Source organism: Pseudodesulfovibrio tunisiensis (assembly GCF_022809775.1).
GTDB classification, from domain to species: Bacteria; Desulfobacterota; Desulfovibrionia; order Desulfovibrionales; family Desulfovibrionaceae; genus Pseudodesulfovibrio; species Pseudodesulfovibrio tunisiensis.
The window spans coordinates 1,278,142-1,392,081 of sequence record NZ_CP094380.1 but is presented as its reverse complement, the minus strand read 5'-3'; the positions used below and the strand labels follow the sequence as shown (position 1 = coordinate 1,392,081).

103 protein-coding genes, 4 tRNA genes and 1 other RNA gene (2 of these 108 cut by a window edge) are annotated in these 113,940 nt (G+C 59.2%); 53 read left to right on the top strand and 55 right to left on the bottom strand.

Annotation, left to right across the window (positions count from 1 at the left end):
- The 3 genes in view from MPN23_RS06950 to MPN23_RS06940 are tightly spaced (at most 11 nt apart) and all read left to right on the top strand, a layout consistent with a single transcriptional unit that may run on beyond the window.
- A protein-coding gene (locus tag MPN23_RS06950; protein WP_243546973.1) for an intermembrane phospholipid transport protein YdbH family protein crosses the window boundary here: on the top strand, positions 1-1,388 show its 3' portion. 271 nt of this gene lie to the left of the window's left edge; only the last 1,388 of its 1,659 coding nucleotides appear in the window; its start codon lies beyond the left edge, outside the window; the stop codon is at positions 1,386-1,388.
- An 11-nt stretch (positions 1,389-1,399) separates the two neighbouring features.
- Positions 1,400-1,615: a hypothetical protein gene (locus MPN23_RS06945; protein WP_243546972.1), complete on the top strand. Its 216-nt coding sequence runs from the start codon at positions 1,400-1,402 to the stop codon at positions 1,613-1,615.
- Positions 1,616-1,618: 3 nt separating this feature from the next.
- Complete coding sequence (locus MPN23_RS06940) at positions 1,619-1,978, top strand: YdbL family probable chaperone protein (protein WP_243546971.1); 360 nt, start codon at positions 1,619-1,621, stop codon at positions 1,976-1,978.
- Between the two features lie 46 nt (positions 1,979-2,024).
- Here MPN23_RS06940 and MPN23_RS06935 read toward each other — a convergent pair whose 3' ends face one another.
- The 4 genes from MPN23_RS06935 to MPN23_RS06920 form a co-directional block, all read right to left on the bottom strand.
- Positions 2,025-3,191 carry a hybrid sensor histidine kinase/response regulator gene (locus MPN23_RS06935; protein ID WP_243546970.1) on the bottom strand — a complete coding sequence of 389 codons (1,167 nt, stop codon included), beginning with the start codon at positions 3,189-3,191 and terminating at the stop codon, positions 2,025-2,027.
- Positions 3,163-6,489, bottom strand: coding sequence for a hybrid sensor histidine kinase/response regulator (locus MPN23_RS06930; protein WP_243546969.1), 3,327 nt, complete (start codon positions 6,487-6,489; stop codon positions 3,163-3,165). The genes MPN23_RS06935 and MPN23_RS06930 overlap by 29 nt, the downstream gene beginning before the upstream one ends.
- An 82-nt stretch (positions 6,490-6,571) precedes the next feature.
- On the bottom strand, positions 6,572-6,901 hold the full coding sequence (locus MPN23_RS06925; protein WP_243546968.1) for a hypothetical protein: 330 nt from the start codon (positions 6,899-6,901) through the stop codon (positions 6,572-6,574).
- Positions 6,870-10,385 (bottom strand): class I adenylate cyclase, encoded by a 3,516-nt coding sequence (locus tag MPN23_RS06920; protein WP_243546967.1) that lies wholly within the window; start codon positions 10,383-10,385, stop codon positions 6,870-6,872. Before MPN23_RS06920 ends, MPN23_RS06925 begins: the two co-directional genes overlap by 32 nt.
- A gap of 280 nt (positions 10,386-10,665) precedes the next feature.
- Here MPN23_RS06920 and MPN23_RS06915 point away from each other — a divergent pair, with 280 nt between their 5' ends.
- The 4 genes from MPN23_RS06915 (at position 10,666) to MPN23_RS06900 (ending at position 16,755) form a co-directional block, all read left to right on the top strand.
- A complete protein-coding gene (locus MPN23_RS06915; RefSeq protein ID WP_243546966.1) occupies positions 10,666-12,723 on the top strand; it encodes an acyl-CoA dehydrogenase family protein in 2,058 nt (685 codons plus the stop codon).
- 230 nt (positions 12,724-12,953) lie between these two features.
- Complete coding sequence (locus MPN23_RS06910) at positions 12,954-14,813, top strand: 4Fe-4S ferredoxin (protein ID WP_243546965.1); 1,860 nt, start codon at positions 12,954-12,956, stop codon at positions 14,811-14,813.
- A 97-nt stretch (positions 14,814-14,910) separates the two neighbouring features.
- On the top strand, positions 14,911-15,720 hold the full coding sequence (locus MPN23_RS06905) for an electron transfer flavoprotein subunit beta/FixA family protein (protein WP_243546964.1): 810 nt from the start codon (positions 14,911-14,913) through the stop codon (positions 15,718-15,720).
- An 18-nt stretch (positions 15,721-15,738) separates the two neighbouring features.
- A complete protein-coding gene (locus MPN23_RS06900) occupies positions 15,739-16,755 on the top strand; it encodes an electron transfer flavoprotein subunit alpha/FixB family protein (protein ID WP_243546963.1) in 1,017 nt (338 codons plus the stop codon).
- A gap of 102 nt (positions 16,756-16,857) precedes the next feature.
- On the opposite strand, the gene MPN23_RS06895 is transcribed toward MPN23_RS06900, so the two are convergent.
- Entirely contained in the window at positions 16,858-17,157 is a 300-nt protein-coding gene (locus MPN23_RS06895; protein WP_243546962.1) for a TIGR03905 family TSCPD domain-containing protein, read from the bottom strand.
- A 260-nt stretch (positions 17,158-17,417) separates the two neighbouring features.
- Between MPN23_RS06895 and MPN23_RS06890 the strand changes: the two genes are divergently transcribed.
- Together MPN23_RS06890 and MPN23_RS06885 are read left to right on the top strand one after the other, a co-directional pair.
- Positions 17,418-17,828 carry a hypothetical protein gene (locus MPN23_RS06890; RefSeq protein ID WP_243546961.1) on the top strand — a complete coding sequence of 137 codons (411 nt, stop codon included), beginning with the start codon at positions 17,418-17,420 and terminating at the stop codon, positions 17,826-17,828.
- Positions 17,829-18,169: 341 nt separating this feature from the next.
- A complete protein-coding gene (locus MPN23_RS06885) occupies positions 18,170-19,063 on the top strand; it encodes an AEC family transporter (protein WP_243546960.1) in 894 nt (297 codons plus the stop codon).
- 72 nt (positions 19,064-19,135) lie between these two features.
- Here MPN23_RS06885 and MPN23_RS06880 read toward each other — a convergent pair whose 3' ends face one another.
- Complete coding sequence (locus MPN23_RS06880) at positions 19,136-19,627, bottom strand: sugar phosphate isomerase/epimerase family protein (RefSeq protein ID WP_243546959.1); 492 nt, start codon at positions 19,625-19,627, stop codon at positions 19,136-19,138.
- Positions 19,624-20,031, bottom strand: a complete 408-nt coding sequence (locus tag MPN23_RS06875; RefSeq protein WP_243546958.1) for a hypothetical protein — start codon at positions 20,029-20,031, stop codon at positions 19,624-19,626. Before MPN23_RS06875 ends, MPN23_RS06880 begins: the two co-directional genes overlap by 4 nt.
- Positions 20,032-20,100: 69 nt before the next feature.
- Here MPN23_RS06875 and MPN23_RS06870 point away from each other — a divergent pair, with 69 nt between their 5' ends.
- Positions 20,101-20,532: a hypothetical protein gene (locus tag MPN23_RS06870; protein ID WP_243546957.1), complete on the top strand. Its 432-nt coding sequence runs from the start codon at positions 20,101-20,103 to the stop codon at positions 20,530-20,532.
- Here MPN23_RS06870 and MPN23_RS06865 read toward each other — a convergent pair.
- From MPN23_RS06865 to MPN23_RS06835, 7 genes are all read right to left on the bottom strand, one after another.
- Positions 20,480-22,033, bottom strand: coding sequence for a sigma-54 interaction domain-containing protein (locus MPN23_RS06865; RefSeq protein WP_243546956.1), 1,554 nt, complete (start codon positions 22,031-22,033; stop codon positions 20,480-20,482). The genes MPN23_RS06870 and MPN23_RS06865 overlap by 53 nt on opposite strands.
- A 167-nt stretch (positions 22,034-22,200) precedes the next feature.
- Entirely contained in the window at positions 22,201-23,325 is a 1,125-nt protein-coding gene (locus MPN23_RS06860; RefSeq protein WP_243546955.1) for an ABC transporter ATP-binding protein, read from the bottom strand.
- Between the two features lie 12 nt (positions 23,326-23,337).
- Positions 23,338-24,285 carry a carbohydrate kinase family protein gene (locus MPN23_RS06855; RefSeq protein ID WP_243546954.1) on the bottom strand — a complete coding sequence of 316 codons (948 nt, stop codon included), beginning with the start codon at positions 24,283-24,285 and terminating at the stop codon, positions 23,338-23,340.
- A 10-nt stretch (positions 24,286-24,295) separates the two neighbouring features.
- A complete protein-coding gene (locus MPN23_RS06850; RefSeq protein WP_243546953.1) occupies positions 24,296-25,315 on the bottom strand; it encodes an SIS domain-containing protein in 1,020 nt (339 codons plus the stop codon).
- An 8-nt stretch (positions 25,316-25,323) separates the two neighbouring features.
- On the bottom strand, positions 25,324-26,166 hold the full coding sequence (locus tag MPN23_RS06845) for a carbohydrate ABC transporter permease (RefSeq protein ID WP_243546952.1): 843 nt from the start codon (positions 26,164-26,166) through the stop codon (positions 25,324-25,326).
- Entirely contained in the window at positions 26,166-27,062 is an 897-nt protein-coding gene (locus MPN23_RS06840; protein WP_243546951.1) for a carbohydrate ABC transporter permease, read from the bottom strand. Before MPN23_RS06840 ends, MPN23_RS06845 begins: the two co-directional genes overlap by 1 nt.
- A gap of 29 nt (positions 27,063-27,091) precedes the next feature.
- Complete coding sequence (locus MPN23_RS06835) at positions 27,092-28,339, bottom strand: extracellular solute-binding protein (protein WP_243546950.1); 1,248 nt, start codon at positions 28,337-28,339, stop codon at positions 27,092-27,094.
- 107 nt (positions 28,340-28,446) lie between these two features.
- Here MPN23_RS06835 and MPN23_RS06830 point away from each other — a divergent pair, with 107 nt between their 5' ends.
- On the top strand, positions 28,447-29,670 hold the full coding sequence (locus MPN23_RS06830) for an ROK family transcriptional regulator (protein ID WP_243546949.1): 1,224 nt from the start codon (positions 28,447-28,449) through the stop codon (positions 29,668-29,670).
- A 249-nt stretch (positions 29,671-29,919) separates the two neighbouring features.
- Here MPN23_RS06830 and MPN23_RS06825 read toward each other — a convergent pair whose 3' ends face one another.
- The 5 genes from MPN23_RS06825 to MPN23_RS06810 form a co-directional block, all read right to left on the bottom strand.
- Positions 29,920-31,599, bottom strand: coding sequence for an L-lactate permease (locus MPN23_RS06825; RefSeq protein ID WP_243546948.1), 1,680 nt, complete (start codon positions 31,597-31,599; stop codon positions 29,920-29,922).
- Positions 31,600-32,335: 736 nt separating this feature from the next.
- Positions 32,336-33,745: a sigma-54-dependent transcriptional regulator gene (locus tag MPN23_RS06820; protein ID WP_243546947.1), complete on the bottom strand. Its 1,410-nt coding sequence runs from the start codon at positions 33,743-33,745 to the stop codon at positions 32,336-32,338.
- Positions 33,723-36,368 (bottom strand): hybrid sensor histidine kinase/response regulator, encoded by a 2,646-nt coding sequence (locus MPN23_RS06815; protein ID WP_243546946.1) that lies wholly within the window; start codon positions 36,366-36,368, stop codon positions 33,723-33,725. Before MPN23_RS06815 ends, MPN23_RS06820 begins: the two co-directional genes overlap by 23 nt.
- 66 nt (positions 36,369-36,434) lie before the next feature.
- Positions 36,435-36,506: a hypothetical protein gene (locus tag MPN23_RS17195; protein ID WP_424450071.1), complete on the bottom strand. Its 72-nt coding sequence runs from the start codon at positions 36,504-36,506 to the stop codon at positions 36,435-36,437.
- Positions 36,503-38,293: a potassium transporter Kup gene (locus tag MPN23_RS06810; RefSeq protein WP_243546945.1), complete on the bottom strand. Its 1,791-nt coding sequence runs from the start codon at positions 38,291-38,293 to the stop codon at positions 36,503-36,505. Before MPN23_RS06810 ends, MPN23_RS17195 begins: the two co-directional genes overlap by 4 nt.
- A 118-nt stretch (positions 38,294-38,411) precedes the next feature.
- Between MPN23_RS06810 and MPN23_RS06805 the strand changes: the two genes are divergently transcribed.
- Positions 38,412-38,762: a hypothetical protein gene (locus tag MPN23_RS06805; protein ID WP_243546944.1), complete on the top strand. Its 351-nt coding sequence runs from the start codon at positions 38,412-38,414 to the stop codon at positions 38,760-38,762.
- Positions 38,763-40,555: 1,793 nt separating this feature from the next.
- Here the strand turns inward: MPN23_RS06805 and MPN23_RS06800 are convergent.
- The 5 genes from MPN23_RS06800 to MPN23_RS06780 all read right to left on the bottom strand — a co-directional run bounded on the left by MPN23_RS06800 (position 40,556) and on the right by MPN23_RS06780 (position 46,111).
- Positions 40,556-41,557 carry an ABC transporter ATP-binding protein gene (locus tag MPN23_RS06800; protein ID WP_243546943.1) on the bottom strand — a complete coding sequence of 334 codons (1,002 nt, stop codon included), beginning with the start codon at positions 41,555-41,557 and terminating at the stop codon, positions 40,556-40,558.
- Positions 41,558-41,601: 44 nt separating this feature from the next.
- Entirely contained in the window at positions 41,602-42,567 is a 966-nt protein-coding gene (locus tag MPN23_RS06795; RefSeq protein WP_243546942.1) for an ABC transporter ATP-binding protein, read from the bottom strand.
- The gene (locus MPN23_RS06790; protein WP_243546941.1) at positions 42,564-43,487 is read right to left on the bottom strand and encodes an ABC transporter permease; all 924 of its coding nucleotides are present in this window, start codon (positions 43,485-43,487) and stop codon (positions 42,564-42,566) included. Before MPN23_RS06790 ends, MPN23_RS06795 begins: the two co-directional genes overlap by 4 nt.
- 8 nt (positions 43,488-43,495) lie before the next feature.
- Positions 43,496-44,470, bottom strand: coding sequence for an ABC transporter permease (locus MPN23_RS06785; RefSeq protein ID WP_243546940.1), 975 nt, complete (start codon positions 44,468-44,470; stop codon positions 43,496-43,498).
- Between the two features lie 69 nt (positions 44,471-44,539).
- Positions 44,540-46,111 carry an ABC transporter substrate-binding protein gene (locus tag MPN23_RS06780; RefSeq protein WP_243546939.1) on the bottom strand — a complete coding sequence of 524 codons (1,572 nt, stop codon included), beginning with the start codon at positions 46,109-46,111 and terminating at the stop codon, positions 44,540-44,542.
- A 195-nt stretch (positions 46,112-46,306) separates the two neighbouring features.
- Here MPN23_RS06780 and MPN23_RS06775 point away from each other — a divergent pair, with 195 nt between their 5' ends.
- Positions 46,307-47,461 (top strand): M20 family metallopeptidase, encoded by a 1,155-nt coding sequence (locus MPN23_RS06775; RefSeq protein WP_243546938.1) that lies wholly within the window; start codon positions 46,307-46,309, stop codon positions 47,459-47,461.
- Between the two features lie 59 nt (positions 47,462-47,520).
- Here the strand turns inward: MPN23_RS06775 and MPN23_RS06770 are convergent, their stop codons facing one another.
- The gene (locus MPN23_RS06770) at positions 47,521-48,900 is read right to left on the bottom strand and encodes a sensor histidine kinase (protein WP_243546937.1); all 1,380 of its coding nucleotides are present in this window, start codon (positions 48,898-48,900) and stop codon (positions 47,521-47,523) included.
- 6 nt (positions 48,901-48,906) lie between these two features.
- Entirely contained in the window at positions 48,907-49,815 is a 909-nt protein-coding gene (locus tag MPN23_RS06765; protein ID WP_279388699.1) for an ABC transporter substrate-binding protein, read from the bottom strand.
- Between the two features lie 360 nt (positions 49,816-50,175).
- Between MPN23_RS06765 and MPN23_RS06760 the strand changes: the two genes are divergently transcribed.
- Together MPN23_RS06760 and MPN23_RS06755 are read left to right on the top strand one after the other, a co-directional pair.
- The gene (locus MPN23_RS06760) at positions 50,176-50,403 is read left to right on the top strand and encodes a hypothetical protein (protein ID WP_243546935.1); all 228 of its coding nucleotides are present in this window, start codon (positions 50,176-50,178) and stop codon (positions 50,401-50,403) included.
- On the top strand, positions 50,378-51,022 hold the full coding sequence (locus tag MPN23_RS06755; RefSeq protein WP_243546934.1) for a response regulator: 645 nt from the start codon (positions 50,378-50,380) through the stop codon (positions 51,020-51,022). Before MPN23_RS06760 ends, MPN23_RS06755 begins: the two co-directional genes overlap by 26 nt.
- 175 nt (positions 51,023-51,197) lie before the next feature.
- Here the strand turns inward: MPN23_RS06755 and MPN23_RS06750 are convergent.
- A tRNA-Arg gene (locus MPN23_RS06750) sits at positions 51,198-51,274 on the bottom strand.
- Positions 51,275-51,396: 122 nt separating this feature from the next.
- On the opposite strand from MPN23_RS06750, the gene MPN23_RS06745 reads away from it, so the two are divergent.
- The 5 genes from MPN23_RS06745 to selB are packed head-to-tail and all read left to right on the top strand — an operon-like array spanning position 51,397 to position 57,851.
- Positions 51,397-52,620, top strand: a complete 1,224-nt coding sequence (locus MPN23_RS06745) for a bifunctional folylpolyglutamate synthase/dihydrofolate synthase (RefSeq protein ID WP_243546933.1) — start codon at positions 51,397-51,399, stop codon at positions 52,618-52,620.
- 11 nt (positions 52,621-52,631) lie between these two features.
- The gene (gene selA / locus MPN23_RS06740; RefSeq protein ID WP_243546932.1) at positions 52,632-54,032 is read left to right on the top strand and encodes an L-seryl-tRNA(Sec) selenium transferase; all 1,401 of its coding nucleotides are present in this window, start codon (positions 52,632-52,634) and stop codon (positions 54,030-54,032) included.
- Between the two features lie 10 nt (positions 54,033-54,042).
- On the top strand, positions 54,043-55,419 hold the full coding sequence (locus MPN23_RS06735; RefSeq protein ID WP_243546931.1) for an aminopeptidase: 1,377 nt from the start codon (positions 54,043-54,045) through the stop codon (positions 55,417-55,419).
- A 59-nt stretch (positions 55,420-55,478) separates the two neighbouring features.
- Complete coding sequence (locus MPN23_RS06730; RefSeq protein ID WP_243546930.1) at positions 55,479-55,904, top strand: VOC family protein; 426 nt, start codon at positions 55,479-55,481, stop codon at positions 55,902-55,904.
- Between the two features lie 39 nt (positions 55,905-55,943).
- Positions 55,944-57,851: a selenocysteine-specific translation elongation factor gene (gene selB, locus MPN23_RS06725; protein ID WP_243546929.1), complete on the top strand. Its 1,908-nt coding sequence runs from the start codon at positions 55,944-55,946 to the stop codon at positions 57,849-57,851.
- Positions 57,852-57,942: 91 nt separating this feature from the next.
- Here the strand turns inward: selB and MPN23_RS06720 are convergent, their stop codons facing one another.
- The gene (locus tag MPN23_RS06720; RefSeq protein WP_243546928.1) at positions 57,943-58,404 is read right to left on the bottom strand and encodes a cytochrome P460 family protein; all 462 of its coding nucleotides are present in this window, start codon (positions 58,402-58,404) and stop codon (positions 57,943-57,945) included.
- A 317-nt stretch (positions 58,405-58,721) separates the two neighbouring features.
- Here MPN23_RS06720 and MPN23_RS06715 point away from each other — a divergent pair, with 317 nt between their 5' ends.
- A complete protein-coding gene (locus MPN23_RS06715; RefSeq protein ID WP_243546927.1) occupies positions 58,722-59,411 on the top strand; it encodes a lipid-binding SYLF domain-containing protein in 690 nt (229 codons plus the stop codon).
- Here MPN23_RS06715 and MPN23_RS06710 read toward each other — a convergent pair.
- Positions 59,390-59,465 (bottom strand) — tRNA-His (locus MPN23_RS06710). The two genes, MPN23_RS06715 and MPN23_RS06710, sit on opposite strands and share 22 nt — an antisense overlap.
- Before the next feature lie 80 nt (positions 59,466-59,545).
- Between MPN23_RS06710 and murA the strand changes: the two genes are divergently transcribed.
- The 8 genes from murA (at position 59,546) to metG (ending at position 68,947) form a co-directional block, all read left to right on the top strand.
- Positions 59,546-60,802 carry a UDP-N-acetylglucosamine 1-carboxyvinyltransferase gene (gene murA / locus MPN23_RS06705; RefSeq protein ID WP_243546926.1) on the top strand — a complete coding sequence of 419 codons (1,257 nt, stop codon included), beginning with the start codon at positions 59,546-59,548 and terminating at the stop codon, positions 60,800-60,802.
- 98 nt (positions 60,803-60,900) lie between these two features.
- A complete protein-coding gene (locus tag MPN23_RS06700; protein ID WP_243546925.1) occupies positions 60,901-62,742 on the top strand; it encodes a ComEC/Rec2 family competence protein in 1,842 nt (613 codons plus the stop codon).
- Complete coding sequence (locus MPN23_RS06695) at positions 62,651-63,424, top strand: ComEC/Rec2 family competence protein (RefSeq protein ID WP_243546924.1); 774 nt, start codon at positions 62,651-62,653, stop codon at positions 63,422-63,424. The genes MPN23_RS06700 and MPN23_RS06695 overlap by 92 nt, the downstream gene beginning before the upstream one ends.
- A 9-nt stretch (positions 63,425-63,433) precedes the next feature.
- Positions 63,434-64,294, top strand: coding sequence for an HDOD domain-containing protein (locus MPN23_RS06690; RefSeq protein WP_243546923.1), 861 nt, complete (start codon positions 63,434-63,436; stop codon positions 64,292-64,294).
- Complete coding sequence (locus MPN23_RS06685) at positions 64,294-65,175, top strand: MBL fold metallo-hydrolase (RefSeq protein WP_243546922.1); 882 nt, start codon at positions 64,294-64,296, stop codon at positions 65,173-65,175. The genes MPN23_RS06690 and MPN23_RS06685 overlap by 1 nt, the downstream gene beginning before the upstream one ends.
- 104 nt (positions 65,176-65,279) lie before the next feature.
- Positions 65,280-65,675 carry a response regulator gene (locus tag MPN23_RS06680; RefSeq protein ID WP_243546921.1) on the top strand — a complete coding sequence of 132 codons (396 nt, stop codon included), beginning with the start codon at positions 65,280-65,282 and terminating at the stop codon, positions 65,673-65,675.
- Between the two features lie 179 nt (positions 65,676-65,854).
- Positions 65,855-66,958, top strand: coding sequence for a PSP1 domain-containing protein (locus MPN23_RS06675; RefSeq protein WP_243546920.1), 1,104 nt, complete (start codon positions 65,855-65,857; stop codon positions 66,956-66,958).
- Between the two features lie 42 nt (positions 66,959-67,000).
- A complete protein-coding gene (metG, locus tag MPN23_RS06670) occupies positions 67,001-68,947 on the top strand; it encodes a methionine--tRNA ligase (RefSeq protein ID WP_243546919.1) in 1,947 nt (648 codons plus the stop codon).
- A gap of 103 nt (positions 68,948-69,050) precedes the next feature.
- On the opposite strand, the gene MPN23_RS06665 is transcribed toward metG, so the two are convergent.
- Both MPN23_RS06665 and MPN23_RS06660 read right to left on the bottom strand, forming a co-directional pair.
- Positions 69,051-70,007: a YbgA family protein gene (locus MPN23_RS06665; protein ID WP_243546918.1), complete on the bottom strand. Its 957-nt coding sequence runs from the start codon at positions 70,005-70,007 to the stop codon at positions 69,051-69,053.
- A 73-nt stretch (positions 70,008-70,080) separates the two neighbouring features.
- The gene (locus tag MPN23_RS06660) at positions 70,081-70,359 is read right to left on the bottom strand and encodes a FeoA family protein (RefSeq protein WP_243546917.1); all 279 of its coding nucleotides are present in this window, start codon (positions 70,357-70,359) and stop codon (positions 70,081-70,083) included.
- Between the two features lie 159 nt (positions 70,360-70,518).
- Between MPN23_RS06660 and MPN23_RS06655 the strand changes: the two genes are divergently transcribed.
- The 8 genes from MPN23_RS06655 (at position 70,519) to MPN23_RS06620 (ending at position 81,336) form a co-directional block, all read left to right on the top strand.
- Positions 70,519-71,349 (top strand): substrate-binding periplasmic protein, encoded by an 831-nt coding sequence (locus MPN23_RS06655; protein ID WP_243546916.1) that lies wholly within the window; start codon positions 70,519-70,521, stop codon positions 71,347-71,349.
- A gap of 177 nt (positions 71,350-71,526) precedes the next feature.
- Positions 71,527-74,763, top strand: a complete 3,237-nt coding sequence (gene carB / locus MPN23_RS06650; protein ID WP_243546915.1) for a carbamoyl-phosphate synthase large subunit — start codon at positions 71,527-71,529, stop codon at positions 74,761-74,763.
- A 22-nt stretch (positions 74,764-74,785) separates the two neighbouring features.
- Entirely contained in the window at positions 74,786-76,207 is a 1,422-nt protein-coding gene (gene purF / locus MPN23_RS06645) for an amidophosphoribosyltransferase (protein WP_243546914.1), read from the top strand.
- A gap of 13 nt (positions 76,208-76,220) precedes the next feature.
- Positions 76,221-77,237, top strand: coding sequence for a KpsF/GutQ family sugar-phosphate isomerase (locus tag MPN23_RS06640; protein WP_243546913.1), 1,017 nt, complete (start codon positions 76,221-76,223; stop codon positions 77,235-77,237).
- A 17-nt stretch (positions 77,238-77,254) separates the two neighbouring features.
- Positions 77,255-77,818: a YkgJ family cysteine cluster protein gene (locus MPN23_RS06635; RefSeq protein WP_243546912.1), complete on the top strand. Its 564-nt coding sequence runs from the start codon at positions 77,255-77,257 to the stop codon at positions 77,816-77,818.
- Between the two features lie 11 nt (positions 77,819-77,829).
- On the top strand, positions 77,830-80,169 hold the full coding sequence (locus MPN23_RS06630) for a penicillin-binding protein 1A (protein WP_243546911.1): 2,340 nt from the start codon (positions 77,830-77,832) through the stop codon (positions 80,167-80,169).
- 8 nt (positions 80,170-80,177) lie between these two features.
- A complete protein-coding gene (locus MPN23_RS06625) occupies positions 80,178-80,960 on the top strand; it encodes a PhzF family phenazine biosynthesis protein (RefSeq protein WP_243546910.1) in 783 nt (260 codons plus the stop codon).
- Between the two features lie 31 nt (positions 80,961-80,991).
- Positions 80,992-81,336, top strand: coding sequence for a phenylpyruvate tautomerase MIF-related protein (locus MPN23_RS06620; RefSeq protein ID WP_243546909.1), 345 nt, complete (start codon positions 80,992-80,994; stop codon positions 81,334-81,336).
- A 359-nt stretch (positions 81,337-81,695) separates the two neighbouring features.
- Here MPN23_RS06620 and MPN23_RS06615 read toward each other — a convergent pair whose 3' ends face one another.
- Both MPN23_RS06615 and MPN23_RS17085 read right to left on the bottom strand, forming a co-directional pair.
- Positions 81,696-83,369 carry a peptidase U32 family protein gene (locus tag MPN23_RS06615; protein ID WP_341540103.1) on the bottom strand — a complete coding sequence of 558 codons (1,674 nt, stop codon included), beginning with the start codon at positions 83,367-83,369 and terminating at the stop codon, positions 81,696-81,698.
- Between the two features lie 32 nt (positions 83,370-83,401).
- On the bottom strand, positions 83,402-83,653 hold the full coding sequence (locus MPN23_RS17085; RefSeq protein ID WP_341540102.1) for a hypothetical protein: 252 nt from the start codon (positions 83,651-83,653) through the stop codon (positions 83,402-83,404).
- 39 nt (positions 83,654-83,692) lie between these two features.
- On the opposite strand from MPN23_RS17085, the gene MPN23_RS06610 reads away from it, so the two are divergent.
- From MPN23_RS06610 to MPN23_RS06580, 7 genes are all read left to right on the top strand, one after another.
- The gene (locus tag MPN23_RS06610) at positions 83,693-84,478 is read left to right on the top strand and encodes an iron-sulfur cluster-binding protein (protein WP_243546908.1); all 786 of its coding nucleotides are present in this window, start codon (positions 83,693-83,695) and stop codon (positions 84,476-84,478) included.
- A gap of 12 nt (positions 84,479-84,490) precedes the next feature.
- On the top strand, positions 84,491-85,408 hold the full coding sequence (locus MPN23_RS06605; RefSeq protein ID WP_243546907.1) for a dihydroorotate dehydrogenase: 918 nt from the start codon (positions 84,491-84,493) through the stop codon (positions 85,406-85,408).
- Positions 85,409-85,489: 81 nt separating this feature from the next.
- Positions 85,490-85,581 (top strand) — tRNA-Ser (locus MPN23_RS06600).
- Positions 85,582-85,631: 50 nt separating this feature from the next.
- Positions 85,632-85,727: signal recognition particle sRNA small type (gene ffs, locus MPN23_RS06595), an RNA gene on the top strand.
- A 124-nt stretch (positions 85,728-85,851) separates the two neighbouring features.
- Positions 85,852-86,775, top strand: coding sequence for a bile acid:sodium symporter family protein (locus tag MPN23_RS06590; RefSeq protein ID WP_243546906.1), 924 nt, complete (start codon positions 85,852-85,854; stop codon positions 86,773-86,775).
- 182 nt (positions 86,776-86,957) lie between these two features.
- A complete protein-coding gene (locus MPN23_RS06585; protein WP_243546905.1) occupies positions 86,958-87,704 on the top strand; it encodes a DUF4198 domain-containing protein in 747 nt (248 codons plus the stop codon).
- Between the two features lie 77 nt (positions 87,705-87,781).
- Positions 87,782-88,396, top strand: coding sequence for a methyltransferase family protein (locus MPN23_RS06580; protein ID WP_243546904.1), 615 nt, complete (start codon positions 87,782-87,784; stop codon positions 88,394-88,396).
- Here MPN23_RS06580 and MPN23_RS06575 read toward each other — a convergent pair.
- Positions 88,393-88,830, bottom strand: a complete 438-nt coding sequence (locus tag MPN23_RS06575) for a hypothetical protein (protein WP_243546903.1) — start codon at positions 88,828-88,830, stop codon at positions 88,393-88,395. The genes MPN23_RS06580 and MPN23_RS06575 overlap by 4 nt on opposite strands.
- Before the next feature lie 266 nt (positions 88,831-89,096).
- Here MPN23_RS06575 and MPN23_RS06570 point away from each other — a divergent pair, with 266 nt between their 5' ends.
- The 4 genes from MPN23_RS06570 (at position 89,097) to MPN23_RS06555 (ending at position 92,796) form a co-directional block, all read left to right on the top strand.
- Positions 89,097-90,302, top strand: a complete 1,206-nt coding sequence (locus tag MPN23_RS06570) for an OmpP1/FadL family transporter (RefSeq protein ID WP_243546902.1) — start codon at positions 89,097-89,099, stop codon at positions 90,300-90,302.
- Positions 90,303-90,407: 105 nt separating this feature from the next.
- A complete protein-coding gene (locus MPN23_RS06565; RefSeq protein ID WP_243546901.1) occupies positions 90,408-91,142 on the top strand; it encodes an energy-coupling factor ABC transporter ATP-binding protein in 735 nt (244 codons plus the stop codon).
- On the top strand, positions 91,139-91,846 hold the full coding sequence (locus MPN23_RS06560) for an energy-coupling factor transporter transmembrane component T family protein (RefSeq protein ID WP_243546900.1): 708 nt from the start codon (positions 91,139-91,141) through the stop codon (positions 91,844-91,846). Before MPN23_RS06565 ends, MPN23_RS06560 begins: the two co-directional genes overlap by 4 nt.
- A 119-nt stretch (positions 91,847-91,965) precedes the next feature.
- Positions 91,966-92,796 (top strand): rhodanese-like domain-containing protein, encoded by an 831-nt coding sequence (locus tag MPN23_RS06555; RefSeq protein ID WP_243546899.1) that lies wholly within the window; start codon positions 91,966-91,968, stop codon positions 92,794-92,796.
- 97 nt (positions 92,797-92,893) lie between these two features.
- Here MPN23_RS06555 and MPN23_RS06550 read toward each other — a convergent pair whose 3' ends face one another.
- From MPN23_RS06550 to hisD, 14 genes are all read right to left on the bottom strand, one after another.
- A complete protein-coding gene (locus tag MPN23_RS06550) occupies positions 92,894-93,655 on the bottom strand; it encodes a TlyA family RNA methyltransferase (RefSeq protein WP_243547359.1) in 762 nt (253 codons plus the stop codon).
- A gap of 49 nt (positions 93,656-93,704) precedes the next feature.
- The gene (gene thrC / locus MPN23_RS06545) at positions 93,705-95,153 is read right to left on the bottom strand and encodes a threonine synthase (RefSeq protein ID WP_243546898.1); all 1,449 of its coding nucleotides are present in this window, start codon (positions 95,151-95,153) and stop codon (positions 93,705-93,707) included.
- A 290-nt stretch (positions 95,154-95,443) separates the two neighbouring features.
- The gene (locus tag MPN23_RS06540) at positions 95,444-96,142 is read right to left on the bottom strand and encodes a class I SAM-dependent methyltransferase (RefSeq protein WP_243546897.1); all 699 of its coding nucleotides are present in this window, start codon (positions 96,140-96,142) and stop codon (positions 95,444-95,446) included.
- Positions 96,139-96,465, bottom strand: a complete 327-nt coding sequence (locus MPN23_RS06535; RefSeq protein WP_243546896.1) for an HAD family hydrolase — start codon at positions 96,463-96,465, stop codon at positions 96,139-96,141. The genes MPN23_RS06540 and MPN23_RS06535 overlap by 4 nt, the downstream gene beginning before the upstream one ends.
- Positions 96,446-96,784, bottom strand: a complete 339-nt coding sequence (locus tag MPN23_RS06530; protein WP_243546895.1) for a hypothetical protein — start codon at positions 96,782-96,784, stop codon at positions 96,446-96,448. Before MPN23_RS06530 ends, MPN23_RS06535 begins: the two co-directional genes overlap by 20 nt.
- A gap of 1 nt (position 96,785) precedes the next feature.
- The gene (locus MPN23_RS06525) at positions 96,786-97,739 is read right to left on the bottom strand and encodes an ATP-grasp domain-containing protein (protein WP_243546894.1); all 954 of its coding nucleotides are present in this window, start codon (positions 97,737-97,739) and stop codon (positions 96,786-96,788) included.
- A 111-nt stretch (positions 97,740-97,850) separates the two neighbouring features.
- Positions 97,851-98,348 carry a DUF456 domain-containing protein gene (locus tag MPN23_RS06520; protein WP_243546893.1) on the bottom strand — a complete coding sequence of 166 codons (498 nt, stop codon included), beginning with the start codon at positions 98,346-98,348 and terminating at the stop codon, positions 97,851-97,853.
- Positions 98,349-99,638: a phenylacetate--CoA ligase family protein gene (locus MPN23_RS06515; protein WP_243546892.1), complete on the bottom strand. Its 1,290-nt coding sequence runs from the start codon at positions 99,636-99,638 to the stop codon at positions 98,349-98,351.
- A gap of 24 nt (positions 99,639-99,662) precedes the next feature.
- Entirely contained in the window at positions 99,663-101,117 is a 1,455-nt protein-coding gene (gene dnaB, locus MPN23_RS06510) for a replicative DNA helicase (RefSeq protein WP_243546891.1), read from the bottom strand.
- Positions 101,086-101,622 (bottom strand): 50S ribosomal protein L9, encoded by a 537-nt coding sequence (gene rplI, locus MPN23_RS06505; protein WP_243546890.1) that lies wholly within the window; start codon positions 101,620-101,622, stop codon positions 101,086-101,088. Before rplI ends, dnaB begins: the two co-directional genes overlap by 32 nt.
- 12 nt (positions 101,623-101,634) lie before the next feature.
- Complete coding sequence (gene rpsR, locus MPN23_RS06500) at positions 101,635-101,898, bottom strand: 30S ribosomal protein S18 (RefSeq protein ID WP_243546889.1); 264 nt, start codon at positions 101,896-101,898, stop codon at positions 101,635-101,637.
- Positions 101,899-101,909: 11 nt separating this feature from the next.
- The gene (gene rpsF / locus MPN23_RS06495) at positions 101,910-102,200 is read right to left on the bottom strand and encodes a 30S ribosomal protein S6 (RefSeq protein WP_243546888.1); all 291 of its coding nucleotides are present in this window, start codon (positions 102,198-102,200) and stop codon (positions 101,910-101,912) included.
- A 266-nt stretch (positions 102,201-102,466) separates the two neighbouring features.
- Positions 102,467-103,363, bottom strand: a complete 897-nt coding sequence (locus MPN23_RS06490; RefSeq protein WP_243546887.1) for a phosphoribosylaminoimidazolesuccinocarboxamide synthase — start codon at positions 103,361-103,363, stop codon at positions 102,467-102,469.
- A 17-nt stretch (positions 103,364-103,380) separates the two neighbouring features.
- A complete protein-coding gene (gene hisD, locus MPN23_RS06485) occupies positions 103,381-104,685 on the bottom strand; it encodes a histidinol dehydrogenase (protein ID WP_243546886.1) in 1,305 nt (434 codons plus the stop codon).
- Between the two features lie 120 nt (positions 104,686-104,805).
- Here hisD and MPN23_RS06480 point away from each other — a divergent pair, with 120 nt between their 5' ends.
- Positions 104,806-105,096: a hypothetical protein gene (locus MPN23_RS06480; protein ID WP_243546885.1), complete on the top strand. Its 291-nt coding sequence runs from the start codon at positions 104,806-104,808 to the stop codon at positions 105,094-105,096.
- A gap of 22 nt (positions 105,097-105,118) precedes the next feature.
- Here the strand turns inward: MPN23_RS06480 and MPN23_RS06475 are convergent, their stop codons facing one another.
- Complete coding sequence (locus MPN23_RS06475; RefSeq protein ID WP_243546884.1) at positions 105,119-106,558, bottom strand: outer membrane homotrimeric porin; 1,440 nt, start codon at positions 106,556-106,558, stop codon at positions 105,119-105,121.
- Positions 106,559-106,782: 224 nt separating this feature from the next.
- Between MPN23_RS06475 and uvrC the strand changes: the two genes are divergently transcribed.
- Positions 106,783-108,612 carry an excinuclease ABC subunit UvrC gene (gene uvrC, locus MPN23_RS06470; protein ID WP_279388698.1) on the top strand — a complete coding sequence of 610 codons (1,830 nt, stop codon included), beginning with the start codon at positions 106,783-106,785 and terminating at the stop codon, positions 108,610-108,612.
- Positions 108,613-108,820: 208 nt separating this feature from the next.
- Here the strand turns inward: uvrC and MPN23_RS06465 are convergent, their stop codons facing one another.
- Together MPN23_RS06465 and MPN23_RS06460 are read right to left on the bottom strand one after the other, a co-directional pair.
- A complete protein-coding gene (locus MPN23_RS06465; RefSeq protein ID WP_243546882.1) occupies positions 108,821-109,498 on the bottom strand; it encodes a metal-dependent hydrolase in 678 nt (225 codons plus the stop codon).
- Between the two features lie 10 nt (positions 109,499-109,508).
- Positions 109,509-110,075: a UbiX family flavin prenyltransferase gene (locus MPN23_RS06460; protein ID WP_243546881.1), complete on the bottom strand. Its 567-nt coding sequence runs from the start codon at positions 110,073-110,075 to the stop codon at positions 109,509-109,511.
- A 197-nt stretch (positions 110,076-110,272) separates the two neighbouring features.
- Here MPN23_RS06460 and MPN23_RS06455 point away from each other — a divergent pair.
- Positions 110,273-110,349, top strand: a tRNA-Arg gene (locus MPN23_RS06455).
- Positions 110,350-110,525: 176 nt separating this feature from the next.
- On the opposite strand, the gene MPN23_RS06450 is transcribed toward MPN23_RS06455, so the two are convergent.
- The gene (locus tag MPN23_RS06450; RefSeq protein ID WP_243546880.1) at positions 110,526-110,885 is read right to left on the bottom strand and encodes a hypothetical protein; all 360 of its coding nucleotides are present in this window, start codon (positions 110,883-110,885) and stop codon (positions 110,526-110,528) included.
- Between the two features lie 191 nt (positions 110,886-111,076).
- Between MPN23_RS06450 and MPN23_RS06445 the strand changes: the two genes are divergently transcribed.
- Complete coding sequence (locus MPN23_RS06445; protein WP_243546879.1) at positions 111,077-111,592, top strand: hypothetical protein; 516 nt, start codon at positions 111,077-111,079, stop codon at positions 111,590-111,592.
- Positions 111,593-111,679: 87 nt separating this feature from the next.
- Complete coding sequence (locus tag MPN23_RS06440) at positions 111,680-112,171, top strand: hypothetical protein (protein ID WP_243546878.1); 492 nt, start codon at positions 111,680-111,682, stop codon at positions 112,169-112,171.
- Positions 112,172-112,255: 84 nt separating this feature from the next.
- Here MPN23_RS06440 and MPN23_RS06435 read toward each other — a convergent pair whose 3' ends face one another.
- The 3 genes from MPN23_RS06435 to MPN23_RS06425 form a co-directional block, all read right to left on the bottom strand.
- The gene (locus tag MPN23_RS06435) at positions 112,256-112,900 is read right to left on the bottom strand and encodes a hypothetical protein (RefSeq protein ID WP_243546877.1); all 645 of its coding nucleotides are present in this window, start codon (positions 112,898-112,900) and stop codon (positions 112,256-112,258) included.
- Positions 112,901-112,923: 23 nt separating this feature from the next.
- On the bottom strand, positions 112,924-113,466 hold the full coding sequence (locus tag MPN23_RS06430) for a hypothetical protein (RefSeq protein WP_243546876.1): 543 nt from the start codon (positions 113,464-113,466) through the stop codon (positions 112,924-112,926).
- A 104-nt stretch (positions 113,467-113,570) separates the two neighbouring features.
- Positions 113,571-113,940 carry the 3' portion of a bacteriohemerythrin gene (locus MPN23_RS06425; protein WP_243546875.1) on the bottom strand. Its footprint extends 20 nt past the window's final position, so the window shows 370 of its 390 coding nt (coding positions 21-390); its start codon lies off the right edge, out of view — the gene reads right to left on this strand; the stop codon is at positions 113,571-113,573.

Here is a 113,940-nt window from a genome sequence, read left to right as displayed (position 1 = left end):
AGGGGGAACTGCGCGGCGAATTGGGCGGCTCGATTGCCGGACCAATCGATGTGCGGCTGGAAACGGTGCGCGTCCGGGCCGGGGATGCGGAAGGCGCATGTGCTGCCCTGAGCCTGTCCGGGACCGTCCGCATTGCGCCCGAGATCGGAGCGGAACTCGTGCTGCAAGGGAGGAATCTTTCCGTGAAGGGGAAGGGCTTCCGTGTTGCCGGAGGCAAGCTTTCCCTGCCCGTGCGATTTCCTCTGGAGACAGGGGAATGGGGGCGGCTCAAGGTGGCCCGGATCAGGGCTGTCGGGCGCGAATTGGGAAGTCTGGATTTGCGGGTTCGTCAGAATCGTGATGCGTTGGACGTGCAGGGCGCCTATCTTGGGGAGCTGCTGCCCGGGCTCAAGGCTTCGGTAACGGGCAGGGTGGAGCCGTTCGGGAGTGATCTCGTGCGGATGCGGGCGGATGTGGACAGTTACGAGCTGCCGGGCGGTTTCGATCTGGGGCGACTGGCTCCGCAGTTGCAGGGGGTGACCGGTGACGGAATTCTCATGGCCTGGGTCGGGTTCGGGTACGGCGTGTGCGGCACGTCGGCTCAGGGCGAGATCTACCTGACGGGCGGCAATCTGCACGATACGGAAAACGACGTGCATGTATCCGGAATGCGGCTTTCCCTGTACATGCCCGATCTGCTGACGCTGCGCAGTGCCCCGCTTCAAAGCGTGGCGTTCGACAGGCTGGATTTCCGGGGCATGCGCTTCGACAACGGGGAGGTGCTGTTTCAGGCCGAGGAACGCGGGGCGGTCGTGGTGGAAACCGTGACTTTCGACTGGCTGGGCGGCAATATCCAGTCCATGCCGTTTCGCGTGGTGCCAGGCAGGGACGAGTATGACCTGACCCTGTACTGCTCGAATCTGCGCATCACGGAACTGCTGGAGCAGCTCGGGTTTGCGGATGCGCGGGGCGAAGGCCGGGTGAGCGGGCGGATTCCCGTGTCCATCCGCAATGGCGTGGTGCAGTTCAAGGCGGCGCAGCTTCAGTCCTCGCCCGATGTCGGGGGCAATCTGCGCGTGCGACAGGCGGAAAACCTGCTGGCCGGAGTGCCTGCAAGTTCGCCCCAGTATGTGCAGCTCAGGATTGCGAGCGAGGCTCTCAAGGATTTCGAGTACAGATGGGCCAAGGTGACTGCGTCGAGCAACGGGGAGATGCTCAAGGTGCAGTTGCAGCTTGACGGAAAGCCCGCCGGGAATTTACCGTTTCAGTATTCCAGGGATTTCGGTTTTGCCGAGGTGTCCGCCGAAGCCGAAGGCATGAATTTTCAGGGCATCAGGCTGGACGTGAATTTCAACCTGCCGTTCGACCGCATGCTGCGGTTGCGCAGGGTGTTCGGCAACAACAATTGAGGGGAACCGCGATGAAACATCTGCTCATCGGAGCCGTCCTGGCCGGATTGCTGCTTGCGGCGTCGGCCTGCTCCACCAGCCATCAGGTGGAGGTCAAACCCGTGGAGGTCAAGCCCATCCACATCACCATAGACGTGAACGTCAAGGTGGACAGGGAACTGGACGACTTTTTCTCCGACATAGACGACGCCGGACCTGCCCCGGCCGGTGAAAGCAAGACGGAGTAAGCCATGAAACGCACTGCTGCCTACATCTTTATGGTCGTATTGGCCCTTGCCCTGTGTTCCGGACCGGCCTTTGCCGGGAATCTCAAGGATCGCATGGTGCAACGTCTGCCTGCAATCAATGCGCTCAAGGCACAAGGTGCCGTGGGAGAGAACAATCAGGGCTATCTGGAATCCCTGACAGGCAAGGGCGGGGACGTGGTCTCCGCGGAAAACGCCGATCGCCGCAAGGTGTATCAGGCCATTGGCAGAAAACAGGGGGTTGCCCCGGAATTCGTGGGCCAGCGCCGTGCAGCCCAACTTCGGGAACGGGCCAGACCCGGGGAGAAACTTCAGGCCCCGGACGGCTCGTGGTACAGAAAATGATGTCGTGAAACCGGACAGCCTCCAGTCAATGGAGGCTGTCTTTTTTTCATGCGGACCTGTCACGTTGCAAATTGCAGGGAATGGTGAAGAAGACCGTGGTGCCTTTGCCCTCTCGACTGTCCAGCCAGATTTTGCCGTTCATGAGTTCCACCAGGCGTTTTGCTATGGGGAGTCCCAGGCCGGCCCCGCCGTATTTCTTGGTCATGTAGTCTTCAACGATCGTAAAGCGCTGGAATATTTCGTTCTGTTTTTCCCGGGGGATGCCTATCCCGGAATCCTCGACCCGAAACAGGAGCGTTGTCCGCTCTCCCGACTGGATGCGCGGTTCCACGGAAATGGTTATCTCGCCTTGCGGCGTGAATCTGATCGCATTGTTGAGCAGGGCGACAAGCACCTGCCTGACAAGGTCTACGTCGCCATGGACAAGGCAGTCGTCATCTTCCGGCATGTCCACGGTCAATTGGAGTCCCTTGGCCTTGATTTGGGGATCGTACAAGGTGTTGAGTGGTTCGAGAATGTCGTGGAACCGGAATTCCCGTATGACGGGCCGTATCGTGCCGCTTTCCGCCGCGGAAAGTTGCAGCATGTCGTTGACCACGGTTTGAAGTCGCTTCGTGGATTCCAGCTCCGCAGTCAGATATTCCTTCTGCTCCGGGGTGATGTCGCCGGACAGCAGCAGTTGGGTCATGCCCATGATGCCGTGGAGCGGCGTGCGGAGTTCGTGGCTCATGTTGGCGAGAAAGGCGCTTTTCGCAGTGTTGGCGCGTTCGGCTTCGGCCTTGGCCTGTTCCAGTTCCGCGGTTCGCTCCCGTACCAGTTTTTCCAGCAGACGGGTCTGACCGGACAGGGCCAGATGCGTGCCCACGCGAGCCAGAACCAGCGCGGGGACAACGGGTTTGGCAATGAAATCCACTGCGCCGAGGGCAAACCCCTTTTCCTCGTTTTCCGCCTCATTCATGGCGGTGACGAAGATGATGGGGATGGATTTGCGCTGGGGGTCGTCCTTCAGTATCCGGCACAGTTCGTATCCGTCCATGCCCGGCATCATCACGTCCAGAAGGATCAGGTCCGGGGAGGCTCCCGAGTCCATCAGCTCCAATGCTTCAAGCCCGCTCAGACAGGCCTGTACGTCATGGTGCGGAGACAGAATCTCATTCAGGACCATGAGGTTGTCCGCAACATCGTCAACGATCAGTATTTTTGATGTTTTCATTCTCGTTTCCGGTTGATTGCAATGTCTGTATCCCGGTTGTCAGAACGGTTTCCGCCTCCCTGAAGGCGAAGGATGTCAGGTGACGGGTCAAGGCTTCGGCCATGTCCGGCGCCACCGAGGCCAATGGGGAGCGGAGCTGATCGAATTCCGTGAGTGCGGCCGTGTCGTTGGCTCGAACAAGACCGTGCAGTTTTCGCAGGTCGGAAAGGAGATTCTCCCTTGTCATGCTGAAGGAGGGAGCGGCTTCGGCATCCGGGGGCGTGGACAATTCCTTCTGCATCAGGTCTTCAAGAAGCCGCATTTCCTCACGGAGTTGGTTGATGCTTTGAATCGAGTCCGCGTTTCCGTCCAGAAACTGGTGTTCCAGCTTGGCAAACAGGGCGGAGGCGCGCTCTGCACCGATGTTTCCGGTCACGCTTTTCTGTGTGTGGGCAATGTCGCGCGCTTCCGCGAAATCCTCGGCAGCAACCAGCGCCCTGAGCTTGTCGGCGATGCCTTTCGCTTCATCCAGAAAGCGTTGCTGCAGGCGGCGGAGCAGGTGCGTGTTGCCGTTGAGTCTGGCCAGTGCCCTGTCCGAAGCCAGAGTCCTTGCCTTTTCCGGGATTTCCGGAGGGACTCTGGGGGAGCGCGTCGGAGTACCGCTCTTTTTTCTGGATGGCAGCCAGCGTCCCAGTGTTGTCATGAGGGTGTCCGGAACAATGGGTTTGGTAATGTGATCGTTCATGCCTGCGGCAAGGCTTTTGGCCCTGTCTCCGGACAGTGCGTGTGCTGTCATGGCAATGATGGGGATCGGGGTGAAGTCCGGGTCCTGCCGAAGGGTTTCCGTGGCCTCCAGTCCGTTCATGCCCGGCATCTGGATGTCCATGAGTATCAGGTCGAAGTTGTCGGCGTGCGCCATTCTGACGGCTTCTCCGCCTGAAGCGGCAATGGTCACGGAGGCTCCGGCTCCTTCCAGCAGTTCTCGTGCCACCTGCTGATTGATTTCATTGTCCTCCACCAGCAGTATCCGGCTTCCGGGAACATTGTCCGGCACGGGAATGGAATGGGGAATCGGGCGGGTATGACGGGTTGTTCCACCGTTGCCGTAAAAGACTTCCAGAATCGTATCGAAGAGCAGTGATCTGTTCACGGGTTTGAGCATGAAGCCGTCCAGAGGGCTTTGTGCCGCTCTGGTCTGGACCTCGCCGTATCCGTAGCTGGTCAGCATGACGACCTTTGGAACGTTTTTCAGTTCGCCTCTGCGCTTGAGGTGCGCGGTCAGTTCCAGCCCGTCCATGTCGCTCATGCGCCAGTCCGTGACTACCAGAGAGAACGGATCACTGGCATCAGCCTTGTGAACCAGATCGAGAGCCTCACGCGGATGGCCAGCAGTGGAGACGCGAAAGGAAAAGGAGGCAATCATCCGGGCCAGAATGGTCCGGGCTATTTCATTGTCGTCCACTACGAGGACGCGCATGCCTGCCAGTTCCGGAGGGTACGCGCTTTGCCATTTGTCCGGAATCTTCTGAAGGCCCAGACTGAGGAGCAGGGTGAAGGTGCTGCCCTGTCCCGGGGTGCTTTCCAGAGACAGTTCGCCGTGCATGAGTTCGGCCAGACGCTTGCAGATGGCGAGTCCCAGCCCCGTGCCGCCGTAGACTCTCGTCGTGGAGCCGTCCGCCTGACTGAATGGTTCGAAAATCTGTCTGGCCTTGTCCGGGGGGATGCCGATGCCCGTGTCCTGAACCTGAAAACGGAGCAGTGCCGAGTCCTCTTCCTTCTCCATGAGTTCGGCGGAAAGGATCACTTCACCGCTTTCCGTGAACTTGATGGCATTGCCCGCCAGATTGAGCAGAATCTGGCTGATCCTGAGCGTGTCGCCGATCAGATGGTTGGGTACCTGACTCTGGACCATGAGGTGCAGGCCGAGTCCCTTGTTTTCCGCCTGTGCGCTCAGGATGGTGGCCACGTTGTTCAGAAGGTCGTCCAAAGTGAATTCCACCGCCTCGATGGTCATTTGGCGGGCTTCGATCTTGGAAAAATCCAGAATGTCATTGATGATGTGCAGAAGCGTTTTCGCGGATGCGTCTATTTTCTGCAGGTAATCTTCCTGCTTCGGCGTCAGTTCCGTCTTGAGGGCGAGGTGAGTCAGACCGATGATCGCATTCATCGGGGTGCGGATTTCATGACTCATTCTGGCGAGGAAATCGCTTTTTGCGCTGTTGGCTTCTTCCGCATCCTGTTTGGCCCGTTCCAGCTTTTTCCGGGAGGTTATGCGCGAACGTACGTATTTGGCGCGCGACAGGGCCGCGAACAGGGCGAGGAGAATTGCGGCCCCATAGGCTCCGGCAAAGGATTGCGGAGATACCGACGCGGATCTGACGCGCGAAAGATTCGCCACGCTGACGAGTTTCCATTTTCTTGTCTGCGATCCGGGGATGTGCAGGGTGTCGTCCGGGGCCACGAGTATGGTGGCAAAGGAGTACAGGGCGTCGCCGTGTGCAATCTGGCCCGAGGCTTCGGCCTCGATGCGTTTCCACAGCTTCGGGTTTTCGTTGGCAAAGCTCAGATTGCTGCTCTCGGGGTACATGAATGCCCATTCCCTGGTCTTGTCCGGGGACAGGAGCCAATAGCCGTCGGAATTGAGCAGCATGATCGAGCTCTTGTCGTTCCTTGCGGCTCTCAGCGCGTTGTCGAGGATGTGCTGCCCCTTGTAGTTCAGCACGATCACCCCGGTCTTTCGTTTCCCCGCGACTTTGGTCACGATGCGGAGCATGGGCTTGATCGGGATTTCTATTTCCCCGTGTTCGATGTTCAGGTCCAGAGGGGATACGTAAATGCCGCCGACCGGAAGTTTCAGGCCCTCGGTGACGTAGTAGCGTCCGGCCTTGTTCTGCAATTTTGACTTCGGAACCGCTTTCGGGTTTCCGTTGTTGTCGTTCACGCGGACGAGCTCCATGCCATCGGACGCGATCAGGCGAATCTGGTCGTAGTGCGTATTGATCCGGCACAGGGCGATGAACTCGTCAGACAGTTTCTTCAGGGTCTCGTCGCTGTCGTTGTCCAGATATTCCCTGAGTTCGTAATGGGAACCCAGTACCTTGAGATCGAGAAAGATCGACTGGAGGTGAATGGAGAGAGGTCTGGATATCAGGTCCACCTTCTTGGATTCGTTCCATCGGGTCAGGGCTTTTGCCCGGCTTGTTTCCTGCTGATAGGCATAGAACAGGACGCCGCCAGCCAGGATCGCCAATGTTGCGAACGTGGCGATGAAGCTGAGGGTTGCGGCGCGTTCGGCTGAATGGATTTTCTTGGCTGCCAACGTCGTTCTCCCCGGGTGCATGGTTGTTTCCCAGAAATGAACGATATTGGTTTTGACGTATGTGGTGGATTATAAATCGGATTCAGATGAGGGCAATGCGGGCGCACTGGGAGCCCTTTGGAATGAATGCGTTGAGTTCGATCTCGCCGTGCAGGGGTTGCGAAAGCTGGCGGGCAAGAAAGCTTGAAGCATGTTTCTCGAAGGATTCTCCGGGCCTGTCAAAGGTGCGGCAGAACATTTCGCCCCAGTTTGTCGAATAGATGACCGCACACTGTTCGACGTGCCGCGCGTCCGGCGGGGCGGTCAGGTTGAGGATGAAGAATGCCTTGCATACCTTTTCGGCTTCCAGCCCTGCGCTGATGGGGGGCTCGAAAGTTGCGTCATAGGGGAAATATTCCCGAAGGTGGGTCATCAGTTTCTGCAAATCCGTCACGGCAAGGGGGGCCACGGTGCGATCGGCCAGCAGCAGGCTTTTGGGGACCGTACATGCGGTTGGCCAGTATCCAGGCCACCATCATGCCCGGATCGTGATTCCTGTGCAGTTCCTGAAGCGTGGAGGCGGAAGCCTTGGCATCGTCCTTCTGGCCTCCCCGGAGAACCCAGACATGGCGTTTGCCCGGTGCTTTTTCCGCAGAAAAATGAAGCACCTGAAATTCCTGTCCGGCCTGATCCAGAAACGGAACGCGGGTCACCTTGTTCCGGCGGGAGGAGAAATTTGCGGAAACCCGGCGCCCCAGCCGCGTGAGGTCTTCCGGCGATATGCGCGCCTGACCTCCCCCGGCTATGCCGGACTGGATATTCTTGTAGGCGGCCACCATGAATCGACGCACGGCCGCGCCGGTTTCCAGGGAATGAGCAAATGATCCGGCCCGGTGCAGCGTGCGTTTGCGGCCCTTTTCTGCATGTTTCAGCGCGCGGGCGAGGCTGACGTCTTCGGGGCGGGCTGGAAGGCCGAGAAACTGTCTTGCGTCGGACAAATCCGCCTTGAGGCGGAACGAATCCGCGAGCAGGTGGACCGCATCGGTCGCCTTTTTCGTCTGATAGAATTCCAGAAGCGTACGGAACATGGCGGCATACGGATCGATGCTTGTCACGTCCCGGTGCCGGAGAAACAGGTTGCGCTTGATCTCGTCGCACAGGGAAAGGCCTGATTCGCCCAGATTGGCATAGTGTTCGAGCAGTGCGATCTTCATCACGGACTTGAACGGGCTGTGTACGGCCTTGACCATCTGCCACAGGGATGCGCCGAAAAATTCGTCCGCCGGAAATCGGGCGAGGTGGCCGAAGTCCTCGAATCTGGGGATGCCTGCAAGCGGATAGCGTGCGACCGAGCGCATTCGCGCAGCGTATGTCCTGGCATCCGCGCCCGGGGGCATGGTCCACCATGCGAGGCGTTTCCCGGCAAGGCGCAGAGCGGTCCGGTAGAACTCCTCCTTCAGGAGCAGGGCCTGTGCGGTCCCGGAACTTTCCTCGTCGCCGGCCGCGAAAATATTGTTGCGGATGTCGTGCATGGTCATGGGAAAGAAATGCAGTTCCAGCCCGAACTCGCTGTCGGCCCAAAGCTCCAGCGCCCGAAGCTTCCTTTCCAGTCCGGCCTCGGATTCCATGTCCATTCCTGTGTCATTCAGACAGAGCCAGCAGTCCAGATCGGACTTTTCCGTCTGGGCCATGGTTCCGGTACTGCCCATGGCGTACAGGGCGGCAATGGTCACTTTGGGCTTTCGTCTGCCCGGTGTCGTGCCGGGAAGAAACTGCTCTGCGAGTTCCATCGTGGTCAGGTCCGCAGCATGGCCCCACATGCGGCAGGGAGGCACGTTGTCCAGCTTGAATCGGGTCTCGAAGATGTCCGTGTTCAGGAGGTGGGGCAGCAGTTTCACGAATGCCGCCTGCTCCGGGGACATGCGCCGGCGCATGGATCGGGTCCGGCTCAGGTTGCGGGCTGCCATGCGCGATTCCCGCCTGAGTATGTCATGCTCTCGAACCCAGGCCAGAAGCACCTGTTTCGCGGTTTGCAGCTGTTTTCCGGAAAGGCATGTCATGCCGGGAGCCGGGATGGTCTGGAGACGGGCTGCCGTTTCCAGCAGTGTTCTTTCCCGCGCTTCGAGAAGAATCGGGTGGGCCGTGTCCGAACCGGATATGCGGCATCCGCGGGCAGGGCACAGGTCGAGTTCCGCGGCAAGAAAGGACGAGTCCGAAATGGCGAGTCCGCGAAAAAGACAGCAGCGTGCCTCGAATCCGGCCACGCTTGACAGCGTGAACCTCGTTTTCGAAAGATCGCATCGTTCCAGACGCGAGGTCTTGATGGTGCAGTGGTGCAGTCGGGTTGCGGCCAGAATGGAGTCTGCGATTTCCGTGCGGAGGAAACGGCTGTCCCGAATGTCGGCTTTGGTCCACTGGGTGCCCTTGAAACGGCAGTTGCGGAAAACGCAGTCATCAATCACGACATTCGTCAGGTCGCAGCCGTCGAACACGCAGTCCGTGAAGCGCGTGCCGGAAAATCGTGTCCCGGAAAAAATCGCATGTCTGAAGGAAACCGAGGAAAAACTGCTGTTCAGGACAAGTCCTTCCTGTGCAATGCATCCGGATATCGAGGTCCGGGACATGCCGAGATCGGAAAGCGTGGCGCGGGAAAGCGTGGCATTCTTCCATTCCCGGTTGCTCAGGGTCAGGTCCCGGGCCTGCACTCCGGACAGGTCCGCATCCCGCAGCACGCGGGCGGACAGACGCTTGACCTGATCGTCTCCCTTGCCCAGCAGCTTGCCCAGCAGACCGACCCTGGGGGAATCCGATGGCGGCTCGGGAACCGGGAGTGGTGAAGGGGCGATGGCAGGGGACGGAGGGAGGAGGTCCGTGAAGGACTCGGTGTGCCTGCCGAGAGCTGTGCGAACGAATTCCGGGGCGATGCGGCACAATGTCGCAAACGTGTCCGTGACGGCCTGATCCCGTTCCGTTCGCGGGGTTGCGGAAAGGTAGCGGGCAAGCCCTTCCTCGCCGAGCAGGGGGATGCGGGGAAGAATGGCCTTGCGCAGGTTGGGATAGTTCTGTGCCAGCACGGCCGCGGCCTTGCCCGAGGTGGTGCGTTCCTGCATCAGAAAGCCGTCCATGCAGGCCCCGGCCATGTTCGCATCCGGGGTCTGGAGCTGTATACGCAGCATTTCCCGCACGTTTTTGTCTCCGGCAACCGCGGTTCGGCAGATGTCGCGAATCAGGCCGGGGGTGGCGGATATTTCCCCCTGCACGATGTTGGCCGCCATGTCTCCGGCCAGTTCGGGATCGTCCAGAGCCAGCAGGGCCAGCCGGGGCATTTCGTCGTCGCCTCTTCCGGCCAGCCGGAGCAGGAGCCAGTCCCGGAATCCGAATCGGTTCAGGGTGGCTGCCAGAGGATAGGCGAGCCGGGCCCCTTCCGCGCCCAGAGAGGCCACAAAGGGCAGCAGATCCTCGTGGGCTTCGTTTTCCAGCGATGCCGCCAGCGACTCGGCCCATGTCGTGTCCATTCGTTCCGCCTTGCGGCAGGTTGCGGTCAGCAGTTGCTGGGCCAGGGCGAGCCGGGATCGTCCCTCCATCCCCGCAACAATGGTTTCGAGCTCGCGGGGCGGGATGGTTCGGCCGGATGCGAACCGGAGTACCTGGGCGCGGCCGAACGTACTCATGTCCAGCAGTGCGGCCAGAGCGACCCTGATGAAGTGTCTGTCCGTGGTGGTGTCCAGAGCGTGGCTGACGGCCAGCACTGTCCGCCCCAGTTCCGGCCAGTGTTCCCGCGGTGTTTTCCCTGACGGGATGGCGGCGCGCAGGGATTCCAGCGCGTCAGCGGCTTGGCCGAGGTCCCGGCCCGGTCCGTCGAGAGCGGTCATGACGGCCTGTGCGCGGGAAGCTATGTCGGTTCCGGGTCTTTGCATCGGGTTTCTCCGGTTCCGACAGTATCCCCAGCTGTTGGGGCAAGTCAAAAGAGCGATGCCTCGGCGAGTTATTTTTTTGCGTCCGCGCAGGGCGGCGGCCCTGCATTTTCCGGGATGGGCAGGGAGGGGAAAACGCCCGGGAACCCGCTGAAACACTTGTTTGAAAGCCAAAAACTTTTTGACTCGATTGACGTGATGGCCTATCTTCCCGATTCGGTAATAAATTACTTCGTCAATGCTGATAAAATCCATTCACAAACCAAGTTCAGGATGCCGAATCATGTACACCCTGCGTACGCTTCCCGGGGACGACGTTCGCCAGATAATGTGGCGTTTCGCCGACCGGTTCGACCTGCAGATGACCGTCCAGTCCGCAAGGAACATCGCGCGTAGCGTGGTGGCCAAGCTTGTGGCCGAGGGCGCGCGCAATACCCACGAATGGACCGATCAGAAGGCCGAGCTGCTCACCGCCTTCGATCAGTCCGGATTGACTTCCCTGTTCATGGATCCGCATCAGGGCGGGTTCATCGAAGGCCCCAAGAATCTGGCTCTGGCGCTGGTTGCCTTCGAACTGGCCTGGGTGGACGGCGGTTCCGCCACCTGCTCTCTGGCCAACAATCTGGCCCTGGCTCCCATCCATGAGAAGGGAACCCCCGAGCAGCGTGACGAATACATGGCCCGCTGCGTGCCGCCCCAGCCCGGCGACGACCGGACCATCGACCGGGGCGCATTCGCCCTGACCGAACCGCTGCCCTACGTGGGCGTGGACACCGGCGTGCTGGTGGGCAAGGTTCGCGTTGCCGAGTGGAACGACGATGGCGAGATCATGCTTCAGGTGGACAAGCGCGGCCGTTTCATCACGAACATGGATTTCGCCACGTTCGTGACCGCTGCCGTGGAATCCGACGACGAGCGCATCAAGGGCTCCTGCATGATCATTCTGGAAGAGGGCGACGAAGGCACGTTCGACCGTGGCGCGCCCACTCTCAAGATGGTGCACCAGCTTTCCTCCACCCGTGATCCCGTACTCAATCTCAAGGTCCCGGCCAGCCGCATCATCGGCGGTTACGAGGTCAGGGACGGGGTGATCATCCCCAAATACAGCCACAGCGAGATCATCGGGTCCGTGTTCCACCGCACCCGCATTCCCGTGGGAATCATGACCACGGCCAAGCTGATTTCCGCGATCGAGCCGGTGATTCGCTATCATCGTTCCCGTTTTCAGGGCGGGGATGCCGCACATCCGGGCAGCCCGCGTTTCGACAAGGGCCTTCAGCAGAACGAGGACGCGTTGCAGCGTCTGGTGGACGTGTGGGCCTCTGGCGAGGCCGGAGCGTCCGTGGGCTTTGCCGCCTGTCGTCTTGCCGATGATTTCGACGCCGTGGAAAAGGCCAAGGAAGCCGCGTTCGAGGAGCAGGGCGTTGTGGGGCCGCGCAAGCAGATGATGGCCCTGCGCAAGATTTCCGACAAGGTCATGGAATATGTGGACCTGGAGTACGCGGACCCTGCGGAACGCGATCAGGCCCGGTACGAGGAACTCGGGAGCGATCCTCTGGTGCGTTTTGCCTACATGGACGCGCTGGCAGGCATCCTGAACCCGGGCGTGAAGCTCTGGAACACCGGCGTGGGCGCGACCGTGATGCGCGAGGCCATCAGCCTTGTGGGCGGCTACGGCATCACCGAGGACTGCCCCGGTTTCCTGATGCAGAAGTGGACCGACGCCCAGCTCGAAGCCACCTATGAAGGCCCCGAGGCCGTGCAGCGTCGCCACCTTACGGCGACCATGCCGTCTGCGGTCTTTCAGCGCACCGTGTCCGCATGGATCGGTCAGCTCGGTCGTCAGGCCGGGCAGGGACTGGGCGCGGAAACCGTTGCCGCAGGGCTGGAGCTCTGGCAGTGGACCATGGAGCATCTCCAGAACTCCAGGGACGCCGAGGGCCGCAAGCTGTACCACGGCAAGCGGCAGGGCGTGACTTTTGCCATGGCCGATGCCCTGAGCTGGCTGCTCGGACCGTACTATCTGGTGCAGGACGTGCTGGAACTGGCCGAAAAGGGGCCCATGAGTGCGACTCTGGCAGACGGTCTGGAGGATCTTGTCGCGTTCTACAAGGATTTGAGCCGGGTGCAGGCCGCCCGCGCCGTGGGCGAGGCCGTGCGCATTTGCACCGAGCTGGTCTACGGTTTTGCCGAGACCGCGCCCGAGGAGCTGGAAGGATTCGACCTGCTCAAGGCCAAGGCCGATCGCAGCATGGCCGGCGCGCGTCTTGCCAAGGACCGCGCAGGCAATGCCTTGACCGGGGTCATGATCCCGGAAGCCCTTGATTATCCCATGGGCTGACAATGATATTGACGGGGAGGGAGGCCGCACGGCTTCCCTCCCCGATTTCACGTCCTGAACCGGTTTGTGTGCGGCAGGGCGGTCGGCTGGATGTTCCGGCCTTGGGAGAGGGGCGGCAAGGCCCTTTCCTGCGTTTTCGAACCATGCGAAATTTTTTGGCGTCCGCCTTGGCGCGGCCGCAGCATCACGGAAGCGGACCGTGAATCGGTTCGCTTTCCCGGAGGGAAGGAATGAGCGACCAGTCTGTTGAAATGCCTGAAGTTCCCCGCTCGGAAATGCAAACCGACATCGTGTGCGTGGGGTTTGGCCCGGCCGTGGGCGGTTTCCTCACCACCCTGACGCGCGGGCTCATGAACGAGGATGGAACCCCGGTGGCCGAATCCTCGGTCATGCCCGGAATGCCGCCTCAGGTCATCTGCTACGAGCGTGCCGACGACCCCGGTTTCGGGGTGTCCGGCGTGGTGACCAAGGGCAGGGCCATCCGCTTGAGCTTTCCCGATCTCGATCTCTCCCAGATACCCATGGCCCATGAAGTGACCAGCGAAAAGGTGCTGTATCTCATGGACCCGGTGGGCGCGAGCCGCCGCAATGCTGCATTTCGGCTGGCGGACAAGACCCTTGCCCGGTGGTCCGAGGATCATGCGTTTTCCCTGCCGTTCATTCCTCCGTTTCTGAAAAAGGAACCGGGCATGATCTTTTCCATGGGCCAGTTTTCCTCGTGGGTGGCTGGCAATGTCATGGGAACGGGCATGGCCCAGATATGGCCCGGAACTCCGGTGGCCGGGCCGCTCGTCGAGGACGGCGCGGTCAAGGGCGTTCGGCTCGTGGATCAGGGCGTGGACAAGGACGGCAATCCGGATGCCGGATACATGCCGGGCATGGACATGAAGGCCGCGCTCACCGTGATCGGCGATGGTCCCGTGGGTGCGGTTGGTCAGGCTCTGGACCGCGAGCTTGGTCTGCCCGACGGCAACCACCACCGCGAATGGGCCGTGGGCATGAAGGTCGTGGTGGATCTGCCCGAAGGCTGCGAATGGGAGCCCGGCACCGTGCTGCACACCATCGGGTATCCCGAACCCGAGATTTTCGGTTTTTTGTACGTCTACCCCGGCAACGTGGCCTCCATGGGCATTTTCGTGCCCTCATGGTTCGACAATCCGGCCCGTACCGCCTACCGCTATCTCCAGCACTGGATGATGCATCCGTACATCTGGAAGCGTATTCAGGGCGGAACCATGCGTTCGTGGGGCGCGAAATCCTTGCAGGAATCCGGCAAGCAGGGCGAGCCGCATCTTGTGGGCGACGGGTTCGCCCGCATCGGCGAAGGCTCCGGCTCCACCAACATCCTGACCGGATCGGGCGTGGACGAGGCGTGGGCCACGGGCGTGCAGCTCGGCGAGTCCGTGCTGGAGCTGCTCAAGGCGGGCAAGCCGTTCACCAGGGCGAATCTGGAAGCCACCTATGTGCATCGGCGCAGGCATTCTTGGGTGGACAGGGAAGCTGATGTGGCGGCCAAGGCGCGCAACGGCTTCTGCAGGAACGCGCTGCTCGGCATTCTGGGCATGGGCATGACCGGCCTGACCAACGGGCTGCTCAACCTGCCCGGGGACAACCGGATGCCGTGGGAACGTTTTTCGTCTCTCGAAGAATATTACGACGGCTGGATTCCGGCCGGAGAAATCGAGGAAATTCGCGCCAAATGCAAGGCCGAGGGCAAGTCCCTGCACGATGCGCTCATGGATCGCGTGGGCTGGCCCGAGATTCCCTTTGACGGCCAGCTTCTGGTCTCTCATCAGGACGCGCTGCTCATGGGCGGCAAGGTGCAGGCCATGCCCGGCTATGCGGACCATGTTCGCTTCGGCAATCCGACCCTGTGCGCAGCCTGCAGGGAGCAGGTCTGCGTGGAGGCGTGTTCCGGACAGGCCATCACCACCAACCCGGAAAAGGGCGCACCCCTGTTCGACAGGGAAAAATGCGTGCACTGTGGCGCGTGCCTCTGGAATTGCAGTCGGGCCGACCCGCTGGACAACACCCGGAGCAATGTGCGTTTTTCCGCTGGCTCCGGCGGCCTGCATTCAGCGGAAAACTAGGCGACAATGTCTTTGATCCGGTCGGGCGCGAAGACTTGCGCCTCGGCCGATATGCCATGCGGGCGGCAGATCGCCCGTCATTCCAAGGAGAATGCCAATGAGCAATGAATTCCACATCGTGGTTTGCGGCAGTATCGTTCCGGACCCCTTGCAGAAGCTCGAACCTGTGCAGGGTCCCGGCGGATATGCGCTGAAGAACGAAATGATGCTTCCCGCCGTGCTTGATCCCTGGGCCGGTCATGCCTTGTACGAGGCCGCGAATCTGGCCAAAAGCCATCCGGGCAGCAAGGTCTGGCTGGTATGTCTCGGCCCCAAGGCCAAGTTGCAGCAGGTCATGATGAACGTGGCCCAGAAGGTGCCGTTCGAAATCGTGGTTGCGGACGGCAATGCCTCCGGTTTTACGGATGCCTTTGAGACCGCCAGCGTGCTTTCCCGGTCCATCGAGGCCATTCCCGGTCTGGACAGGGACAGATTGCTTCTGTTCGGCGGTTGGCAGTCGGCTTCGCGCGGTTCCGGCGCGGTCATGCAGATGGTGGGCGAAATGCTCGGCGTGACCGAACAGTTTCAGGGCGTGGACAAGCTCACCGTGGGCGATGACGGCTCTTTGGAGATCATGGAGCGCATCGAGGGCGGCTGCTACCAGACTTCCGTGGTGGACGGCGCGCCCGCCGTGCTCGGATGGGCTACCGGCGAACTGCCCGAGCCTCCGAACAATCCGCAGGTCGGCATGCAGAACATGCAGAAGATCATGCCTGCCCTGGCTCAGGCCAAGCCCGGCGACGTGTCCGGCTCTTCCCTGTCCTTCGAGGCGGTTCAGGTCCCGGCCCAGCGCCGCGAGACCCGTATTGTCAAGGACACCCCGGTCGACGAGATCGCCCGGGAGATCGTGGACTGGCTTTCCGCCTAAGCAATCAAGGATGGACATATGAGCAAGATTCTTTTTCTCGCGCACACCGAGGCTGACGGTTCCCTGCACAAGGCGGCCCGCGAGGCCCTGACCGGTGCCAAGGCGCTGGCCGAAGGACTTGGCGGAGAATTCGCCGTCGGCATCATCGGTGCGGATGTTCAGGCTGCTGCCGACTCCATCGGCGGATGCAATGGAGCGTTTTTCGGCGTGTCCGGCGAAGAGTTCGCCGCGCCGCGCTATGCTTCGGATCTGGCCGCTGCCGAGGCCATTGCCAAGGCTGCTGGCGCAGACATCATCGTGGCTCCGGCTTCCTACCGTTTCAGCCGCGCCTTGCCCGGACTGGCTGTGCGGCTGCAGGGCAGGGTGGATACCCACCTGTCCGGCATCGAGGTCAGGGACGGCAAGCCTGTTGCTTCCCGCTGGTATTATCGCCAGCGCATGGAAGGCTCCTTCACCCGCGAGGAGCGTCCGTGGATCGTGACTCTTGATCCGGGCTGCTTCGCTCCGTTCGAAGGCGAGGCTTCGGTCGAGGTGCAGGCCGTGGATGCGGCTCTGCCCGCCATGCGCACCAAGGTCGTGGGCATTCAGGCCCCCAGCGAGGACGAGCAGACCATTCGTCCGGACGCGTCCGTGCTGTTCGTGGCCGGAGCCGGCTGGACCAAGAAGCAGGGCGACGGTGCCACGCATGTGGATGTGGCCGAGCAGGTCATTCTGGGATTTCTGGGCAGGACCAAGGCTTCCCTTGGCTCGTCCAAGTCGCTGGTGGACCTGTCCGGCGAGGGGCAGGATGTCATTTCCTTTCTCACCCACATGCATCAGGTCGGCCAGACCGGCGCTACGCCGCGTCACCCCAAGGGACTTGCCACCTGCTGCCACGGCGAGGAACCGCATGTTGTTGGCTGGCGATTCATCAATGAACGCCGCGCCATCAATACCGACGCCTCCTGCGGCTGGGCTCAGGGCAAGTGCGACGTGCTTTACGTTGCCGATGCCTTCGAGGTCATGCAGGCCGTGAACGAGCTGCTGAACGGCTAGCAGACTTGTTGAGTGTATGAAAACGGGCTGCCGTCTTGGACGGCAGCCCGTTTCTTGTATGGGGAAAATGATTCGTGCCCTGTTGTTCGGAGGGCGAAACGTCTAATGATTGTTCAGGTATTCGCGCAGGGCAATGGAAAACTGGTCCGGGCAGGAGGTGGCCTTCTTGCCGCAGGTAATGCCCTGAAGCTTTTCAATGACCTCTTCCGCGTCCATGCCTTCGACGAGTTTGGCAATCCCCTTGAGATTGCCGTCGCACCCACCGGTAAAGGCGACATTGCGGACCTTGCCGTCCTCCACGGCAAAACGGATCAACTTCGAACAGACGCCCTTGGGAGTGAAGGTTTCGCGGTCGTCATTGGCTGCGAACGGGGAAAGCATATTGAGATCAAGATTTTTCATGGAAAATATCCTGTAATTTGGTGTGGTTTTGTGAATCGGGTAACAAACGGGAAGATTTGGGTACCGCATTCGGGACCGAGATGCAAGGGGCTCGGCCAAGCCGCTTGTCGCGGCGTACGGATGCCGCGGGATATCCGTATCGGGATATTGGAAAAGCCTACTGTCGCGGGTCGTTGCCATTGACGGAAAGGCCGGGTACATTTTCCCTCGCGCATCGGCCGGGATGCGCGAATTCCATCAAAAAACGGAGCAGAATGATCATGACCGAATGCCTCGCCTTTCTTGACACGTGGACCAGTGATCCCGCCGAGGTCAAACCTGCCTTCGAGCGGTTCAAGAGCTTTCTGGAATCCTGTGAAAACGCGGAACTCTCGTTCAAGTCCCGTCCCGGGGTCAGCTATTCCCTGCGCGGCAAGTGTCCGGGCCACGAGCGCGACCTTTTCGTGATGGTGGACGTGGTGGACGACGATCCCGAGGATCGCTGGCTGTCCGTGTGCTTTTACGACGATCAGGTTTCCGATCCCGACGAGATCGGGGACTGGGTGCCCGAAGGGCTGGCAGGCAAGGACGCGCGGTGTTTCGACGTGTCTTCCGCCGAAGAGGAGCTGGTTGCCTATGTGCAGACCCGCATCGGCGAGGCCTGGAATGCTTCCAGAGCTGCCGTGGCCTAGCAGACTGCCCGGAGACACGACCGCATTGTTTCGGGTCGTTCATTGAAAGCGAGAAAGGCTTCCCCGGACCGTCCGGGGAAGCCTTTTTGTTTCTCGTTGGCAAAAGAAGTAAGGATGCTTGAAATATAGCAATCCGTGTGCCAACTTGTTCGGTCAGAAGGAAATATAATTTTATCATTGTATATCAACAGGTTGTGATTCGAATGGGTTGATCGGGTGGAAATGGGGTATTGGACGTTGCGGCAAGTTTTTTGAACCGGCGGATGATCCGGGCATGACGGGTACAATTTTTTCAACCGGTTGCATGGTCGAGACAAGGGGTACTGCGGGTGGAACGATTCATGATCATGGTGGGAAGTCTGGCCTTGGGACTGGCTCTCAATCGATTCGGGCTTGCCGGGGGACGAACGCGGGAATGGCTGAATCACGCCGTGATCTGCGTGTGTCTGCCCGCGCTGGCTCTGCTGCATGTTCATGCCCTGCCAGTGGGACCGGAACTGCTGCTTCCGGCCCTGATGGCATGGATCGTCTTCGCTGTCGGGTATGCCGTGTTTCGATTGGCCGGGCGCGTGTGCACCCTGTCGGAAAAAAGCGTTGTCTGCCTGGCCCTCACTGCGGGGTTGGGCAACACCTCGTTTGTGGGATTGCCCATGATAGAGGCGTTCTACGGCCCGGAGCATCTGGGAACCGGCATGCTGTGCGATCTGGCCGGAACCTTTCTGGTGCTGTCCGTCCCCGGCATGATCCTTGCGGTTCGGGCTTCGGGCAGGGCTGTGGGACTGGGCGGAGTCGTGCGACGGGTGATTCTGTTTCCGCCGTTTCCGGCACTGCTCGCGGGGTTTGCCCTGCAACCCGTGGCGTATCCTGCGTGGTTGGAAACAGCCTTGTCATGGCTGGGCGCGCCATTGACTCCCCTGGCCATGATCGTTGTCGGATTGACGCTGGACTGGCGGCAGGTGCGGGAAACCGGAAGTGCGCTCGGCATTGGACTCGGATACAAGCTGGTCGCGGCTCCGGCCCTGATGTTCCTGCTGTATCTGGTCGTGCCGGATCAGCCGGGAATGGCCGCGCGCGTATCGGTGTTCGAGGCCGCGGCCGGGCCCATGATCACCGGAGGCATCGTGGCCATGCGCTACGGTCTGAATCCGGGACTGGCCGCGTCCCTGCTCGGGATCGGCGTGCCGCTCTGTTTCGCGACCATGCCTGTCTGGTATTGGCTCATCAGTCTGTACTGATGGTGCCGAATCCGTTTTATCTGTCGTGTCACCGCCTCCGGAAGGTCTCCGGAGGCGGTGATTTCTTTTGCGTTACATTCCGATCTTGAGAACGTCGCGGGCGTACTTGATGCTCCGGATGCATGCATCCATCTGCTTGTCCCGGGCGACTTCAAGGGAATCGTTTTCCATGTCCCATTCGATCTCGAAGGTGATGCGATCGGTCGGGGATTCCTTTCTTATGATGTCGTAGGTCTTGAAGCAGTCGATGTCGCCATCGCCGAGGGCAACGCCGTGAAAGCGGATGCCGAACTGGTCGCGGTCGAGCTTGTGGTCGCAGAAGTGGTTGGAGAAGGCATAGGGGGCCAGCTTCTTCACTGCGGATTCGGGATTTTCCAGAACGCCCATGGAATTGACCGTGTCCACGCAGGCTCCCACCTGCGGATGGTTGATCCTGTTGATCAGCCACAGGATTTCATCGGCGAATGTTTCCGTGTGATTTTCCAGAGCGAGCCTGATGCCGGTCTTTTCCAGCAGAGGCAGTGCGGCGATCACTTCGTCGTAGACGCTGCAAAGCTGCGTCATGACCTTGGGATGAAAGCAGCTGCCGTACAGGGGGCGGGGCGGCGGCGGATGTCCAGACTGATCTTGGCCAGATCAGCACCGATCTTGTCGGCAATGCGAATGCCGTCTTCCACGCTGTTGGTCAGGCGAGGGTCGAATTCCTCGTCCAGAGAGAAATTGTACTCCAGATACAGTCCCCGGGCTTCGGCGGCTTCCTTCACTTCCTTCAGACGCTGGTCGTCCTTGCTTTCCAGATCGCAACCAGTGATGTGGAGTCCGTCAAGGCCCCATTCCACGGCCTTGTCCATCAGCTGGAGCAAGGTCATTTCCTTGGGCCGCGGCTCGGCAATCATGCCCCAATTCTGACCCAGTCCCCAGAGATGAAGCGTGTAGGTGTGCAGTCCGAGTTTCATAGCCTTTTGCATGATGGAGCCTCCATTGATTGATGTTTGAAACCGTTGTCGATCTTCCTGTGAAATATGCCAGACTCTTTCATGGAATGGAAAACCAGTGAAATGCCTGGCTGCTTGCATTTGGAAAAGGCAGTTTTACGAAATGACGCATTCAAAATGCGGAAACGGTATATGTTTTTTCTTGTGGCTACCTTTCCAACAAGCGTTGCCCGTATGCTTGAAGATTTAGCAACGTATGTGCCACGTTTGCATGAAAGATTTTTATTGTTTTATTATGCTGAAAATAAAGGAGGTTTTGTTGTGCAAGGTGATGATGTGAATGCAGGGGAGAAAGAAAAAACACAGCCAGATTTTGCCAATTTAAAGTCAGATTTCAAATTGGCAAAAAAAGATTGGCAAGGAAAGCCGTTGTCGTGGCTGCCGGGGAAAGGGATGCGAACGAGTCGGGGCCGCGGAATTGCTACAAAAGGAAGTCCTTTCGCTGGATGTCGTATTTCTTCATCTTGTAATTGAGCAACTGTGGGGAAAGGTCCAGTTCTCTTGCTGCTCTGGAAACATTGCCCTGAAAAAAGGTCAGCATTTCCCGAATGGTTCGGCTTTCGTTGTCTGCCTGAATGCTTGCCAGCGATTTCCCGTCAAAGGGCGCTGCCGTGGCAGGCGTGTGCGTTTTCTCGGGAAAGACGACGTTGAGTGAGGCGGAGGTGGTGGTTGCCGGTGTTCCCGGGCGGGCGGAGGGCTGGATCGGAGCCGAGAGCGTTTCCCTGATGTGATCCGGCAAATGCCGGGTGGCAATGGTCTCTCCCTTCCGGACCAGATTGACCGCGCCTTCGATGACATGCTCCAGTTCCCGGACATTGCCGGTCCAGCGGTGATTGTGGAGCAGGTCCATGACTTCGGCCGAGATGGTGTTGACCGTCTTGTCGAGGAGCGCGCTGTATTTGTGCAGGAAATGCTGGATCAGCTTTTCCATGTCACCCATGCGTTCCCGAAGAGGGGGAATCCGGATGATCAGCACGCCCAGACGGTACAGCAGGTCATAGCGAAGCGCGCCTCTTTCCGCTGCCAGATGCGGGTCTTCATTCACCGAGCTGATGATTCGGATGTCCATTCTGGTTTCCCTGAGCGAACCAATGCGCCGGACCTTGCGCTCCTGAACGACGCGCAGCAGTTTTGCCTGCAAGCCGATGGACATGGAGTTTATTTCGTCAAGGAAGAGAGTGCCGCCGTCGGCCTGCTCGAAGAGTCCCTGCTTGTCCAGAGCGCCGGTAAACGCGCCCTTGGCTGTTCCGAACAGGATGCCCTCCAGCAGATGCTCCGGGATGGCGGCACAGTTGATGGCGGTGAAGGGTTTGTCCTTGCGCGTGCTTTCGTTGTGGATGGACTGGGCCAGAAGTTCCTTGCCGGTGCCGGTTTCGCCGTAGATCATGATGGATGAGGGGGAAGCCGACGCCACGCGGGCCGATTCCATGGCTTTGACGAACTCCGGGGACTGCCCGATGATGTCCTTGAAGGAAAAACGGGTTCCGTTTCCGAGGTCGGGGTGGTCCCGGGTCGGAGTGGCCGGAATGTTGAAAGTCCGTATTTCGCGGCTTGCATGGGGTTGGGAAATGGTTTCGAAGGTTTCCCGGGTGATGCTGTAATCCCGTACGAAACAGATCGTGCCGATCAGGGCGTTGCAGGAACGCAGCGGATACACGTTGTGTATGGAATTGACCACCTTTCCCAGCCGGGTGCGGTAGTAGCAGGTGAAGTTGTCCACGGCGCGGCCCGAATTCACGCATTTCATGATCGGAGTGTCGTCGTCATCCACGCGGTAGCAGTCAACGACCTTCTTGCCGATAACGGCTTCGGGGTCGAGGTTGTCGATGCGCGCCTGCACGTCGTTGAAGTAGAGAATCGTGCCCACGGTATCCGTGATGACCACGCCCATGTCGAACTGGTCGAAAATGGGAAGGAAGGGAATGGAACCGGGGTCGACATTCGGAAACAGATCGTGAACTGCTGCTGGCTTCATTTTCTCGTGCCGTTGGGGAAAGTGGTTTTCGATATGGCTGAGAATGCAGATAGCAGTTTTTCAGAGGATTGAAAAACGAATCGTGTGGAGCGACAGAAGAGGGCTGGGGCAAAATCAAGGCCGGAATCGTCATGATTCCGGCCTGTTTCGTGATCTTGCTGTCGGAGCTACGCGATCCGAAGCCCGGACTCCGGATCGAAATAGGAAACATGGGTCAGGTCGAGCGCGAACGAGTGCGTGCCGCCGGGCTCCAGATTCGAGTCGCCGTGCAGCCGGGCCGTGACGTCGCGGCCGCCGAGCTGCATGATGGCGAACGTGTCGGCTCCGGCCGGGTCCACCATGTCCACGGTGTGCGTCATGGTCTGGAAGTGGGCGGGAACGTTTTCGGTCGCGTCGATCATGGCTTCGGGCCGGATGCCGAAGGTCACGGTCTTGCCGTTCATGCCGGCAAGCGCGGCTGGCGGAGTTGTGTCGAACAGCACGACCTTGTCGCCGTTGTCGCGTTCGATGGCAATGCGAACGCCGCCCTGTTCCGCATGCACGGTGGCCGGGATCAGGTTCATGGGCGGGGAACCCATGAAATCCGCGACAAACGTGTTGGCGGGTGAGTTGTACAGTTCCTTGGGCGTGCCGATCTGCTGGAGAATGCCGTTGTTCAGCAGGGCGATGCGGGTCGCCAGAGTCATGGCCTCGATCTGGTCGTGGGTCACGTACACGATGGAGGCGTTCATGGTCCGGTGCAGCCGCTTGATCTCGGAGCGCATGGACACGCGCAGCTTGGCGTCCAGATTGGAGAGCGGTTCGTCGAACAGGAAGAGCTTGGGATTGCGCACCAGAGCACGGGCCATGGCCACGCGCTGCCGCTGACCGCCGGAAAGCTGGGCCGGTTTGCGGTCCAGCAGATGGTCGATCTTGAGCATTTCGGCCACGCGCTGCACGCGTCTGGCCTGTTCCGCCTTGTCCACGCGGCGCACGCGCATGCCGAACGTGATGTTGCCTTCCACGGTCATGGTCGGAAACAGGGCGTAGGACTGGAACACCATGGCGATGTTCCGCTCGCTGGGCTTGACCCGGGTCATGTCCCTGCCGTCGATCATGATGCTGCCGCCGGTCACGTCGGTCAGGCCCGCGATGCAGGAGAGCAGCGTGGATTTGCCGGACCCCGAGGGGCCGACCAGCACCAGGAATTCGCCGTCCCCCATGGATACGTCGATGTTTTTCAGAACTTCGGTCCTTCCGTAGGATTTGCCGAGGGACTGAATGTCCAGAATCGGTTTGTTTGCATCCGCCATTGAAAGCCTCCATTAAGCCGCGGTACGGGCTTCCCTCATTGCCTTGATGTCCCGCATGGCCGGATGGGTGCGCGGAAACGTGTTGATGGCACTGGATGCGGTCAGCACACCGGTTTCCACGGCTGCTTTCAGGTCCTCGCCGCTGCACAGGGCCTGAAGGTATCCGGCATTGAAGCAGTCGCCCGCGCCAATGGTGTCGAAGGGCTTCACCCGGGGCGCGGGCACCGAGAAGGTCCGCCCTTCCGCATGAACAAGCGCGCCGTCTGGGCCGTTCTTGATCACCACGATGCAGTCGTCCGGGAGCTGTCGGCCCAGAGTGGCGGCTGCTGCCTCCACCGTGTCCTCGTGGCTCAGGGCCGTGGCTTCCTTGTCGTTGATCAGGATGTGGCGGCATTTGCCGAACCAGCCGAGCAGTTCGTCTTCCAGATTTTGGGTCCAGCCGTAGCAGGGCCAGCCCGGGTCGACCGCCAGTTCGTAGCCTCGGTTCAGCAGTTCGTCGATGAGTTCGCCGTAGCCGTCCGCAAGGTCCGGGCTGAGGAACACGCCGGACAGCATGGCCAGTCCGCCCTTGCCGGGCAGTCCCTGGAGCGCGTCCATGATATGGCGCGTGGTGAACTGTTCCAGATGCCCGGGCGTGGTCAGAAAGGTGCGGTCCCCGCTGGCATGGACAATGCCGATGGAAACCGTGGTCGGTCCGTTGATGAAGGACCAGCCTTCGGCGGCCTCGCCGTACTCCTCCTGAAGCCAGCGGCCCACGTGGTCGCTGCCCACTGCCGAGATCAGGCGGCAGGGCTGGTCCAGCGCCTTGAGGGCCAGAGCCGTGTTGCCTGCGGAGCCGCCGGGCCTGAGGTCGCTCATGGAGAACACGGTTTCCGTGCCTTCCTCGGGCCATTTGTCCATGGGCCCGAGGATGAGGTCCGCGTTGACGTTGCCGATGATGAGCAGTTGGGATGCGTCCACGAAATCGCCCCTACTCGCCGTTGGTGACCTTGGAGGAGCGCAGGGGCGTTCCCACTTCCGGAACCATGAGGGCAGCAGCCTTGACCAGTGCTGCCTGCATGGCGACCACGGCCTCGGCCGCGCCGCCCATGCCGGGACGATTCGGCAGGGAGATGGTCACGCAGCCTTCGGGAGCTTCGCCGCCGCGCAGGTCGAAAAGCACGGGACGCATGCCTGCTGCCACGCATTCCGAGGCAAGGCGTTTGACCGAGTCGGATTCGTCCTCCACCGGTGCGAGCAGAATTACGCCGATGCCGGGCTTGAGCACCTCGAACGGACCGTGGCGGAACTGGCCGCCTTCAAGGGACAGGGTGGGAATCCGGCCCAGCTCCATGAGACAGAGGGAACCGGCATCGGCCACGCCCTGAAGCAGGTTGCGGCCGGAAAAGATGATGCACTTGCTTTTTGCGAGCAGTTCCACGGCTTCCGCATCGTCGCATTCAACGGGATTGGACAGGGCGGCCAGAAGTTGATCCTGAGGCAGACCCAGTTTTTCCAGCACGGCAGCGTGCAGGGCCAGGGAGATCAGAATGCTGCGCGTGGCTGCGAACGCCTTTTCCACGCCACCCGCGCCGATCAGGCTGGGCAGACGCTGGGCCAGCGGGCTGTTCGAATCCAGAGTCAGGCCGAAGAAATGGGTATGATCCGGGGTGTCGTCCAGATAGCGGATGATCTCGCCGGAACCGCCGGACTGGGAGGTCAGAATCTGGGTCATGGGCTTTCCGGCAATGGGCGCCCGGAGATATTCGGAGATGACCTGAGCCGTGGCGTCGATGCCTGCTGCGCGGTACGCGGGTTCCACGATGCGGTTCACCCAGTGGGATGCGCCCATGCCCAGAAGCATGAGTCGTCCGGTGTTTTTCAGGCTTGCGGCGATTTCCACGGCAATGGGTTCGGCCAGGTGAAAGGAACTCAGGGCGTCCTTGTGCTGGCGACCCATTTCATCTTGGAGCATTTGCAGCCCGGTGAGGCTGGCGTTCTGGTTCTGCATTGATTTCATCAACCTTTGACGCCCCCGGCAGCAAGGCCGTGGACGAGATGTTTCTGGAAGAATACGGCGAGCAGGGTGGGCGGCAGGGAAGCCAGCACGCCCACGGCCGCGATCAGGCCATAGTCGGTAACACGTCCTGCCGCAAAGTCCGCAATGGCCACGGGCAGGGTTTTTCCCCGGAGATCGCTGTTCAGGATCAGGGAATAGAAGAATTCGTCCCATGCGAGCAGAAAGGAGAGCATGGCCGTTGCCACGAGCGCGGGTTTGGCCATGGGCAGGACAACGCTCCACAGGGTGCGCAGGGTGCCTGCGCCTTCCACCACGGCGGCGTGTTCCACTTCCACGGGCAGCACGTCCAGATTGCTTTTCATCAGCCATGTGGCAAAGGGCAGCACCATGGTGCAGTAGACCGCGATCAGGGTGAACGGGCTGTTGAGCATGCCCAGTCCGCTGAACATGGTGTACAGGGGCAGGATGTAGGTGATGGGCGGCATCATGAAGGTCGCCAGCATCAGGAACAGGATGGCCCGGGGACCGTTGCGCCGCGAAAAGGCGTAGGCCGCAGGAATGCCCGTGAGCAGGGCGATGAATGCGGACCCGGATGCGGCGATCAGACTGTTGCGCAGTGCGTGCAGAAACAGGTTGTCCGCGATGTCGCCGTTCATGCCCAGCAGTTGGGCGTAGCGGGACCAGTCCCAGTGCTCGGGCAGCCAGTTCAGGGGCACGGCGAGCAGTTCCCGGGGGCTCATCACGCTCATGATGACCAGCCATGCAAGCGGGGCCAGCGTGACCACGGCGATGAGCAGCACGGCCGCATAGAGACAGCAGGTATGCAGGAAGCTTCTGTGCATCAGTATCCCCCCTGATTCTGTCTGCGGATCATGTTGAAGTACACGGCGATCATGAGCGCGCTGATCACGGCCACGAGCACGGCGTAGGACGCGCCGCTGCCCGAGCGCAGGTAGGCGAAATATTCCTGATACACGAAGAAACTCGCGGTTTTCGTGGAATCCGCCGGGCCGCCGCGGGTCATGGCGTACACGATGTCGAACACGCGGAAGGCCTCGATGGTCCGCAGAATCACGATGACCAGCAGGGGACCGATGATTCCGGGCATGATGATGCTGCGGAACTGGTGCCATGCCCCGGCTCCCTCCACGCGCGCCGCGTCGAACAGCTCGCGGGGGATGGTCTGAAGCGCGGCCAGCACCACGAAGGCGATGAGCGGATAGTTCTTCCACACGTCCGCAAGGATGACCATGTTCATGGCGATTCCCGGGTCGCCCAGCCACGAGCGGTAGCTTTCCGTGATGCCGAGCTGGGTCAGGGCCGCGTTGAAGCTGCCGTAGTCCGGGTGGAAGATCAGCCGCCACATCATGGCGTTGACGATGGTGGGCACGGCCCATGGCAGGATGATCAGGGTGCGGACCAGAGCCCGGCCCTTGAATTCCACGTTCAGGAGCATGGCCACGGCCACGCCGAACACGGTTTCCAGTCCCACGGACATGATGGTGAAATACAGGGTGCGCCACAGGGCGTCGCGGAAGTCCGGATCGGTCAGGGCCCAGATGTAGTTCTCGAACCCGACCCATTCCACGGCCTGATCAAGGGCCGTGATTTCCGCATTGGTGAAACTCAGCCAGAGGGTACGGAGCAGCGGGGTGAAGGTCACCACCGCAAGGATGGCAAGAGCTGGCGCCAAAAGCACCCATACCTCGCGCTTTCGACGCCAGCTTTCCATGATCATTCTGTTTCAGTCGTCCGTTGAATCGTTTCTTATCTCAGTCGGGCGGCCCGTTTGGCGGCCTTGTCCATTGCGTCGGCAGGAGTCGCCTCTCCGAGCAGGGCTTCATGAATGTAGCGCTGCAGGATGTTGGACAGCTCGGTGTAGGACGGTACCAGCGGGCGCGGGGTCATGACCGCGATGCCCTGACTGGCCGCCTTGACCAGCGCTTCCTGTCCCTTGACCACTTCCGGGTCGGAATAGGAGGACTTCCAGATGGGCAGGCTCAGGCGTGCGTACCTGTTCTGCACGGGCTGGCTGGTCAGGAAGGTGATGAACTTCCATGCCTCGTCCTGATGAACGCTGTTGCTGGTGATGCCAAGACCCATGGAGCCGTTCACGCCGGAAGCCGTGGAAATGCCGTCCACGCCCGGGCAGGGCATGACGTCCACATTGCCCGCGACCCTGCTTTCCTTGGGATCGTTGGCCAGATTGTACATGTAGGTCCAGTTCATGGCAAAGGCGGCTTCGCCGTTGGAGAACACGCGGCGCACGTCCTCTTCGAGGTATTCGCGGGAACTGGGGTTGGTCAGGCCGTCCTTGAGGGAGGCGGCCATGTAGGTCACTGCGTCCAGAGCGCCACCCTTGTTGAAGGCGGGCTTGCCGTTCTCGAAGAACTTGCCGCCGTAGGCAGCCACCAGCGTGGTGTAGTCGCAGATCATGGCTTCGGACTGGGACCAGCTCCACACGATGGGGTATTCCACGATGCCCTTGGCCTTGATGGCGGTCGCCTGTTCGGCCAGTTCCTTCCAGGTTTTGGGGGGATTGCTGAATCCGGCCTTCCTGAGCATGTCCTTGTTGTAGAACATGTACTTGGTGTCCAGAATCCAGGGCATGCCGTAGCGCTGCCCGTTGCAGCTGACAGTGGTCCAGGCGCCGTCGAAGACCTGCTGTTCCACTTCCTTGGAAATGCGGTCGGTCACGTCCACCAGAAAGCCGCGCTTGGCGAATTCCGCAGGCCAGACCACGTCGAAGAGAACCACGTCGTAGCCGCGGTCTCCCGCGCCCTTGGCAGCGATGATCTTGTCGTGCAGGGCCTCGTACGGAACGAATTCCAGATTGACCTTGAGGCCGGGATTGGCGGCTTCGAAGTCCGCGGTCATGGCCTTGACGTCGGCCTCGCTGTAGGCGGCCTGGCTCATGAACAGCGCGTTGAGCGTGGTCTCCGCATGAGCGGTGACGGCCATGGCCAGAAAAAGGGTCGTCGCCGCGAGTGCGGTCAAGAAAGTCCTCAGTTTCATCGCTTAGCCTCCTGATGGTTGTTGGACTCCTGTCTGCGGAGACCGTTACCGCCACCTATTTTTTTTGTCAAATTGATTTAAAAAAAGATTGGGAGTATCCTGTTGTCATGCCAACCCAAATTCAGCTTCCCGCATCCTTCAGGACCACGGGCACCAATCTGGTGCAGGCCAAGAGCCACAATCACCGTGTGGTGCTCGAGGTCGTGCGTACCCGAGGACCGCTTTCCCGCGCCGATATCGCCCGCATCACCCTGCTGTCGCGCCAGACCATCCAGAACATCGTTGCGGAGCTGGAAGAGGACGGACTTGTCACGCTCGAACCCAACGAGAAGACCGGGCGCAAGCGCGGGCATCCCGGGGTGGGCGTGAATTTCCGTGCGGACGGCGGGTTTGCGCTGGGCATTCATCTCGACCAGTTTTCCCTTGTGGCCGTGCTCACCAACCTGAGCGGGGAAATCCTGTGGGAGGAAACCTGCGACGTGATCTATCCCGATCCGGAGACCGCTGCGGGCATTCTCAAGGACATTCTGGCGAAACTGGAACGGGAGCGGCCGGAACAGGCCGAACGGCTCGTGGGCATCGGACTGGCGCTGCCCGGCCCGTTCAATGTGGCGGGCGTGTCCTCGCTCGGGCCCACGGCCCTGCCGCGCTGGGCCGAACCCGAAGTGCCCCAGTGGCTCAGCGATACCCTCGGCCTGCCCGTGATCGTGGAAAACGATGCCTCTGCCGCGTCCGTGGGCGAGCATCAGTTCGGGACAGGGCATGAACTGGACAGCTACGCCTACATCTATTTCGGTCTCGGTCTTGGTGCCGGGCTGCATCTCAACGGCAGCCTCTATGCTGGCGGCGGACACAATGCCGGGGAAATCGGGCACATGATCGTGGACCCGGACGGCCGGGAATGCCCGTGCGGCAACAGGGGATGTCTGGAGCGCTATGTTTCGCTGCAGGCCATCTACGACGCCATCGGCATGGACAATCCCAACCGGGAATCCATCAAGGTCGTGGAGCGGCTCTTTCGGGAAGAGGACCCGCGCATCATGGCATGGCTCGATTCGGCCATCCCCCGGCTCAGACTGGCCATCAACATTCTGGAATCCGTGCTCGATACCGATGCCATCATGATCGGCGGACGGCTGCCCCGGAGTGTGCTGGAAGTCATCATTTCCCGGCTTGAACCGCTGCATGCCACCGTGACCACCAGCGACAGTTCTCTCGGCTCGCGTGTCATGCTCGGTGCGTGCGGCCCCAATTCCACGGCTCTGGGGGCGGCGGCTCTGGCCGTTTTTTCCCAGCTGAGTCCTCAGGTGGATATGCTGCTCAAATGCTAGGCGGGCCGCTGGCGACCCTCCCGGAGGGCCGGGCGTGCCCGGACCTGCCAAGGAGCAGGGCCCCATGGATCCCCAGATGGGGGAAAGAGGGAAGAGTTCTTTTTCCACTTTTTTGAATTCTGTTTCGGCAGGGTGAATTCCTTTCAAAGAATTTCAGCTGTCGGAGGCAACAGGAACGCCCCCGCGCCTTGGCGCGGGGGCGTTGTCTTGCTGTGCGTGTCGCACGCGGCCCCGTCTTTCTGGGTGCGACTAGAGCATGAACACGAAGAACATGCCGACGGTGCCTACCACGATGCCGTAAAGCATGAGGGGCGGGAAGGTGCGGCGGAGGATCAGGCCTTCCATGCCCACCAGACCGACGGTGGCCGAGGCGGCAACGATGTTGTGCACGCAGATCATGTTGCCCATGGCTGCGCCCACGGACTGGATCGCCACGATGATCTCGTGGCTGATGCCGAGGCTGGAGGCCACGCCATACTGGAATTCGCCGAACAGCAGGTTCGAGACCGTGGCGGAACCGGTGATGAAGGAACCGAGTGCGCCGACAAAGGAGGCGAATGCTGGCCATGCATTGCCCACGATGGCAGCGGAGGCGTCGGCCATGCTCAGGGGCATGGACTGGTAATCCATGGGATTGTTGCCGGACTGCTTGAAGATTTCCACCATGGCCACGGCAAAAAGCATGGCGATGGTCGGGTTTTTCAGGGCCTTGAATGCGTCGCCCCATGCCTTGGAAACCTTGGGCTTTTCCATGCGGTGCAGGAACGCGGTGATGATGGCCACGAGAGTGAAGGGAATCACGCCGGGCAGGTACAGGGGCTTCATGGTGAAGTTCACGGTTTCATAGCCCAGAATGTGCTTCCAGCTCAGGGCGAAGGAATTCAGCATTCCCTTGAAGGGCAGGGATTCCAGACGGGTCAGGACCAGCAGCGCCGCGATGAGCACGTAGGGCAGCCATGCCTGAAACTGGCTCATGCGGGGCTTGAGCGTGGTGGAACCCGAGGGAATGGTGCCGACCCAGTCTTCGGACCAGGAGCTCTGTTCCGCGAAATCCCAGTTCTCCTTGGGCATGAGGAAGCCTTTCTTGGCAGCGAAGATGACGCAGGCAAGGCTTACGAGACCGCCCAGCATGGCCGGGAATTCCTCGCCAAAGGCAAAGGCCGTGAAGGTATAGGGAATGAGGAAGACCGTGGACGCGAACACCGAGAATTTCCAGACGCCGAGGCCTTCAAGCCAGGACTTCTTCCTGCCGAACACGCCGGTAAGGAAACAGACCGTGAACAGGGGCAGGATGTAGATCATGGCCGCATGCAGCAGGGTGGACCACTCGGCAATGTGCTGGAGGAACGCCTTGAATCCGGCAGGATCAAGCCCGGCAACGCCATTGGCAATGTCCGCCGTGACCTGGGGCTTGAGGTTCTTGAGGCCGAACCAGATGGGCGTTCCCACAGCGCCGAAGGTCACCGGGAAGCTGTTCGCCACCAGACAGACCACGACTGCGGCCATGGCCGGAAAGCCGAGACCCAGAAGCAGGGGGGCGGCAATGGCCGCCGGGGTGCCGAATCCGGCCGCGCCTTCGATGAACGCGCCGAACGTGAAGGCGATGATGATGGTCTGTACCCTGCGGTCCGGAGACAGATCGAAGAAGCCGGCGCTGATGGTCTCCATGGCCCCGCTTTCGCGCAGGGTGTAGAGGATCAGGATGGCGCCGAACACGATGATGAGTACGTTGATGGCACTGCCGAATCCGCTGAGAGTGGATGCGGCGATGAACCCCATGGGCATTTTCCAGACGAACGCGGCCAGCAGGCTGGTGACGATCCAGGCCAGGGGCATGGCCTTGGTGGCGGGCCAGCGGAGTCCAACCATGAGCACCAGGACGAGCGCTATGGGCACGAGGGCCATCAGCGCGAGCATGAAAATCGACATACGTTTCCTCTCTCGCGGATCTTGCCTGTCAGGGGTTCCCGAAAGGCCGGGACGGTTCCACGCTACCTCGAAGGGGCGAGAAGAAAGCGTAGGGGATACCGCCCGGCTGCAGAGAAGCCGGTTGCCAGAGCAAAACCCAATTTGATTGATGTTCGAGGAGCGCCTTACCTAAGGGCGCTCCAGGCGCAGGCCGCGCGACAGGTTGACGATATGCCGCGCGGGCTGCCTGGTTCCCGAAGAGCGGATTGCGGGGCCGCTGCGTCGGGCACCCAAGGACGTGTTTGCGAGGTTTGCGAATTCCCTGCTTGCATTGTCCGAGGGGCTTTTCTGATTGGATTTGCTTAAACAAGTATCGTGCCAAATCAAATGACAACAATTTCAAGTGGATAAAAGTTGGGATGCCTGTCCGGAATCCCGGACGCAGGGGGTGTTTATGAAAAAGTGGAAAAAAGGATGCTTTTTGTATCATGCTTGAATAAAAGTCTTTTTGCCTGCATTCTGCAGACTGGCTTTATTTCGTGCCGGAACTCTCCTCATATCAATTGTTATCTATCATCCCGGTTTTGATGATATTATTTTTTATTGTTCTGAAAAAAGAGAAAGATACGGGGGAAAGGGGACTTGCCGTGGGCATTGCGGAGATTTTCGGAAAAAGCGGAAAGGAAAAACCCTGGCAAACGGTTTGCGTGGACCATTTGCCAGGGCGGCGAGTGCGGGAAGCTGGAATATGGGGCGGCTATTTCGTGGAGATGCCGGCCTTTTTGAGCAGAGCGTAGAGATGGGATTGGGAACAGCCCGAAATTCTGGCCATTTCCTTGATGTTGTTATCCGTGGCCCGCTGCAGTTCCGTCAGGTATTCGGACTCCATGTCCACCTTGAACGTTTTCAGGGAGTGGCCGGATTGCACGGCCCGGGCTGCCGGGGATACGGTCGCTGTGGCCATCGGGGCAACTTGCGGAGCCGTCTGTTCCGTGATCTGCGCCTTGGTTGCGGCGATGCGGACTTCGGGCGGCAGGTGGTGCGGAATGAGCTGATCGGTTTCGCTGGCACGGATGAACGCGGTTTCCACTGCGGCGAAGAGTTCGCGCACGTTTCCCGGCCAAAGATGGGCCGCGAGCGTTTCATAGAATTCCGGGGCCACGGTCTTGGTCTTGCCGTATTGCCGGGCCATGCGGTTCACCTTGTAGAGCGCGAGCAGCTTGATGTCTTCCGGGCGTTCCCGCAGGGGCGGGAGCTGAATGTGGATGGTCTTGATCCGGTAGAGCAGGTCCTTGCGAAATTCTCCGCGGGCCACGTCTTCCTTGAGGTCGCGGTTCGTGGCCGCGATCAGCCGGAAATCACTGGTCAGTTCGTGGGTGTCGCCGACCGGGCGGAAGGCGTGTTCCTGCAGTACGCGCAGAAAGGCCTTTTGAATGGGGAGTTCCATTTCCCCGATTTCATCCAGAAACAGGGTGCCCTTGTCCGCGACCTTGACCAGACCGATGCGGTCCTTTTCCGCTCCGGTGAATGCGCCGCGTTTGTGACCGAACAGGGTGCTTTCCACCAGTCCCTTTTTCAGGGATGCGCAGTCCACGGGCACGAAATCCTTGCTTTTCCGCTGGCTGTTGCGGTGGATGGTCCGGGCGACCAGTTCCTTGCCCGTGCCGGTTTCCCCGGTGATCAGCACGTTGGAGGAGGAAATGGCGGCCTGACGGAGCTGGTCGTAGCAGGCCTTCATCTTCGGACTGATGCCGACAAGGCCGCGCAGGTCGATGGACAGGGAGCGGGCCGCAGCGCGTTTCTGGGAGCGATATTTCAGGGCGCGTTCCACGCAGAGCATGGTCTGTTTCACGGATGATGGCTTGACCAGATAGTCCCAGGCGCCGGCCTTGATGGCCAGTTCCGCGCCATCCGGATCGCCCTGCCCGGTGAGAATGACCACTTCCGGGCGGGTGTGGGAACCGAGTATTTCCGGAAGTTCGTCCAGTCCGTTGCCGTCCGGCAGGCGGACGTCCAGAAAGACGAGGTCGAAATCGTCGTCGACCAGCAGGGTGCGGGCCTGTTCCAGAGTCAGTGCCGGGGCCGCCTCCATGCCCATGCGCGCCATGATGCGCAGCATGGTTTCGCTGAAGCGGGGGTCGTCGTCAATTATCAGTATCTTGGTCATGGCTGTCTTGCGAGTCCAGTGCGGCACGCACAACGCGGGCGAGCGCACGGCCCGTATACGGTTTGATGAGAATTTGTGCAATGTTCGGGGCACTCTTGGCCGCAGCGGCCGCTTCCTTGCGCCCGGAAACGAGGACCACGGGCAGATCCGGGAAGATCTGTTCCAGAGTGCGGGCGAGTTCGACGCCGTCCAGTTCCGGCATGTCGTAGTCAGTGACCACCACGTCGAACGGCAGGCCCGAGGTCAGGACATCCAGAGCCATGTGCCCGCCTTCGGCAGAGGACACGTCGTAGCCGTGTTTGGCCAGAGCGCGCGGCACCACTTCGAGCTGGGCGCGGCTGTCTTCCACGAACAGGACCCGTTCCGTGCCGTCCGTGGGGCCGCTGCTCACGATATCCTCGGGAACGTTTGCCGAACGGATGGGCAGGTGAATGTCGAACACCGTGCGTCCGGGGCGGCTGGAAAGCCGGACCCGGCCACCATGGCCGCGCACGATGCCCTGAACAATGGCCAGCCCCAGCCCGGTGCCTTCGCTCTTGTCCTTTGTGGTGAAGAACGGGTCGAATATGCGCGCCGCAATATCCTGAGGAATGCCGGGGCCATTGTCCGCGATGCTCAGGCGCAGATAGCGGCCCGGTTCCAGCCCGGCCCGGTCGGGCTTGGGTTCGGTCAGGTGTTCCTGCACTATGGATGCATGGAGGTGGCCGCCCTTCTGGCGCATGGCGTGGAACGCGTTGGTACACAGGTTCATGATGATCTGCCGCATCTGGGACGGATCCGCAAGGCATCGGGCCACGCCCGGAGTCACGTTGCGCGTGAAGCGGATGTTTTCCGGCAGCATGGCGGCAACAAGGTCCAATGCCTCGTTCACCGTGGCCGCCGGATCGATCATGATCGCGCCTTCCGTGGATGGACGGGTGTAGGTGAGAATCTGGCTGACGAGCTGGCTGCCCTGTCTGGCCGCATTGTGGGCCCGTTCCACGTCACTGGCCGCATCCTTGTGACACATGTCCATGAGCGCGAGTTCCGTGGAATTGATGATGGTGGTCAGCAGGTTGTTGAAATCGTGAGCAATGCCGCCGACAAAGGTGCCGATGGCCTCCATCTTCTGGGACTGGATGAGCTGGCGTTCCAGACTGAGGCGCGCGGTCACGTCCTCGGCCGTGGAGAGCACGCCCGTGGTGTTGCCTCGGTCGTCGTGCAGGGGAACCTTGTTCACTTCAAAGGCCGTGCCGTGGTGCGGTCGGCCCTGATACTCGGCAACGCGCTGCAACGTGGGGCGGTTGGACTGGAGCACCTTTCTGTCCGCCTGTTTGCCTATGCCGGGGAAGTTTTCGTCCAGAGGAAAGTCCTTGCCGGTTCTGCCTTCGGCCTCTTCCGGGGATGTCAGGCCGAAGAATTGGGCAAATCGGCTGTTCACGCCGAGATACCGGCCCTGTCGGTCCTTCCAGTAGATGATCTGGGGCAGGGTATCGATGACCGAGCGGAGCATCTTTCTGGACAGGGCAAGTTCCCGTTCCGCGCGCACGGCGCGGCTGCGGCTCGCTCCCAGCAGTATGGTGAAGGCCATGAGTCCGGCAAGGAGCAGGGCGGCGGTCCACACCACGCGCTTGTTCAGAAGATAGGTCGCGCCCGGCCTGTTGATGAAGCGGCTGTTCTGCGGGAACAGGCTTTCGGTCAGCCCGAAGCGGGTCAGCACTTCCCAGTCAAAGGTCGGGGGTGTTGGCTGGGTTGTGGCCAGCGGGATGCTTCGGGGCGTTTTTCCGTCCAGAATTTCCAGCACCATCTTGGCGGCCTGTGCCCCGTGATCCTGTCCGCTCAGCAGCCTGCCGCCCACGATGCCGTGGTCCAGCAGGAAGTTCCACGCACCGTATATGGGCACACTGGCGTTGCGGTACAGGGTGTTGATGACTTCCGCTGCGGACAGGAAACGTCCCTGATTCTCCACGTAAAAGGGAACGAAGAACAGAAAGGTGTCATCGGGGAGCGTTCGGACGCGCTTGACCATCTGGTCCAGGGAGAGGTCGTCCCAGAATTCGAATTCCAGTCTGTCCTTGAAGGCCGGGATGCTTTTTCTGATCTGGGCCGAAATGGCCTGTGCGGTCAGGGACGGGTCCGCGATCACCACGGCGCGTTTTTTCCCGGGATCGAAATCCAGAGCGATTTCCATGTTGCCCTGAATGTCCAGTTTTTCGACAACGCCCGTGAATAGGGGCTGATTGTCGAGGTCGGCCATTTGCAGATCATTCACGCCGCAGAATACCACGGGAACGTCGGGGAACAGTTCGTTGTGGTTGTCCAGCATGAAGCGGAACGCGTCGTTGTCCGAGCAGATCACGGTGTCGAAATCGGTCTTGTGGAATTTCTGGGTGAAGAGCTGCTTGAGCAGGGCGCGATTTTCCGGGCCGGGATGTTTCTTGGCATCCATGTATTCCACTTGCAGGTCAACGGTGTACCGGCTTTTCCGCAAGGTCTGGCGTATGCCTTCCAGAATGTTGTCGGACCATTCGTATCCGTTCTGGTAGGAATTTATGTACAGAACCTGCTTGCGGTCCGTCCCGGCATGACAGGGGACGGTGACCAGCAGAAGCAGGATTGTGATGGCGAATTTCAGATTTTGCATGTGGGGATAAGATAGACGGGATCGCGACGGTGTCAATGAGAACGCGCTCCTGCGAGTCGGGGCGGATTACATCCTGATCTGAACGCCGATTTCCACGGTTCGCTCGGGGGGAATGCGAAAATACAGTGCCGGGCTCATGCTGTTTCGCGACATGAAGCGGTACAGGAATTTCCAGAAGCGTGGCCGGGATTGGGGGAGAGCAGACTTTCCCGGCCCAGAAAATAGACCGCTTCCTCGGGATGCACAGCAAGGCCCGAGGCATTTGCATGCAGCAGGTCCAGAGGGATGTTCGGGGTTTCGGCAAATCCGTATCTGGCGATGATCCGGTACAGGCCGTGATCAAGCACCTTGAGCACGATGCGGTCCTGTGAGGGAATCCGGGGGACGGGTTCGGTTATGATCGAGAAGATCATGGTTTTTTCCGGCAGGGAGTGCGTCAGTCGGACATAGCGCGTCAGGAACGGGGGAATGCCCCGGGGCGAAGCCGTGAGGCACACAGCGCATCCCGGAATACGGCGTATTTCCGGCTGACGGAGCAGGTCGTCCAGCGTGCTTTCGGGCAGGAGCTCCGGTGCGAGACTGGTGCGGATGGTCGCGCGCCCTCGGGCCCAGATCATCATGCACAGGCAGATGGTTCCGGCAATGGTCAGGGGAATCCAGCCTCCGCCGTCCAGTTTGGCCAGATTCGTCAGAAAGAAGCCCAGATCGAACACGAGAAATCCGGCACAGATCAGGCCTGCGGTCAACATTCCGCGTCCCAGCGATTTTCTGAGGTAGGCGAAATAGAGCAGGGTGGTGATGACCATGGTGGAGGTGATGGCTATGCCATAGGCCCCGGCCAGATTGTCCGAGCTCCTGAATGCTGCCACCAGCGCAAGGCAGGCTGCAGCCATGAGCCAGTTGGCTTCGGGGCAATATATCTGTCCTTCGGAGGTGCTTGATGTGTGGAAGATGTGCACGCGGGGCAGGTAGCCGAGCTGGATGGCCTGTCGAGTCAGGGAAAACACGCCGGAGATCACGGCCTGCGAGGCGATGATGGTGGCGCAGGTGGATAGGCCCACAAGGGGCAGGATCAGGCTGCGGGGCGCAAGGGCATAGAAGGGGGAAGCCGTGGCTTCGGCGTTCATCATGAGCACGGCGCCCTGCCCGAAATAGTTCAGAACGAGGGCGGGCATGGCCACGAAATACCAGGCCAGCCGGATCGGTTTTGCTCCGAAATGGCCCATGTCCGCATACAGGGCCTCGGCTCCGGTCACGCAGAGCACGACCGCGCCCAGTACGATGGTGGATTCTCTGCCGTTTTCCGCAAAGAACCGCATTCCCCACATCGGATTCAGGGCTGCCAGAGTCTGGGGATGGCGCAGCAGGGCCATGATGCCCAGAATTGCGATGGCGCAGAACCAGACCAGCATGACCGGGCCGAATACCGCGCCGATGCGGCTGGTGCCGTGGCGTTGCACTGCAAACAGCGCGGCCAGAATGATGCAGGTCAGGGGCACCACGTATGCATCCGCCGCCGAAGTGGCCACGGACAATCCTTCCAGAGCGGAAAGCACGGAAATGGCCGGGGTGATGATGCCATCCCCGTACAGGAGTGCGGCACCGAACAGGGCTGCCGGGACCACCCATTTGCGTTGGTTTCGCCAAGATTCGGGCAAGACTGCGAACAGGGCGAATATGCCGCCTTCGCCCTGATTGTCCGCGCGCATCACGAACGCCACGTATTTCACGCTGATGACCGCGGTCAGCGACCAGAACACCAGCGAGAGCACGCCCAGCACGTTGTTCGGCGTGGCGGGCACGGCGTGAAAGCCGCTGAAGCACGCCTTGAGCGCATAGAGCGGACTGGTGCCAATGTCTCCGAAAACAATGCCAAGCGCGGCCAGAGACAGGGCGGCTGTGGACGATGTGTGCCTTTTTCTCATCTTGCCGGAAACTCTATCAGAGTCTGCCGTGTGGTGAAACCGGATTCTGTTCCGTGGGGTGAAGCTTCGGGTCGGACCTGCCGATAGGACGGGCAGACCGGTGACAAGGAGCGTTGCCATGCTGATGGAAGTTCATGAAGGACGGCTGTCCGCGCTATTCCCATGGATTGCGGAAGCGGAGGCCGGGGAATCGGAAGCAGATGTATCCGGGGATACCGTGCAATTGTCGGAAAAGGCTCTGCGTCTGTTTGAGGAAAGTTCGTTTGCGTCCATGGCGGACGGGACGTATTCCCTGAAGAGCATTGATCGGCGCATTGCCGTGGTGCAGGCCGAGATTGATCTGGTCTGGAATTCGGCTTTGCCCTGGGATGAAAAGAACCGGCAGGTTCAGGCCAAGGAAAACGAGATTGCCCTGCTTCAGGCCGGGCAGTTCACGTTTCTGAAATCGAGAATTTCAAGGATGGTGTAGGGGCGGGATTCTGTTATGCTGGAGGAACAAAGGTCCCTTGTGGTGTGACAAGTTGGTACGATTTCACTTCTTCAGGGCGCGTAGCCGCGCCGCTTCCGCCGTGCCAACCTGCAAGGTGAGGATTTCGCCCTTCCCGGGCGAGTTCATTTTTTTGTTGGGGCAAAAAAATAAACGAAAAAAAAGCCCCTTTGCACTGTGCTCCCGACTCCCTCGGGCAGGAACCAGTAGCGCCCTTTCGCCGGGCGATTGCGACGTTTCCTGCGGAAACCGCATCGCCCCGACTTCGGTCGCCTCGACTGGTTCCAAGCCCTCGCGAGCCGAAATTCGGTCAGAGTAAGGGACAGTATTCCAGATGTGACGAGCTCCCCCGGCCCAACCAACCTCCCACCGTTTCCCTTTGATCAAGGCATACGGTCCTGTGGCGAACGCACGGCAGAACAGCCTTGATCAAGTAGGAAACGCGCACGGCTGGGGCGATCCCAAAAGGCGGCTTTTGCATTCTTTTATCCGCCTTGGAATAAAAGAATGTCGCCCGGAAAGGGCGAAATCTTCACTGAACAAGCTGGCGCGCAGTCTAAGGCGAATTGCTTCGCCCGGCACGGCTGTCCAAGCTGGTACGGCCCCACCTCTTCAGGGCGCGTAGCCGCGCCGTTTTCGCCGTGCCATCCTGCAAGGTGAGGATTTCGCCCTTTCCGGGCGAGTTCATTTTTTTGTTGAGGCAAAAAAATAAACGAAAAAAAAGCCTCTACGCACTGTGCTCCCGCCTCCCTCGGGCAGGAACCAGTAGCGCCCTCTCGCCGGGCGATTGCGACGTTTCCTTCGGAAACCGCATCGCCCCGGCTTCGGTCGCCTCGACTGGTTCCAAGCCCTCGCGAGCCGAAATCCGATCTAAGTAAGGAAAACTGTTCCGGGCGTGACAGGTCGCCTCGGCTCTACCAAGCTCCCTCGGCCCAACCAACTCTCCACCGTTACCCTTTGATCAAGGCTTCCGTTCCAGTGGCGGACGCTCGGCAGAACAGCCTTGATCAAGTAGGAAACGCGCACGGCTGTGGCGATCCCAAAAGGCGGCTTTTGCATCCTTTTATCCGCCTTGGAATAAAAGGATGTCGCCCGAGAAGGGCGAAATATTCACTGAACAAGCTGGTGCGCAGTCTACGGCGAATTGCTTCGCCCGGCACGGCTGTCCAAGCTGGTACGGCCCCACCTCTTCAGGGCGCGTAGCCGCGCCGTTTTCGCCGTGCCATCCTGCAAGGTGAGGATTTCGCCCTTCCCGGGCGAGTTCATTTTTTTGTTGAGGCAAAAAAATAAACGAAAAAAAAGCCTCTACGCGGTGTGCTCCCGACTCCCTCGGGCAGGAACCAGTAGCGCCCTTTCGCCGGGCGATTGCGACGTGTCCTCCGGAAACCGCATCGCCCCGGCTTCGGTCGCTTCAACTGGTTCCAAGCCCTCGCGAGCCGAAATCCGATCCGGGTAAGGGACAGTGTTCCAGATGTGACGAGCTCCCCCGGCCCAACCACCTTCCACCGTTTCCCTTTGATCAAGGCCTCCGGTCCTGTGGCGAACGCACGGCAGAACAGCCTTGATCAAGTAGGAAACGCGCACGGCTGGGGCGATCCCAAAAGGCGGCTTTTGCATTCTTTTATCCGCCTTGGAATAAAAGAATGTCGCCCGGAAAGGGCGAAATCTTCACTGAACAAGCTGGCGCGCAGTCTAAGGCGAATTGCTTCGCCCGGCACAGCCCACAAAGCTGGTACAGCCCTATTTCTTCAGGGCGCGGGACGCGCCCTCTCCCGCTAGTCGTGCAAATGACAACTCACCCACCGATACGGGCCGAGATCCTTTCTGCGTGGTGCTTCCTTGCGGCAGATGTCCATGGCATGGGGGCAGCGCGGGTGGAAATGGCAGCCGGTCGGCGGATCGAGCGGGGACGGAATTTCCCCGGTGAGCGGGGTGAAGTCCACGCCGCGCTTTTCCAGACGCGGAACCTCGTTGAGCAGAGCTCTGGTATAGGGATGGAAGGGGGATTCGAACAGTCCCTCCACCGGCGAGACCTCCACGATGCGACCGAGATACATGACCGCGATGCGGTCCGAGATGTGCTCGACCACGCCGAGATCGTGGCTGATGAACAGGCAGGTCAGGTTCAGCTTTTCCCGCAGGTCCATGAACAGGTTCAGAATCTGGGCCTGAATGGACACGTCGAGCGCGGCAACGGATTCGTCGCATACCAGACATTCCGGCTGCATGGCCATGGCGCGGGCAATGCCGATGCGCTGGCGTTGGCCGCCCGAGAACTGGTGCGGATAGCGGTTCTTGTAGACCGGGTCCAGACCGCATTGGAGCATGATGTCATCCAGATACTCGTCCAGTTCCCGTTTCGTGGTCAGGCCGTGAAAGAGCGGGGCCTCGCCGATGATCTTGCGGACGCGCTTGCGCGGATTCAGGGAGGCGAAGGGGTCCTGAAAGATCATCTGCACGTTCATGGCGTATTCCAGAGCCGCCTTGCGATCCAGAGTGCTGACGTCGTGGCCCTTGTAGAATATCTGTCCCGAGGATTGGGGCAGGATGCCGCAGAGCATGCGGCCGAGGGTGGATTTGCCGCACCCTGATTCACCGACAAGGCCCACGACCTCGCCAGGCATGACGCGCAGCCGCACGGAATCCACGGCCCGGACGCGTTCCTCGCGCAGGCTGGAGCCGAGGGATTGGGCGATGCGTCCGGCAAAGTCCAGTTTCTTGACAAAGACCCGGCTCAGGTCCTGGCAATGGAGAAAAGGCGTTTCAGTCTGATTCATATGTCATATCCGCTGGGCGAAATGGTTGCAGAACAAGTTCCGTCTTACTGGTTGGGGTGGAAGCACAGCACGCGGCGGCCCGGGCCGTCCTCGACCATGGGTGGGGCCTCCAGACAGGCTTCGGTTGCCTTGGGACAGCGCATGCGGAACGCGCAGCCCTGCGGCAGGCTGATCAGGGACGGGGTCATGCCCGGTATCTGATAGAGCCGGGCATTGCGGCGGTTGCGGCTGGGTACCGACCCGATCAGGCCCTCGGTATACGGGTGCAGGGGGCGGTCCAGCACGTCTTCGACCGGGCCTTCCTCGATGATGGTGCCCGCGTACATCACGGCCACGCGATGGGCCAGTCCGGCAATGACCGTGAGATCGTGCGTGATCCACATCAGGGCCATGCCGGTCTGCTCGCAGAGCCGTTGCATGACCGAGAGAATCTGGCTCTGGATGGTCACGTCCAGTGCTGTTGTCGGTTCATCCGCAATGATGAGTTCCGGGTTGTTGAGCAGGCCCGTGGCAATGGCCACGCGCTGGCGCATGCCGCCGGAGAACTGGTGCGGGTAGGCCTTGATTCGTTCCTCGGGAGAGGGAATGCCCACCGAGGCCAGCGCCTTGATGGAACGTTGCAGAGCCTCGGCACGGCTGACGCGTTCGTGGGCACGGATTGCCTCGATCATCTGGGTGTCGATGCGCAGGACCGGGTTCAGGGTCATCATGGGGTCCTGAAAGATCATGGCCACATGGTCTCCCCGGAACGCGCGCCATTCCGCCTCGCTCTGGCCGAGGAGTTCCTTGCCCTTGAACTTGATGCTGCCTTCCACCACACGGCCCGGCGGGTCCACCAGTCCCATGATGGAAAAGCCGGTCACGGACTTGCCGCTGCCGGACTCGCCGACAATGCCGATGACTTCGCCCTTGTTCACGGTCAGGGAAATGCCGTCCACGGCGCGGGCCACACCGGCGCGGGTGAAGAAGTGCGTTTTGAGATCGTGTATTTCGAGAAGAGGAGTGCTCATCGTTTCAGCCTCGGGTTCAGAACGTCGCGGAGTCGGTCGCCCACAAGGTTGATGCATACGATCAGCACGAGCAGGGCCAGACCGGGGTAAAAGCTGATCCAGTAGTACCCGCTTTGCAGGAACTTGAATCCGTTGGAAATCAGCAGCCCGAGCGAGGGCTGGGTGATGGGCATGCCCAGTCCGAGAAAGGACAGGGTCGCCTCAAGGGCGATGGCGCCCGCCACCTTGACCGTGGATATGACGATCAGCTCGGGCGTGCAGTTGGGCAGCACATGGCCGAACATGACGCGGCGTTGTGGCAGGGCCAGACATTTGGCCGCTTCCACGTATTCCTTGTTGCGTTCCACGAGCACGTTGCTGCGGATGGCGCGGGCATAGTAGGCCCACTGCACGATGACCAATGCCAGCGTGATCTTGTCCACGCCCTTGCCCAGAATGGCCAGAAGTATGAGTGCCACGAGTATGGCGGGAAAGCTGAGTTGCAAATCCACCACGCGCATGATGAACGAGTCGGTCTTGCCTCCGACATACGCGGCCCACAGACCGATGGCTGCGCCCACGATCAGGGCGAGGATGGTGCTGACCACGCCCACGCCCAGACTGATGCGCAGGCCGTACATGATGGCACTGAGCATGTCTCGGCCCTGCGAGTCGGTGCCCAGATAGTAGGTGATGGATTCGTCCATGGACTTGGAGCCGGGTTCCAGCTTGGAGTCCATGATGTCGATGGCCATGAGGTCGTAGGGATTCTGGGGTGCGATGATCGGGGCGAGCAGGGCCAGTCCGATGATCGCGACCAGTATGACCAGTCCGATGGTGGCCACGCGGCTTTCGAAAAATTCCCGGACGGCTTCCAGCAGCAGGGAATCGCCCTGCACGGGGTGGTCGGTGTTCGGGGTGTTGGTTGCGGTGTCTGCCATGTCTGTTCCTAGCGCTGGTCGCCCAGACGTACTCTGGGGTCCAGAATCGAGTAGAGGATGTCCACGATCAGGTTGATGATGATGAACATGGTCACGGTGATGAGCAGGTAGGCCACGATGATGGGGCGGTCCAGCACTCCGATGGAGTCGATGACCAGCTTGCCCATGCCGGGCCAGGCAAAGATGGTTTCCGTGACAACGGCAAAGGCGATCAGGTTGCCCAGCTCCATGCCGAGAACCGTGACCACCGGGATCATGATGTTCTTCATGACGTGCAGGCCGATGATGCGGGTGTTGGAAAGTCCCTTGGCCTTGGCGAACTTCACGTAGTCCATCTGGAGGTTTTCCTGCACTCCGGCGCGGCTGAGCCGGATGGCCAGCGATGTCTTGAACAGGGCCAGATTCATGGCCGGGAGTATGAGGTGCTTGATGCCGTCCCAGGACAGGAAGCTCACCGGGATGCCGAACAGGTCCACGGTGTCGCCTCGTCCGCCCGAAGGCAGCAGGTCGAAGTGCACGGAAAAGATGATGATGAGCATGAGCCCGACCCAGAACGTGGGCAGACTGAAGCCCAGAATGGAAAAGCGCATGATGTTGCGGCCGATCCAGTTGTCGTGCTGGATGCCCGCGACCATGCCCAGAGGAATGCCCACGAACACGGCCATGAGCATGGCCGTGAAGGCCAGCTCCAGCGTGGCGGGCAGCCGCGTCAGGATGATCTTCAGGGCGGGTTCATTGTAGACGAAGGAATTGCCGAAGTTGCCGTGCAATGCGCCCTTGAGAAAGATGAAGTATTGTTCCCACAGGGGTTTGTCCAGACCCAGCGCCTTGACGGCGCGGGCGTATTCGGCCGGGGTGGCGTCCGGTGCGATCAGGATGTCCACCGGGTTGCCGATGTAGAATACGCCGACAAAGACCAGTACGGACATGACCAGCAGGACCACGGCGCTTTGCGTGATTCGGCGGATGAGAAAAGCGAGCATGTGGCTTGGCGCTCCAGAAGCCGGGGGGCGCGTCGTGCGCGCCCCCCGGAAGTTGATCGGTTGCGATGATTATTGAGCGATGCTGATTTCGCGGGACAGGGTGTAGCCGTCGGTGCGGCCATTGTATTCCAGACCCTTTTTCATGCCCCAGACATTGACCTGATAGTGGATGGGCACGATGCCGGTATCATTGATGCCGATTTCCGTGGCTTCGATGATCAGCTGATTGTGCTTGTCCGGATCGACCGTGACCAGAGCCTCTTCCAGCTTCTGATCCAGCACCGGGTTGGAGTAGCGGCCGCGGTTGGAAGCGCCGAAGCCCTTTTCCTTGTCATAGGTGTGGAGCAGGGAGGCGAGACAGTTGGACTGTTCACCGGTGTCCGTGGCCCAGCCCACGAGCATCAGGCTGAATTCCAGAGCCGAGGCTTTGCCGAAGTACACGGACTTGGGCATGGTGTTCACCTCGGTCTTGATGCCGATCTTGGTCAGCATCTGGGCAACGGCCTGAGCGATGTCCGCGTCATTCACGTAGCGGTCGTTGGGACCGTGCAGGGTGATGCGGAAACCTTCGGGATATCCGGCTTCGGCCAGCAGGGCCTTGGCGCCCTTGGGGTCATAGGGTTCGGGCTTCAGGTTGGTGCTGGTGCCCTCGTAGCCGTCCGGCACCATCTGGCTGGCGGGAACGGCCAGACCATCCATGATGCGGGCCGCAATGGCCTGACGGTTGATGGCCTTGGAAATGGCCTTGCGCACGCGGGAATCCTTGAGAGGGTTCCTGATCTTCTCGCCGTTGTTGCCCATCACCGTGGGCGTGTCGTCGCGGTCCGAGTCGAGGTGCAGATAGATCAGGCGGGTGGACGGAGACTTGGACAGGTGCAGATTCTCTTCCTTGCTCAGGTGCTTCACGTCCGCCGGGGGCACGAAGTTGATCAGGTCCACGTCGCCGGCCATGAGCGCGGCCACGCGGGTGCCGTCATTGGTAATGGGCTTGATGATGATGGTTTCCCAGGGAGACTTGTCGCCCCAGTAGTTGTCGTTGCGCGCATAGGTGATCTTGTCGCCGCGATCCCATTTGACCAGCTTGTAGGGGCCGGTGCCGATGCAGGCCACGCCCGAGTTGAAATCCTCAGTTTTCCTGCCTTCGGCGTTTTTCTTGGAAACGATGGGGAAGGCGGCCAGATTGCGAGGCAGCAGCGGGGCCGGATTTTCGGTGTGAAAGCGGATGGTGTGGTCATCCACGATTTCGATTTCCTTGATGGCAGTCACGAATCCGGTGAAGGAGGACGGGCTGTTGGGCACCTGAGGAATGCGCTCCAAGGTGAATTTCACGTCCTTGGCGGTGAACGGCGAGCCGTCATGGAAGGTCACGCCCTTGCGGAGCTTGAATTCCCAGACAGTGTCGCTGACCGGGGTCCAGGATTCGGCCAGCCCGGGTTCGAGCTTCTGCCGGTTGTCCTGCCGGATGAGCTTGTCGAAAACATACAAGGCCTGCATGTTGTTTGCAGAAACATTGTGAAAATGGGGATCGAGGGATGTGGGCTCTCCTTTGAGTCCCAGAGTCAGGGTCGAGGCCCAGACCGTGGAGGTGCCCACCAGCAGCAAGGCCAGCAGAGTGATGGCAGCCAGTAACTTGTTCCGCATGAATCTCTCCTTGTTGTTTTACGAAATAGTCCGTAAATATCGCATGATTTCGTCTAAAAATCAATACGGTGCCGGTTTATGGGCGATAGCCGGGTGTTTTTCCGGAATAATTCGTTTTTTCGGTGGAATTTGCGTATAAGCCGCACTTCATTCTCGTTTTGAGCCGGGCTCTCATGCCGACGGAGGAATGAATTCATGGAACGGATTGAAAAGTACCTTTTGGATAATGAATCCGGAATGTTCGACCTGCTTGAAAGGCTGGTGCGCATCAACAGCCACACAGCGAACAAGGCGGGAGTGGATCGTGTTGCCGACGCGGTGCAGGCCGAATTGGAGGGGATGGGACTGCTGGTCAGGCGCATTGAAAACGACGAGGTCGGCGATTATCTGGTTGCCGAGACCCCGGAGCGCGCCAATGGCGGCGGAGCCATGCTGTGCGGGCACATGGACACCGTGTTCCCTCCGGAAATGGGCTTTGACTGTTTCGTGCGCGAGAACGGCCTGATCAAGGGGCCGGGCGTGTATGACATGAAGAGCGGCATCGTGTGCGGAATATATGCGCTCAAGGCACTGGATGCGGCTGGATTGCTCAAGGGGCGGTCCGTGGCATTCGTGCTGAATTCCGATGAAGAGACCGGGTCCATCCGGTCGCGGCATACCATTATCGAGGAAGCGGAAAAGAGTGATTTCTGTTTTGTCATGGAAGGCGCGGAGCTGAATGGCGAAGTGGTGACCGGTCGCAAGGGGCGGACCACGTTTTCCCTCGAGGTGCAGGGAAGGCCGTGCCATGCCGGAGCCTGCCCCCTGCCCAAATCCAGTGCGGTCATGGAGCTGGCGCATCGGATTCTGGAGCTTGAAGCCCTGAACGATCCCGATGCCGGAACTTCCCTGAATGTCGGCGTGATCGAAGGTGGAGTGGGCGTGAACACGGTTCCGGCTCAGGCTCGGGCCATGGTGGAATTCCGGTTTGTCGAGGAACGGCTCGGCGAGGAGCTGTGGGCAAAGGTGGAACGCCTTGCCGCGTCTCCGGTCACGCCGGGAGTGACCGGCCGCGTGGAACGGCTTGCCGGACGACCGTCCATGCAGACCAGTCAGGCGATCATGGATTTGTATGCCGTGGTCCAGGAAACCGCCGACAGGCTCGGCCTGTCAGTGGACAACGTGTTTCGCGGGGGCGGATCGGATGCGAATTTCGTGAGCCGGACCGGAATCCCTGTGCTGGATGGTCTCGGCCCTGCCGGGGATCATTGTCATACCCCGGACGAATACATGGTGGAATCGTCCATGGTGGAGCGGACATTGCTGACCGCCGTGGCCCTGCACAGGGCTTTCGAGCGGTTTGGCGGTTAGTGGAGGAAAGTTGAAAACGCCCCCGGCCGGAAGGTCGGGGGCGTTTTTTTGCTTTTGAATCAGTCCTCGTCTGACGGCGGCGCGACAAGGCACAGCGGAACCGTCACCGTGATGCATACCCCTCTGCCCGGTGCCGATTCGATGATGGCTTCTCCGCCAAAGGCCGCGGCTCGTTCGCGGATGCTGGACAGGCCGTTGCCGTATCGGGAAACGGTGTCGGCATCGAATCCCATGCCGTCGTCCTCGATCATCAAATCCAGCTCGTTGTCGATCATGCCGATCTGAATGTCGATGCGCGAAGGCTTGCCGTGGCGGACAGAGTTGTTCAGCGCTTCCTGAATGATGCGGTACAGATTGCTGCGCAGCATCGGGGGAACGGTGTCCTCGGGGATGCTCATGTCGTAGAGCACCTTGACGGAATGGACTTCCTCCGTGGTTCGGCAGAGCCATTGCAGCGCGGATTTCAGACCGAGTTCGTCGAGCACGGCGGGCCGCAGGTTGTGGATGGTCCGGCGCAGGTCTTCCAGTGATCGACCGAGAAGCTCCCGCACCTTCTGGATGCCGTCTGTCCTGCATCCCCGTTTTTCCAATTGGGTGACCTCGTTGCCGAGCAGCACACGCCCGGCAGTGAGGGCCTGGCCAATGCCGTCATGCAGTTCGCGACCTATGCGTCCGCGTTCGTTGTCCGTGGCCTCCAGAAACCGCTGGCGCGAAACCGTGATCTTTTCCAGCCGACGCGTCATGGCGTTGAAGGCCTGGGAAACATCGACGATTTCGTTGCCCTTGCCCAACTGGCCGACACGTGCGGACAGGTTGCCGCTGGCTGCCGAATCAATGGCCTGCGAAAGCTCGCCCAGAGGGCGCATCAGACTTTTCCACAGGGCAAGAGCCCAAAGCGCCATGAAGACGATGGCGCATGTCACGATGCCTGCCAGCACCCAGTTGCGTACCTGCTGGGTTGCGTAGGCCTTCTGGAAGCCGTCCCGGGCCGCCATGTTCGCCTGCGTGGACATGAAGTCCAGAAGAACCGTGAGGTGCGACAGCATGTACTGGCGGGTCGTCTTGTACTTGTTCGGATTCGATTCGTTTTGCTGCGTGATCTTCTTGAGCTTCATGAAGGCGCTGTCCGCCCGATCAAGCTCCCGCTCCAGCCGCGCAAGAAGCGGTGTATTCTGTCGTTCCTTGTAGCTGCGTATCAGAGCTTCCAAACATTCCCGTTTCTTGACCCATTGGTAGGCCACTCTTTCGACATTGTCCGGGGTGAACTCCACGCCCAGAACGTGCAGGGCCGTCACTTCCTTGAGAATGGCCGTGGCGTTGCGGCTGTGGGTCAGCGAAGCGGCGATCTGCTTTTCCGTCAGATACAGGCAGGTGGTGCCTATGGCGAAGAAGAGAATGGTGAACGCCAGCAGAAAGAGAAGTTTGGTTCGTATGCGCATTCTTTTCTAGTGAATGAGAGTGACGGAATCCGGATCGACTTCTTCCAGAATGGAGTAGTCGATCAGACCGAGGAAGTTGCGGGGGGTGTCATACTGCACGAGGTCGCACTGCATGGCCCACTGGTCGATGCCTTCGAGAGTGGTCAGCAGCGCCTGCTTGAGGCCGATTTCGTAATTGCCTTCCTTTTCGATGAAGCGCTTGACCTTGCCGAGCTTGATGTTCTGGGCTTCCGCCACGACCTTGATGGTCTCCTGCGGGTGGGTGAGGATGTATTCATTGGCCCGGATCATGGCCGCATACATGCGCTTTATGCCTTCGCGTTTGGCCTTGATGGTGTCGCGGGAGGCGATGTGGGAAACGATCTGGCGGCCCATGGCTCCACTCTTGAGCATGACGAAGTTGTCGCCGAGCAGTTTCTGGGCCTGCGTGATGGGCTGGCTGTGCTGGCAGAATGCGTCGATGCTTCCGTCGGCCAGAGCCGGGGCCAGCTGGGGCTTTTTCATGAACACGATCCTGACTTCGTCAAAGGGGATGCCCGCGTAGCTCAGTACCTTGTACACATAGAAATGGGCATAGGTGCCCTTGATCACGCCGATGGTCTTGCCGCGAAGGTCCTTGGGGGTCAGGATGCCCCTGTCCTTGCGTCCCACGACCTTGAGCAGATCGTCGGCAGTGGCACCGGTGGCGATGATGGCATATTTCGAGAAATCCAGATTTTCCAGAACGATGCTTACGCTGCTGGTGTGGGCAATGTCTGCCTTGCCCTCAAGCATTGCGATGAGAGCCTGAGGCCCGGATTTGCGGCGGACGAGTTCGACCTGAACGCCTTCCTCCTGAAAATATCCTTTATGTTCGGCCATGAATACTTGTGCAGACATGGGACCGGTGCCCAACGCAATGGTGACTTTGGGCATTTCGGCCATTGCGGTAGATGTAGAAAGAAAAATGGCAAGCAGTGTCAATAGTAGAAAACGTTTCATAGCGAACTCCATAGTTGCTTTGCTATAAATTATAGAAACCAAAACAGAGGGGTTGATATTGATTAACATTTTATAAAATTGAACGAATGGCAACCCTAACCAGTTACTTTCGTAAAAAGCTTATATGACAATATGTTGCATTGCAACCAGCAGGAAAACCCGTATTTGACCCTACCAAGTGCACAGGGAGGGTCCCCCATGAATTGGGGTGCACCCGACTTTACCGTTGCCCGCTTTTTTTTCATTTCATGAGACGTAGTCCGTGTTAACCGAAAAGCATGAAGGGGGTTTATCATGCTTCAGACTGGGAAAATCGTGAAGGCGTGGATCAAGGAACAGCGTCAGGGAGGAATCTTGACTCCGAGTGATGTTCATGGTTGTGACGGCATCGAGAATTCTGTAAACAAGTTGTGCGACTTGATGCAGAAAACCGAAGACGTTACACCGGTTGTCCTGATAGCTTCGAAGCTGGGCTACCTGGTGACCGCAAAGAACAATGCAACAAACGATACTGATAGCTGAGGATCATCCGTTGATCCGGGACGGCCTGAAGGCGCTCATTGCCGACAGGGCCGAATGGCGTGTGGTTGGGGAGTCTGCCGACGGGCTTGAAGCGATTCAGCTCCTGCACAAATACGAGCCCGATCTGCTCATGGTGGATCTTTCCATGCCCAAGGCAAACGGCATCCGCGTCATCGAGGAAGCCCGACGGTATTCGCCGGAAACCAGAATACTGGTTCTGTCCGCGCATGCCGAGGAGGAATTCATCTTCGCGGCGCTCATGGCCGGGGCAAACGGATACGTGATCAAGGACTCGGAGAACAATGAGCTGGTCCGGGCCATTGAAAGCGTGCTGGGCGGAAACGCCTATCTGAGTCCGTCCGTGGCCACCGAGGTCATCAACGGATACGTGCGGTCAAGCTCCGCACCTGCGGAGGGCTCCATGAGCACGCTGACTCCGCGGGAAAAGGAAGTGCTTCAGCTTATCGTGGAGGACAGGGGCAGCAATCAGGAGATTGCCGAGCATCTGTTCATCAGCGTGAAGACTGCGGAAAAGCACAAGACCAACATTCTGCGCAAGCTCAATGCCAAGAACAGCGCGGAACTTGTCCGGCGATTCAAGTCGATGGACGTGCTGTAACTGCATTAATTTGGAAACGGAAAACGGGTCGGCATGAACATGTCGGCCCGTTTTTGCATTTGGGGGGAAGAGGGCCGCCGTCAGATGAAGAGGCTGGAACTGTTGTGGGATTTCGGTTCATGCCGCTGAAAATCAAAGGGCTTGCAGACAACGTCCGCAAGCCCTTGATTGCCTGTGGTGCGCCAGCGAGGATTCGAACCCCGGGCCGTCGGCTTAGAAGGCCGATGCTCTATCCACCTGAGCTACTGGCGCATTAGCGGCGCAACATGTAATTGAATCGTCGGGTTTGGTCAAGGAGATAATGAAGATCGGGCCGGATCGGGGGGCTGGTTCCGGGTGTTTCGTCCCGGAGAATTTCCTGTTATGACCCCGCCGTGAACACATTCAATACCTATTCCGACCTGACTCGCCACATGGAGCGGCTCGGGTTGTTTCATATGAATCTGACCCTTGACCGCATGGCGCGTTTTCATCGCGAACACGGCAGGTTTTCCATGCCGATCGTGCATGTGGTCGGGACCAATGGCAAGGGGTCCACTTCCCGGTTTTTCGAAGCCATTGCCCGGGCGCACGGCCTGCGCACCGGCCTGTTCAACTCTCCGCATTTCGTGTCGCCCCGGGAGCGCGTTCGCGTGAACGGTCGCATGCTGGACCGCGAGGAGTGGGTCGAACTGGCCAATGCGGTCATGGACACGCCCGGGGGCTCGGACCTGACGTATTTCGAATTCCAGACCTGTCTGGCCATGCTGGCCTTTGAACGGCACGATGTGGACGTGGCCGTGATGGAGGCCGGGCTTGGCGGACGGTTCGACGCGACCAACGTGTTTGCGCCCGGATTGACCCTGTTTGCGCCCGTGGGCATGGACCACGAGAAGATACTCGGACCGACGCTGGAAGACATTGCCCGGGACAAGTCCGGGGCCTTGCACGCGCAGAGCAGGGCTGTGACCGGACCGCAGGATTCGGCAGTGATGCGTGTGTATCGGGAACGCGCCGACTCGCTGGGCATTGTTCTGGATTCCGCGGAATCCCTTGCCGAGGTCCCGCCGCAGTCCGCGCTTGGTCTGCGCGGTTCGCATCAGCGGGAAAACGCACGGCTTGCTCTTGCCGGATGGCGCGAATTCGTGCGCATGGCCGGGCGGGAGTCCCGGTCTGAAGCCGAGGCCGAGGGATTGCGCCGGGCGTTCGTTCCCGGTCGGATGCAGTTCATCGACTTTGGTGGCCGTACTCTGATTCTGGACGGCGCGCACAATGCCCATGCGCTGACTGCCATCAAGCGGGCACTGGATGCGGAGGGGCTGGTGCCGGATGCATTGGTATTCGCCTGTCTGGCGGACAAGGATTTCGATCCCATGCTGCCGCTGCTGCAATCCCTGACCCCGGGGCCGGTGCTCGTGCCCGGTCTGGACAATGAACGGGCCGGGGATGCCCGGGCTCTGGCAGAGCGCATCGGGCCGAAGGCCGTGCCCGTGTCCGACATTGCTGCAGCTTTGGGAAGCATTGGGCCGGAACTGAAAACGGTGCTTGTCTGCGGGTCCTTGTATTTGCTGGCCGAGTTTTATACACTTCATCCGGAGTTTTTGACACCGCAACCGTAGCCGGATGTATCATGAGCAGTTTGTACAAGCACATTCCTTCCGTGAACGACGCCTTGGACGCGTTGACGCGGGACTCGTATTTCTCGGAGTTGCCCCGTCCCCTGCTCAAGGGGCTGGTCAATGAATTCCTCGACGTGTGCCGAGAGGAAATCCGGGCAGGACTGATTGCGGAGCCGGACGCATTGGCTCTGGAGGCGCTTCTGCCGCGCATGTCCGCGCATGTCCGCGCCAAGTCCCGTCCGCATTTCCGGCGCGTGCTGAACGCCACGGGCGTGGTGGTGCACACCAATATGGGCCGATCCCTGCTCGCGGATTCCGCGATCCGGGCGGTTGCCGAGGCGTGCGGCCACTATTCCAACTGCGAATTCGACCTTTCCACGGGCGAACGGGGCAGCCGTTACAGCCATGTGGAGGAGCTGCTGTGCCGCATAACCGGGGCCGAGGCCGCGCTTGTGGTCAACAACAACGCGGCCGCCGTGTTCATCATGCTGGAAACCCTTGCCCGGGGCAGGGAAGTGATCGTTTCCCGGGGGCAGCTCGTGGAGATCGGCGGTTCGTTCCGCATTCCGGACGTGATGACCAAGTCCGGGGCCATCCTGCGCGAAGTCGGGGCCACGAACCGGACCCATGTTTACGACTATGAAGGGGCCATCAATGAGGAAACTGCCGCGCTCATGCGCGTGCACACCTCGAATTTCCGCGTGGTGGGCTTTACCCGCGAGGTGAGCCTGCCCGAGATGCGCGCCCTTGGGGACAGGTACGGCCTGCCCGTGATCGAGGACCTGGGCAGCGGTACCCTGTATTCGCTGGAAAATGCCGGGTTGCACGGCGAGCCCACGGTGCAGCAGGTCGTGGAACAGGGCGCGGACGTGGTGTCCTTTTCCGGGGACAAGGTGCTGGGCGGCCCGCAGGCCGGCATCATCGTGGGACGGCGCGAATACATCGAGCGCATCAAGCGCAATCCGATCAACCGCGCCATGCGCATCGACAAGATGACATTGGCCGCGCTGGAAGCGACCCTGCGCCTGTATCTGGACATGGACCTTGCCCGCGAGCGCATTCCCACCCTGCGCATGATCACCATGTCCGAGGCCGCGCTCAAGAGCCGGGCTCGGCGGCTGGCCGACACCCTGCGCAAGGTGCTGGGCGATCGCGTGGCCGTGGCCCTGAAGCGCGGTTTTTCGCGCGTGGGCGGCGGTGCGTTTCCGGAATATGATCTGCCCGGCACGCTGGTCAGCGTGACGACCGAAGAAATTTCCATTCCCGAACTCAGGCAGCGGCTTCTGGACACGGACCCGCCTCTGGTGGCGCGCATCGAGGACGATGCCTTTCTGCTGGATCCGCGCACGCTTGATTCCCGGGAATTCGGAATGGTCGCCGCAGCCTTGCGGCAGGCCCTTGATATGCAATAAGGAGATTGCCATGAGCAAGAAACTGGAACTTGAATATGAGCCGAAAAACGCATGGAAGGTCTATTCCTCGGAAAAGGACCGCAAGGCCATGCACAAGACCGCTGCCGAGTACATCGACTTTCTGTCCTCGTGCAAGACCGAGCGGCTGGTCATGGATTACGTGCGCAAGCGCGCCGAGAAAGCCGGATTCGTGGATGATCTGCGCGCTCCGGCCTGCTTTCGTTTCAATCGGAACAAGACCTGCTTTCTGGCGCGAAAAGGGAAGAAGCCTCTGTCTCAGGGGTTTCGTCTGCTGGGCGCCCATGCCGACTGCCCCCGTCTGGATCTGAAGCAGCGTCCCCTGTACGAGGACCTGGACCTGTGCCTGGCCAAGACCCACTATTATGGCGGCATCCGGAAGCACCAGTGGCTGACCATGCCGCTGGCCCTGCATGGCGTGGTGGTCAGAACCGACGGCACGGTTGTGAACGTGTGCATTGGCGAGGACCCGTCCGACCCGGTGCTGGTCATCACCGACCTGCTGCCGCATCTGGCGCACAAGGATGCGAACCGCAAGCTTTCCGAGGTGTTCGAAGGCGAGAAACTGAATCTGGTTCTGGGACAGTCCCCGGCCGAGGAAGGCTCCGAAAAGCTCGAGAAGCCGGTCAAGCGGCGCGTGCTGGAAATCCTGAACAAGCGGTACGGCATTGTGGAGGCCGATCTGCTCAGCGCGGAATTGCAGGCTGTCCCGGCTGGCCCGGCCCGGTTCGTTGGACTGGACGAGTCCCTGATCGGCGGCTACGGCCATGATGATCGCTCCAGCGTATTCTGCGCCCTTGAGGCCCTGATGGCCGAGCCCGAGCCGGAATATGCCCAGATCGTGCTGTTCTGGGACAAGGAGGAGATTGGTTCGGATGGCGCTACCGGTGCCAAGAGCTATTTCTTCGAATACTGCATGGAGGAGCTGGCCGAGGCGTGGGAGCCGGGCGCACGGATGTCCGCCATCTTTACCAATGGTTCGGCTTTGTCCGCAGACGTTTCCGCAGCCATGGACCCGAACTTCAAGGAAGTGTACGAGCCCCTGAACGCAGCCCGCATGGGCTATGGGCCGTGCTTCAACAAGTTCACGGGCCATCGCGGCAAGGTCGGCGCCAATGACGCGCATCCCGAGTTCATCGGCCAGTTGCGCGCCGTGTTCGACAAGGCCGGAGTTCCGTGGCACATGTCCGAACTGGGCAAGGTGGACGAGGGCGGCGGCGGAACCGTTGCCAAGTTTCTCGCGGTCTACGGCATGGACGTGATCGACGTGGGGCTGCCCGTGCTGTCCATGCACAGTCCGTTCGAACTGGTTGCCACTGCGGACCTGTACGCCTGCATCCAGGCATTCAGGGCCTTCCTGAAAAACTAGAAGATTCGGAAGGGCCCGGTGATTGCCGGGCCCTTTTTTCATGCTTGGAGGAGCCGCTCATGGAACAGCGTATCAGCGTGATTACCCTTGGAGTCAGGAATTTGGCCCGGAGCAAGGCGTTTTACGATGCTCTGGGCTGGCGCATGGATTCTTCCAGGGAGGAAGAGGGCGCGATCATTGCCTATAACCTGCATGCTTCGACCCTGTGTCTGTATTCCTGGGACGGGCTGGCCGAGGATGCTCAGGTCGATTCCTCGGGGAGTGGATTTCGGGGCGTGACTCTTGCCTACAATGTTTCCACCCGGGAAGAGGTGGATCAGGTGCTGGCCGAGGCCGAACAGGTGGGCGGTTCCATTGTCAAGCCAGCGCAGGACACGTTCTGGGGCGGATACTCCGGGTATTTCGCGGACCCGGACGGCATGCTCTGGGAAGTGGCGTGGAATCCGTTTTCCCCGCTCGGTCCGAATCACGAATTTCAATGGTAACGCGCGGAACGACAGTATGCATTTTCTGATGGGGGATACATGCCGATAATCATGGGGACCGCCGGGCATATCGACCACGGCAAGACCACGCTGATCAAGGCGCTTACGGGCATCGACTGCGACAGGCTTTCCGAGGAGAAGAAGCGCGGCATCACCATAGAACTGGGGTTTGCCTTTCTTGATCTGGACAACGGGGCGCGCCTTGGCGTGGTGGACGTGCCGGGGCATGAGAAGTTCGTCAAGAACATGGTGGCCGGAGCTGCGGGCATCGATTTCGTGCTGCTGGCCATTGCCTCGGACGAGGGCATCATGCCCCAGACCCGCGAGCATCTGGAAATCTGCCAGCTTCTGGGCGTAAAGACCGGACTGGTGGCTTTGACCAAGGCCGACATGGTGGACGAGGAATGGCTGGAAATGGTGGTGGAGGAAGTGCAGTCCTACCTTGAACCCACCTTTCTTGGCGGTGCGCCCGTGATTCCGGTGTCCTCGCACACCGGGCAGGGGCTGGACATGCTCAGGGCCGAGCTTTCCTCGCTGGTGTCCACGCTGGCTCCGGAGCGGCGCACCGATCTGTTCCGGTTGCCTGTCGACCGTGTCTTCACCATGAAGGGGCACGGCACCGTGGTGACCGGTACCATGATTTCCGGCTCCATCTCCGTGGGCGACGACGTGATTGTGTATCCCGCGGGCAAGGCCTCCAGGGTGCGCGGGCTGCAATCCCACGGCCAGACTGTGGAAACTGCGGAAGCGGGCCGCCGTACTGCCGTGAATCTTCAGAATCTGGAAGTGGACGACCTGCATCGCGGCGATGTGATCGCCCGGCCCGGCACCCTGTTTCCTTCGGATGTGTGGGAGGTGGAACTGACGGTTCTGGAATCCTCGCCCCTGCCGCTCAAGCACCGCAAGGAAGTGCATTTTCATCATGGAGCAAGGGATGTGCTGGCGCGTGTGTATCTGCTGGATCGCGACCAGCTTGCTCCGGGCGAAACCGCAGTGTGTCAGGTTCGGTTTTCCGGCCCCATGGTTTCGGTGTATGGTGATCGGGTCGTGCTGCGATCCTTTTCCCCGCTCCGGGCCTTTGCCGGGGGCAAGGTGATCGGGCCGGTGGGCCGCAAGGTCAAGCGGTTCTCGGATCAGGTGAAGCTGGTCGAACGGCTGGTGAACGGTTCACCCGAGGAACTGGTGGGCGTGCATCTGGAGCGTGCCGGAAATGGCGGGGCAAGCCATGCCGAACTGCTGGTCATGACCAATCTGGGCACCAAGGCGCTGGACAAGGCCCTGCAATCGCTGGGCGGCAAGGGACAGGCCCTGATGTTCGACCGCGACGAGCGGCGTTTCGCGGGCGGAGACGTGCCGGAACGACTGGCTTCCGGGCTTCTTGATTTTTTGGCCGAATTCCATCGTGCCCAGTCCATGAAACCGGGCGTGCAGCGCGGCGAACTGGCTTCCTCGTGGGGCAGGGGCATTCCGCCCAAGCTGTTTCACATGGTGCTGGAGCGGCTCATCAAGCAGGGCAGGGTGGTTGCCGAGCAGGAAATGCTCAAGCTGCCCGGGCACAAGGTGTCTCTGGCCTCGGATCAGGCCAAGGTGCGCGAGGTCATTCTTTCAGCCCATGAAAAGGGCGGGGCAACGCCGCCCAACGTCAAGGACGTGCTGGCCGAACTGGGCATGGACCGCAAGCAGGCCGCGCCCGTGTTCCGGCTGTTGCAGGACGAGGGCCTGCTCGTGAAGATCAACGAGAACATGTACTACCATGCCGCAGCCTTGAACGAAATTCGCCGCAATACCGTGGCGTTTCTGTCGAAAAAGGGAGAGATGAGCGCCCCGGATTTCAAGGAGATCACGGGGTTGTCCCGCAAGTTCCTGATTCCGTTGCTCGAATACTTCGACAAGGAGAAGCTGACCGTGCGCGTGGGTGACATGCGACGCTTGCGCAAGGCGGTCTGACGCTCTTTCCTGACGCAGGGATGAAAAGACGCGCGTTTCCCTTTCGGATGGGGAGCGCGCGTCTTTCTGCATGAAGGGAACTGTCCGCCAATCAGAAATCGTGCAGCATGATGTAGTCGTTGTCCGCCCGGGCCGCGTGGCATCCGATGCAACCGGCCGGCTTGCCAGCCTTGTCGACCTTGCCGTCCGGCAAATACTTGGCCCAGTACCAGTCGCCCGCCTCCGGGTTGTATCCCTTGCTCTTGAACATCACGGTCACGGCGGCCAGTGCGCCTTTCCGATCGAAATTTTCCTTGACCACGATGGTGCCGTTTCTGGCCGGGACCTGAGTCGACATCTGTCCCGGTCTGTTCACGAACACCCGGTGGGTGGCTCCGTGGGGTGAACTGCCCGGGTGGATGCCCCGGTGATCGGACCATGGGCACCATGTCCTGTAGTTGTCCGTTTTGGTGATGAAGGTCCAGAGTTCGTCCGGATCGTTTCCGGGCATGCCCGCCGCATAGGCGGACAGGGTTGCCGCAATCAGCACGGTGGCCAATGCTCCTGTCTGCATGACTGTTCCCCCTTGTCGCAATGGAGATCGCAGTTTCGAACGCATTTCGACGCATGAGCGAATGGTAGTCCTTCAATCCATGCTCAGGTCAATTAGATTGCGCAAGTTGATGTTATTTGTTTTGGCTGCCGACTGTGCGGTTTGAAACGGTCTCTTTTCGGCTTTGTGAAAATTCCGTGCTTCTTGACACGAGGCGGCGGGCACTTTACGCCTTCTCCATGAGATTTGTGCACGCTGTCCGGACAGCCCGATTCCTCGCGTTGTCCATCCTTCTTCTCCTTGTTGCGGGATGCGCCGCCAATCGTCAGGTACGGCCCGTGTCCGCGTCCCGTGACGCGGCCGCTGCCCAGACCCTTGTGGATGGCGCGGAAGAGACGTTGCGCAAGTATCTGGACAAGGATCGAGACGCTGTCCTGCGATCCCTGATTGCCGAGGCCCGGGGCGTGCTCGTGTTTCCGTCCATGGTCAATGGCGGATTCCTGTTTTCCGCCGGGGGCGGAAGCGGGGTGATGCTGGTACGCGGAAAGGATGGCGGCTGGAACGGCCCCGTCTTTTTCACCGCGAGCTGGGCCGGATTCGGCATTCAGGCCGGGGTGGAGAGCATCGACGGGATCATGCTGTTCCAGCGGGAGCAGGACATCCGCTACGCCGTGGAGAACGGCGTGCTGGTGCGTGGTCAGGCATCGGTCACGGTCATGAATGCGGATTGGCTCATCAATCGTGCTCCGGGATTTCATCCGGGCGCGGACGTGGCCTTTGTGAGCGAGGCTGCCGGATTGTTCGGTGGGGTGGGCGTGTCCGGGGGCGGTCTTGCGGACCGGGAATCCCTGAATGCCGCCTATCACGGCCTTGATCGTGGAGATGCTGAAACTGCGCTTGCCTGTCCCGTGCCCTCTGGTGCGATTGCGTTGCGCGACATCCTGTCTCTGGCCGGACATCAGGCACAAAAAAAAGACGGAGTCGAAACTCCGTCCGGATTTGCGCTTGGGGTGAGTGATGGGACTTGAACCCACGGCCACCTGGGCCACAACCAGGTGCTCTACCAACTGAGCTACACCCACCGTGCGAGGACGAAAGAAGTAGCGAAGGTTGCGCCGGTGGTCAAGCAAGAAATGAAAAAAAATGAAAAAAAAGGAATCTCATGGATAAATTGATCATTGAAGGTGGTGTTCCCCTTGAAGGCGAAATCCGCGTCAGCGGTTCCAAAAATGCGGCTCTTCCCATTCTCATGGCATGTCTTCTGGCTCAGGGACCTGTGGAGCTTTCCAATGTGCCTCGCCTTGCGGACATCCATACTTCCTTGAAACTGCTCAATATTCTTGGATGTTCCTGTTCGTTTGAAGGCAATCGGGTCTATTCCGAATGCAGAAATCTGGTGCCCGAGGCCCCTTACGAACTGGTCAAGACCATGCGTGCCTCGGTCCTGTGCCTTGGTCCGCTGCTCGCCCTGCTGGGCGAAGCCCGCGTGGCCCTGCCCGGTGGATGTGCCATCGGTGCGCGGCCCGTGGACCTGCATCTGAAGGCATTGGAAAAGATGGGAGCCGAGTTCAAATTGACTGAAGGCTACATCAAGGGAACCTGCAAGGGGCGGCTGAAGGGTGCGCATATCACCTTTGATTTCCCCACTGTGGGCGGAACCGAGAATCTGCTCATGGCTGCGAGTCTGGCCGATGGGGAAACCATTCTGGAAAACGCGGCCCGCGAGCCCGAAGTCGTGGATCTGGCCAACTTCCTCATCGCCTGCGGCGCGGACATTTCCGGGCACGGCACCAGCGTGATTACCGTGCGGGGCGTGGATTCCCTCAAGGGGTGCGCATATCGGGTCATGCCGGACCGCATCGAGGCGGGCACCTACATGGTTGCGGCCGCCATCACGGATGGCGAACTCAGGATCATGGACTGCCCGTATCAGGAGCTTGACGCCGTGGCCTACAAGTTGCGCGAGATGGGAGTCTGGCTTCAGGAAGAGAATGGCTATGTGCTGGTGCGCCGCGAAAACGGCGTGCTTCGGAATGTGGACGTGACCACCCAGCCGTTTCCGGGCTATCCCACGGACATGCAGGCCCAGCTCATGGCCCTGATGTGCTTTGGCGAGGGAGCGGGAACCGTTGAGGAAAAGATTTTCGAGAACCGCTTCATGCATGTTCTGGAATTGGTGCGTCTCGGCGCGGATGTGCGGCTTCGCGGACGCACTGCCATGGTCCGGGGCGTGGGCAAGCTGGTGGGCGCACCGGTCATGGCGTCCGATCTGCGGGCCTCGGCCTCTCTGGTACTGGCCGGTCTGGCTGCGCAGGGCGCTACCGAAGTGCAGCGCATCTATCATCTGGACCGCGGGTATGAGCGCATCGAGGAAAAACTGTCCGGCGTTGGCGGGCGCATCCGTCGCGTCAGGGCGTAAAACGATTTCGAAAGGGGAAGGGCGGCATGCCTTTCCCCTTTTTTCAGGGTTGTGAAGCGTCATGAGTCTGTTTTCAACCGTGCCCGGGGCCGACCATCATGCCCGATGACCCGGAGCCGTCGCTTTCCGATTCCGTTCCCGGCCTGCTTCCCTGGCAGGTGTGTTTCCTTTTTTTCATTCTGGGCATTCCGGCCTTGCGATTTCCGGTTCCCTGTCTTGGAGCTGGCTGCGTGCTGTGGCTTGCGGATCGGACCTTGCGCGGTCCGGGCCTCAAGCCGTGGTTCGTGGCATTCTGCTTTCTGGCCGGAATCGGATACGGCTGGGCCCGTGCGCCACAGATTCCCGAGGACATGCCCGACTGGATGCGGGAGCGGGAAAAGGTGCTTGTGCATGGTGTGGTGGATGAGGTCGTGCCCAATACCGGGGCGCGGCTGCGTGTCATTCTTCGCGACGTGACGTGCGAAATGCGGGGAGGCGAGGGCGAAGCCTTGCCGGGACGACTGGTCTGGAACTGGCGGTTCCCGGCGTACGATCCATGCCCGGGTCAGCGTGTTCAGGTCTGGTTGCGCGTGCTTCCCGTGCACGGACTCGGCAATCCCGGGCAGTGGGATTACGAATGGTACTGGGCTCGGCAGAACGTGTTCTGGCGATCATGGGCCACTGGGAAAAACGTGAATGCGCAATGGGGAGAGCGTCCGGATGATGCCTTCTGGAAACTCAAGGCCGGATTGCGGCGGGCCGTGGAAGATCATGTGCCGAAGACGCCGGGAGGTGGCGTCGTGCTGGCTCTGGTCTCCGGGGATCGGCATCTGGTCGGGGCGAACGCCATGGATCTGGCCCGGAGCGCCGGGCTTTCCCATGTGTTGGCCCTGTCAGGGCTGCATGTTGGGTTCGTGGCCATGATCGGGCTCGGGCTGGCGCATGTGCTTTGTCTTGTCCGGCCCGGGCTGATGTTGCGCATTCCCCGGCCCAGACTGGCCGTGCTGCTGGCCGCGCCTCTGGTGTTGGCCTATGCATGGCTGGGCCAGCCTTCCCCGAGTCTTTTGCGTGCCGCATGCATGTATGCGGCATGGGGCGTGCTTCTGTTCATGGGCAGGCCTCGGGTGCTGCTGGACGGACTGTTCTTCGCTTTGGCCTGCATCGTGATCCGGTCCCCGTTGTCCGTATTCGATCTTGGCTTGCAGATGTCGGCCGTGGCTGTTGCCGGAATCGTGCTGCTGTATCCGCTCGTGTCCCCCCTGTTCCGTTTTTCCGGCGGAATGATTCGTGTCGGAATATCCCGCGCATTGGGCATTCTCGGAGTGAGCATGTGTGCGAATCTGGCCCTGTTGCCACTGCTGAGTTGGTATTTCGGTCAACTTGCTCCCAATGTGCTGTTCAATCTGGTCTGGCTGCCCGTGATCGGGTTCTGGGTCATGCCGTTGGGCCTGCTGGGCATGGTTTTGGCTCCGTTTTCAGCAACGCAGGCCATGAGTGCATGGCTGTTCAAGGGGGCAGGGGTGGCTGTTGACCTGTTGCTGACGTTGGTCGGTCGCGCCGGAGAGGCCGGGGCAACGCCTCTGGTTGCGGTGCTGCGGCCATGGTGGCCGGAAATGCTCGGGGGGGCAGTGCTGCTTTGCGTGGTGATTGCCTGTCGGGGGGCGGGATGTACGGCAGTGCCTCGGACTGGTCGGGATGGGGGTGGTCCTGCTCGCCGTGCCCCATGTTCTGGTAATGGTCGAGGATGCCCGCGATGTCGTGTCTCTGGAAGTGCTCGACGTGGGGCAGGCGCAGGCGTGTATTGTTTCCCTGCCCGGCGGGCATCGCTGGCTCGTGGATGGGGGCGGGCCGGGCAGCCGGTATTTCGATGTGGGACAGGCTGTTGTCGGAGCGCGGCTTGCCTGGGGCAGGCCGCCTCGTCTGGACGGCGTTATTCTGTCGCATGGCGATGCCGATCATAGCGGCGGGTTGCCTTGGGTGACAGGCATGTTTTCCGTGGGGCGTTTCCTGTTTTCCGGTGACATGCCGGGTGGCAGGACCGGCGAGCGACTTGCCCGGGCTCTGGAGCAGGGCAACGTGACGCAGGAAGTTGTTGCGGCTGGAGACAGGGTCGACATCGGTCATGGTGCCGTGTTTCAGGTGCTGCATCCGGCACGGAATTTTGGATGTCATGATGCGAATGAGCGTTCCCTTGTGCTGCGTCTGGTGCGGAATGGACATGGATTGGTTCTGTTGCCCGGGGACGTGGAACAGGTCGGGATACGTGCGCTGCTGGCCTCCGGGTGCGGGATGGAATCCGATGTCCTGATTCTGCCGCACCATGGGAGCGGATCGAGTCTGAATCGGGATTTTCTGGTTGAAGTCGCTCCGAATGTCGCGTTGTGTTCCTGCGGGTATCTGAATCGATTCGGTTTTCCTGCCGAGGAAGTGGTGCGGACCTGTGCGAATCTCGATATTCCCTTGCACGTCACCTCGGGAGAGGGGGGCGTGATTGCCGTCTGGGAGGGAAAGGATTCCGGGGTGCGGGTCGTTTCCGGGACTGGATGTATCACGCATCTGAACAGTTTCCTTGATCGTTTTTCTCTGTTAGAACAGGTGCAGAGTTCCTGGGACGACCTGTTTTCCCGCAAACCCGACTCGTGAACGGAATCCATGCTGGATGTAAAAAAGCGATTGCTGGCCGCCGTGGACCGTATGCCCGCCTTTCCCGAAAGCGTGCGCCATGTTCTGCGCCTGACTTCGGACGTGAATTGCTCCCAGAAGGAGCTTGTGGAGGTCATCAAGACCGACCCGGTCTTTACCCTCAAGATTCTTCGATTGGTCAATTCCGCATATTTCGGCATTTCCCGCGAGATCACTTCCATCAATCATGCCAGCGTGTATCTCGGGTTGAATACGCTCAAGAATGTGGCGGTGGGATTGGCTGCCGTGGGCGCCATTCCGAGTCGGAACGTCGCGGGTCTGGACATGGGGGCGTTCTGGCTGCATTCCCTTGCCGTGGCCGTCTGCACCCGGATGCTCGGGGAACGGCTCGGCGTGTCCCGGGACGAATCCGGCGATTATTTCGCGGCAGGTCTGCTGCATGATATCGGCAAGGTCGTGTTTGCCCTGTATCTTCCCGACGAGTTTTCCCGGGCACTGGACAAGGCCGTTGATCCGGGAACAAGCCTGCAACAGGCCGAAGCCGGGGTGTTCGGGGTGGATCATGCGGAGATCGGTGATCTTCTCGGGGAAAAATGGGCGTTGCCTCCCGAACTTCGGGATGCTGTGGCACGACATCATGCTCCCCTGAGCGGAGCGTCTTCCCAACTGGTGGACTGCGTGTTTGCGGCCAATCAGATTTGCAAGCATCTGGCATTCGGGTTTGCCGGAGATCTCGTCGTGGAGCCGTTTCCGGATGCTGTTGCCGGTCGGTTCGGCAAGAATCTTGCCGGATTGGTGGATGATCTCGACACGTTGGACGAGGAAGTGGAGCGTGCCCGTGTCTTCATCAAACTGGGGGAGGCCGGGTAATGCGATTCACCTTCTGGGGCACGCGCGGTTCCCTTGCCGCTCCCGGGCCGGATACGGTCAGGTACGGCGGCAATACAACCTGCATCGAAGTGCGCGGGGGGAATGACGAATGCATCATCCTTGACGCAGGCACCGGCATTCGTCCCCTTGGCCTTCAGCTCGCCCGATCCATGCCCGTCAACTGCCACATCTTCATCAGCCACACCCATTGGGACCATATTCAGGGATTGCCGTTTTTCGTGCCGCTTTTCGTGCCCGGCAACACTGTGGCGATGTATGGTCCGCCTGATCCCGTGACCATGGGCGGCATCGAGTCCGTGCTTTCCAGGCAGATGGAATATCCGCATTTCCCCGTGCGCGTGGCCGAGCTCAAGGCGGACATCCGCTATCGCACGCTTGCGGATCGCGAACATGTGGAAGTGGGGGGCTGTTCGGTGACGTCGCTGCTCATGAATCATCCGGCCGTGGATTACGGCATGAAGGTGGAGTGCGGCGGGCGATCCCTGTTCTTCACCGGCGACCATGAGCCGTTTTTCAATATTTACGATCCGGGCGACGAGGAGTATCAACGATATCAGGAAGTGGTCGACGAACGGTATCAGGGCATGATCGATTTCCTGACCGGGGTGGATGTACTGATCTCGGACGCCCAGTACACCGAGGAGGAATATCCAGCCAGAAGAGGGTGGGGACATTCCTCCTTTTCGCAGGCGCTGGACCTGGCTCGTCGCGCCGGAATCGGCAGGGTGTATCTGACCCACCACGAGACCACTCGTTCGGATGCGGAGCTGGACCGCGTGATGGAACGCTTGCGCAAGGAGTGGGCCGACACAGGAGTCGATGTGCACCTTGCCCGGGAAGGCGAGACGATCGAGGTCTGATTCCGTTTGTTTTTGCGGGCATATCGGCTTGATTTCGTGCGATAAACGTGCGAGCACATATCATCGGTATTTTGAGTGTTTTTGCGTAGCCGCAGGAGGGGGAAATGAAAGCGCTGATTGTTGATGACGATTTTTACAGCCGCAACATGATTCATGAAATTCTTCGTCCGTTCGCGCGGTGCGATATTGCCGTGAACGGGGAGGAGGCGATCGAGGCGTTTCGGCAGGCACTGGTGGACCGGGAACCGTACGATCTCATCTGCCTCGATCTGCTTATGCCGGAGATGGACGGGCAGGCCGCGCTTCGGGAAATCCGTTCCATTGAAAAGGAGCACGCCATCCCGCACCAGCGCGAGGCCAAGGTCATCGTGACGACCATGCTCGATGATGAAAAGGAAACGCACGATGCCTTCTTTCTGGGCGGTGCCACATCCTATCTGGTCAAGCCCATTGACGAGCCCAAACTCATGGCTGAAGTGAAAAGTCTGGGGCTTGTATAGTTTTTTGCGAGGGATTCCGAGCGGTTCAAGTTCCGGTTTTCCGTTGTCGCGCGCGGTGGCCGCGTCGCGCCGAGGTTGTTCGCACCATTTGAAGTCTGCGGCGTTTTCTAATATATTGCCCCCTTCCTGAAGACAACATCGCCCCGAAACCGGGCTTATCATATACGGGATACCCATCAATGAGCCAGATACTCGGCATCAAGTTTACGGACTACGGACAGGTCTATTATTTCTCTTCCGGACCGTTCGTGGTCAGGGAAGGCCAGAACGTCATCGTCAAGACCGATCAGGGCATGGGCCTGGGCAAGGTGGTTCTCACCCGCCAGGCGCCCAGGGAGGACGAGACCGGAGAGGGCCACAAGGCCATCTATCGGCTGGCCAACGACAAGGACATGGAGGCTGTGACCGAAAACCGGGAGCTGTCGCGTGCTGCGTTCAAGTTCTGCCGCAAGAGCATCGAGCGGCTCGGATTGGGTATGAAGCTCGTGGACGTGGAGGTTTTTTTCGATCGCAGCAAGATGGTCTTCTTTTTTACCGCCCCTGGTCGCATCGATTTCCGCGAACTCATCAAGGACCTTGTGCGCGAATACCGGACCCGCATCGAATTGCGACAGATCGGCGTTCGGCACGAAACCCAGATGCTCGGGGCCATTGGCAACTGCGGCCAGCTTTGCTGCTGCCGTCGCTTCATGCGCAAGTTTGTTCCCGTGACCATCAAAATGGCCAAGGAACAAAATCTTTTTCTCAATCCTACCAAGATATCGGGTATTTGCGGTCGACTGCTCTGTTGCCTCAGCTTTGAGCAGGAATCGTACGAGGAGTTTCATCGCCAGAGTCCCAAGGTGGGGAAGAAGTACACGACCTCCCTTGGCCGCGTGAAAGTGATCCGTTCCAATTTGTTCAAGAAAAACATTACCTTGCTTGTTGAAGGCAATGAGGAGCGGGAAGTATCCGTTGACGAATGGGCTGAAATCGTGAACAAACCGCCCAGCGAGGAAGCACTTGAACGCGGAGCCAGATCGGCTCGCTCCCGGGGAGGACGCGCACCGTCCAAGCCAGCCCGTTCCACTTCCGCCGCCTCGAAGCCTGCTCCGCGGGCACCGTCCGATTCCTCGGCCAAAGAGGAGTCGGCACCCCGTCCCAAGCCCAGGTCCCGTCAGGATCAGGGCGCGCAGGCAGAAGATGCGAAAGACGCAGGCAAAGCATCGGCCAAGGAGACTTCCGGCAGGTCCGGAAAATCCTCCCGCAGGCCGCGCCGCCGTCGCCGTCCTTCCAAAAAATAATTGTGTGACAGGGGTTTTGCTACCCCTGGCAAGGAGAGTGTTTTGGAAAACTTCTACATTACCACGCCCATTTACTATGTGAACGCCCGCCCTCATCTGGGCCATGCGTACACAACCATCGTCGCCGATTCCATCAGCCGGTTCCACAAGCTCATGGGCGCGGAAACCTATTTTCTCACTGGCACGGACGAACACGGCGACAAGATCGTGCAGGCGGCCGAAGCCAACAATCAGTCTCCCCAGGAGTACGTGGACACCATCAGCGGTCTTTTCCGCAACCTCTGGCCCGACATGGGCATCTCCAACAACGACTTCATCCGCACGACCGAGCCCAGGCACGTGAAGGTGGTTCAGGAGATTCTGCAGAAGGTCTACGACAAGGGCGACATCTATTTCGGCGAATACGGCGGGCACTACTGCTTCGGCTGCGAACGGTTCTATACCGAAAAGGAACTGGTGGACGGCCTGTGCCCGGACCATCTGACCAAGCCCGAATACATTTCCGAGAAGAACTACTTCTTCAAGATGTCCAAGTATCAGGGATGGCTGCGGGAGCACATCCTGAAGAATCCCGATTTCATCCGTCCCGAGCGCTACCGCAACGAGGTCCTGAGCCTGCTGGAATCCGGCGCTCTGGAGGACCTGTGCATCTCCCGGCCCAAGTCTCGCCTGACATGGGGAATCGAGCTGCCGTTCGACAAGGACTACGTCACGTATGTCTGGTTCGATGCGCTCATCAACTATCTGACGGCGCTGGAATATCCCGAGGGCGACAAGTTCGGCAAGTTCTGGCCCGTTGCCAATCATATCGTTGCCAAGGACATCCTCAAGCCGCATGCCATTTTCTGGCCGACCATGCTCAAGGCGGCCGAGATCGAGCCGTACCAGCACCTCAACGTGCACGGATACTGGCTCATCAAGGACACCAAGATGTCCAAGTCTCTGGGCAATGTGGTCGAGCCGCTCAAGATGAAGGACACCTATGGCATGAATGCCTTCAGGTATTTCCTGCTCAGGGAGATGTCCTTTGGACAGGATTCCAGTTTTTCCGAGGAAGCCCTTGTGGGCCGATTGAATGCCGATCTGGCCAATGATCTCGGCAATCTGTTCAACCGCACTCTGGCCATGACCCACAAGTATTTTGGCGGCAATGTTCCAGCTCCGGAAGTCGAGGACGTGATCGACGCCGAGATAAAGAAGCTGGGGCAGGACGCCATGCAGTCCTTTCAGGACAATTTTGCGCAGTTCAAGTTCTCGCGGGCTCTGGAAGGGCTGTGGGAACTGGTGCGTGGCCTGAACAAGTACATCGACGCCAGCGCACCATGGACCCTGTTCAAGGAAAAGAACATGGACCGGTTGTCCACGGTCATCTACGTGCTGCTGGAAAACATGCGCAAGATCGCCTTGCACGTCTGGCCGGTCATGCCGGATGCCAGCGAACAGATGCTGGAACAGCTTGGTCTGTCCTTTGACGTGAACAAGTACAATCTGGCCAAGGAACTTGATGTCTGGGGCCTTCTGGAATCCGGTTCCGTGGTGGCGAAGACGTCGAACCTGTTTCCGCGTGTGGAGCTGCCCGAGCCCAAGCCCGAGGCTCCCAAGGCGAAAAAGCAGGAAAAGGCCAAAAAGGCCAAGAAGAACGAATCCGCTGAAGCCGGTCCAACCTATGCCGAATTCGAGGATTTCACCAAGCTCGATCTGCGTGTGGGCACGGTGCTGGACGTGGAGCCGCATCCGGATGCGGACCGTCTGCTTCTGGTACGTGTCGATCTCGGCGAAGCCGAGCCGCGTCAGGTTGTGGCAGGCATCGCGGAATTCTTCAAGCCCGAGGAACTCAAGGGCAAGCAGGTGGTGCTGGTCGCCAATCTCAAGCCCCGCAAGATTCGCAAGCAGCTTTCGCAGGGCATGATTCTGGCCGTGAAGTCCGGCGACGGACTGCAACTGCTCACCACCACCCAGCCTGTGGAACCCGGCAGCAAGGCCAGCTAGCAGGTTGTCCTTGAACGGCGATCTGCTGGTGCAGCGATCTGCCCGGCGGATTCGACTATGCTGATCGAAAATGAGAAGGCCCGGCGCAATGCCGGGCCTTTTTTCATGCGTGATTGCGGAGCTTGAGTTCCAGCGGATGCGGATTCAGGTAATGCTGGGCCGCAAGGTATTCGTTGCCGTATTTGCGGACAAAATGGTTGAGCAGGGTGACGGGCACGATGAGCGGAACAAGGCCGTCCTTGTAGTTGGCGATGATTTCCAGCAACTCCAGTTTTTCGTCGCCTGAAAGCTGCTTTTTGAAATGGCCCATGATGTGCTGGAGCACGTCCGCGTGTTTTTTGGGTGTGGTCTTGAGGGTGAGGGTTCTGGTCAGGACCGTGAGGTACTTGTCCAGCAGGGCGGGCAGTCCAAGCCGTTTGCCTTCGGCCACGAGTTTTCCGAGTTCGCGGTAGGATTGCACGTCGTGGGATCGGATCAGCATCTTGTGGCGGGTGTGGAAATCCACCAGTCCGCCCATGGTCGGACCGTCCGTCAGCATGTCGCGCCAGCGTCTGAACACGAAGACGCGTTCAATGAAGTTCTCCCGCAGCCGGGGATCGTGCAGCCGGCCGTCGTCCTCGATGGGGAGCAGGGGAAAGCGGTCCATGAACATGCGGGCAAAGAAGCCCACGCCGCTGTAACTGACGGGCTGACCACCCTCCTCCGGATAGACCTTGATTCTGAATGGGCCGCTGGACGGGGATTTTGCCTTGAAGATGAATCCGCACAGGTTTTGCTTTTCCAAATCGTCCAAGGTCTGTTTGCCCCATGCCCGCATGCGCGAACTCCAGTCCTCGCCGGATTTTCGGCCCACGATGCGGGGATTCTCCGGATCACCGACCAGTCGAACCGGTTCGCGGGGAATGGGCATGCCGCATCCTACTTCCGGGCACGCGGGAATGAATTCGAAATAATTGCCGAGTGTTTCGGTGATGTACTTGTCGAGTGCGCCGACGCCGTTCCAGCGGACCGGTTCGCCGAGCAGGCAGGCGCTTGCGCCGATCTTGATGAAGTTGCTCATTGCCTCCTCCCGTATTTTGCCGAATGCTATCATTGGCGGAGAGTCGGAAACAAGTCGGATGTGGATGTTTTCGTCAGGCTTTGGCGCACTGCCTGTGGCAGCACGGGCAGGGCGGGATTTCATTGGAGTCTGCGTCAACGGCCAGAATCTTTTCCGCAAGGCCGCAACAGAGCACGAGGTCCGCGCCGCGAACCCGAACCCGGCAGCCGGTGGGACCGCCACCAAGTACGGTTGCCGGACAGCCCGGAGTGAGGCCCAGAGCCAGCATTCTGGATCTGGCGCCGCGGCCTCCGTCTATTCCGGCAATCCTCACTTCGGAGCCGGTGGGAAACTTTGTCAAGGGTTTCTGCATGTTGTTCATCCTTCCCTGTTGGGTGCAATTGAAAATAAGTTTCAACTTCTTGGTTGTCAATGCTTTCCCGCACGCCAATGTTCTTCAAGAGGGGAGAGTTGTGGTCCTGTGGAGAAAATATCCGGGTTGCGCCCTTGCCCATCCGTGGTATGGTGAAGCATGAACGACTGGAAAGGCCGGTTCTTCCGGCATGGAGTGATGCCTCTTTGTGCCGTGCTTTTCGGCTTCACGCTGCTTGTGCTTCTTTCCTGCTCGGGCGCCATGGCCGGGAGCAAAGCGAAAAAGGTGCTCATTGTCGGCGATGATGCATACCCGCCTTATTCCTATGTGGAGCATGGCGAGCCCAAGGGCATTTACGTGGACATTCTCCGGCGCATCTTCGAACGGATGGCGGGGTATGATGTGACCATGCGGCTGATGCCGTACAAACGGGCCATGGACATGGCGCGACGTGGTGAGGCTTTCGGCGTGTTTCCCCCGTACTACAAACCCCGGATGCGTCCGTATCTCGGAACGTATTCCGACCCCATACTGCGCGAGGAAGTGGTGGTTATCTGCCACTGGTCGGTTCTGTCCCGGGAAAGACCGAAGTTTCCCGAGGACTACAAGGGATTGCGCTTCGGAAACAACCTCGGATTCGTGATCGGCGGGGACGATTTCTGGCACGCAGTGCGGGATCGCATCATCGATCTGGAGGAGGTGCGGGGCACGGAAACCAACCTGCGCAAACTCGTGAATGGCCGTCTGGATTGCTACATAAATGATCGGCTGGCCATTCTTGCGACCCTGAAACGCATGGAGGCGGAAGGGACGATCGCCAATGCCGATGCCCTGATCAAGGAAGCGTACGTGGTTTCCGGGCAATACGCGCATCTTGCCTTTTCCGGCCATGTGGACTGCACGGATTTCGTGGCGAAATTCAACCGGGAACTGGCAGGAATGCGGGCTTCCGGCGAACTGGATGAAATCGTCAGAGCGCATACGGAATGATGGCCTGTTTCTGTCTGTTCCCGGTATTGAACCGTCAATCATAGCCGTTGCCTTTCCTGCCATAACCCGTTATGAAGTCTGCTTGCCTGGCGGGTGGCGGCGTTACCTGGCCGGGCGGAAGAGCGATCCGTTTTTCCCGCCCAGAAAAAATGCCGTAACTTCAACCCAATCCATTACATGCCCAAACGCGAAGACCTGAAGAAGATCATGCTCATCGGGTCCGGTCCGATTGTTATCGGCCAGGCCTGCGAGTTCGACTACTCCGGCACCCAGGCCCTCAAGGCCCTCAAGGAAGAGGGATACGAGGTCATTCTGGTGAATTCCAATCCCGCCTCGATCATGACCGATCCCGAATTGGCGGACCGAACCTATATTGAACCCATCGAGCCGGAAGCCGTCGCGCGAATCATCGAGAAAGAGCGTCCGGATGCGCTGCTTCCCACCCTTGGCGGCCAGACGGGCCTGAACACGGCTCTGGCCGTGGCCGAAATGGGTGTGCTGGAAAAATGCGGCGTGGAGCTCATCGGCGCGGACATCCCGGTCATCAACAAGGCCGAGAGCCGCGAGGAATTTCGTCAGGCCATGGAAAACATCGGCCTGTCCGTGCCTCAGTCCGGCATTGCCAGGAACATGGACGAGGTGCGCGAGTGGGGCAGGAAAATTCCGTTCCCCATCATTGTCCGGCCCGCGTACACTCTGGGCGGCGCGGGCGGTGGCGTTGCCTACAACATGGAAGATCTCGAGGACATCTGCGCCAATGGTCTGGCTCTGTCCATGAAGCACGAGATCATGCTCGAACGCTCCATTCTGGGGTGGAAGGAGTACGAGCTCGAGGTGATGCGCGATCGAAAGGACAATTGCGTCATCATCTGTTCCATCGAGAATCTCGACCCCATGGGCGTGCATACCGGTGACTCCATCACGGTTGCCCCGGCCCAGACCCTGACCGACGACGAATACCAGAAGATGCGCAACGCCTCGCTGGCCATCATGCGGGAGATCGGCGTGGAAACCGGCGGCAGCAACGTGCAGTTCGCCATCAATCCCGAAAACGGCGAGATGATCGTCATCGAGATGAATCCGCGCGTGTCCCGTTCCTCGGCTCTGGCCTCCAAGGCCACGGGATTTCCCATTGCCAAGATCGCGGCCAAGCTCGCCGTGGGCTATACGCTGGACGAAATTCCCAATGACATCACCCGCGAGACCATGGCCTCCTTCGAACCGGCCATCGATTACTGCGTGGTCAAGATTCCGCGTTTTACCTTTGAAAAGTTTCCGGGCACCGAAGACTATCTGACCACGGCCATGAAGTCCGTGGGCGAGACCATGGCCATCGGCCGGACCTTCAAGGAAGCCCTGCAAAAGGGATTGCGCTCTCTGGAAACCGGGCATCCCGGTCTGGGCAAGCATTTCGAGACATGCGACCAGGACAGGGAAGAAGTGCTGCGTCTGCTGCGCCGTCCCAATTCCCAGCGGCTTTTCGCCCTGCGCAACGCGCTTCGGTGCGGCATGAATCTGGAAGAGGTGCACGAGGCCACCAGCATCGACCCGTGGTTCCTGCGCCAGATCAAGGATATCGTGGACCTTGAGCACGAACTGATCGAGTTCGGCTTCAAGGAAGGGGTGTCCGCCGAGAATCCGGCCATGAAGGAAACCCTGCTCAAGGCCAAGCAGTTCGGGTATTCCGATCCCCAGCTTGCCGCCATGTGGCGGACCAGCGAGGACGCGATTCGCGCTCTGCGCAAGGAGCTGGGCGTGGAGCCCACCTTCTATCTGGTGGACACCTGCGCAGCCGAGTTCGAGGCCTATACTCCATATTACTATTCCACCTACGAGACCGGAGTGGAAGCATCCCGGGACGAGTGCAAAAAGGTCATGATTCTGGGCGGCGGTCCCAACCGTATCGGTCAGGGCATCGAGTTCGATTACTGCTGCTGCCATTCCTCGTTCACTCTCAAGGAAATGGGCGTGCAGTCCATCATGGTCAACTCCAACCCCGAGACCGTCTCCACGGACTACGACACGTCCGACAAGCTCTATTTCGAGCCGTTGACCTTCGAGGACGTGATGAACATCATCGAGTTCGAGAAGCCCGATGGCGTGATCGTCCAGTTCGGCGGACAGACTCCGCTCAATCTGGCCATCCGGCTGATGAACGCGGGCGTGCCCATGATCGGCACCTCCCCGGACGCCATCGACCGTGCCGAGGATCGCGAGCGGTTCAAGCAGTTCCTGAACAAGCTGCACCTGCGCCAGCCGCCGAACGGCACGGCCATGAGCATGGTCGAGGCCAAGGAAATCGCGGAGAAGCTGGATTTCCCTCTGGTGCTGCGTCCCTCCTACGTGCTGGGCGGCCGTGGCATGGACATCGTCTACACCATGGACGAGTTCGAGACCTATTTTCGCGAATCCGCGCGCGTGTCCCCGGAACATCCCACGCTCATCGACAAGTTTCTGGAATATGCCATCGAAGTGGATGTCGATGCCCTTGCCGACGGCGAGGACGTCTACATCGGCGGCATCATGGAACACATCGAGGAGGCCGGGATTCATTCCGGCGACTCGGCTTCGGTGCTGCCTCCGCACACACTGAGCCCGGAACTCATTCGCGAGATCGAGCGCCAGACCATTGCCATGGCTCGGGAACTCGGCGTGGTGGGCCTGATGAACGTGCAGTACGCCATCAAGGACGGCGATGTGTACATCATCGAGGTCAATCCGCGCGCCTCGCGCACCGTGCCCTACGTGAGCAAGGCTACGGGCGTACCGCTTGCCAAGCTGGCCACCCGGGTCATGCTCGGGGAAAAGCTGCGGGACCTGAAGCCCGCGTCCATGCGCAAGACCGGACACATTGCGGTCAAGGAATCCGTATTTCCGTTCAGCCGCTTCCCGAACGTGGACGTGCTGCTCGGACCCGAAATGCGTTCCACGGGCGAAGTCATGGGCATTGACAGGAGTTTCGGTCTGGCCTTCATGAAGGCGCAGCTCGGCGCCGGACAGAAGTTGCCCATGGGCGGTACGGTGTTCATCTCCGTGAACGACTGGGACAAGAACAAGGTGGTGCTCGCGGCCAGAGACCTTGAAGCCATGGGCTTCAGGATCATGTCCACGGGTGGCACGGCGGATTATTTCAAGGAAAAGGGCATCAACGTGGTCAAGGTCTTCAAGGTGCATGAGGGACAGCGTCCCCATGTGGTCGACCATATCAAGAACGGCGAGATCGATCTGGTGATCAACACGCCTTCCGGCAGGAAGACCGTGAGCGATGCCAGACTGATTCGTCAGTCCACGCTGTTGTACGGCATTCCCTACACCACCACCGTGGCCGGGGCCAAGGCAATGGTCCAGGCCATTCTCGAAATGAAGCAGGACGGGCTGCGGGTCCAGGACCTGCAGGCCTATTACGGCAACTAGCAGCGTAAACGAGAGCCACGCAATGAAAAAAGAGTACTGCGGATTGTTTGGTATCTACGGCCACAAGGAGGCCGCCAGGATGACCTATTTCGGACTGTATGCCCTCCAGCACAGAGGGCAGGAGTCCGCAGGGATCGTGACCTGGGATGGCACCAAGATTCGCGAACAGAAGGGCATGGGACTGGTCCCGGATGTGTTCAACGAACGCCATCTCGGTACCGAACTCAAAGGGAACATCGGCATGGGGCACATTCGGTATTCCACTACCGGCGCATCCCTCATCCGCAATGCCCAGCCGTTCATCGTGCGTCACGGAGACCTGCGTCTTGCCGTGGCTCACAACGGCAATCTGGTGAATACCTTCGAGCTGCGTCAGGAACTCGAGGCCGAAGGGTCCATCTTCCAGACCACCATGGACACCGAGGTGTTCGCGCACCTCATCGTCAAGAACCTCAACGGCAACACCATCGAAGACGCCATTCTCAAGGCTTGCCAGCGCATCAAGGGCGCCTACTGCATGCTGATCATGGCGAACGACAAGCTCATTGCGGTCAAGGACCCCAACGGCTTCCGTCCTCTGGCTCTCGGTCGGCTCGACAACAAGTACGTGCTGGCTTCGGAAACCTGTGCCTTCGATCTGATCGAGGCGGAATATCTGCGTCCCCTGACTCCGGGCGAAATGCTCGTCATTCAGGACGGCCAGCTCAAGTCCTACACCATGGACATTCCCAAGCAGCCCAAGCGTCAATGCATCTTCGAGCTCATCTACTTCGCGCGTCCGGATTCCTATGTGTTCGGCGACGTGGTGTACGAGCGGCGCAAGGCGTTTGGTGCGGCTCTGGCGCACGAGGCCCCGGTGGATGCCGATTTCGTGATGCCGTTTCCGGATTCCGGCAACTATGCTGCGGTCGGCTATTCGCAGGCCTCGGGCCTGCCTCTGGAACTGGCCATGATTCGGAACCATTACGTGGGCCGGACATTCATCCAGCCCTCGCAGGACATGCGCGACTTCAGCGTGCGCGTGAAGCTCAATCCCGTGAAGAGCATGATTCAGGGCAAGCGCATCGTGATCGTGGAGGATTCCATTGTCCGCGGCACAACGATTCGGACCCGGGTCAAGAAGCTTCGCGAGCTTGGCGCGCGGGAAATCCACATGCGCGTAAGCTGTCCGCCCATCAAGTTCCCGTGTTTCTACGGCATTGATTTCTCTTCCAAGGGCGAACTCATTGCGGCAAATCATCCGGTCGACGACATTGCCCGTTTTCTGGGACTGGATTCCCTGCATTACCTGACCATTCCCGGACTGGTGAATTCCGTGTCGGAAAAGGATGCATGGTGTCTGGCCTGTTTTGATGGAAACTATCCCATTGCCCCGGCCCCGGTCAGAGGCAAGGATTGCCTGGAGACGGAATACGCTCCCGGCATCATCAAGGAATATTGCTGACCGGAGGCAATTCATGACCTGTGATTCGAACAGGGATTGGCTGAAACTGGCGCGTGAAGTCCTGGATATTGAAATCCAGGGGCTTCGCGCCGTTTCCGAAAAGCTGGACCGGCATTTTGTCCGTGCGCTGGAAGTGCTGGCCAATTGCAAGGGCAGGGTGGTCATCACCGGCGTGGGCAAGTCCGGGCTGGTGGGCCGCAAGATCGCGGCAACCCTTTCCAGCACGGGAACGCCGTCGTTCTTTCTGCATCCCGTGGAAGGTGCGCACGGCGACATGGGCATGATCCGCAGGGAGGACGTTGTTCTGGCCCTGTCCAATTCCGGGGGCACGGACGAAGTCAACGCCATCATTCCCACGCTTCGGGCTCTGGGCGCCACGGTCATCGCCATAACCGGCAATGCCCGTTCCGCCATGTCCGAGTTGTCGGACATCACCATCGAGGTCAGGGTCCCGCGCGAGGCCTGCCCCATGGGGCTGGCCCCCACCGCGTCCACCACGGCACATCTTGCGGTGGGCGATGCGCTGGCCGTGTGTCTGATGGAGTGGAAGTCCTTCGGCAAGGAGGATTTCAGAAAATTTCATCCCGGCGGTTCGCTGGGCCAGCGGTTGTCCCGGTGCATCGACGAGATCATGCATACCGAGAACATTCCGGTCGTTCCGGCGGACAGTTCCCTGGCTCAGGCGCTGGATGTGCTCAACAGGGGCGGTCTCGGGCTGGTGGCTCTGATCGATGATCAGAGACGGCTGCACGGCGTGTTCTCCGACGGCGACGTGCGCAGGCTGGTCTGCCGGGGGCCGTTCGATCCCGAGGACAGGGTCGAAGGGTTCATGACGGCATCGCCCAAGCGGGCCCGTACCGGCGACCGCGCGGCTCGGGTACTGGACATCATGGAGCAGAACGAGATCACGGTCATGCCCGTTGTCCGCGAGGATGACGTGTTGGTCGGGCTGGTGCATCTTCATGATCTGCTGGGCAAGGGCTCGTTGCGATTTTCGTCCAACGGCCATGCCAACGGAGGGGCCGGGTAGACCGGCCGGAAAGCATCGTGAAAGTTATTCAGACAGGCGATCCGGATGTTTGCGCGCGTTGCGCCGGGCAGGGGCCGACCTGTTGTCGCATTTCCCCGGGCAACGAGGAACACTGCTTTCCCATTTCCCCGCGCGAAAAGGAACGCATTCGCGAAGCCGTGCCCTTTACGGGCGGTTTTGTGCCGGAGCCCAATTCCGCGGCTTTCCGCAACAATCTGTGCAATCTTTTCCCGGGAGAAGGCCGGGTGCTCGCCGAGCTGTTTCCCGATGACGACGAGCATTACCGCCTTGCCCTCGATTCCACGGGGGCCTGTCGGTTTCTCGGACCGGCCGGGTGCGAGATTCCCGTGGAGGTTCGCCCGTATTTCTGCCGGATCTTCCCCTTCTGGGTGGTGGGCGACACCGTGACGTTTTTTGATTCCCCGTTCTGTCTGGCACGGCGGGAAGGCCGGAATCTCGGTCCCATGCTTGATCTGTTCGGATTGACCCGGGCCAGAGTGCGCGACCTGTACGGTCGGCTCAGGCTGGTCTGGGGATTGCCGCCCGCAAAGGGCATGCGCAAGGTAACGAAAACCTTTTGACGGATATTTTCATGAAAGTTTTCAAGATTCTGCTGATCTCCTTCCTCATCTGTCTCGTTCTGGGCATTCTCGGCGCCGTGGGGCTTTACAACTGGGCTGCCCGGGATTTGCCCGGGTTCAAGAAGATCACGGACTACAATCCGTCTCTGGTGACCACCGTTTACGGCAAGGACAACCAGATTCTCGGCTATTTCTACAAGGAAAAGCGGTTTCTGGTGACGCTGGACCAGATCAATCCCTGGGTTCCCAAGGCGTTTCTCGCAGCCGAGGACGCGAGTTTCTATCAGCATGACGGCGTGGACCTGACCGCCATTGCCCGTGCGTTCGTGGCCAACCTCAAGGCCGGGCGCAACAAGCAGGGCGGGTCAACCATCACGCAGCAGATCATCAAGCGGCTTCTGCTGACTCCGGAAAAAAGCTACAAGCGCAAGCTCAAGGAAGCCATCCTTGCATTCAGGCTGGAGAACTACCTGACCAAGGAAGAAATCCTCACCATCTACCTGAACCAGATTTTTCTCGGCAACCATGCCTACGGCATCGAAGCCGCGGCCCGGAACTATTTCGGCCGTCACGCCTCGGACCTTACCCTGGCTCAATCCGCGATTCTGGCTGGCCTGCCTCAGGCTCCCAGCCGTTTCAATCCCTATCGGAACATGCATGCAGCCAAGTTGCGCCAGCATTACGTGCTGGGCCAGATGCTGCATCTGAACTGGATCACCAAGGCGCAGTACGACGAGGCCATGGCCGAGGAAATCGTTCTGGAAAGCATGCCCGATCCGTCCTGGAAGGTCGGTGCCTATTATCTTGAGGAAGTGCGGCGCTGGCTCATCGACAAGTTTGGTGAGGATGCCGTGTACCACGGTGGTCTGACCGTGACCACGGCGTGCGATCTCAAGCATCAGGCCGCTGCGGAAAAGGCCATGCATGACGGTCTGGTCGCATCCGCCAAGCGTCGCGGCTGGATCGGTCCCATCGAGAATGTCAGTGCCGGTGATGTGGCCCGCGTACTGAGCGAGGGGCCTCAGGATGTCGAAGGGCTGGAGCAGGGCGCATGGGTCAAGGCGTGGGTCGCCCGCGTGGACAAGGACAAGGCCTATGCCCGTTTCGGCAAATTTCAGGGCCTGCTGCCGCTCAAGTCCATGCATTGGTGCCGCGAACCCGATGCCCGCAAGGCCCCGGAGGAAGTGCCCGCGCCAAGGGATGCCCGCAAAATTCTGAAGAAGGGGGATGTGGTCTGGGCCTCCATTTCGGATATTCCCAAGGAATCCGAAGGTGTGTGGGGACTCGCTCTGGAACGTGAACCTCTGGTGCAGGGCGCGCTGGTTTCGGTCACGCCGGAAACCGGCGAGGTGCTGGCTCTTGTGGGCGGCTATTCCTTTGAGAAGAGTCAGTTCAACCGTGCCACGCAGGCGTTGCGCCAGCCCGGGTCCGCATTCAAGCCCATCGTGTATTCCACGGCTCTGGACAACGGATTCACGCCTTCGTCCATTGTTCTGGACGCGCCCATCGTGTTCGCCAATGACGAGGCCGGCAAGCTGTGGCGTCCCGAGAATTTCGAGGGCAAGTTCTACGGCCCCACGCTTCTGCGTACCGCGTTGGTCAAGTCGCGCAACCTCGTGACCATCCGTGTGGCGCAGAAGGTGGGCATCAGCAAGATCATCGAACGAGCCAGAGCGCTTGGTCTGGAAGCGGATTTTCCGCACGACCTGTCCGTGGCCCTCGGGTCCGGCGTGGTTTCCCTCATGAATCTGTGCGAGGCCTATACCGCATTTGCGCGTGGCGGTTCCTACATCAAGCCGCGTACCGTGCTTTCCGTGAAATCCGCGTGGGGCGAGGATGTCTTCACGTCCGTTCCCGAGACCGTGGATGCCATCAGCCCGCAGACTGCCTACATCATTGTTTCGCTCATGAAGCAGGTGGTGCAGGGCGGCACGGGCTGGCGCGTCAGGGTGCTGCATCGTCCCATCGCAGGCAAGACCGGCACGTCCAACAACGAACGCGATGCATGGTTCATGGGCTTTACGCCCTATCTGCTGTCCGGCGTGTACGTGGGCTTCGACGAACTCAAGCCCATGGGCAAGTACGAGACCGGTTCCCGCGCGGCCAGTTCCATCTGGGTGGATTATCGTCGCGAGGTGGAAGAAGATTATCCGTATCAGGACTTCACCCAGCCGCCCGGAATTGTTATGGTCAAGGTCGATGGGGATACCGGCAAGCTTGCCGGACCCGGGTCCCGCACCGAATTCTTTCTGCCATACAAGGAAGGAACCGAACCCACGGAGCGCGCAGCCGCGCCCGGTTCGACTTCGGGAGGCGGGTCCGTGGACGACCTGTTCAAGCAAACCTTCTAGGAGGGATCATGCGGCTGGACATCTATCAGATCGACGCTTTCGCCGAGGGACTCTTCACGGGAAACCCGGCTGCGGTGGTGCCGCTCTATGAATGGCTCAGCGATGATCTCATGCAGAAGATCGCCCAGGAAAACAATCTGTCCGAGACCGCGTTTTTCGTGCCGCGCGGAGAGTATTTCGAACTGCGCTGGTTCACGCCCGAGCTCGAAGTCGATCTGTGCGGTCATGCAACGCTTGCCTCGGCCTTCGTGATCTACGAATTCCTGAACTACACTGATCCCGCCGTGGTGTTCGAAACCAGGAGCGGCAGACTGTTCGTGGATCGGGAGGGCGACATGCTGGCCATGGATTTTCCGGCCTGGCCGGTCAGGGAAATTCAGGTCACGGAACGGGTCTCCCACTCGCTTGGCGTTCGACCGGACGCCCTGTACGCCGGAGAGCGCGACATGATGGCCGTATTCGAGTCCGAGGACGTGATTCGCGGTCTTGTGCCGGACATGCGCGAAATGAACAAGCTCGACTGTTTGTGCCTGATCTGCACGGCTCCGGGGCAGGATCACGACTTTGTCTCCCGCACGTTCTGCCCCTCCTCGGGCATTGCCGAAGATCCGGTTACCGGTTCGGCCCACTGTTCGCTGGTTCCGTACTGGGCCGCGCGACTGGGCAAGGCCGGTCTGCACGCCTATCAGGCTTCGGCCCGGGGCGGTACGCTTCTTTGCGAATACCTCGGCGACCGGGTCAAGATATCCGGCCGCGCCGTGACATACATGCAAGGTCAGATAACTCTGTAACGCGAAATTCCGTTCGCCCAAGGAGGTTGCCGTGCCGTTCGTCAAGCTGGAAACCAATATCGCAATCAGGGAAACCGCGCAGGCCGAACTCGCAAGCAAACTGTCCGGTCTGGCTGCAAACATTCTGGGCAAGCCCGAATCCTACGTCATGGCCGTGCTTGAACCCGGCAAGATGCTTGTTCTCGGTGGCACCGACGAACCCGCCGCCTTCGTGACACTCGATTCCATCGGTCTGCCCGAGGAACGCACGGCGGAACTCGCCGGGAAAATCTGCGGATTTCTTGAAACCGAACTCGATATCTCCAAGAAACGTACGTACATCGCCTTTGGTAATCTCAAGCGCCATCTGTTCGGTTGGAACGGCGGGACCTTTTAGGACATGCCTCCGGCGGCACGAGAAACTTTCGTGAAAGTTTCTCGTGGCTCTTCAAAGCCTTTTGGTCCTACGCCGCCAGAAAGGGGAGGTGCATCCCCAATTTCGTTTGGCGGCGTAGTTGGCTGTGGGCTTATCAAGTCTGTTTTTTTCGTCTTGAAGTTGTCCGGAAAGCGTCTTTGTTCTTGTCAGGAAAACGTGGCTGAAAATGCAAAACGGCCTGAAGAATGTCCCGTCAGGGCGTTCTTCAGGCCGTTTTGCATTTTCAGCCACAGATGGGGTCAAGGGGCATCGCTCCTTGCGGGACCAGGGCAGCGCCCTGGTCCTCCCGAAGGGACCGCCGGAGGCCCTTCAGCGAGTCGCTAGAGCAGTTTCAGGTCCCAGTTGAACCGACTGGTGCGGGTTGCTCTGGGGAAGCCCTTGGGCCAGCGTTCCCTGATGCTGAGAAAGAATTTGTACCCTGCTTTTTCAAGAGCGCGTCGCTCCGAGGACAGGTCCACTTCCCAGCCCGGGAAAATCCAGTTGTTCTGGCCGATCTTCTTGACCCAGCAGACCTCGTTCATGGGCGAGCGGATCGGGTCTTCCAGCCGTACTTCCTCGGCAAGGAAGCGGGAAATGCCGAAGGGCCAGAGTCCCTTGAGCACGAATCCCAGCGGCAGGGGAGAGCCGTGCGCCAGAGCCAGTGCGTCTTCGGCCGGGAGTTCCGGGGCTGCATAGGCCGAGGAAAAACCGAGCTTGCGGAGCTGATCCAGCGCATAGTGGTTTGAGGCGTTGCAGTACGGTCCGGCAATGAGCGTCATGTTCTTGCGGTCCGTGAAAAAGGCGACCTGCCAGGGCGCGTTGCACACGAATTCATTGGCTCCGTTGCGCACGGCGTCCCGGATCAGGGATCGGATGTGTTTTTCCTCATCCGGCCAGATCACGGGCGGCAGCCACCACTGGGTGCGTCCCTTGGATGCGCGCGGCACGCTCTGAAGCGTCTTGTGGTCCAGCCAGAGGGCCTGCCTGCCGAAAATGCGGCCTGTGGGCGATTCCCGGAACAGGTTGACATCATGGGACTTGGTCCGAAAGGGCTTGAACGGCTTGGGTCTGGTCGGCTCGAACGAGGATTCCGGGCTGGCCGGAGCCTCGTTTGCCGCAAGGCGGGCTTCCAGATCGCGAATGGCCTTGGTCAGCTCGGGTTCGCGTCGGTCCACGAGAAATACCTTGGTGCGCGAGGGCAGATACCCGGATTTTTCCTGCTTCCGAACAGGCAGATCGAAACGGCCGCGCTTGGGGATGCGGCGGCGTACGCTCAAGGTGCGGTGCCCGGGCTGGTCCTCGTAGCCGACGCGCACGAGATCGCCGGGAAACAGGGCCTCGCGCGTTTCGAAATAGAGCTTCTGGCCGTCGCGCTTGATCTGGCCGATGAGTCGGCCAGAGCTGGTTTCCCCGCCGGGCTGGATGGGCATGAACGGACGCTGCGGCAGGAACAGGGAATGCGAGGACGGGCGTCCGAGAGCCATATCAAGAAGTTCCTGCGCAGTCTTCTTGGCCTGGGCATCATTGGGGTTGTCCCGGAGCATGCGGTACGCGGAAATGGTGTAATAGACGTAGTGGGGGCCTTTCTTGCGGCCTTCCACTTTCCATGCGTTGACTCCGGGCAGAGACAGGAGCGGCTTGGTGAGCACGTCCAGCGACAGGTCCATGCAGGAAAACAGGCGCTGGGGATCGGCCTTGCCCTGACGGTAGAGACGGCGGCAGGGCTGGACGCAACGTCCGCGCAGGCCGGATTTGCCACCCAGAAAGCTGCTCCAGTAGCAACGGCCGGAAATGCAGTTGCACAGCGCGCCGTGCACGAATATTTCCAGATCCAGTCCCTTGGGGCAGGCTTCGGACATCATTTTGACTTCGTCGAGATTGAGCTCGCGGGGTACCACGATCCGGCTCGCGCCCATTTTCTTCGCGATTTCCAATGCGGCGGGATGGGTGACGTTGGACAGGGTGGAAAGGTGCAGCTCGCCCTTGTAGCCTGCCTGTCTGGCGAGTTCGATCATGGCCAGATCCTGAATGATCAGGGCCTCGGGTTTCACGGTGCGGGAGAGAGACGGTCGATGAGCCTGCCTGCGGATTCCGGGTCGCCGGGCTTGACCAGAGTATTCATTGCCACGTAGGTCTTGGTGCCTTGCTCGCGGGCCAGGCTTGCCAGCGCGGCAAGCTCGCTGATAGAAAAGTTCTTGGCCTGCATGCGGGCGGAAAAGTGTTTGAGCCCGACGTAGATTGCGTCGGCTCCGGCGGCAACTGCCGCGAGGTAGGATGCCTTGTCCCCTGCGGGGGCCATTATTTCCGGTGTATTCTTTTTGTTCATAAGGGTTGGTGCATGTCCTTGAGAAATTGTCGAAATGTAAAAGTATTGGATGTGGTCCCTGTCGGTCAATCAAAAAGACCCGGGGAATTTTTCGAAATCAAGCTGGAATACCCGGATTGGGACGGGTGGAAGCCCGGCCAGTTCGTCATGATCCGGCCTGTGAGCTGGGACCTCGAGATCGTCTGGGGGCGTCCTTTTTCCATCAGCAGCGTGGGGGACGGCAGCCTGACCCTGTTCATTCAGAAGGTGGGGCGCGGCACGTCCCGGCTGGCGCAGCTCAAGCCCGGCGACGAGGTCGCCATATGGGGACCGCTGGGCAATGGTTTCGCCGTGGAGCCGGAAAGGCCCACCCTGCTGCTTGCGGGCGGAATCGGCATAGCTCCTTTTCGCGGATATGTCGAGAACCATGCCGGGCCGGAAAATCTGAAGCTGTTTCTGGCTCACCGCGTGCCTCTGGAATGCTATCCCTATGATTCCCTGAGTCGGACCGTGGAATGTGAAAGCATGATGGAGCGCACGCCCGAGGATTTGCAGCGCATCATAGCCCGACTCCACGAGCTCGTGGCCGAATATGCGGAAAGGGACGGCCTGATCCTGTGCTGCGGTCCCACCCCGTTCATGCGCACGGTGCAGTCCGCTGCTGCCGAGGCCGGGACCCGGGCGCAGCTTTCCCTGGAAAACCGGATGGGGTGCGGCGTGGGCGCGTGTCTGGGCTGCGTGACAAAGGACGGCAGCGGGCACAATGTGCAGGTCTGCACGCGCGGCCCGGTATTCTGGTCGGACAACGTGGAGCTGTAGGAGCCTATACATATGGATATGCAGACAAGCTTTGGCGGGCTGACCCTGAAAAATCCGGTCATGACCGCGTCCGGCACGTTCGGGTTCGGTCTGGAGTTTGCGCCCTACGGCGACCTGAAGCGGCTTGGCGGCCTTGTGGCCAAGGGATTGAGCCTCAAGCCGCGCGAGGGCAATCCCATGCCCAGACTGGCCGAGACCCCGTGCGGCATGCTCAATGCCATAGGCATTCAGAATCCCGGCGTGGAACATTTCGTGCGTACGGTGCTGCCTTCCCTGCCGTGGAAGGATGTGGCCGTGGTGGCCAACCTGTATGCCTGCGACGCCGAGGAATTCGGGGAACTGGCCGGGGTGCTGGCCGGGGAAGAGGGCATTGCCGCGCTTGAAGTCAATGTTTCCTGTCCCAACGTGAAGGAGGGCGGCATTGCGTTCGGGCAGGACCCGAAGCAGATCGGCAGGGTGACCGAAGCCGTGAAGCGCAATGCCGGAGGCAAGCACGTCATGGTCAAGCTGTCGCCCAATGTCACGGACATTACGGTCTGCGCCCGGGCCGCGGCAGAGGGCGGGGCGGATTCCCTGTCCCTGATCAACACCCTGTCCGGCATGGCCGTGGACATCCGTCGCCGCAGGCCTCGGCTGGCCAATGTGATTGGTGGACTGTCCGGCCCGGCCATCAAGCCCGTGGCGCTTCGCTGCGTGCATCAGGTGGTGCAGTCGGTGGATATCCCGGTCGTGGGCATTGGCGGCATTGCTTCGGCAGAGGATGCGCTGGAGTTCCTGCTGGTGGGCGCGCATGCCGTGCAGGTGGGGACCGCAAACTTCCTGCGTCCGGATTTCTCCTTTGGGCTGGCCGATGACATGGCCGCATTGCTGGAGGAAATCGGTGCGGAAAGTCTGGAGGCTTTTCGGGGCAGTTTGCAGATGGAATTCTAGTGAATTTCAGGAAAATTCATTTTTTTCCCATTTTTTGCTTGCCATAACCAAAAGTTTTCAATAGATACTTCTCCTCGACGCGGAGAGGTGTCCGAGTCCGGCTTAAGGAGCACGCCTGGAAAGCGTGTGTGGGGGAAACTCCACCGGAGGTTCAAATCCTCTCCTCTCCGCCACGACGGAAACACGGGCTTGCGGAAGTTTGTTTCCGCAAGCCCTTTTTTGAAAAGGGAAGCCGGGCGGCGGTTTCGCTGTGAACCCCGTCAGGCCCGAAAGGGAGCAGCGGTATCAGTTGTTGCCGGGTGCCCGGTTTCCCTAAAAGGGACGTGTGAAAGCACGTCCCTTTTTTGTTGTTTGCACAAGACACTGTCCCGCATTCCGGAATGTATCCTTGACACAAATCTCCATGGCTTTTATCAGGCCCCATCTTGCATCGGGAGCCAGTAATGATTCGTAATTCCCTTCCGGCGTTCATCGAGCGCCAGTTTCTGCCCATAGCCGTGCTGCTGTCCGTGGCGGCGCTGTATCATCCTCCGGCCTTCACCTGGATCAAGCCGCACATTCCCCTCGGATTGGGGGTGATCATGTTCGGCATGGGGTTGGCTTTGGAGTTCGAGGACTTTCTGGACATTTTGCGCAAATGGCGCATGGCCGGGCTGGGCATTCTGCTTCAGTACACGGTCATGCCGGTGGCTGCCTTTGCCATCTGCACCCTGCTGGACATGCCCGAGGAAGTGCTCATCGGCATGGTCGTGGTGGGGGCCTGTCCCGGCGGCACTGCGTCCAACGTGATCGCGTATCTGGCGCGGGCCAATGTCGCACTGTCCGTGACCATGACTCTGGCCGCCACCTGTCTGGCTCCGCTGCTGACTCCGGCCATCATCTACTTCATTCTTGGGCAGCATGTGGAAATCCATTTCTGGGGCATGGTGAACTCCGTGTTCTGGATCGTGGTGTTTCCGCTGGTGGACGGCCTGATTCTGCGTCGCATCTTCCGCAAATGGCTGGACCCCTTTCTGGTGTGGTTCCCGTCCCTTTCCATCATCGTCATCGCCTTGCTCATCGCCTGCATCATGGGGCTGAATCAGCAGACCCTGCTCGGTCTTCCGGTCATGGCGCTGGTGGCCGTGATCATGCACAATGCCGTTGGTCTGGCCGCAGGATACTGGGGAGGGCGGGTGTTCGGCTGCACGCCGCGGGATGCGCGTACCTTGGCCATCGAGGTGGGGATGCAGAATTCCGGCCTTGGCGTGGCTCTTGCCGTCAAGTATTTCGGTGTGGCAACCGCCTTGCCCGGTGCGCTTTTCAGCTTGTGGCACAATATCTCCGGAGTCTCTCTGGCACGAATCTGGCGCAGAAGCCCGAAATAGATCGATTTTTCATGGCATGTTCAGGCCGGGCCGCAATGTGGAAGCATTGCGACCCGGCCTTTTTATTGTCAAGAAATGCAGAATATTACTTGACTCGTGTTACTGATTGGATATTAATATTCACCCAGAGTGTTTGAAAGTTGTTTTGGTGTTTGTGATTCGTGCATTTCAGGAGGAACCCGATGAAATCCAAGTGTGTAGTGCTGGCTGCGGCCTTTGTCCTGTTGACCTGTCAGGCGGCGTTCGCCCATTTCGGCATGCTTATCCCGGACACGGACGAGGTGGCTCAGGACAAACGGACCGTGAACATGACGCTCTGTTTTTCGCATCCCTTCGAGGGGCAGGGAATGGAGCTGGAAAAGCCCGCCAGATTTTTCGTGAGCATCGACAACGGCGAGCAGGTGGATCTGCTTTCCACGCTCAAGCCCGCCAAGGTCATGGGCCATTCCGCCTGGAAGACCTCTTTCACACCCAAGGCCCCGGGGCTGTACGCCTTTGCCTTTGAGCCCGTTCCGTACAAGGAAGATGCCGAGAACAACTACATTCAGCATTTCACCAAGGTCGTGATCGACGCCTACGGCGAGGGGGAGGAATGGAACAAGCCCCTTGGCCTGCGTACCGAGATCGTTCCCCTGACCCGTCCGTTCGGCAACTATGCCGGCAACGTGTTTCAGGGCATCGTGATTCTGGACGGCAAGCCTGCTCCGTACACCCGCGTGGAAGTGGAATTCCACAACAGGGATGGCAAGCGCACCGCCCCCAATGATCGGATGGTGACTCAGGAAGTGCTGGCCGACGGTAACGGCGTGTTCACCTTTGCCTGCCCGTGGAAGGGCTGGTGGGGATTCGCCGGACTCAATACCGCCCCCGAGGAGTACAAGGGCCGCGAGCTGGAGCTCGGTGCCGTGCTTTGGGTCGAGATGAAGTAGCTTGAAACGTTTTCTGCCGCGTGCTGCAAGCCCGTCGTATACTGTACGGCGGGCTTGTTTGCCTGTATGGGGTGGAAATGGAGGAGTTCAATCGGTCCATCATGATCTGGGGCAGCGTGGGCCTGCTCGTATTGTGCTCTTCGGCCTATGTCTGGCTGTATGTGCTCAGCGTGCGTCCTGCGGCATTGGAACGTCGAATGGGCGAGGTCGCGTGGAAACGCTGCGCGGCCTACAGGCAGGTCTGCTATCTGCTGGGAGTCGCCATCCTCGGGTGCTATGGCTGGATATTGGCGTACCCGCCGCCGTTCGGGATGCCCCACTGGTTTCCGTGGCCGTGGTGGTGGTCCGCACTGTCTGCCGGTGTGTGTGCCGTGCCCGCTGTTCTGCTGTGGTGGGCAGGGGTGCGTGATGCCGGAGGCGAAACCGTGGAGCCGGAAAAGTCGCGGCCCATGTTTCGGGGGGTGTACCGGAGAATGCGTCACCCGCAGGCTGTTGGCGGATATGCGGTGTGGGTGCTCATCGGTCTTGGATCGCATTCGCCGTTTCTGGCCGTCTATTCCCTGCTCTGGATTCCGGTTTGCGTTTTCGTCTGTCATGCCGAGGAACGGGACCTGATCTTGCGGTTCGGTTCGGCCTATGAGGAATATTGCCGGAAAACCAACGCGTTCTGGCCCGGTCGCAGAAGCAGCTAATCCGTGCCGGACGTATCCCGTTCCTGATGGATCAGTTGCAGGATCGGGGTCACGAATTCATCGGGCAGGGCACCGAAAAGTGCGCCGACAAAGGCCCCGGTCATGGAACCGATCACCAGATTGGCACCGTCCGCACTGTCCGCCACCTGAAAGAGCGTGCCCAGAAACGCTCCCAAAAACGCTCCCATCATCATGCCGTCGTTGTTGATGCCTCGGTATGGCTTCATGCCTCGCGCCAGCCGTGCGCAGTCCTTGATGAAAAATCCGCAGAAACCGCCGAAGAATGCAGCCACTATGGTCAGCAGCATGCCCGGGAACATGGTGTGCAGGGTCAGGCTGGCTGCCCGGATCGATCCTTCCGCAAGTCCGGCCACGCCACCTATGGCCAGAGTGGCGTGAAAACTCTTTTCCTTGGTGTCCAGAGAAATGCGCATGATTGTGCCTTGTGGGAAAAAATTGCTGTTTTCACCATGGGTGCCAAAATCATGCCGCAACCCGGGAACATGATGTGATAATTTCGCGTGCAGCAGGGCTGTCGCGGCTTTGTGACAAAATTGTTTTACTTTTGAAACGGGTTGGGCTACCAAGGCAAAGTTTTATTAACCAAAACGTCCGAACGGAATCGCCGCAAATCTGGGGATGGCGATTCCTGCTTTTCCGATGGGGGTCGGAAGGCACTGGCGTCAAACAAGGGGGAAGGATGAAACGCGTTTTCTCCGCTCTCGGCCGCTGTCTGATTCTCTGCGGCCTTCTTCTGGCTTTGTCTGCGAACGCCCTGGCCGGGGGCTTTGCTCTCTACGAATACAGCAACCGCTCCGTAGCCATGGGCACCACGGGCATCGCCCAGGCCGGTGATGCTTCGGTCGTTGCCACGAACCCGGCTCTCATGACCCGTCTTGAAGACAATCAGACCCTTGTCGGCATGGTGGCCATTCAGCCTGCCGGCGAAGTCGTCATCGGCGGGAACAGCACCAAGACCAAGGATCAGACCTTTCTGGTTCCGCACGCCTACTACGTGCACAAGTACAATGACAATGTCTGGCTCGGCGTGGGCGAATTCACCCGCTTCGGTCTGGGCATGGAATATCCGGACAACTGGATCGGCAAGGACGAGCTGACCAACATCCTGCTGGAAACCTTTTCCCTGAATCCCAGCATCGCCTTCAAGTTCAACGAGCACTTTTCCGCTGCTGTCGGCATCGAGCTGATGAAGGGGAACGTGCTGATCGAGAAGACTCCGACGATTGCTACTCTTCCCACCAAGGTCAAGATCGAAGGTGAGACCGTGACCGCTACCGGGAACCTCGGTTTGCATTATCAGTTCAATGATCAATGGGGTGTTGGATTCACCTATCGCGCACCTGCAAAGGTTTGTACTGATGGCAAAATCAAGTTCAGCGGCGGTGCGCCGTTGGCTGATGCCAAGGCCTATGTCGCGACAACGCTTCCTTCCAGCTACTCACTGGGGGTCGCCTACCAGCCCACTGACGACTGGAACATCGAATTCGATGTGGTGCATACCCGTTGGGAGCACACCAAAAATTTGAAGATCGATACGGATTCCGCAGTGGGTGATTCCGTTGTGGACATGTACTACAAGAACACGTGGCGGCTTCAGCTCGGCACCGAGTACTGGGTCAAGGACTGGGCCGCTGTCCGTCTCGGCTACATCTGGGACCAGAGCCCGATCCGTCACGGCTCTGCCTCGTTCATGCTGCCGTCCAACGACCGCCATCTCTTTTCCGGTGGTCTCGGCTTCAAGGGCGAGAACTGGACCTGCGATCTGGCTTATTCCTACATCGTGTCCAAGGACCGTCACGGCATGAAGATCGGTTCCCACGACAACGTGGATTTCAAGGATGGCGACACGCATATCGCGGGTCTGTCCGTGGGATATGTCTTCTAGCATTCCCCACATGTAGATGCATTCAAGCCCCCGCCCAGACGGGGGCTTTTCTTTTTCCCCTGATTGCGGGACTATGCCGACTCGATGAGGAGACAGAATACAGTCATGATCAAAGCGGAAAATATGACGTTCATGTACCCGGATGGACACGAGGCACTCGCAGCCACGAATTTTCATGTGGCGCGCGGGAGTCTGGTCGGTCTGGTCGGGGCCAACGGCAGCGGCAAGTCCACGCTGCTGGCCATGCTGGCAGGGCTGTATACCCCGGAGTCGGGAAAGCTTGTTGTCGACGGCCATGTTTCCCCGGGCTGCGAAGCGGACGTCCGCGGCGTTTGCCGACTGGTGATGCAGGATGCGGATTTGCAGATTCTGGGCGGAACCGTGGGGGAAGATGTCCTGCTGGGCAGGGATGATGATCGATCCGAGAAATCGGCCCGGATCATGCTTGATCGATTCGGGTTGGCCGGGAAATGGGAATGCCCGGTACATTCCCTGTCCTGGGGCATGAAGCGGAAGCTGTGTCTGGCCGGAGCCCTGCTGGATCAGCCGGGCGTGCTGCTGCTGGACGAACCGTTCAGCGGATTGGATTACCCGGGAATTCTGGAAATGCGGCGGCTGCTTCGCGGAAATCGTGAAGCCGGATTGACGCAGGTCGTTGCCGTGCATGATCTGGAGTGCCTGATTGATCTGGCGGATTGCCTGTTCGTGCTGAACAAGGGAACTCTGGTTCTGAACGGGCGTCCCGAGGACGTGCTGGATTCCGTGCGGGAGCATGGTGTCAGACCGCCGTGTTCATGGACGGCATGCCGCAGTCTTGAACCGTGGGATAGCGCGGAATGAGGTTGCTACCCGATTTTCTGCGAAGTCTGGACCCGCGCCTCAAGGTCCTGAGCGTGATCGGCCTCGGCATTTCGGTCTGGCATGGGCATTCCGTTCCGGTTGGGGCGCTGGGCCTGTTGCTGCTCTGCTGTTCGCTCGCTCTGGTCCGTCAGGAGCCTCGCGGCAGGCTCATGGCGCAAAGCATGGCGGTTTTCGTGCTGTTCTGGATGCTGCTCAAGGGTGGGCTTGATGTGTTGTTCGGGCTGACTCCTTTTGTTGCTCTGATTCTTGCCTTGGAGCTGGGCCTTCGACTCGGCGTTTTGATGATGCTGGGGCTCTGCCTTGCCCTGAGCACGTCGCCTGCCCGGCTCGGCTTGGCTCTGGCATGGTTTGCCCGGCCCTTCGGGCGCGAACGGGCATGGAAGCTGGCTTTTTCCCTGTCCCTCATGGTGCATTTTCTTCCCTTGGGTCTGCGCACTCTCGCAGGCATCCGGCAAACCATGCAGCTTCGTTGTCCGAACATGAGTTTTTTCGAGCGCATGCGCCTGATGCCTCAAGCCCTGCTGCGTACCATGGGCCGCAATACCTGGGATCAGACTCTGGCTGTTGCCGGGCGACGGCTGGATCGACCCGAGGCGTGGAAAGCCCGTTTTTCATGGCATGGACGTGATTGGGCTGTGCTTTCGGGAATGTTTGCTGCTGTCGCCATGCTTGTCGTGGCCTGATTCACGCATTGCTTCCGAACACTTTCCTTTCTGTTGACGGCCCGGTGTTGCCTACCGTATCTGATTGATTGATCGGTATAGGCAAACATCGGTTTCGACTTCGCAACAACGGAGGAACCATGCCGGATCGTATACGCTTGATGAACAGCGAGCAGGCAAAGGCGTTCATGGACTCCCGCAAGCCGTCGGACTTCACGCTGCTGGATGTCCGACAGGCGTGGGAATACGAAACATTTCATCTCCCCGGCGCGCAGCTTGTGCCCCTGACCGAACTTCCCGACAGATTGGAAGAGATAAATTCGAGCAAACCCGTGATCGTGTACTGCCACTCGGGAGGCAGAAGTTCGGCTGCGGCTTCGCTCCTGCAGGGGCAGGGATACGGCGAAGTCGTGAATCTGGTGGGCGGAGCCTCGGCATGGAAGGGGGAGGTTGCCTACGGTCCCATCGAGCTGGGCATGATTGCCTTCACCGGTCGGGAAACGCCTGTGGAAGTGGTCATGAAGGCCTATGTCATGGAGCGCAATCTGCAATCCTATTATTCCCTCAGGGCGGACATGGCCGAGACTCTGGACCGGATTGAATTGTTCATCGAACTGGCCGGGTACGAGGACAGGCACATGGATACGCTGTATGAGCTGTATACGCGTCTGGAACCGGCCCCTCTGGATCGGGATGCCTTTGAGAACAGGGCGTTGGAGAATGCCGGAGAGCTGGCCGAGGGAGGCGTGCGGCTGGAGGAGTTCCTGAGCGAATATGCCGGGGCTTTTGACGAGGACTTGGGTTTTCTGGAAGTCGCGGCCATGATCGAAGCTCAGGCGCTTGATTTCTATTTGCGCTGCAAGCAGAAGGCGGAATTGCCCGAGACCGTGGAAACGCTGGAATTGCTTGCACGGGAAGAGAAGGCGCACCTGCGGATTCTGGGCAGGCACATGGTCCGGCCCGAGGCGTGATGCACGATTCCCATTAGCCGGACGATCCCCTTGGAATGTCCGGTTGCAGTCTTTCGGGCGGAATTTTCCTGAATCGCGGCTCAGGCGTTGAATGACACTATTGGGTCATGGTTTCGTTGCGGCGAAAGTAGGCCAGATATTCCTGATTGCCCTTGGGACCGAGAATCTTCGACGGCACCACACCCACGGAGGTCAGGCCCAGTTCGGTTCGGCAGAATGCGACCACCATGTCCACGGTTTCCTGCCGCAGCTTTTCGTCCCGCACAACGCCCCGGTCAGTCTGTCCCGGCCCCACCTCGAACTGGGGTTTGATCAGGGCAACCACTTCGCCGCCCGGCTTGAGAAACTGCATGCAGGCGGGCAGGATTTTGGTCAGGGAAATGAAGGACACGTCCGAAACCACCAAGTCCACGGGCTCCGGAATGAGCTCCGGCTCGGCGTGGCGCAGGTTTGTCCGTTCCAGATTGACCACGCGTTCATCGGTGCGCAGCTTTTCGTGCAATTGCCCGTAGCCCACATCCACGGCATAGACGCGCGTCGCGCCATGCTGGAGCAGTACATCGGTGAATCCGCCGGTTGAGGCCCCGGCATCCAGCGCAACCTTGCCGGTGCAGTCCATGCCGTATTCCTCGATGGCCGTCAGGAGCTTGTGCGCGCCGCGAGACACGAATCGGTTCGATCCGGCTACCACGAACTCCGTTTCCTCGTGAAATTGCTGCCCCGGTTTGGCAACCGGAAGTTTCTGGCCGCGTTCCATGTAGTGAACCTGTCCGGCCATGATCAGTCGTTTGGCCTTTTCCCGGCTTTCGGCAAGGCCCTGCTGGGCAATGAGTTGGTCTGCGCGCTGCTTTTTGGCCATGTGGATGGAAAGGGCGGGACAGCCGAAAGCCATCCCGCCCGGTTTGGTGTTAGTTGTGCTCCAGTCCGAGACGGGCGACCACCTTGTCGGCGGTGGCGCGAGTGAAGTCCTCGGGGGAGAGGCGGTCCTTTTCCTCGGGAGAGATGATCAGGTGCGGCTTGTTGGACAGGGATGTGTCCGGTGCGACCTCGAATTCAGGGGGAAAGGCATTGTTGAAGTACATGTTCTGGAAGTCCACGAACTTGAGGTGGTGGGCCGTGGAGTCCAGAATGCAGATTTCCTCGTCGCAGATCAGGCCGAGTTCCTTGGCGCGTTTGGCTCCGGCAAAGGATTCGCCGCCCTGGGTGCAGGCGATGTGTCCGTTGCGGTTGGCCTGAATCATGGAGTCCATGATCTGCTGCTCGGTGACCTGAAGGACCTGAAACGCATCGTGCCCGCCGATTTCCTCGAATTGTTCAGCATAGTACTTCACGCGGGGGAAGGAGACCGGATTGCCGATCATGGCTGCCTGGGCCACGCTCGGGCTTACGGTCACGGGGTGGAATTCCCGTTCCTTGGGATCGTCCACCGCGTAGTAGCGGTAGACCGGGTCCGCATGGTGGGACTGCACGCCGAAAATGCGCGGCAGGGCATCGATGATGTCGAGTTTGTACAGCTTGAGAAAGCCCGCCATGATGGCCGTGACATTGCCTGCGTTGCCGATGGGCACGAACACGCATTTGCCCTGCATGTTCCACCTGAACCACTGGGCTATTTCAAAGGCATAGGATTCCTGACCAAGGATGCGCCATGCGTTCTTGGAATTGAGCAGGGCGACCCGGTAGTTGTCGGCCAGATGCTCCACCACCTTCATGCAGTCGTCGAACACGCCGGGAACTTCCAGCACGGTTGCGCCCGAGCCAAGGGGCTGGGAAAGCTGGGCCGGGGTGACCTTGCCATGGGGCAGGATGACCACGGACTTGATGGCCTCGCCTGCATAGGAGGCGTACAGCGCGGCTGCTGCGGAAGTGTCGCCGGTGGAGGCGCATACCGTGAGAATCTGGTCCCAGTCGTTCTGGCGGATCAGGGAGCGCAGGTAGCTGAATGCGCAGGCCATGCCGCGGTCCTTGAAGGAAGCCGAGGGATTCTGTCCGTCGTTCTTGTAGCCGGTGCGAATGCCTGTTTCCCGGATCAGTCGGTCGCTGGACCGAATGATGGGGGTGTTGCCCTCGCCCAGATACAGGATGTCATCTTCGTCCAGCACCGGGGCCATGAGTTCGTAGAACCGGAAAATGCCGCGCATGGCGGTTCGTTTGGTGGCGGCACGGCGGTCGAAAATCTCCTGCCAGCGATGGCCCGGAGTTTTTTTCAGGTTGTCGAAATCGAGATTCTCAAGCAGAAACACGCCGCCGCAGTCCGGGCAGGTGTAGTACAGCTTGTCCGTGGGAAACCGCTTGCCGCAGCCGAGGCAGAAATATTCCATGGTGCCTCGGTAGGTGGGGAACAGGTCTTTGCTCATTGTCCGCTCTTGGGTTGATGTTTCGGCGCGCGCGTCCTGCAACTGGGACGGTAGCGCGAGTCCTGATGTCCGGGAAACCGCGGCACGTTCCGCGTAGCCGGTTTTCCTACCGGAATGCGATCAAATGCCGGAAAGTACTTTTCCAGCCTCGGGGCGCTGCCGTCAACCCACTTTTGGGGTGAAGAGGAATTTTTTCGGATCAGCCTTGCAGGGGACTGAAGATGTTACGGCCATATTCTCGGGATGCTCAAAACCACCTATCTGTGTTCGGGGAGCGGGGTGAATAGCGTTTACGGGCGAGAGGCAATAATATAGATTTCAGCAGCGATATCTGGATACCGTTCTCCAAGGACCATGAAAGCAGCAAGTTGCTCAGTGCTCCAGCTTTGTTCAATTTGTTTGTCCGCAAGAGGTTTGAGCCAATACCCTCCAAAATGATCAATTTTAAGTCCCGCTTGCACAAAATCAGAGCGGAATGATTCAGGAGAATATATTCGCTGGTGTCCATGGCGTTTGTCTTTTGCGCTAGCCTCATATTCGGAAGAGGTTATCCCCATAATGGTCGCTGCTTGTCGGTGAATTGAGCGAGCATTCGGAACTGCGGATAAAATGGTTCCTTGAGGCGTTAAAAAACGTGAAATTTGTTTTAAGATGCCGACTGGATTTTTAACATGTTCAAGCACATGGCCGAGTATAATGTGGTCAAATGTTTCTGTCGTAGAAAAATCTTCAAAGAGGCTGTGGATTATTTTTACTGCAGGGCATCTTTTTTTGATTATTTCGCAAAATCCTAAAGCACCTTCAACAACAGTAATACTTTTACCGAGAGCTACTAATTGCTCGGTCATTAAGCCTTCCGCAGGGCCAAGCTCCAGAATTTTATTACCCACTAACCATCTTTTGAAGATTTTAAAACTGTAAGGAATAGTCATAGAACAGATTCCTTTTGCATAAATTGAATCGGCAGCGATTTTGTCTAATATTTTCATACCTTGTCCCCGATGATTGGGAGTATGTCTAACAGGTTGCTGTATGTTCGATAAATGCTGTGTTTTTCCCAAAAAGATTTGGATCTAAATCCTCTGTCAAGGGCGAAGAAGGGCAGAGACATCCCTTTTGCTGCTTGGAAATCTACTTCTGTGTCACCAATGATTCCTTTTACTGGGAATGCTTGCAACGCTGTTAGTTTGTTTTCAGCTGCAGTTAGGCCGGGCTTCGTGATAAGTATTTCAGAAAAATATTCATTTATCCCGAGCTGTTCAATTTGGGTTAGAACTCCCTTTGTGTTTGTCCTAGCTGTGACCAGTATCAATTTGTATTTGTTGATAATTATTTTTAAGAATGTGATCGAATCGCAAAAAGAGAGTGTCATGCTTTAAAAAATGTGTTTTTTCAATATTCGAAACCCACTTGCTTTGAATCTGTCGAGCGATCAGCAAAGGGAGTCCTTTTTGAGTTAGGAAGTCGATGTTGTTGTATCCTTCTCTTTTGTAGGCAATGAATCCATTTGTTTGTATTGCAATACCCAATATCTTCAAAGTAAAATTCAAGACTACAAGATGTCTATGTAAACTGTTGAGCAAAGTTCCATCAAAATCAATGGCAAGCCAGTTTTGCTTCTTATGGTACATGCTAATCTTTAAATTGTGTGACAACTTCAGTATAAACCCGGCTTACCCATTGTTCCTTGTGCCTTAACTGGAGAGGAGCAAATATTTTTTTTTCAGAATACTGCAATAAGCAGTGAGCAAGAGCAGAAGCTTCGTCCCATCCTCCGGCATAAGAGATACTCATTCCACCTGCCAGTCTGAAGTTCACATCAGTGATTACGAAATTATTTTGGCTATTTTTCATAAACTGCAAGTTGAAAAAATGAGGAGTCTGGATGCAGCGTATCAATCTTTTAGCGACATCTTCTAAATTCTTATTAGAGCTCAACTTGGCTTTGGTACAGACTCCAGCTTTGGTTTGAATACGCTCTCGAGTTACAGTTGAAATTTGTGTCCCATAACGGAATACTTCCATGGTTATTTCTGGTGGTCTGCAGACTTCTTGAACAAGAAGACTTGGATCATCGAGTTCTTTTATTACTGAACCGCGCATCAGTCGTGCACCAACGGATCCGACTCCATCGATAGGCTTTACAAAATAATCTTGGTTTTCATTTAAAGTGACTTTGTCGTGTATTTTAGGAACATCAAAGCCGTTTGCTTTTAGAAAAAAAGACATATTTTTTTTATTGTTGTAATGTACTAGACTTTCGTAGGGAGTGGAAAGGCTTTTTATACTTAATGAATTCAAGTCGGGGTTTTGAGGATGGAAAAGAAGTTGTTCTTTGTCAAAAGTGGGAAGAATGAAATCGGGCCTTTCCTTTTTACATATTGAAACCACGGCAGAGTAGTAGGCAGAATCTGCAACTGAAGGGATTTGATAGAATTCATCCAGGAGGCTTATGTTGGGTACATTTTCCGGAGAATTTGTGTCAGCGCCGATCAAATAGAAGTTGTTGGGAAAATTTTTTTTAAAGATTCTGCACAGGTGGTAGTTTGCATTTGTTCCACAAGATAGGACAATGATTTTTAGCATAATTATATTGGGTTGTCGTTAAGGGTTAAGACTTCCAATTTGAAAATGTTAGCCCGTTGGGATAGTGACAACAATGGAAATATTTTACAACAGATAAAACTGTTTTGTTGCTCAGGGCCATATTTTCGGGATACTCAGCACTACCATGACTGCGCCGAGGGACATCTTGACCGTGAAGCCGAAGGCCTTGCCCCAGAAGGCGCCGAGGGCAGCGCGGCGTGCATGCTGCATGTCCTTGTCGGGCAGCTCCATGATCAGGCAGCCGAGGTAGGCCCCGGCGAGTGCGCCGATCAGTGCGCCTACGCCGAGCAGGAACGGTGCGCCGAAGATGGCTCCGGCAATCGCGCCGATCATGCCGCCGATGTTGCCCCGTTTTCCGGCTCCGTATCGGCCCGCGCTCCACATCTGCAGCCCGAATTCCAGAGCTTCTCCGGCTGCCGCCAGGATGCCCAGAATCAGAACAAAGCCCCAACCCATGGATTCCGGAAACAGCCATTTCCAGAATGCCACGAGGGCCAGGGCTATCCAGTTGGCGGGACCGCCGAAAATCTGGATGATCTGGGACGCTCCGAGGAGCAGGATGAGAAGCGATGCCCAGACGTAATCCATTTATTCCTCGTTTCTGAGGTCCTTGACCCGGATTGCCTTGCCCGGAGACTTGGGGATGGAGTCGTGCATGACAAGTTCCACGCGCGGCGTGATCAGAATTTCGCTGTGCAGGCGCTTGGCGATCTTCTTTTGCAGGCCCTGAAGCACGCGCATGTCTTCCACGAAGAATTCGTCCTTGATCTCCACCTTGACCCGCATCTGGTCGGTCAGGCCTTCCTTGTACAGCTCGATCAGGTAGTTGTGGCCCACCTCGGGCATGGACATGAGGCACTGCTCGATCTGCATGGGGTAGATGTTCACGCCCTTGAGGATCATCATGTCGTCGGCGCGGCCCGTGATGCGGTCGATGCGGCGATGCGTGCGACCGCAGGGGCACTGGCCGGGAATGAACCGGGTCAGGTCGCGGGTGCGGTAGCGGATGATGGGCATGCCCTCGCGCGTGATGGTGGTCATGACCAGTTCGCCGATTTCACCTTCCTCGACATGTTCGCCGGTTTCGGGATTGATGATCTCGGGAATGTAGGCGTCCTCCCAGATGTGCATGCCGCTCTGCTCGGTGCACTCGAAGGCCACGCCCGGGCCGTTCAGCTCGCTCATGCCGTAGGAGTTGTATGCCTTGATGTGCAGCATTTCCTCGATCTTGCGGCGGGTTTCCTCGGTATGCGGCTCCGCGCCGATCAGGGCGATGCGCCATGGCATTTCCGCGGGATCGAAGCCCGCTTCCCGGACCTGGGATGCGAAATACAGGGCAAAGGACGGGATGATGTGCATGACCGTGACGTTGAAGTCGCGAATCAGCTTGATCTGGCGCTTGGTGTTGCCTGCGCCTGCCGGGATGGTGATCATGCCCAGCTTTTCCGACCCGTAGTGAAAACCCAGACCGCCGGTGAACAGGCCGTAACCGGCCATGTTCTGGAGTACGTCCGACTTGCGGCAACCGCAGGCGTACATGGAGCGGGCCACCAGATCGGCCCAGCGGTCCAGATCGGCCTGCGTGTAGAAAACGGCAGTAGGTGTGCCCGTGGTGCCGGAAGAGGCGTGCAGCCGCACGTAATCTTCCCGAGGCAGGGTAAGCAGACCGTAGGGATACTGGGAGCGCAGGTCGTCCTTGGTGGTGAAGGGCAGCTTCACGATGTCCGCAACGGACTTGATTTCGTCGAGATCGAAACCGGCGAGGCGGTCGCGATAATAGGGAGAACGCATCGCGATGGCGATGGTTTTCTTCAAGCTGTCGACCTGGAGATTCTCCAGTTCTCCCCGTTCTAGAGTCTCGACGGAATCGTAGTACATTGCAGATCTTCCTTGTAGGGTGTGTTAGTTGTTGCCCTGATCAAATTCAGGCGGAAGTTCGGAAGGATAGACTGTGGCGTCCATGTTTTCGAACAGCGTGTATTCCTTTTTGAAGAAGAGTTCGCACTTGCCCACCGGGCCGTTACGCTGTTTGGCGATGATGATTTCGGCGTGGTTCTTGAGCGGATTGTCCTCGCTCTTGTTGTAGGCTGCGTCGCGGTAGAGGAAGATGATGATATCGGCGTCCTGCTCGATGGCACCGGATTCGCGCAGGTCGGACATCATGGGGCGCTTGTCCGTGCGTTCCTCGACCTTGCGGTTCAGCTGCGACAGGGCAATGACCGGAACATTCAGTTCCTTGGCCAGAGCCTTGAGGCTTCGCGAAATTTCGGAAATCTCCTGCTCGCGGGAATCCGTGCGCTGGCTGGCCCGCATGAGCTGGAGGTAGTCGATGATGATCAGGCCGAGACCGTGCTCTGCCTTGAGTCTGCGGCAGCGGGCCTGAAGTTCCAGCGTGGACAGGGCCGGGGTGTCATCGATGAACAGCGGCGCGCGTGACAGCACGTCGCCGGCCTCGTACAGACGAGACCAGTCCTGATCGTCGAGGTAGCCCTTGCGCAGATTCTGGAGTCCCACCTGTCCCTGTACCGCAAGTAGACGGGTCATGAGCTGTTCCATGCTCATTTCCAGGGAAAAGATGACCGTGGGCACTTCGGATCTGGCTGCGGAACGCAGGGCCACGTTCAGGGCGAACGCGGTCTTGCCCATGGACGGACGGCCCGCCATGATGATCAGGTCCGAATTCTGGAGTCCGGCGGTCATGTTGTCGAACTCGTGATAGTGGGTGGCGATGCCCGTGATCGAGGACTTGTTCTCGTACTTGGCGGTCAGGTCCTCGAATACGCGGTCCAGAAGTCGGCGGCTGTCGAGCTGGTTCGCTGCAGCCTGGGACTGGGCAATGTTGAAGATCGCCTTTTCCGATTCCCCGAGCAGTTCGTCCACGTCCTGCGCTTCAAAACAATTGGTAATGATTTCGCTGGACGCGTTGATCAGTCGCCTGAGAATGGATTTGTCGTGGACTATCTTGGCGTGGTATTTGGCATTGGCCGAGCTGATCACGGAGTCCGCCAGTTCAGCCAGATAGACCGGTCCGCCCACCACGTCCAATGAATCCGCTGCGGACATGTAGTCCGCCACCGTGATCAGATCGATGGGCTTCTGCTGATTGTACAGGTCGATGAACGTCTGAAAGATGGTCCGGTGCGCAGGGGAGTAGAAATCGTCGGCTTCGACTATGTCGACGAGTTCATGAAAGATGGTGTTGGATTGAAATACCCCGCCGAGGACGGCCTGTTCGGCTTCGAGGTTGTGGGGCGGGACCTTGCGAACAAGCTCGGAAGAGGCTCTGGACAGAGCCTCTTCCGAGTTTTTTGCATTTTGGCCGCGCTTAGGCCTCGACGGTTTCGTCGGATTCGGCATCGGTCACTTCCGGTTCCTCTGCCGTCTCGGTTTCTTCTTCGGCAGGCTCTTCAGCAGGCATGCCGTGACCCAGAACGGACAGCTTCAGTTCGCCACGAACTTCGGGATGCAGCTTGATCTCGATTTCGTAATCGCCCAGAGAGCGGATGGGCTCGTCCAGAACGATCTTGCGGCGGTCGATGACGATACCGGCGGCTTCCAGAGCATCAGCGATGTTGGAGGCGGTCACGGAACCGTAGAGCTTGTCGTTTTCGCCAACGCGCACTTCGATGGAAACCGGAGTTGCGGCGATGCGATCGGCAATGCCCTGAGCATCGGTACGCAGGCTGGCGGCCTCGGCTTCCAGCTTGTTGCGTTCCAGCTCGAACTGCTTGAGGTTGGCCTGAGTGGCGGGGCGAGCAAGTCCCTGAGGAATCAGGTAGTTGCGGCCGTAGCCTGCCTTGACGGTAACAATATCTCCAACGCGACCCAGAGAGTCGACGTCGGCGCGTAAGATCAATTTCATCTGTGCCTCCCCCTAGATCTTGCTCTTCTTCTTCACATCAGAGCTGTGAACAGTGGTGTAGTACAGAAGGGCCATCTGACGTGCGCGCTTGATTTCGGTGGTCAGGCGGCGCTGGTGCTTTGCACAGGTGCCGGTGATGCGGCGGGCAATGATCTTGCCGCGCTCGGTCACGAAATCCCGGAGGATGTCCGGGCGCTTGTAATCCAGGGGCAGTTCAGCGTCGGCGCAGAACCGGCAGAACTTTTTCCTCGGGGTGAATTTTTTGCGAAATGCCATGATGGTCCTCCTTAGGCGGCCTGCTTGACGGTGATGAACTTGAAGATACCGTCGGTGATCCGAATGTTGCGTTCCAGCTCGGAGATCAGGGCGCCGGGAGCATCGTACACCAGGCGGACATAAAAGCCGCGGGTCTGCTTCTGAACGGGGTAGGCGAGGTCGCGCGTGCCCCAGACATCGGTTTCAACGAGCTTTCCGCCCTCACGTTCCACGATGCCGGTGAGGGTACCCAGGATTTCGTTCCTGTTTTCCTCGGCCAGCTCGGGGGAGAGCAGAAGCAGCGTCTCGTAATTGTGGGTCATTACAGTTCTCCTTTTGGTCTTTGGCCCTTCTCTTCTTCACATGAGAGGAGAGCAAGGCAAGGGGATGTTTACTATTGCCTTTGGACGTGCCTGTCAAGTCAGGCGTCGTCCTTTTCCGCATCGGTCTTTTCCTTCGGCTTCCAGCCGCAGGATTTGGCCGCACCTCAACCGCCTCCGGTCTTCTTCTTGATGAATTGACCGATGGCGAACCCGGCAACGGCCATGCCGATCAGGATCATCCAGTCAAGCACGGCGTTCCCTCCGGGTTACGCATTGAGTTCCTTGCCGGTGAGCAGCCTGTATGCCTCAAGGTACTTGGCCTTGGTCGCATCAGCCACGTTTTCCGGAATGCTTGGTCCCGGAGGCTGCTTGTTGAAGCCGCTTTTCACCAGCCAGTCGCGAAAATACTGCTTGTCGAAGCTGGGCTGGGACTTCCCGGCCTCGTAGCCCTCGGCGGGCCAGAAGCGGGAGGAGTCCGGGGTCAGCACTTCATCGATGAGGATGAGGCGGTCATCCACGATGCCGAACTCGAATTTCGTGTCCGCAATGAGGATGCCGCGCTGGCCTGCGTAGTCCCGGGCCCGGGTATAGATGTTCAGGGCCAGTTTTTCCACCTTGCGCATCATGTCGTCGCCCAGAAGTTCGGCAGCCTTTTCCAGAGTGATGTTTTCATCGTGATCACCCAGTTCGGCCTTGGTGGACGGCGTGAAGATGGCTTCGGGCAGGATTTCGGATTCCTTGAGACCGTCGGGCAGGTCGTGGCCGCATACGGTGCCGGTCTTCTGGTAGTCGTTCCAGCCCGATCCGGTGATGTAGCCGCGCACGATGCATTCGATGGGCAGGGGCTTGGCCTTCTTGACCAGCACGGACCGGCCCTGCAATTCCGCTTCGTACTTGTGGAGCGGTTCGGGATAGTCGGCCACGTTCGAGGCGATGATGTGGTTTTCCACCATGTCCTTCATCATGTCCATCCAGAAGAGGGTGATCTGGTTCAGGACAACGCCTTTTCCGGGAATGGGGTCGGGCATGACCACGTCAAAAGCGGAGATGCGGTCCGTGGTCACGATGAGCAGGGTCTGGTCGTCGATCTCGTAGATGTCGCGAACCTTGCCCTGGGAAACAAGGGGATATTCCTTGATGTCGGTTTGAGTCACGGCGTTCATGGGTGCTCCGTAAGAGGTTACTTGTTGCGGCATTCAACGCTTCTGGCGTGGGCTTCCAGTCCTTCCAGTCGGGCGAGCCGGGCGATCTTGTCACCGTGTTTGGTCACGTAGGAGGGGCTGGCGGCGATCACGCTGGATTTCTTGCAGAAATTCTGCACGGACAGGGCTGACGAAAAACGGACGGTCCGCAGGGTAGGCAGAACGTGGTTCGGCCCGGCAAAATAGTCGCCCACGGGTTCCGGCGAATTGTGGCCCATGAAGATGGCTCCGGCGTGGCGGATGGTGCCCAGCATGGCCCACGGGTCGGCAATGGACAGTTCCAGATGCTCCGGAGCAATATGGTTGATCACGTCCGCGCCGGTTTCCAGATCCGGAACCGTGATGATCGCGCCCCAGTCCCTGAGAGACGCGCCTGCGATTTCGCTGCGCGGCAGGGCTGCGGTCTGGGGACCGAGTTCATCGTGTACGGCTTTGGCGAGTTCCTTGCTCGGGGTGATGAGCAGGGCCGCGGCAAGCGGATCATGTTCGGCCTGTGACAGCATGTCCGCAGCCAGCCATTTCGGATTGGCGGATTCGTCGGCAAGAATCGCGATTTCGCTGGGGCCGGCCACCATGTCGATGCCAACGGACCCGATGAGCTGGGATTTGGCCGTGGCAACAAAGATGTTGCCCGGTCCGGCCAGCACGTCGCAGGGGTTGATGGTCGCGGTGCCGTATGCCAGCGCGCCAATGGCCCATGCGCTACCGGCCAGAAAGATTTCATCCAGACCGAGCAGGGCTGCCGTGGCCAGAATGTGCGGGTTCAGGGTGCCGTCCTTGCGCGGCGGCGATGTGACCGCGATTTTCTCCACCCCGGCAACCTGCGCGGGAACCGCGTTCATGATCAGGCTGGAGATGAGCGGGGTTTCGCCCCCTCTGCCGCCCGGAACGTACAGTCCCACACGATCCACGGGCCGAACCATCTGGCCGAGGATCGTGCCGTCCGGGGCCGTGGTCCACCAGGATTTTTCCTTCTGATTGACATGGAAGGCCCGGATGTTGCCGATGGCTTCTTCAAGGATGTCGCGATCTTCGGCGGGAATGTGTTCCAGACTGGCGCGAATGGCTTTGCCCGGAACGCGGATCATGGATTCGTCAAGGGAGTCGCAGTCGAATTTGCGGGTGTATTCCACCAGGGCCTTGTCCCCGTTGGTCCGCACGTTTTTCAGGATGTCGCGGACAATCCCGTCCACCTTGGTGTCCGGGTCTTTCCGCTTGTCGAGCCACCGGCCGATTGCTTGCCAGTCGCCGGGGCCCGAGTAGGTGAGCTCTCTGCAGGACATGTCTACCTCTATGTTGGGAAACCAAGCCCGGCGGAATGCCGCCGGGAGGAAATCTATATCCGACCCCCGGCCAAAAGTCGAGCGATCGAGTGGGAAGAAGCCTTGGGCATCCGGAGAACCTTGTGGGAAAAGGTTCGCTTTGCTGGATGGAGGGGCGGCGAAAATGCGATTGGTTGCACAATTGGCATGCTGATTTGCAAAAAAATGATGGAAGATCAGGAGTGCAGACTCTTCGGAAATGGTGAGATGCAAGGCGCGAGAAACGTACAAGGCCGACGCGCATGGGGCAATACGCGAGGAATTGTACGTTTTGAAGCAACGCCGCAGATTGCCGTTTCCGGACAGTCTGCGGCATTAAAAAAGAAAGGGGCCGAAGCATTGCTTCGGCCCCCGGCGTCTCTTGGTATTTAGACTTTGTGGAGTCTAGGTTCGACTAGAACTGGTACAGCACGCCGGTGCTGATCTTCCAGGCGTCGCCGCCCTTGTCCTTCACGTCCCACTTGTTGGTGGCGTCCATGTTGATGTAGCCGAGATCCAGAGTCAGGGTCAGCTCATCGTACACCTTGTAGGCGGTGTTGACGTCAACTTCCCACAGGGAGTCGTCTTCGGTCAGGGTGCGGCCGTAGGCAACGTTGTTGACAGCATTGCCGTTAGCAGCAAAGGTGGCCAGGTCCTTGTCGTTGGTACCCTGCATGTACAGGACATGCACGGTGTGGGACATGCCGTCCAGGAAGGAAGCGATGTCCTTGAAGCTCACGCCCAAGGTCCAGAAACCGAGGGAAGCATTACGGTTGTTGATGGAACCGTCGAGCAGGGTGTCGCCACCGATGAAGAAGGAACCGACAGCCCAGTTGGAGGCGGCCAGAACCGGCATGCGATGGGACTTGCCGTAGGCACCGGAGCTAGCGGCAGTACCGTTGTCAGCTTCGTCTTCACCAGAAGTGTAGGCGAAGAAGACTTCCGGGGTCATGAAATCAAAGCCCTTGTATTCCAGAGCGGCGTCGAACAACCAGCCAGCGCGCTTGTTGTAGTCGTCGTCGGCGTCGACAGTACCGTAGTTGAGGTCAGCCTTGAACACGAAGGGATCGAAGAGATCCATCTTGAAGCCGAGGCCGAGCCACCAGGCATTGTCGAAATCGCTGTCGTTACCGGAGGCAGCCTGAGCGGAGACGGCAGCCAGACCCTTCATCTTGGAAGAGGCGGCCGTGACGTCAGTCGCAGTCACGTTTTCACCGATGTTGGCGTACATGCCGAAAGGCACGATGTCGAAGCCCTCGAAGGACAGGGGCAGAGCAGCGTAGTAGCCGTCAACGTTGTCCAGCTTGCCAGCTTCACCGTTCTCGTCATCGTTCTGGAAAGCGCGGGCGTAACCAACGAGGTAGCTGACGTTGTCGGTGATCGGGCCGGAAACCATGGCGGTAGCGATTTCTTCATCCAGGATGTAGGAACCACCGCCGAACATGGCGGGCAGGGACACGGACTTGTAACCAGCAACGATGTTCTGCTGGGTGCCGGGCCAGTTGAAGTCCAGGTAGGCCTGGCGCACACGCAACTGAGTCGCGGTACCAGCGGTGTTGCTGTCGCCGTTGCCGAGGCCGAAGACATCATTGCCCCAAGCACCGGTGCCGTAACGGAGCTGCATGACGCCCTTCAGGTTCTCGTTCGCGATGAACTCGAAAGAAGTGGTGGCACGCTGCTTCACGTTGAAGGTCTGCATGTCATTGGCTTTGTTGTCGGTCTGGAACTGCCAGTTGGACTTCCAGACAGCTTCAACGGCCCAGGAGCCGGAAGCCTTGATCTCCGCGGCGGAGGCGGAGGCAGCCATGCCAAGCACGAAAGCGCAGAGCACGGCGAGCAGGGTCAAACGTTTCATAATAAAATCCTTCCTTCTTTTGCGATTGGCACCAAGAGAGCGCCATATCCTTACAGCCGGTTTTTATCGCAACTCGTGACGGCATGCAAGGGGGTATGGGGAAGAAAAGTAAAAAAATTTTTACCGCTCTCGACCCTGTTTTTCTTTTTCCATTTAATTATATAAAATGATTCGTTTTTTGTTGTTTGATGCGTTTGGCTGGAAAATCGCGTAATCTTGCTCCAATGAACGATCCTGTTGAAAAAAACCCACACAACGATCCCGAGGGGTTCAAATTTTTGGCCGCGGAGTATCCCACTGAGCCGGGCGTCTATCTGATGAAGGATGACTCCGGACGGATCATCTACGTGGGCAAGGCCAAGAATCTGCGCAAACGGCTCTCTTCCTATTTCCACAAGCACACCGGGCACACGCCCAAGACAAAGGCGCTGGTTGCGCGCATCCGGGCCATTGATCTGCTGTGCACGGGCACGGAAAAGGAAGCCCTGCTTCTGGAGGCCAGCCTGATCAAGAAGCACAGGCCGCGCTACAATGTGGTGCTGCGCGACGACAAGCAGTATGTGCTGTTCAAGCTCGACAAGCTGTCCGAGTTCCCCCGGCTGACCATTACGCGCAAGGCCAAGCGGGACGGTTCCATCTATTTCGGGCCGTTCACGTCCGCAGGTGCGGCCAAGGCTACGTGGAAACTGCTGGGCAAGGTCTTTCCCCTGCGCAAGTGTTCGGATCACATGTTCCGCAATCGTGTCCGCCCCTGTCTCTATCATCATATACATCAATGCTGGGCACCCTGCGTGCTGGACGTGTCCCGCGAGGACTACATGGAGCAGGTGCATCGGGTGGAGATGTTTCTGTCGGGCCGGACCGGAGAGCTTCTGTCCATGCTGGAAGCCCGGATGCAGGAAGCTGCGGCAAGCATGGCATACGAGCAGGCCGCCCAGTATCGCGATCAGGTTCGGGCCATTCGCAAGACCGTGGAGCGGCAGGTGGTTGTCCTGCCCGGCGGGCGTGATCTGGATGTGGCGGCCACGGCCGTGGCGGAAAACGGTCTCGGGCTCGGATTGCTTTTCATACGGCAGGGGCGTCTGCTTGATCAGAAGCATTTTTTCTGGCCCGGGCTTTCCCTTGAGGATGGTCCCGAGGTCGTGTCCAGTTTTCTTGCCCAGTTCTATGCTTCCGGCAAGCTCGTTCCTCCGCGCATCATCGAGCCGCATGCCGCGGCTGGTGAAGCTCTGACCGAAGTACTGGCCGATCTGCGGCAGGGCAGTCTGCGCATCGGACCGCCGGATACCATGCAGGAAAAGGAGCTTCTGGAACTCGCCCGCAAGGTGGCGCGCAAGGCCGGGGAAAAGCAGGAGACCATTACGGCTCGGTTGCGGTCCGCGCTTCATCTGCCATCCGAGCCCCGGCGCATCGAGTGTGTGGACGCTTCGCATCTGGGCGGGCAGGGAATGCGCGTTGGCATGGTGGTTTTCGAGGATGGCGATTATTGTCGCGAAGCCTACCGTACCTATGCGTTTCCGGAACTGGAAGGCACGGGTGACGACTATGCGGCCTTGTCCGGCTGGGCACGACGGCGTGTGGAGTCCGGTCCGCCGTGGCCCGATCTCGTGCTCATCGATGGAGGGCGCGGACAGCTTGCCGCCGTGGAGCGGGCGTTGACCGAAACCGGAATCGAGCCGTGGCCGCTGGCTTCCATAGCCAAAGGGCCGACCCGGCGGGCCGGGGAATTGGAAGATCAGATATTTCTCCCGGGACGCAGGAATCCGCTTCCTCTCAAGGCGGGGTCGCCGGAGTTGCTTTTTCTGCAAAAGGTCAGGGATGAAGCGCATCGGCATGTCATAGGCCGTCAACGCCAGTCGCGGAAAAAGGTGCTGACCAGCGAAGTGGAATCCCTGCCCGGAATCGGGCCCAAGACCGCCCGGCTTCTTTGGGATCGTTTCGGCTCGCTGGACGCCATGACCAAGGCCGGGATCGAGGATGTTCAAAGCCTGCCCGGCGTGGGCCGGAAACGTGCCCGAACCATTCTGGATGCGCTGGGCAAATTGGAAAAGTAGATGAGGATTTCAGGGGAAACAGACAAAACAAGTCCAATGTCCTTTTTCCAGATCACCCGTTTCGAGAATTTGAAGAGGCCGGACACACGTCCCGACAGGGCATGTGTCCGGCCTCTTCAAATTCTCGAAACGGAATGGGGATCCAAGGGGCCTTGCTCCTTGGCGGGTCTGGGCAGCGCCCAGCCCCCGGGAGGGTCGCCGAAGGCTCCTAGAACTCCATTGGCTTGCCGATTTCGAGCGTGACCAGTTCCGTATCCGGTGCGGTCAATGCCAGAGCTTCGGCAAGGGAATCGGTCTGTTGTGCAAGGATGGGCCATGTTCCCCAATGCATGGGGATGATCTTTTTGCATTGGAGCATCTTGCATGCGTAGGCGCCTTGAGCCGGGTCCATGGTGAACCGTCCGCCGATGGGCAGCATGGCAATGTCGATGTCGTGAAAGGCCGCGAACAGTTCCATGCTGCTGAACAGGCCGGTGTCACCGGCAAAGTAGACGCACAACCCTTCGGGCAGGGTGAGAATGTAGCCGGCGGCTGCACCTGTGGCCGAGGAATGCATGGCCTGAACCATCTTGATCTTGATGCCCAGCCGTTCCACGGTTCCGCCGATGTTCATGCCCACGCCAAGGGATTGGGGCAGGCCGGTGGAGATGAGGTGCTGGATCGTATCAAACACGGCCACGATTTCGGCATCATGCTTGATGCCGAGTTCCAGAGCCTGACCGATGTGGTCGGAGTGGTCGTGCGTGACAAGGATGAGATCGCAGGCGTCCACCTCCCGATAGTCCACGGGCGCGGACGGATTGCCCACGAAGAACGGGTCCAGCAGGATGGAGTGTCCTCCGGAAGAAATTCTGAAATTGGAATGGCCGTACCAGGTGATTTCCATAGCGTGCCTCCTAGTCGCCCCACCGTTTGAAAAGCGTGTGGGGTACTTCCAGCTGATCCAGAATTCGTCCGGCCAGCTGGTTCGTCAAATCCTCTATGGTGGCCGGGCGGTGATAGAAGCCCGGACACGCGGCAAGAACCGTGGCCCCGGCCCTGTCGGCCGCGAGCATGTTTTGCAGATGTATGGAATTGAACGGAGTCTCGCGCGGGACCAGAATGAGCTTTCGCCGTTCCTTGAGGGTGACGTCCGCAGCGCGGTGGATGAGGTTGCTGCCGAAGCCCTGGGCTATTGCGGCGAGCGAGGCCATGGAGCACGGGCAGACGATCATGCCGTGGTGAATCCATGAGCCGCTGGCTGGCGGAGCTGCGATATCGTTCTGGTCGTAAACCGCTGTTGCGTTTTCCGTGAGACGGGACAGAGGAATGTCGGTTTCGGTCTTCAGAACGATTTTGGCGGCTTCGGAGATGATGAGATGGAGCTGGATGTCCGTGCGGTCTTTCAGGGCGTCTGCCAAGGCAACGGCATATGGCATGCCGCTGGCACCGGTCATGGCCAACACGATTCGTCTGGTATTCATTTGTCCTGTCTTGCCCGGCGGAAAAAAGTTCTGTTCAGCGCTAGCGCCCATATCCTGTGGGTTCATATAGACTTTTTATAGACTTTTTGGCAAGTGAAATGTGACACGGACATGGCGCGGCTGTTGCGGCGATTTCGGGTCTGTGCAAGTATATGCTTGACATCCTTTGGCTGCAGGCCTAATAACTTCGGTCTCGCGGGCAATTAGCTCAGTTGGATAGAGCGCCAGCCTCCGGAGCTGGAGGCCACAGGTTCGAATCCTGTATTGCCCACCATCATGCAAGAAAGAATCCCTGTCCTTTTGGGCGGGGATTTTTTCGTTTTGGCTGTTTTGGGCAAGCAGAAGGCCCGCTCCTTGGAAGGGGCGGGCCTTCTGCATTAAGAGAGGAGCAGCTTCGGGCGGGCTTGTTGCGGCTGCCGCCCGGAGCCGTATTGAAGGTCTGTGTCGAAATCAGCCGCCGAACCAGCCCGGGGCCAGGACCTGCATGGCCTTGGTGTAGTGGACGCGGAGGTCCTCCAGCTTGGCGCCGACAAGTTTTTCCTCTTCGCCCAGACTGGACGGGCAGACGTCCTTCATCTGGGAAACCACGGCTTCCAGTTCCCTCATGGTCGACTTGAGCTGGATCACGGTGTCTCCGAGGTTGCCGTTGTCCGCAACCAGCACGTCATAGAGCCGGGCCTTCCACGCGTTCAGTTCCATTTCGAGGCCCTTGCAGTAGTGGGCGACAGCTTCCTGCTTGGCGGCTTCAGTCGAACAGCCGTCGATTCCGATGCAGCTCGGGCAGGGACCGGGGTAATCCATGTTGGGCATAGCAAACTCCTTATGTTGGCGGGTTTGGGGTATTGCCGTCACCATATCAGTATGGAGCATTTTGTAAAGGAGGGGCGTTTGAAAATAACGTGACGTTCAGGGGGCGGAAGCATGCGGGCTTGCCCAACCTGGCGGGATATGTTTTCCTGTCGCTCTTGAACCTGTTGCCTTGTATTTCAGGAGTGAAAATAATGAATGTTTTCGGGCTCTCGGTCACGTTGTCACTGGATGAACAGAATACGGACGATGCCTATATCGATTTCAATCTTACGGTGGATGGGCAGTATCCCCATGAGCTTGACGCCTATGTCGATCCGGTTGATCTTGCGGTCAGCGCGGCCATGGGCGGGGAATTGTTCATCTTTACATGCAGTTGCGGCAACCCGGCTTGCGTCGGCATTGACGAGGGCGTGCTGGTGAGCCACACGGCGGATGCCGTGCATTGGAAATTGCGCAATCCCGTATCCTGGCCACCGGATGAACCGTTGCCGGATTGGGCTCAGACCGTGGAACTTGCGTTCGATCGCAACGAGTATCGCACCGCCGTGAGCCGGGCGCTTGCTCAGGCCAAGGCGCTTGTGTCGCACTGGCGTTCCTCGGGCAAGCTGTGGGTCGGCCCGGACCTGACTGTCAAGGACCTTCTGGCTCTTGAAGTCCCCGGCAACATGCATGTGCAGCCTACGGGGTGCGGTCGTACCCTGCATTGATCGCTTTTCTTTGCTTTTTTGCGGGAAGCGTGGTTATTCTGCTGAAAGTGGAATTTCGCGTCCCCTCACAGTGAAAGCGGAGGAAACATGAAGAAAGCGGTGATATCCTTTTGGGCTGTTCTGGCCTGTCTGCTGTTTGCACAGGCCGCCATGGCGTCCGAGCCGGACGATTTCAGGCAAATCAAGATTTTCGATAGTGTCCGCGTGTTCGTGGATGCGGACGGCGGTACTCTGGATGTTGTCAAACTCCAGGAAGAGGCCGAGAAGAGTTTCAAGGAGTTCATGCGCGGCATGCCGCTCAATGACGATGCGTTCGTGAACAATTATCCGAAACTCGGCATGAACGTGAAGGATGTCGGGATCATCAACATCAAAGTCATGACCATCAAGACCAAAAGCGGCATGAATGTCTATCATCTCGACTTCGAGTTCGGAGTGCCGCCCCGGCAGATATACTGGGACACTGCGGAAATGGGCATAGCGCCTACGGCATTTGATCTGGACAAGGCCATTCGCAGTGACATCGGCGAATGCATGGAACGGTTTGCTTCGGATTTCCATTCGATTCGCGGCGAGTAGTCTTGTCGCGAAATGCAATTCCGGATGAAAAAGCCCGGCGCGGACAACGCGTCGGGCTTTTTTTCTTTTGATTGGAAGGGATGGCTACATGGTGTTGTAAAGGCAGTGGATTCCGCCGTTGTTCTGGCTGGCCGATGTGGATACCTCCCGGGTGACGAACCCCAAAGCGTGCAGCCGTTCCCTGTTCTCTTTCCGGAAAACCTTGTCCTGTGCCGAGTCATCGGCGTAGGCGCTGAAAAGCACCGTAGGCGTGCCGGTGTCCCTGTCGGTGTAGGCTGCGAGGTTGGGAAATCGATATCCGAGGATGGCGGATACGGACGTTTTCAGGTCCACGGTTGCATAGCCGAGGTCGTCAAGGAGTGTTCGGAGCTGTTTCAGGAAATCCTTGACTTCGGCGAGCTTGCGCTGATCCGTTTCGCTCTCCGGGAGCGGGCCTTCCGGAGTCAGGATTGCAGCTCTGTGTCCGGGCAGCAGGGTCATGGCCTGATCCAGGTGGAACATGACTTCGGGCTGGCGCATTCCGGTTCCTGCGACGTGAATTTCATCCACATTGAAAAAATTCCTGAAGGCCTTGAGCAGTCCGTTTCGATCCATGGGGGCGCCAAAAGCCTGTCCAATGGCTTCGGATGCGGTCAGCGCATCCAATCCCAGAAATGCGACGGTCTTTTCGTTCAGGCGGTCGAACATGACATTGCCGCCGTCAAAGGCCAGAGGCATGCGTTTGGTCATGTGCGCGCCGTATTCGCGCAGGCTCAGGAGATAGTCGTTGTCAAAGGCGATGCGTGGCTTCTGTCCGGGTCGTCGACCAGCGGCTGGGCCAGATGACGGTAGTAGACCGGAACCAGAAGTTGCGGCTTGCCATTGGCCTTTCGGGCCATGACATAGGAGTCGCGTGCCCAGATCGTGCCCTGAGGCCACGGCTTGTCCTGATGCACGCCGATGTGCGTCGGGCGTTGCGCGACCATCATGTAGTAGCGGGCCTGATCCAGAGAGGTCACGTCGTAGGGGACCAGTTCCACGCGGTCGGCATAGGGCTTGCCTGCGATGTTGTCTTCCAGAGGATACAGGTTGTCGTCGGCCACCAGCACGAAAATTCTGGAGTAGGGCGGCAGGCTGGCGATCAGGTCCTCCTGAAACACGAGATGGTCTTCCCGCGCCGGGAGCGAGAGCAGGACTCGGGACAGGTCGTTTTCGTATTCCGGCACCGGGATGATGGGTGCCGGTGCTTGTGCGGCGTTGCATACTCCTGCCAGCAGCAGGAACAGCGTGAAGGTTGCCGCGGCGATGCGCCGCATGAGAAAACTCCTTGGTGTGGTTTGTCGCGGGATTTGCGTGCCGATTGGATAATATATGTATCTTCGGCACGCAACAGGAAGGGACCCGGCATGGAAGGGCGGGCTTATTCGCCCCGGATGTAGCGGGCGTACCGCATGTCGTCTTCCATGATGTGGTTGATCAGCCAACGGCTCAGGAATACGAAAATCTGGCTGAGATTCGTCCTGGAGAATTTCTCCTTGTGAAAGCGCTGTGTTTCGATGCGGAATTTTTCGTGGTGAAACTTGTGTTCCTCAAGGCCCGGAAAACCATCCCGTTTCATCAGGGCTTCCTCGGCCGAGAAGTGCACGTCGGCATATTGGCGCATCTTGTCGATCAGTTTGCCTATCTGCTTTTCATCATGCTTTTGAACGGATTCATATGCCTCGTTGATCAGGTTGATGAGTTTTTCGTGCTGGGCGTCAATGGTCTCGTCTCCCACGGACAGGTTCGGG

Coding starts and splice junctions, on each gene's coding strand:
- MPN23_RS06890 (WP_243546961.1), top strand. CDS start 17,418: ATGACCGAATGCCTCGCCTTTCTTGACACGTGGACCAGTGATCCCGCC.
- MPN23_RS06905 (WP_243546964.1), top strand. CDS start 14,911: ATGAGCAATGAATTCCACATCGTGGTTTGCGGCAGTATCGTTCCGGAC.
- MPN23_RS06885 (WP_243546960.1), top strand. CDS start 18,170: ATGATCATGGTGGGAAGTCTGGCCTTGGGACTGGCTCTCAATCGATTC.
- uvrC (WP_279388698.1), top strand. CDS start 106,783: ATGAACGATCCTGTTGAAAAAAACCCACACAACGATCCCGAGGGGTTC.
- MPN23_RS06730 (WP_243546930.1), top strand. CDS start 55,479: ATGGAACAGCGTATCAGCGTGATTACCCTTGGAGTCAGGAATTTGGCC.
- MPN23_RS06835 (WP_243546950.1), bottom strand. CDS start 28,339: ATGAAACTGAGGACTTTCTTGACCGCACTCGCGGCGACGACCCTTTTT.
- MPN23_RS06530 (WP_243546895.1), bottom strand. CDS start 96,784: ATGTACCATAAGAAGCAAAACTGGCTTGCCATTGATTTTGATGGAACT.
- MPN23_RS06805 (WP_243546944.1), top strand. CDS start 38,412: ATGCTGATGGAAGTTCATGAAGGACGGCTGTCCGCGCTATTCCCATGG.
- rplI (WP_243546890.1), bottom strand. CDS start 101,622: ATGAAATTGATCTTACGCGCCGACGTCGACTCTCTGGGTCGCGTTGGA.
- MPN23_RS06900 (WP_243546963.1), top strand. CDS start 15,739: ATGAGCAAGATTCTTTTTCTCGCGCACACCGAGGCTGACGGTTCCCTG.
- MPN23_RS06755 (WP_243546934.1), top strand. CDS start 50,378: ATGCAACAAACGATACTGATAGCTGAGGATCATCCGTTGATCCGGGAC.
- selA (WP_243546932.1), top strand. CDS start 52,632: ATGAGCAGTTTGTACAAGCACATTCCTTCCGTGAACGACGCCTTGGAC.
- MPN23_RS06460 (WP_243546881.1), bottom strand. CDS start 110,075: ATGAATACCAGACGAATCGTGTTGGCCATGACCGGTGCCAGCGGCATG.
- MPN23_RS06655 (WP_243546916.1), top strand. CDS start 70,519: ATGAACGACTGGAAAGGCCGGTTCTTCCGGCATGGAGTGATGCCTCTT.
- MPN23_RS06785 (WP_243546940.1), bottom strand. CDS start 44,470: ATGCTCGCTTTTCTCATCCGCCGAATCACGCAAAGCGCCGTGGTCCTG.
- rpsF (WP_243546888.1), bottom strand. CDS start 102,200: ATGACCCACAATTACGAGACGCTGCTTCTGCTCTCCCCCGAGCTGGCC.
- MPN23_RS06660 (WP_243546917.1), bottom strand. CDS start 70,359: ATGCAGAAACCCTTGACAAAGTTTCCCACCGGCTCCGAAGTGAGGATT.
- MPN23_RS06935 (WP_243546970.1), bottom strand. CDS start 3,191: ATGAAAACATCAAAAATACTGATCGTTGACGATGTTGCGGACAACCTC.
- MPN23_RS06565 (WP_243546901.1), top strand. CDS start 90,408: ATGATCAAAGCGGAAAATATGACGTTCATGTACCCGGATGGACACGAG.
- MPN23_RS06550 (WP_243547359.1), bottom strand. CDS start 93,655: ATGGCCAAAAAGCAGCGCGCAGACCAACTCATTGCCCAGCAGGGCCTT.
- MPN23_RS06845 (WP_243546952.1), bottom strand. CDS start 26,166: ATGCACAGAAGCTTCCTGCATACCTGCTGTCTCTATGCGGCCGTGCTG.
- MPN23_RS06575 (WP_243546903.1), bottom strand. CDS start 88,830: ATGCGCATTTCTCTGGACACCAAGGAAAAGAGTTTTCACGCCACTCTG.
- MPN23_RS06860 (WP_243546955.1), bottom strand. CDS start 23,325: ATGGCGGATGCAAACAAACCGATTCTGGACATTCAGTCCCTCGGCAAA.
- MPN23_RS06560 (WP_243546900.1), top strand. CDS start 91,139: ATGAGGTTGCTACCCGATTTTCTGCGAAGTCTGGACCCGCGCCTCAAG.
- MPN23_RS06895 (WP_243546962.1), bottom strand. CDS start 17,157: ATGAAAAATCTTGATCTCAATATGCTTTCCCCGTTCGCAGCCAATGAC.
- MPN23_RS06475 (WP_243546884.1), bottom strand. CDS start 106,558: ATGAAACGTTTGACCCTGCTCGCCGTGCTCTGCGCTTTCGTGCTTGGC.
- MPN23_RS06520 (WP_243546893.1), bottom strand. CDS start 98,348: ATGGATTACGTCTGGGCATCGCTTCTCATCCTGCTCCTCGGAGCGTCC.
- MPN23_RS06775 (WP_243546938.1), top strand. CDS start 46,307: ATGGAACGGATTGAAAAGTACCTTTTGGATAATGAATCCGGAATGTTC.
- MPN23_RS06615 (WP_341540103.1), bottom strand. CDS start 83,369: ATGATCGAACTCGCCAGACAGGCAGGCTACAAGGGCGAGCTGCACCTT.
- MPN23_RS06770 (WP_243546937.1), bottom strand. CDS start 48,900: ATGCGCATACGAACCAAACTTCTCTTTCTGCTGGCGTTCACCATTCTC.
- MPN23_RS06870 (WP_243546957.1), top strand. CDS start 20,101: ATGGAATGGAAAACCAGTGAAATGCCTGGCTGCTTGCATTTGGAAAAG.
- MPN23_RS06690 (WP_243546923.1), top strand. CDS start 63,434: ATGCTGGATGTAAAAAAGCGATTGCTGGCCGCCGTGGACCGTATGCCC.
- MPN23_RS06580 (WP_243546904.1), top strand. CDS start 87,782: ATGGAGGAGTTCAATCGGTCCATCATGATCTGGGGCAGCGTGGGCCTG.
- dnaB (WP_243546891.1), bottom strand. CDS start 101,117: ATGCCGAATCCGACGAAACCGTCGAGGCCTAAGCGCGGCCAAAATGCA.
- MPN23_RS06685 (WP_243546922.1), top strand. CDS start 64,294: ATGCGATTCACCTTCTGGGGCACGCGCGGTTCCCTTGCCGCTCCCGGG.
- rpsR (WP_243546889.1), bottom strand. CDS start 101,898: ATGGCATTTCGCAAAAAATTCACCCCGAGGAAAAAGTTCTGCCGGTTC.
- MPN23_RS06815 (WP_243546946.1), bottom strand. CDS start 36,368: ATGCAAAATCTGAAATTCGCCATCACAATCCTGCTTCTGCTGGTCACC.
- MPN23_RS06490 (WP_243546887.1), bottom strand. CDS start 103,363: ATGAACGCCGTGACTCAAACCGACATCAAGGAATATCCCCTTGTTTCC.
- MPN23_RS06880 (WP_243546959.1), bottom strand. CDS start 19,627: ATGACGCAGCTTTGCAGCGTCTACGACGAAGTGATCGCCGCACTGCCT.
- MPN23_RS06445 (WP_243546879.1), top strand. CDS start 111,077: ATGAATGTTTTCGGGCTCTCGGTCACGTTGTCACTGGATGAACAGAAT.
- MPN23_RS06920 (WP_243546967.1), bottom strand. CDS start 10,385: ATGCAAAGACCCGGAACCGACATAGCTTCCCGCGCACAGGCCGTCATG.
- MPN23_RS06675 (WP_243546920.1), top strand. CDS start 65,855: ATGAGCCAGATACTCGGCATCAAGTTTACGGACTACGGACAGGTCTAT.
- MPN23_RS06825 (WP_243546948.1), bottom strand. CDS start 31,599: ATGTCGATTTTCATGCTCGCGCTGATGGCCCTCGTGCCCATAGCGCTC.
- MPN23_RS06570 (WP_243546902.1), top strand. CDS start 89,097: ATGAAACGCGTTTTCTCCGCTCTCGGCCGCTGTCTGATTCTCTGCGGC.
- MPN23_RS06795 (WP_243546942.1), bottom strand. CDS start 42,567: ATGAGCACTCCTCTTCTCGAAATACACGATCTCAAAACGCACTTCTTC.
- MPN23_RS06720 (WP_243546928.1), bottom strand. CDS start 58,404: ATGCAGACAGGAGCATTGGCCACCGTGCTGATTGCGGCAACCCTGTCC.
- murA (WP_243546926.1), top strand. CDS start 59,546: ATGGATAAATTGATCATTGAAGGTGGTGTTCCCCTTGAAGGCGAAATC.
- MPN23_RS06465 (WP_243546882.1), bottom strand. CDS start 109,498: ATGGAAATCACCTGGTACGGCCATTCCAATTTCAGAATTTCTTCCGGA.
- MPN23_RS06915 (WP_243546966.1), top strand. CDS start 10,666: ATGTACACCCTGCGTACGCTTCCCGGGGACGACGTTCGCCAGATAATG.
- MPN23_RS06850 (WP_243546953.1), bottom strand. CDS start 25,315: ATGCAGAACCAGAACGCCAGCCTCACCGGGCTGCAAATGCTCCAAGAT.
- MPN23_RS06665 (WP_243546918.1), bottom strand. CDS start 70,007: ATGAGCAACTTCATCAAGATCGGCGCAAGCGCCTGCCTGCTCGGCGAA.
- MPN23_RS06910 (WP_243546965.1), top strand. CDS start 12,954: ATGAGCGACCAGTCTGTTGAAATGCCTGAAGTTCCCCGCTCGGAAATG.
- purF (WP_243546914.1), top strand. CDS start 74,786: ATGAAAAAAGAGTACTGCGGATTGTTTGGTATCTACGGCCACAAGGAG.
- MPN23_RS06605 (WP_243546907.1), top strand. CDS start 84,491: ATGGATATGCAGACAAGCTTTGGCGGGCTGACCCTGAAAAATCCGGTC.
- MPN23_RS06700 (WP_243546925.1), top strand. CDS start 60,901: ATGCCCGATGACCCGGAGCCGTCGCTTTCCGATTCCGTTCCCGGCCTG.
- MPN23_RS06440 (WP_243546878.1), top strand. CDS start 111,680: ATGAAGAAAGCGGTGATATCCTTTTGGGCTGTTCTGGCCTGTCTGCTG.
- MPN23_RS06940 (WP_243546971.1), top strand. CDS start 1,619: ATGAAACGCACTGCTGCCTACATCTTTATGGTCGTATTGGCCCTTGCC.
- selB (WP_243546929.1), top strand. CDS start 55,944: ATGCCGATAATCATGGGGACCGCCGGGCATATCGACCACGGCAAGACC.
- MPN23_RS06540 (WP_243546897.1), bottom strand. CDS start 96,142: ATGAAAATATTAGACAAAATCGCTGCCGATTCAATTTATGCAAAAGGA.
- MPN23_RS06765 (WP_279388699.1), bottom strand. CDS start 49,815: ATGCCCAAAGTCACCATTGCGTTGGGCACCGGTCCCATGTCTGCACAA.
- MPN23_RS06925 (WP_243546968.1), bottom strand. CDS start 6,901: ATGACCCACCTTCGGGAATATTTCCCCTATGACGCAACTTTCGAGCCC.
- MPN23_RS06810 (WP_243546945.1), bottom strand. CDS start 38,293: ATGAGAAAAAGGCACACATCGTCCACAGCCGCCCTGTCTCTGGCCGCG.
- MPN23_RS06780 (WP_243546939.1), bottom strand. CDS start 46,111: ATGCGGAACAAGTTACTGGCTGCCATCACTCTGCTGGCCTTGCTGCTG.
- MPN23_RS06800 (WP_243546943.1), bottom strand. CDS start 41,557: ATGAATCAGACTGAAACGCCTTTTCTCCATTGCCAGGACCTGAGCCGG.
- MPN23_RS06525 (WP_243546894.1), bottom strand. CDS start 97,739: ATGCTAAAAATCATTGTCCTATCTTGTGGAACAAATGCAAACTACCAC.
- MPN23_RS06830 (WP_243546949.1), top strand. CDS start 28,447: ATGCCAACCCAAATTCAGCTTCCCGCATCCTTCAGGACCACGGGCACC.
- MPN23_RS06760 (WP_243546935.1), top strand. CDS start 50,176: ATGCTTCAGACTGGGAAAATCGTGAAGGCGTGGATCAAGGAACAGCGT.
- hisD (WP_243546886.1), bottom strand. CDS start 104,685: ATGTCCTGCAGAGAGCTCACCTACTCGGGCCCCGGCGACTGGCAAGCA.
- MPN23_RS06450 (WP_243546880.1), bottom strand. CDS start 110,885: ATGCCCAACATGGATTACCCCGGTCCCTGCCCGAGCTGCATCGGAATC.
- MPN23_RS06640 (WP_243546913.1), top strand. CDS start 76,221: ATGACCTGTGATTCGAACAGGGATTGGCTGAAACTGGCGCGTGAAGTC.
- MPN23_RS06435 (WP_243546877.1), bottom strand. CDS start 112,900: ATGACCAAACGCATGCCTCTGGCCTTTGACGGCGGCAATGTCATGTTC.
- carB (WP_243546915.1), top strand. CDS start 71,527: ATGCCCAAACGCGAAGACCTGAAGAAGATCATGCTCATCGGGTCCGGT.
- MPN23_RS06630 (WP_243546911.1), top strand. CDS start 77,830: ATGAAAGTTTTCAAGATTCTGCTGATCTCCTTCCTCATCTGTCTCGTT.
- thrC (WP_243546898.1), bottom strand. CDS start 95,153: ATGAGCAAAGACCTGTTCCCCACCTACCGAGGCACCATGGAATATTTC.
- MPN23_RS06680 (WP_243546921.1), top strand. CDS start 65,280: ATGAAAGCGCTGATTGTTGATGACGATTTTTACAGCCGCAACATGATT.
- MPN23_RS06610 (WP_243546908.1), top strand. CDS start 83,693: ATGTCCTTGAGAAATTGTCGAAATGTAAAAGTATTGGATGTGGTCCCT.
- MPN23_RS06875 (WP_243546958.1), bottom strand. CDS start 20,031: ATGCAAAAGGCTATGAAACTCGGACTGCACACCTACACGCTTCATCTC.
- MPN23_RS06515 (WP_243546892.1), bottom strand. CDS start 99,638: ATGTACTACGATTCCGTCGAGACTCTAGAACGGGGAGAACTGGAGAAT.
- MPN23_RS06790 (WP_243546941.1), bottom strand. CDS start 43,487: ATGGCAGACACCGCAACCAACACCCCGAACACCGACCACCCCGTGCAG.
- MPN23_RS06840 (WP_243546951.1), bottom strand. CDS start 27,062: ATGATCATGGAAAGCTGGCGTCGAAAGCGCGAGGTATGGGTGCTTTTG.
- MPN23_RS06735 (WP_243546931.1), top strand. CDS start 54,043: ATGAGCAAGAAACTGGAACTTGAATATGAGCCGAAAAACGCATGGAAG.
- MPN23_RS06585 (WP_243546905.1), top strand. CDS start 86,958: ATGAAATCCAAGTGTGTAGTGCTGGCTGCGGCCTTTGTCCTGTTGACC.
- MPN23_RS06865 (WP_243546956.1), bottom strand. CDS start 22,033: ATGAAGCCAGCAGCAGTTCACGATCTGTTTCCGAATGTCGACCCCGGT.
- MPN23_RS06590 (WP_243546906.1), top strand. CDS start 85,852: ATGATTCGTAATTCCCTTCCGGCGTTCATCGAGCGCCAGTTTCTGCCC.
- MPN23_RS06625 (WP_243546910.1), top strand. CDS start 80,178: ATGCGGCTGGACATCTATCAGATCGACGCTTTCGCCGAGGGACTCTTC.
- MPN23_RS06945 (WP_243546972.1), top strand. CDS start 1,400: ATGAAACATCTGCTCATCGGAGCCGTCCTGGCCGGATTGCTGCTTGCG.
- MPN23_RS17085 (WP_341540102.1), bottom strand. CDS start 83,653: ATGGCCCCCGCAGGGGACAAGGCATCCTACCTCGCGGCAGTTGCCGCC.
- MPN23_RS06430 (WP_243546876.1), bottom strand. CDS start 113,466: ATGCGGCGCATCGCCGCGGCAACCTTCACGCTGTTCCTGCTGCTGGCA.
- MPN23_RS06820 (WP_243546947.1), bottom strand. CDS start 33,745: ATGACCAAGATACTGATAATTGACGACGACCCCCGCTTCAGCGAAACC.
- MPN23_RS06555 (WP_243546899.1), top strand. CDS start 91,966: ATGCCGGATCGTATACGCTTGATGAACAGCGAGCAGGCAAAGGCGTTC.